General features: G+C 70.9%; 101 protein-coding genes, 6 tRNA genes, 1 other RNA gene and 3 pseudogenes (2 of these 111 only partly in view). 66 read left to right on the top strand and 45 right to left on the bottom strand.

Annotation, left to right across the window (positions count from 1 at the left end; translation table 11 throughout):
* Both BLV72_RS16190 and BLV72_RS16185 read right to left on the bottom strand, forming a co-directional pair.
* Window positions 1-403 carry the 5' portion of a hypothetical protein gene (locus BLV72_RS16190; protein ID WP_093463053.1) on the bottom strand. Its footprint begins 395 nt before the window's first position, so only the first 403 of its 798 coding nucleotides appear in the window; the start codon lies at window positions 401-403; the stop codon falls past the left edge of the window.
* A gap of 370 nt (window positions 404-773) precedes the next feature.
* The gene (locus BLV72_RS16185; RefSeq protein WP_093463052.1) at window positions 774-1,796 is read right to left on the bottom strand and encodes a bifunctional DNA primase/polymerase; all 1,023 of its coding nucleotides are present in this window, start codon (window positions 1,794-1,796) and stop codon (window positions 774-776) included.
* 741 nt (window positions 1,797-2,537) lie between these two features.
* On the opposite strand from BLV72_RS16185, the gene BLV72_RS16180 reads away from it, so the two are divergent.
* The 6 genes from BLV72_RS16180 (at window position 2,538) to BLV72_RS16155 (ending at window position 8,847) form a co-directional block, all read left to right on the top strand.
* Window positions 2,538-3,527 carry a bifunctional MaoC family dehydratase N-terminal/OB-fold nucleic acid binding domain-containing protein gene (locus tag BLV72_RS16180; RefSeq protein ID WP_208905641.1) on the top strand — a complete coding sequence of 330 codons (990 nt, stop codon included), beginning with the start codon at window positions 2,538-2,540 and terminating at the stop codon, window positions 3,525-3,527.
* An 86-nt stretch (window positions 3,528-3,613) separates the two neighbouring features.
* The gene (locus BLV72_RS16175) at window positions 3,614-4,090 is read left to right on the top strand and encodes a MaoC family dehydratase (RefSeq protein ID WP_093463050.1); all 477 of its coding nucleotides are present in this window, start codon (window positions 3,614-3,616) and stop codon (window positions 4,088-4,090) included.
* Window positions 4,087-5,253: a lipid-transfer protein gene (locus BLV72_RS16170; protein ID WP_093463048.1), complete on the top strand. Its 1,167-nt coding sequence runs from the start codon at window positions 4,087-4,089 to the stop codon at window positions 5,251-5,253. Before BLV72_RS16175 ends, BLV72_RS16170 begins: the two co-directional genes overlap by 4 nt.
* Window positions 5,254-5,306: 53 nt before the next feature.
* Window positions 5,307-6,194 (top strand): DUF1906 domain-containing protein, encoded by an 888-nt coding sequence (locus BLV72_RS16165; protein ID WP_093463046.1) that lies wholly within the window; start codon window positions 5,307-5,309, stop codon window positions 6,192-6,194.
* 285 nt (window positions 6,195-6,479) lie between these two features.
* The gene (locus BLV72_RS16160; protein ID WP_078642344.1) at window positions 6,480-7,010 is read left to right on the top strand and encodes a SigE family RNA polymerase sigma factor; all 531 of its coding nucleotides are present in this window, start codon (window positions 6,480-6,482) and stop codon (window positions 7,008-7,010) included.
* Between the two features lie 178 nt (window positions 7,011-7,188).
* Window positions 7,189-8,847, top strand: coding sequence for a long-chain fatty acid--CoA ligase (locus BLV72_RS16155; protein ID WP_093463044.1), 1,659 nt, complete (start codon window positions 7,189-7,191; stop codon window positions 8,845-8,847).
* A gap of 231 nt (window positions 8,848-9,078) precedes the next feature.
* Here the strand turns inward: BLV72_RS16155 and BLV72_RS16150 are convergent, their stop codons facing one another.
* Window positions 9,079-13,527, bottom strand: coding sequence for a hybrid sensor histidine kinase/response regulator (locus tag BLV72_RS16150; protein WP_107417418.1), 4,449 nt, complete (start codon window positions 13,525-13,527; stop codon window positions 9,079-9,081).
* Window positions 13,528-13,740: 213 nt separating this feature from the next.
* Window positions 13,741-14,190, bottom strand: a complete 450-nt coding sequence (locus tag BLV72_RS16145) for an SSI family serine proteinase inhibitor (protein ID WP_093463042.1) — start codon at window positions 14,188-14,190, stop codon at window positions 13,741-13,743.
* A 322-nt stretch (window positions 14,191-14,512) separates the two neighbouring features.
* Here BLV72_RS16145 and BLV72_RS16140 point away from each other — a divergent pair.
* A tRNA-Ser gene (locus BLV72_RS16140) sits at window positions 14,513-14,603 on the top strand.
* Between the two features lie 422 nt (window positions 14,604-15,025).
* Window positions 15,026-15,098 (top strand) — tRNA-Arg (locus tag BLV72_RS16135).
* 110 nt (window positions 15,099-15,208) lie between these two features.
* Here BLV72_RS16135 and BLV72_RS16130 read toward each other — a convergent pair.
* Window positions 15,209-15,652 carry a hypothetical protein gene (locus BLV72_RS16130; protein ID WP_244320784.1) on the bottom strand — a complete coding sequence of 148 codons (444 nt, stop codon included), beginning with the start codon at window positions 15,650-15,652 and terminating at the stop codon, window positions 15,209-15,211.
* A gap of 181 nt (window positions 15,653-15,833) precedes the next feature.
* On the opposite strand from BLV72_RS16130, the gene BLV72_RS16125 reads away from it, so the two are divergent.
* A complete protein-coding gene (locus BLV72_RS16125; protein ID WP_093463039.1) occupies window positions 15,834-16,106 on the top strand; it encodes a hypothetical protein in 273 nt (90 codons plus the stop codon).
* Between the two features lie 197 nt (window positions 16,107-16,303).
* On the top strand, window positions 16,304-16,858 hold the full coding sequence (locus BLV72_RS16120; RefSeq protein WP_093463037.1) for a hypothetical protein: 555 nt from the start codon (window positions 16,304-16,306) through the stop codon (window positions 16,856-16,858).
* 897 nt (window positions 16,859-17,755) lie between these two features.
* Here BLV72_RS16120 and BLV72_RS16115 read toward each other — a convergent pair.
* Complete coding sequence (locus BLV72_RS16115) at window positions 17,756-18,229, bottom strand: hypothetical protein (RefSeq protein ID WP_093470377.1); 474 nt, start codon at window positions 18,227-18,229, stop codon at window positions 17,756-17,758.
* Window positions 18,230-18,513: 284 nt separating this feature from the next.
* On the opposite strand from BLV72_RS16115, the gene BLV72_RS16110 reads away from it, so the two are divergent.
* Window positions 18,514-19,185, top strand: a complete 672-nt coding sequence (locus BLV72_RS16110) for a haloacid dehalogenase type II (protein ID WP_093463036.1) — start codon at window positions 18,514-18,516, stop codon at window positions 19,183-19,185.
* 64 nt (window positions 19,186-19,249) lie between these two features.
* Here BLV72_RS16110 and BLV72_RS16105 read toward each other — a convergent pair whose 3' ends face one another.
* Both BLV72_RS16105 and map read right to left on the bottom strand, forming a co-directional pair.
* Window positions 19,250-19,660, bottom strand: a complete 411-nt coding sequence (locus tag BLV72_RS16105) for a hypothetical protein (protein WP_093463034.1) — start codon at window positions 19,658-19,660, stop codon at window positions 19,250-19,252.
* Entirely contained in the window at window positions 19,657-20,439 is a 783-nt protein-coding gene (gene map, locus BLV72_RS16100; protein ID WP_093463033.1) for a type I methionyl aminopeptidase, read from the bottom strand. Before map ends, BLV72_RS16105 begins: the two co-directional genes overlap by 4 nt.
* Before the next feature lie 82 nt (window positions 20,440-20,521).
* Here map and BLV72_RS16095 point away from each other — a divergent pair, with 82 nt between their 5' ends.
* From BLV72_RS16095 to BLV72_RS16085, 3 genes are all read left to right on the top strand, one after another.
* Complete coding sequence (locus tag BLV72_RS16095; RefSeq protein ID WP_079059673.1) at window positions 20,522-20,824, top strand: helix-turn-helix transcriptional regulator; 303 nt, start codon at window positions 20,522-20,524, stop codon at window positions 20,822-20,824.
* A gap of 35 nt (window positions 20,825-20,859) precedes the next feature.
* Window positions 20,860-21,024, top strand: a complete 165-nt coding sequence (locus BLV72_RS47940) for a hypothetical protein (RefSeq protein ID WP_167746265.1) — start codon at window positions 20,860-20,862, stop codon at window positions 21,022-21,024.
* Between the two features lie 32 nt (window positions 21,025-21,056).
* Window positions 21,057-21,130, top strand: a tRNA-Met gene (locus tag BLV72_RS16085).
* A 113-nt stretch (window positions 21,131-21,243) separates the two neighbouring features.
* On the opposite strand, the gene BLV72_RS16080 is transcribed toward BLV72_RS16085, so the two are convergent.
* Complete coding sequence (locus BLV72_RS16080) at window positions 21,244-21,870, bottom strand: hypothetical protein (protein WP_093463030.1); 627 nt, start codon at window positions 21,868-21,870, stop codon at window positions 21,244-21,246.
* A 324-nt stretch (window positions 21,871-22,194) separates the two neighbouring features.
* On the opposite strand from BLV72_RS16080, the gene BLV72_RS16075 reads away from it, so the two are divergent.
* A complete protein-coding gene (locus tag BLV72_RS16075) occupies window positions 22,195-23,061 on the top strand; it encodes an amidohydrolase family protein (RefSeq protein WP_093470376.1) in 867 nt (288 codons plus the stop codon).
* A 97-nt stretch (window positions 23,062-23,158) separates the two neighbouring features.
* Here BLV72_RS16075 and BLV72_RS16070 read toward each other — a convergent pair whose 3' ends face one another.
* Complete coding sequence (locus tag BLV72_RS16070) at window positions 23,159-24,037, bottom strand: LLM class F420-dependent oxidoreductase (protein WP_093463029.1); 879 nt, start codon at window positions 24,035-24,037, stop codon at window positions 23,159-23,161.
* Window positions 24,038-24,300: 263 nt separating this feature from the next.
* Here BLV72_RS16070 and BLV72_RS16065 point away from each other — a divergent pair, with 263 nt between their 5' ends.
* The 6 genes from BLV72_RS16065 to BLV72_RS16040 all read left to right on the top strand — a co-directional run bounded on the left by BLV72_RS16065 (window position 24,301) and on the right by BLV72_RS16040 (window position 33,350).
* Entirely contained in the window at window positions 24,301-25,038 is a 738-nt protein-coding gene (locus BLV72_RS16065; protein ID WP_093463028.1) for a response regulator transcription factor, read from the top strand.
* Window positions 25,039-25,109: 71 nt separating this feature from the next.
* The gene (locus tag BLV72_RS16060; protein WP_208906034.1) at window positions 25,110-26,972 is read left to right on the top strand and encodes a sensor histidine kinase; all 1,863 of its coding nucleotides are present in this window, start codon (window positions 25,110-25,112) and stop codon (window positions 26,970-26,972) included.
* 26 nt (window positions 26,973-26,998) lie between these two features.
* Window positions 26,999-28,297, top strand: coding sequence for a bifunctional glycosyltransferase family 2/GtrA family protein (locus BLV72_RS16055; RefSeq protein WP_425288379.1), 1,299 nt, complete (start codon window positions 26,999-27,001; stop codon window positions 28,295-28,297).
* Window positions 28,294-30,789, top strand: coding sequence for a mannosyltransferase YkcB-related protein (locus tag BLV72_RS16050; protein ID WP_093463025.1), 2,496 nt, complete (start codon window positions 28,294-28,296; stop codon window positions 30,787-30,789). The genes BLV72_RS16055 and BLV72_RS16050 overlap by 4 nt, the downstream gene beginning before the upstream one ends.
* 169 nt (window positions 30,790-30,958) lie before the next feature.
* Window positions 30,959-32,488 (top strand): MFS transporter, encoded by a 1,530-nt coding sequence (locus BLV72_RS16045; protein WP_208905640.1) that lies wholly within the window; start codon window positions 30,959-30,961, stop codon window positions 32,486-32,488.
* 79 nt (window positions 32,489-32,567) lie between these two features.
* Window positions 32,568-33,350: a TetR/AcrR family transcriptional regulator gene (locus BLV72_RS16040; RefSeq protein ID WP_093463023.1), complete on the top strand. Its 783-nt coding sequence runs from the start codon at window positions 32,568-32,570 to the stop codon at window positions 33,348-33,350.
* 129 nt (window positions 33,351-33,479) lie between these two features.
* Here the strand turns inward: BLV72_RS16040 and BLV72_RS16035 are convergent, their stop codons facing one another.
* Entirely contained in the window at window positions 33,480-34,331 is an 852-nt protein-coding gene (locus BLV72_RS16035; protein ID WP_093463022.1) for a YceI family protein, read from the bottom strand.
* Window positions 34,332-34,362: 31 nt separating this feature from the next.
* Between BLV72_RS16035 and BLV72_RS47935 the strand changes: the two genes are divergently transcribed.
* Window positions 34,363-34,524 carry a hypothetical protein gene (locus BLV72_RS47935; RefSeq protein WP_167746365.1) on the top strand — a complete coding sequence of 54 codons (162 nt, stop codon included), beginning with the start codon at window positions 34,363-34,365 and terminating at the stop codon, window positions 34,522-34,524.
* Between the two features lie 125 nt (window positions 34,525-34,649).
* On the opposite strand, the gene BLV72_RS16030 is transcribed toward BLV72_RS47935, so the two are convergent.
* Window positions 34,650-37,148 carry an MFS transporter gene (locus tag BLV72_RS16030; protein WP_483153941.1) on the bottom strand — a complete coding sequence of 833 codons (2,499 nt, stop codon included), beginning with the start codon at window positions 37,146-37,148 and terminating at the stop codon, window positions 34,650-34,652.
* Window positions 37,149-37,276: 128 nt separating this feature from the next.
* Window positions 37,277-37,765, bottom strand: coding sequence for a MarR family winged helix-turn-helix transcriptional regulator (locus tag BLV72_RS16025; RefSeq protein WP_093463019.1), 489 nt, complete (start codon window positions 37,763-37,765; stop codon window positions 37,277-37,279).
* 203 nt (window positions 37,766-37,968) lie between these two features.
* On the opposite strand from BLV72_RS16025, the gene BLV72_RS16020 reads away from it, so the two are divergent.
* Window positions 37,969-38,169 (top strand): hypothetical protein, encoded by a 201-nt coding sequence (locus BLV72_RS16020; protein ID WP_059147250.1) that lies wholly within the window; start codon window positions 37,969-37,971, stop codon window positions 38,167-38,169.
* A 67-nt stretch (window positions 38,170-38,236) separates the two neighbouring features.
* Here the strand turns inward: BLV72_RS16020 and BLV72_RS16015 are convergent, their stop codons facing one another.
* The 4 genes from BLV72_RS16015 to BLV72_RS47930 all read right to left on the bottom strand — a co-directional run bounded on the left by BLV72_RS16015 (window position 38,237) and on the right by BLV72_RS47930 (window position 41,308).
* Window positions 38,237-39,064, bottom strand: coding sequence for a hypothetical protein (locus BLV72_RS16015; protein ID WP_093463017.1), 828 nt, complete (start codon window positions 39,062-39,064; stop codon window positions 38,237-38,239).
* 65 nt (window positions 39,065-39,129) lie between these two features.
* A complete protein-coding gene (locus BLV72_RS16010) occupies window positions 39,130-39,960 on the bottom strand; it encodes an RNA polymerase sigma factor SigF (RefSeq protein WP_093463016.1) in 831 nt (276 codons plus the stop codon).
* A 188-nt stretch (window positions 39,961-40,148) separates the two neighbouring features.
* Complete coding sequence (locus tag BLV72_RS16005; RefSeq protein ID WP_059147253.1) at window positions 40,149-40,982, bottom strand: RNA polymerase sigma factor SigF; 834 nt, start codon at window positions 40,980-40,982, stop codon at window positions 40,149-40,151.
* Window positions 40,983-41,143: 161 nt separating this feature from the next.
* On the bottom strand, window positions 41,144-41,308 hold the full coding sequence (locus BLV72_RS47930) for a hypothetical protein (protein ID WP_165449176.1): 165 nt from the start codon (window positions 41,306-41,308) through the stop codon (window positions 41,144-41,146).
* A 227-nt stretch (window positions 41,309-41,535) separates the two neighbouring features.
* Here BLV72_RS47930 and BLV72_RS16000 point away from each other — a divergent pair, with 227 nt between their 5' ends.
* The gene (locus BLV72_RS16000) at window positions 41,536-42,561 is read left to right on the top strand and encodes a 6-phosphofructokinase (protein WP_093463014.1); all 1,026 of its coding nucleotides are present in this window, start codon (window positions 41,536-41,538) and stop codon (window positions 42,559-42,561) included.
* Between the two features lie 4 nt (window positions 42,562-42,565).
* On the opposite strand, the gene BLV72_RS15995 is transcribed toward BLV72_RS16000, so the two are convergent.
* Entirely contained in the window at window positions 42,566-43,450 is an 885-nt protein-coding gene (locus BLV72_RS15995) for a universal stress protein (RefSeq protein ID WP_093463012.1), read from the bottom strand.
* 301 nt (window positions 43,451-43,751) lie between these two features.
* Between BLV72_RS15995 and BLV72_RS48775 the strand changes: the two genes are divergently transcribed.
* Window positions 43,752-44,096: a hypothetical protein gene (locus BLV72_RS48775; RefSeq protein ID WP_093463011.1), complete on the top strand. Its 345-nt coding sequence runs from the start codon at window positions 43,752-43,754 to the stop codon at window positions 44,094-44,096.
* Window positions 44,093-44,449, top strand: a pseudogene (locus BLV72_RS51530) (DUF6777 domain-containing protein); the annotation flags it as partial. The gene BLV72_RS48775 and the pseudogene BLV72_RS51530, both read left to right, overlap by 4 nt.
* Window positions 44,450-45,242: 793 nt before the next feature.
* On the opposite strand, the gene BLV72_RS15975 reads toward BLV72_RS51530, so the two are convergent.
* The 4 genes from BLV72_RS15975 to BLV72_RS47925 form a co-directional block, all read right to left on the bottom strand.
* Window positions 45,243-45,329 (bottom strand) — tRNA-Ser (locus tag BLV72_RS15975).
* A gap of 68 nt (window positions 45,330-45,397) precedes the next feature.
* Complete coding sequence (tadA, locus tag BLV72_RS15970) at window positions 45,398-45,898, bottom strand: tRNA adenosine(34) deaminase TadA (RefSeq protein WP_059148221.1); 501 nt, start codon at window positions 45,896-45,898, stop codon at window positions 45,398-45,400.
* 101 nt (window positions 45,899-45,999) lie between these two features.
* Window positions 46,000-46,536, bottom strand: coding sequence for a tRNA adenosine deaminase-associated protein (locus tag BLV72_RS15965; RefSeq protein WP_167746364.1), 537 nt, complete (start codon window positions 46,534-46,536; stop codon window positions 46,000-46,002).
* A gap of 181 nt (window positions 46,537-46,717) precedes the next feature.
* Complete coding sequence (locus BLV72_RS47925) at window positions 46,718-46,885, bottom strand: hypothetical protein (protein ID WP_014061828.1); 168 nt, start codon at window positions 46,883-46,885, stop codon at window positions 46,718-46,720.
* 187 nt (window positions 46,886-47,072) lie between these two features.
* Here BLV72_RS47925 and upp point away from each other — a divergent pair, with 187 nt between their 5' ends.
* Window positions 47,073-47,708 carry a uracil phosphoribosyltransferase gene (gene upp / locus BLV72_RS15960; protein WP_059148219.1) on the top strand — a complete coding sequence of 212 codons (636 nt, stop codon included), beginning with the start codon at window positions 47,073-47,075 and terminating at the stop codon, window positions 47,706-47,708.
* Window positions 47,709-47,739: 31 nt separating this feature from the next.
* On the opposite strand, the gene BLV72_RS15955 is transcribed toward upp, so the two are convergent.
* Together BLV72_RS15955 and BLV72_RS15950 are read right to left on the bottom strand one after the other, a co-directional pair.
* The gene (locus BLV72_RS15955) at window positions 47,740-48,417 is read right to left on the bottom strand and encodes a LytR C-terminal domain-containing protein (RefSeq protein ID WP_208906033.1); all 678 of its coding nucleotides are present in this window, start codon (window positions 48,415-48,417) and stop codon (window positions 47,740-47,742) included.
* A gap of 156 nt (window positions 48,418-48,573) precedes the next feature.
* Window positions 48,574-48,873, bottom strand: a complete 300-nt coding sequence (locus tag BLV72_RS15950; protein WP_014061825.1) for a type II toxin-antitoxin system VapB family antitoxin — start codon at window positions 48,871-48,873, stop codon at window positions 48,574-48,576.
* A 350-nt stretch (window positions 48,874-49,223) separates the two neighbouring features.
* On the opposite strand from BLV72_RS15950, the gene BLV72_RS15945 reads away from it, so the two are divergent.
* Window positions 49,224-50,813 carry an SDR family oxidoreductase gene (locus tag BLV72_RS15945; protein WP_093463003.1) on the top strand — a complete coding sequence of 530 codons (1,590 nt, stop codon included), beginning with the start codon at window positions 49,224-49,226 and terminating at the stop codon, window positions 50,811-50,813.
* 45 nt (window positions 50,814-50,858) lie between these two features.
* On the opposite strand, the gene BLV72_RS15940 is transcribed toward BLV72_RS15945, so the two are convergent.
* Window positions 50,859-52,133 (bottom strand): cytochrome P450, encoded by a 1,275-nt coding sequence (locus BLV72_RS15940; protein ID WP_093463002.1) that lies wholly within the window; start codon window positions 52,131-52,133, stop codon window positions 50,859-50,861.
* A 222-nt stretch (window positions 52,134-52,355) separates the two neighbouring features.
* Between BLV72_RS15940 and BLV72_RS15935 the strand changes: the two genes are divergently transcribed.
* Together BLV72_RS15935 and BLV72_RS15930 are read left to right on the top strand one after the other, a co-directional pair.
* Window positions 52,356-52,769 (top strand): BlaI/MecI/CopY family transcriptional regulator, encoded by a 414-nt coding sequence (locus tag BLV72_RS15935; RefSeq protein ID WP_059148214.1) that lies wholly within the window; start codon window positions 52,356-52,358, stop codon window positions 52,767-52,769.
* 3 nt (window positions 52,770-52,772) lie between these two features.
* Window positions 52,773-53,720, top strand: coding sequence for a M56 family metallopeptidase (locus BLV72_RS15930; RefSeq protein WP_093463001.1), 948 nt, complete (start codon window positions 52,773-52,775; stop codon window positions 53,718-53,720).
* Between the two features lie 51 nt (window positions 53,721-53,771).
* On the opposite strand, the gene BLV72_RS15925 is transcribed toward BLV72_RS15930, so the two are convergent.
* Window positions 53,772-54,227, bottom strand: a complete 456-nt coding sequence (locus BLV72_RS15925; RefSeq protein WP_093462999.1) for a tellurite resistance TerB family protein — start codon at window positions 54,225-54,227, stop codon at window positions 53,772-53,774.
* Window positions 54,228-54,456: 229 nt separating this feature from the next.
* On the opposite strand from BLV72_RS15925, the gene BLV72_RS15920 reads away from it, so the two are divergent.
* The 7 genes from BLV72_RS15920 (at window position 54,457) to BLV72_RS15890 (ending at window position 63,878) form a co-directional block, all read left to right on the top strand.
* Window positions 54,457-55,671, top strand: coding sequence for an acyltransferase family protein (locus BLV72_RS15920; RefSeq protein ID WP_107417415.1), 1,215 nt, complete (start codon window positions 54,457-54,459; stop codon window positions 55,669-55,671).
* A 111-nt stretch (window positions 55,672-55,782) separates the two neighbouring features.
* Window positions 55,783-58,101: a terpene synthase family protein gene (locus tag BLV72_RS15915; protein WP_342030665.1), complete on the top strand. Its 2,319-nt coding sequence runs from the start codon at window positions 55,783-55,785 to the stop codon at window positions 58,099-58,101.
* A 192-nt stretch (window positions 58,102-58,293) separates the two neighbouring features.
* On the top strand, window positions 58,294-59,718 hold the full coding sequence (locus BLV72_RS15910; protein ID WP_093462998.1) for an amidase: 1,425 nt from the start codon (window positions 58,294-58,296) through the stop codon (window positions 59,716-59,718).
* Between the two features lie 89 nt (window positions 59,719-59,807).
* Window positions 59,808-61,109, top strand: coding sequence for an NAD(P)/FAD-dependent oxidoreductase (locus tag BLV72_RS15905; RefSeq protein ID WP_244320783.1), 1,302 nt, complete (start codon window positions 59,808-59,810; stop codon window positions 61,107-61,109).
* Window positions 61,110-61,265: 156 nt separating this feature from the next.
* On the top strand, window positions 61,266-61,724 hold the full coding sequence (locus BLV72_RS15900) for an SRPBCC family protein (protein ID WP_093462996.1): 459 nt from the start codon (window positions 61,266-61,268) through the stop codon (window positions 61,722-61,724).
* 147 nt (window positions 61,725-61,871) lie between these two features.
* Window positions 61,872-62,651 carry an IclR family transcriptional regulator gene (locus tag BLV72_RS15895; protein WP_093462995.1) on the top strand — a complete coding sequence of 260 codons (780 nt, stop codon included), beginning with the start codon at window positions 61,872-61,874 and terminating at the stop codon, window positions 62,649-62,651.
* A gap of 102 nt (window positions 62,652-62,753) precedes the next feature.
* A complete protein-coding gene (locus tag BLV72_RS15890; protein WP_093462993.1) occupies window positions 62,754-63,878 on the top strand; it encodes a PP2C family protein-serine/threonine phosphatase in 1,125 nt (374 codons plus the stop codon).
* Window positions 63,879-63,921: 43 nt separating this feature from the next.
* On the opposite strand, the gene gdhA is transcribed toward BLV72_RS15890, so the two are convergent.
* A complete protein-coding gene (gene gdhA, locus BLV72_RS15885; protein WP_093462992.1) occupies window positions 63,922-65,268 on the bottom strand; it encodes an NADP-specific glutamate dehydrogenase in 1,347 nt (448 codons plus the stop codon).
* Between the two features lie 282 nt (window positions 65,269-65,550).
* On the opposite strand from gdhA, the gene BLV72_RS15880 reads away from it, so the two are divergent.
* Entirely contained in the window at window positions 65,551-66,327 is a 777-nt protein-coding gene (locus BLV72_RS15880; RefSeq protein WP_093462990.1) for an ABC transporter ATP-binding protein, read from the top strand.
* Window positions 66,324-68,864, top strand: a complete 2,541-nt coding sequence (locus BLV72_RS15875) for an FtsX-like permease family protein (protein WP_093462989.1) — start codon at window positions 66,324-66,326, stop codon at window positions 68,862-68,864. Before BLV72_RS15880 ends, BLV72_RS15875 begins: the two co-directional genes overlap by 4 nt.
* A gap of 282 nt (window positions 68,865-69,146) precedes the next feature.
* Here BLV72_RS15875 and BLV72_RS15870 read toward each other — a convergent pair whose 3' ends face one another.
* Together BLV72_RS15870 and BLV72_RS15865 are read right to left on the bottom strand one after the other, a co-directional pair.
* Complete coding sequence (locus BLV72_RS15870; protein WP_093462987.1) at window positions 69,147-69,821, bottom strand: response regulator transcription factor; 675 nt, start codon at window positions 69,819-69,821, stop codon at window positions 69,147-69,149.
* Complete coding sequence (locus BLV72_RS15865) at window positions 69,809-70,975, bottom strand: sensor histidine kinase (protein ID WP_093462985.1); 1,167 nt, start codon at window positions 70,973-70,975, stop codon at window positions 69,809-69,811. Before BLV72_RS15865 ends, BLV72_RS15870 begins: the two co-directional genes overlap by 13 nt.
* A 185-nt stretch (window positions 70,976-71,160) precedes the next feature.
* Here BLV72_RS15865 and BLV72_RS47915 point away from each other — a divergent pair, with 185 nt between their 5' ends.
* Window positions 71,161-71,328 (top strand): hypothetical protein, encoded by a 168-nt coding sequence (locus BLV72_RS47915; RefSeq protein ID WP_165449173.1) that lies wholly within the window; start codon window positions 71,161-71,163, stop codon window positions 71,326-71,328.
* A gap of 178 nt (window positions 71,329-71,506) precedes the next feature.
* Here BLV72_RS47915 and BLV72_RS15860 read toward each other — a convergent pair.
* The 3 genes and pseudogenes from BLV72_RS15860 to BLV72_RS15850 all read right to left on the bottom strand — a co-directional run.
* A pseudogene (locus BLV72_RS15860) lies at window positions 71,507-72,075 on the bottom strand (SDR family NAD(P)-dependent oxidoreductase); the annotation flags it as partial.
* A gap of 171 nt (window positions 72,076-72,246) precedes the next feature.
* Window positions 72,247-72,909, bottom strand: a complete 663-nt coding sequence (locus BLV72_RS15855; RefSeq protein WP_093462984.1) for a response regulator transcription factor — start codon at window positions 72,907-72,909, stop codon at window positions 72,247-72,249.
* A gap of 14 nt (window positions 72,910-72,923) precedes the next feature.
* Window positions 72,924-74,150 (bottom strand): sensor histidine kinase, encoded by a 1,227-nt coding sequence (locus BLV72_RS15850; protein WP_093462982.1) that lies wholly within the window; start codon window positions 74,148-74,150, stop codon window positions 72,924-72,926.
* Between the two features lie 107 nt (window positions 74,151-74,257).
* Here BLV72_RS15850 and BLV72_RS15845 point away from each other — a divergent pair, with 107 nt between their 5' ends.
* The 4 genes from BLV72_RS15845 (at window position 74,258) to BLV72_RS15830 (ending at window position 78,634) form a co-directional block, all read left to right on the top strand.
* The gene (locus BLV72_RS15845; RefSeq protein ID WP_093462981.1) at window positions 74,258-75,190 is read left to right on the top strand and encodes an ATP-binding cassette domain-containing protein; all 933 of its coding nucleotides are present in this window, start codon (window positions 74,258-74,260) and stop codon (window positions 75,188-75,190) included.
* Window positions 75,191-75,201: 11 nt separating this feature from the next.
* Window positions 75,202-75,936: an ABC transporter permease subunit gene (locus tag BLV72_RS15840; RefSeq protein ID WP_208905635.1), complete on the top strand. Its 735-nt coding sequence runs from the start codon at window positions 75,202-75,204 to the stop codon at window positions 75,934-75,936.
* Window positions 75,937-75,967: 31 nt separating this feature from the next.
* Window positions 75,968-76,570 carry a hypothetical protein gene (locus tag BLV72_RS15835; RefSeq protein WP_093462979.1) on the top strand — a complete coding sequence of 201 codons (603 nt, stop codon included), beginning with the start codon at window positions 75,968-75,970 and terminating at the stop codon, window positions 76,568-76,570.
* 357 nt (window positions 76,571-76,927) lie between these two features.
* Entirely contained in the window at window positions 76,928-78,634 is a 1,707-nt protein-coding gene (locus tag BLV72_RS15830; RefSeq protein WP_093470370.1) for an AIPR family protein, read from the top strand.
* 312 nt (window positions 78,635-78,946) lie between these two features.
* Here BLV72_RS15830 and BLV72_RS15825 read toward each other — a convergent pair whose 3' ends face one another.
* Both BLV72_RS15825 and BLV72_RS52015 read right to left on the bottom strand, forming a co-directional pair.
* Window positions 78,947-79,171 (bottom strand): hypothetical protein, encoded by a 225-nt coding sequence (locus BLV72_RS15825; RefSeq protein WP_244320782.1) that lies wholly within the window; start codon window positions 79,169-79,171, stop codon window positions 78,947-78,949.
* A 261-nt stretch (window positions 79,172-79,432) separates the two neighbouring features.
* Window positions 79,433-79,873: an ATP-binding protein gene (locus tag BLV72_RS52015; RefSeq protein WP_167746363.1), complete on the bottom strand. Its 441-nt coding sequence runs from the start codon at window positions 79,871-79,873 to the stop codon at window positions 79,433-79,435.
* Between the two features lie 175 nt (window positions 79,874-80,048).
* Here BLV72_RS52015 and BLV72_RS15815 point away from each other — a divergent pair, with 175 nt between their 5' ends.
* Both BLV72_RS15815 and BLV72_RS15810 read left to right on the top strand, forming a co-directional pair.
* Window positions 80,049-81,323: a helix-turn-helix domain-containing protein gene (locus tag BLV72_RS15815; RefSeq protein WP_093470369.1), complete on the top strand. Its 1,275-nt coding sequence runs from the start codon at window positions 80,049-80,051 to the stop codon at window positions 81,321-81,323.
* On the top strand, window positions 81,320-81,853 hold the full coding sequence (locus tag BLV72_RS15810; RefSeq protein ID WP_093462974.1) for a flavoprotein: 534 nt from the start codon (window positions 81,320-81,322) through the stop codon (window positions 81,851-81,853). Before BLV72_RS15815 ends, BLV72_RS15810 begins: the two co-directional genes overlap by 4 nt.
* Before the next feature lie 175 nt (window positions 81,854-82,028).
* Here the strand turns inward: BLV72_RS15810 and BLV72_RS15805 are convergent.
* Window positions 82,029-82,116, bottom strand: a tRNA-Ser gene (locus BLV72_RS15805).
* 473 nt (window positions 82,117-82,589) lie between these two features.
* Between BLV72_RS15805 and BLV72_RS15800 the strand changes: the two genes are divergently transcribed.
* The 14 genes from BLV72_RS15800 (at window position 82,590) to BLV72_RS15735 (ending at window position 98,193) form a co-directional block, all read left to right on the top strand.
* On the top strand, window positions 82,590-83,264 hold the full coding sequence (locus tag BLV72_RS15800; protein WP_093462972.1) for a CDP-alcohol phosphatidyltransferase family protein: 675 nt from the start codon (window positions 82,590-82,592) through the stop codon (window positions 83,262-83,264).
* 41 nt (window positions 83,265-83,305) lie between these two features.
* Window positions 83,306-84,109: a phosphatidate cytidylyltransferase gene (locus BLV72_RS15795; RefSeq protein ID WP_280143012.1), complete on the top strand. Its 804-nt coding sequence runs from the start codon at window positions 83,306-83,308 to the stop codon at window positions 84,107-84,109.
* Entirely contained in the window at window positions 84,106-85,473 is a 1,368-nt protein-coding gene (locus tag BLV72_RS15790) for a lysophospholipid acyltransferase family protein (protein ID WP_244320781.1), read from the top strand. Before BLV72_RS15795 ends, BLV72_RS15790 begins: the two co-directional genes overlap by 4 nt.
* Window positions 85,474-85,600: 127 nt before the next feature.
* Window positions 85,601-87,034, top strand: coding sequence for an MFS transporter (locus BLV72_RS15785; RefSeq protein ID WP_167746362.1), 1,434 nt, complete (start codon window positions 85,601-85,603; stop codon window positions 87,032-87,034).
* A gap of 172 nt (window positions 87,035-87,206) precedes the next feature.
* Window positions 87,207-87,300: signal recognition particle sRNA small type (ffs, locus tag BLV72_RS15780), an RNA gene on the top strand.
* 86 nt (window positions 87,301-87,386) lie between these two features.
* Window positions 87,387-89,960, top strand: coding sequence for a DNA polymerase III subunit gamma and tau (locus BLV72_RS15775; protein WP_093470367.1), 2,574 nt, complete (start codon window positions 87,387-87,389; stop codon window positions 89,958-89,960).
* A 129-nt stretch (window positions 89,961-90,089) separates the two neighbouring features.
* The gene (locus tag BLV72_RS15770) at window positions 90,090-90,425 is read left to right on the top strand and encodes a YbaB/EbfC family nucleoid-associated protein (protein ID WP_014061795.1); all 336 of its coding nucleotides are present in this window, start codon (window positions 90,090-90,092) and stop codon (window positions 90,423-90,425) included.
* A 288-nt stretch (window positions 90,426-90,713) separates the two neighbouring features.
* Complete coding sequence (gene recR, locus BLV72_RS15765; protein WP_059148202.1) at window positions 90,714-91,313, top strand: recombination mediator RecR; 600 nt, start codon at window positions 90,714-90,716, stop codon at window positions 91,311-91,313.
* Window positions 91,306-91,971 (top strand): DUF5063 domain-containing protein, encoded by a 666-nt coding sequence (locus BLV72_RS15760; protein WP_093462968.1) that lies wholly within the window; start codon window positions 91,306-91,308, stop codon window positions 91,969-91,971. The genes recR and BLV72_RS15760 overlap by 8 nt, the downstream gene beginning before the upstream one ends.
* Window positions 91,972-92,344: 373 nt before the next feature.
* A complete protein-coding gene (locus BLV72_RS15755; protein ID WP_093462966.1) occupies window positions 92,345-93,625 on the top strand; it encodes an aspartate kinase in 1,281 nt (426 codons plus the stop codon).
* Window positions 93,622-94,713: an aspartate-semialdehyde dehydrogenase gene (locus tag BLV72_RS15750; protein WP_093462965.1), complete on the top strand. Its 1,092-nt coding sequence runs from the start codon at window positions 93,622-93,624 to the stop codon at window positions 94,711-94,713. Before BLV72_RS15755 ends, BLV72_RS15750 begins: the two co-directional genes overlap by 4 nt.
* A gap of 501 nt (window positions 94,714-95,214) precedes the next feature.
* On the top strand, window positions 95,215-95,790 hold the full coding sequence (locus BLV72_RS15745) for a SigE family RNA polymerase sigma factor (protein ID WP_030829843.1): 576 nt from the start codon (window positions 95,215-95,217) through the stop codon (window positions 95,788-95,790).
* Between the two features lie 293 nt (window positions 95,791-96,083).
* Window positions 96,084-97,130, top strand: a complete 1,047-nt coding sequence (locus BLV72_RS15740; protein ID WP_244320780.1) for a DUF4232 domain-containing protein — start codon at window positions 96,084-96,086, stop codon at window positions 97,128-97,130.
* Window positions 97,131-97,302: 172 nt separating this feature from the next.
* The gene (locus BLV72_RS15735; protein WP_093462962.1) at window positions 97,303-98,193 is read left to right on the top strand and encodes an SURF1 family protein; all 891 of its coding nucleotides are present in this window, start codon (window positions 97,303-97,305) and stop codon (window positions 98,191-98,193) included.
* Here BLV72_RS15735 and BLV72_RS15730 read toward each other — a convergent pair.
* Complete coding sequence (locus tag BLV72_RS15730) at window positions 98,099-99,955, bottom strand: S9 family peptidase (RefSeq protein WP_425288378.1); 1,857 nt, start codon at window positions 99,953-99,955, stop codon at window positions 98,099-98,101. The genes BLV72_RS15735 and BLV72_RS15730 overlap by 95 nt on opposite strands.
* Window positions 99,956-100,052: 97 nt before the next feature.
* Between BLV72_RS15730 and BLV72_RS15725 the strand changes: the two genes are divergently transcribed.
* Window positions 100,053-100,427 (top strand): nuclear transport factor 2 family protein, encoded by a 375-nt coding sequence (locus BLV72_RS15725; RefSeq protein WP_093462959.1) that lies wholly within the window; start codon window positions 100,053-100,055, stop codon window positions 100,425-100,427.
* A 204-nt stretch (window positions 100,428-100,631) separates the two neighbouring features.
* Here the strand turns inward: BLV72_RS15725 and BLV72_RS15720 are convergent, their stop codons facing one another.
* Window positions 100,632-101,909, bottom strand: a complete 1,278-nt coding sequence (locus BLV72_RS15720; protein ID WP_093462957.1) for a cytochrome P450 — start codon at window positions 101,907-101,909, stop codon at window positions 100,632-100,634.
* A gap of 287 nt (window positions 101,910-102,196) precedes the next feature.
* Between BLV72_RS15720 and BLV72_RS15715 the strand changes: the two genes are divergently transcribed.
* Complete coding sequence (locus BLV72_RS15715; RefSeq protein ID WP_093462956.1) at window positions 102,197-102,979, top strand: VOC family protein; 783 nt, start codon at window positions 102,197-102,199, stop codon at window positions 102,977-102,979.
* 220 nt (window positions 102,980-103,199) lie between these two features.
* The gene (locus tag BLV72_RS15710) at window positions 103,200-103,586 is read left to right on the top strand and encodes a VOC family protein (protein WP_093462954.1); all 387 of its coding nucleotides are present in this window, start codon (window positions 103,200-103,202) and stop codon (window positions 103,584-103,586) included.
* Window positions 103,587-103,717: 131 nt separating this feature from the next.
* On the opposite strand, the gene BLV72_RS15705 is transcribed toward BLV72_RS15710, so the two are convergent.
* From BLV72_RS15705 to BLV72_RS15685, 5 genes and pseudogenes are all read right to left on the bottom strand, one after another.
* Window positions 103,718-104,146, bottom strand: coding sequence for a DnaJ family domain-containing protein (locus tag BLV72_RS15705; RefSeq protein WP_093462953.1), 429 nt, complete (start codon window positions 104,144-104,146; stop codon window positions 103,718-103,720).
* Between the two features lie 45 nt (window positions 104,147-104,191).
* The gene (locus tag BLV72_RS15700; protein WP_093462951.1) at window positions 104,192-104,782 is read right to left on the bottom strand and encodes a TerD family protein; all 591 of its coding nucleotides are present in this window, start codon (window positions 104,780-104,782) and stop codon (window positions 104,192-104,194) included.
* Window positions 104,779-105,519 carry a hypothetical protein gene (locus BLV72_RS15695; RefSeq protein WP_093462950.1) on the bottom strand — a complete coding sequence of 247 codons (741 nt, stop codon included), beginning with the start codon at window positions 105,517-105,519 and terminating at the stop codon, window positions 104,779-104,781. Before BLV72_RS15695 ends, BLV72_RS15700 begins: the two co-directional genes overlap by 4 nt.
* 64 nt (window positions 105,520-105,583) lie before the next feature.
* Window positions 105,584-105,727, bottom strand: a pseudogene (locus tag BLV72_RS15690) (TerD family protein); the annotation flags it as partial.
* A gap of 224 nt (window positions 105,728-105,951) precedes the next feature.
* On the bottom strand, window positions 105,952-106,374 hold the full coding sequence (locus tag BLV72_RS15685) for a TOBE domain-containing protein (protein WP_059148190.1): 423 nt from the start codon (window positions 106,372-106,374) through the stop codon (window positions 105,952-105,954).
* Between the two features lie 147 nt (window positions 106,375-106,521).
* Here BLV72_RS15685 and BLV72_RS15680 point away from each other — a divergent pair, with 147 nt between their 5' ends.
* Window positions 106,522-106,926, top strand: a complete 405-nt coding sequence (locus tag BLV72_RS15680) for a pyrophosphohydrolase domain-containing protein (RefSeq protein ID WP_093462948.1) — start codon at window positions 106,522-106,524, stop codon at window positions 106,924-106,926.
* 245 nt (window positions 106,927-107,171) lie between these two features.
* On the opposite strand, the gene BLV72_RS15675 is transcribed toward BLV72_RS15680, so the two are convergent.
* A tRNA-Pro gene (locus BLV72_RS15675) sits at window positions 107,172-107,245 on the bottom strand.
* Between the two features lie 107 nt (window positions 107,246-107,352).
* Window positions 107,353-108,282 carry a metallophosphoesterase gene (locus BLV72_RS15670; protein ID WP_208905633.1) on the bottom strand — a complete coding sequence of 310 codons (930 nt, stop codon included), beginning with the start codon at window positions 108,280-108,282 and terminating at the stop codon, window positions 107,353-107,355.
* Between the two features lie 77 nt (window positions 108,283-108,359).
* Here BLV72_RS15670 and BLV72_RS15665 point away from each other — a divergent pair, with 77 nt between their 5' ends.
* Window positions 108,360-108,830: a GatB/YqeY domain-containing protein gene (locus BLV72_RS15665; RefSeq protein WP_059148187.1), complete on the top strand. Its 471-nt coding sequence runs from the start codon at window positions 108,360-108,362 to the stop codon at window positions 108,828-108,830.
* 176 nt (window positions 108,831-109,006) lie between these two features.
* Here the strand turns inward: BLV72_RS15665 and BLV72_RS15660 are convergent, their stop codons facing one another.
* Window positions 109,007-111,280, bottom strand: coding sequence for a transglycosylase domain-containing protein (locus BLV72_RS15660; RefSeq protein WP_093462945.1), 2,274 nt, complete (start codon window positions 111,278-111,280; stop codon window positions 109,007-109,009).
* 385 nt (window positions 111,281-111,665) lie between these two features.
* Here BLV72_RS15660 and BLV72_RS15650 point away from each other — a divergent pair, with 385 nt between their 5' ends.
* On the top strand, window positions 111,666-111,855 hold the 5' portion of the coding sequence (locus tag BLV72_RS15650; protein WP_014061756.1) for a WhiB family transcriptional regulator. It continues 146 nt past the right edge of the window; the window shows 190 of its 336 coding nt (coding positions 1-190); its start codon is at window positions 111,666-111,668; its stop codon lies beyond the right edge, outside the window.

The following is a 111,855-nucleotide window of genomic DNA, read 5'->3' as shown; positions in this document are numbered from 1 at the left end:
CGCGGACCAGCCGGTGGCAGTGGATGTACATGTCGTGGACCAGCCGTCGCTCCAGCTCGCTCAGCAGCACCGCGATGCCCAGCGTGATCACGGCGACGAAGGGTGGCGTGGACTGCTGGTTCTGCTGCTGACGGACGCGAGGCGCCAGGGCCCCGCCCGCGGCGGCAGCGGCCACGGCGGGTGGCACGTCGGCGGCGTGCGGCAGCAGCAGGGCGATGGTGAGCAGGGCCGCCGCGCAGCTGCAGGCGATGATGCCGCAGCACAGCGCCGCGGACCTTACGGTTCCCAGCAGGCGGCCCTTGTCGGAGAAGCGGTGGACCAGCGAGATCCAGGTGACCAGTGCGCAGACGCCAATGGGTAACGCGACGTCCGCGAACCACCCCTGTGCGTAGAGCTCGTGCAATGCTCCCCCTGCTCGCGCCTTGGTACCGGTGCGCCGGAGGCGGTCGGACGGTCACCGGTCGGTCGGCCGCCAGTCACCGATCACCGATCACCGGTCACCGGTCACGGGGAGAGCGGGAATCCCTTCACGGTCCGCCTCGGGGCGGAAGCACCGGCGAACGGGCATGGTTCCTGCGCCGCCTGGTCACCGCGCCGTGCGGTCCCTGCGCCTTTCGGTTCCTGTACGGAGCGCCTCGTCGCGTGGTCACGATAGTGCTCCTCGATCACGTAACGCACGGCTCACCGTCCGTATACCGCCGGATCGCGCCGCCTCTGGCGTCCTGGCGTACGGCTGCCGCCACTGCTCCGTTCATCCGGCCCGGGCGTATGCCTCAGGCCCACGCGTCCGGGGGCTGGAGGTGGCGGGCGGCGCTGCGGGCCGCGGAGGCGACGGTGGCGCGGGCCTCGCGCGGGGCCAGACCGGTGTCGAGCGCGGCCTCGATCAGGGCAGGGGCCACCTCCGGCCCGGCGCCCGTCTCGTAGGCGCGGCAGGCGGCCCAGAACAGGCGGACGTTGCGCTGGCCCTCCCGTGAGGCACGGACGAACCGTACGAGCCCCTCCAGGGCCGCGGGATGCGGCCCGGGGGACGGCGGGCCTGGGCGGTACGAGCGGTGCGGGGCCGGGCGCGGGGGCGTGAGCAGGCGCAGCAGGGCGGCCGGGGCGGGCGCCGGGGCCCAGGCGGGGGAGCCCGGCGCGAGGCGGTAGCTGCCGTGCGAGCCGTATGAGCCGGGGCCGACCAGATAGCCGCCCAGCCCGCGGATGTCGATGCCGGGGGCCAGGCGTCCGGCGGAGTTGGGGACGGCGAGGCCGGGCGGGCCGCACAACCAGAGATGGCGTCCGCCGCTCGGGGTGAGCACGGTGACCGTAGGGGGGATGGCGAAGGCGTGCTCGCGGGCCAGCCGGGCGAGGGCGGCGAGACCGTCCGCGGCCAAATCATCCGTGCTGTCCGTGCCGCCGGTGCCGTCCTTACCGCTTGCACCGGGCTTCCTGGTCCCGGCCCGGCCGTCCGTGGCGCTCGCTCCCCCGGTTCCTCGGGGTCTTCCCGGGCTTCCGCCTTTGAGATCGAGGTCGAGGCCGATGAGGTGGTAGGGGGCGCGTCCGCAGGCGATGCCGTAGCCGGTGGCCCAGGGGGCCGCGGCGAACAGGGCGCGGATCGCCTCGGGGTCCGCCGACGCGTCATGGACTCCATGGCCCGGCCGGCCGCATTCGCCGCGGCACGGCAGAGGCGCGGGGTCGTGGTGGTGAGGGGAGCGCACGGCGGGCAGCTTCGCGCGGGTCAGCGGGATCACGCGGAAGCCGTGGGCCGCGGCGGTCAGGGCGTGGGCAAGAACATGGGCGAGTGCGGGATTCGCCATGTGACCCATTTTCGGACAAGTGTTCGGTAATGGGAAGGGGGTCCGGCATGTCGCCGAGGATGGCCGAAACTATGCGGAACCGGTTCCCTCGTAAGGCCCAGCCCGCGGCGGGACGGGGTGGCGTGCCCCGTGCCGGCGCAGAGCCGCACCCGCCGCACCCGGCGCACCCGCCGCACCCGCTGCACCCGCTGCACCCGCTGCACCCGCCGCACCCGGCGCATCGGCGCGATGCGGGGAGCGAGGGTGTGTCGGGCGTTTAAAACAGGTTCATCATGCTTGCGGGGTAATTCCCCTGGCCCGTGCGCATCGTCCGGGAATCGGTGGGCAACTCTGCTTCCGCGACACTTCCCGAGCGTCGGAGGATCGGAGGAATCGAGATGGCGGACACAAGGACGGGCTCCGTCCGCACCTTCACCGCACCGCCGTTCTCCGTGTCCAGGGCGGGGCGCGGCTCCTGGGCTCTGGCCCGATCGCATGGGGGCAGGTCGCCGCCATCGCGGGTGCCCGCAAGGGAGCGCAGGGGTGGGGCAATGTCCGATCGATCCGAGTGAGCTGTGGTGATTCATTGAGCGAACGGGACGGGTGAGGTCGTGCGGTCGCGCGGTGGCGTATCGACGCCATCGCGCGATCGTGCGTGGTGGCCTTGCGGTGAAGCGGCCTGGTTCGGTGTTCTTGACGGCGCCGACGCACCTGACGGATAGTCAGATTGCTTTCTACGGCAGACATGCGGCAGGGGCAGCGATGACGCGCGATGAGCTGCACGACCTGGATGAATTGAATGCGCTGGATGAGCTGTACGGACGGCTGAGAGCGTACGAGGGGCGCACGGCCGCGAGCGGTGGCGCGGGCAAGGACCCCGTCAACGAGCCCATGATCAGGCACTGGTGCGAGGCGATGGGCGACACCAGCCCCGCCTATCCGGGCATCGCCCCGCCGACCATGCTGCAGGCGTGGACGATGGGCGGACTGGCCGGGCACCTCGGCGGTTCGGCCCGCTCCGAGGCGTACGACGAGCTGCTGGCGTTGCTCGACGACGCGGGCTGCGGCTCGGTGGTCGCCACCGACTGCGAGCAGGAGTACGTGCGTCCGCTGCGCCCCGGCGACGAGATCACCTTCGACGCGGTCATCGAGTCGGTGTCGCCGCGCAAGACCACCAAGCTGGGCACCGGATACTTCGTCACCACCCGGATGAACGTCCGTACGGGGGAGGGGGAGCTGGCCGGTACCCACCGCTTCCGCATCCTCAAGTACGCACCCGCGCGGTCGAAGGCGGAGCTGGAACGGGAGCCGGAGCCCACACGGGAGCGGGAGTCGGAGCGGGCGGCCGACCGCCCCCGTCGCCCTCGCCCCGTCGTCAACCGCGACAACGCGGGCTTCTGGGAGGGCGTCGCCCGGCATCGGCTGCTCATCCAGCGCTGCCTGGACTGCGCCGCCCCGCGCTTCCCCTGGCTGCCGGGGTGTGGGGCGTGCGGTTCCCAGCGGTGGGAGGCGGTCGAGGCGTCCGGCGCGGGCGCGGTGTTCAGCTATGTGGTCATGCACCATCCGCCCTTCCCCGCCTTCGACCCGCCCTACGCGGTGGGCCTGATCGAGCTCGCGGAAGGGGTGCGGATGGTCTGCGGCATCACCGGAGTGCCGTACGACAAGGTGCGCATCGGGATGCCCGTCGAGCTGGAGTTCCTGCGCGTGGACGAGGAGCTGGAGCTGCCCGTGTTCCGGGGCGCCGAGGCATGAGGGACGGACGAGGCGAACAACCCTCCGGCGGACCCTCCGGTGGACCGGGTGGACCTGACGGGCGGTACGGACGAGGAGGCGGCCCCATGACGGTGCGTACGGGCGATGAGCTGCCCCCGCTGCGTATCCCGATCACCCGGACCCTGATCGTCGCCGGCGCCCTCGCCTCCCGGGACTACCAGGATGTGCACCACGATGCCGAGGCGGCCAAGGAGAAGGGTTCCCCGGACATCTTCATGAACATCCTCACCACGAATGGGCTGGTCGGCCGGTACATCACCGATCACTTCGGGCCGCGGGCCCGCCTCCGTAAGGTCGCCATCCGGCTCGGGGCGCCCAACTACCCGGGCGATGAGATGGTGTTGACCGGCCAGGTCACCGCGGTCGCGGAGGGTACGGCGGAGGTCGCCGTCACCGGCAGGAACGGCATCGGCCACCACGTGACCGGCAAGGTCACCGTGCAGCTCCCCACCGACGCCCCGGGAACCGGTGACGCCCGTAAGAGGACCACCGACAGCCCGGCGATCACCGACACCCCCACCACCCCGGACACCCCCCGATGAGCGCCCGTAAGGCGGATACGCTGGGCGGCCGGGCCGCCGTCGTCGGCATCGGCGCCACCGAGTTCTCCAAGGACTCGGGCCGCAGCGAGCTGAAGCTGGCGGTCGAGGCCGTCCAGGCGGCCCTGGACGACGCGGGCCTCACCCCGGCCGATGTGGACGGGCTGGTCACCTTCACCATGGACACCAGCCCCGAGATCACCGTGGCGCAGGCGTGCGGCATTGGCGATCTCACCTTCTTCTCACGCGTCCACTACGGCGGGGGCGCGGCCTGCGCCACCGTGCAGCAGGCCGCGCTCGCCGTCGCGACCGGCGTCGCCGAGGTCGTCGTCTGCTACCGCGCGTTCAACGAGCGCTCCGGGCGCCGCTTCGGCTCGGGCGTACAGCACCGCGAGCCGTCCGCGGAGGGCGCCGCGCTCGGCTGGTCGCTGCCCTTCGGGCTGCTGACCCCGGCCTCGTGGGTCGCCATGGCCGCCCAGCGCTATCTGTACGCCTATGGGCTGACGCCCGAGGTTTTCGGCCATGTGGCCGTCACCGACCGCCGCCACGCGGCCACCAACCCGGCCGCGTACTTCCACGGCAAGCCGATCACCCTCGCCGATCACGCCGCCTCCCGCTGGATCGTCGAGCCGCTGCGGCTGCTCGACTGCTGTCAGGAGACGGACGGCGGCCAGGCGCTCGTGGTCACCAGCGTGGAGCGGGCGCGCGACCTGCCGCGTCCGCCCGCCGTGATCACGGCCGCGGCGCAGGGCGCGGGCCGCGGCCAGGAGCAGATGACGAGCTTCTACCGCGACGACCTGACGGGCCTTCCCGAGATGGGGGTGGTCGCCCGGCAGTTGTGGCGCGGCAGCGGGCTGACCCCGGCCGACGTCGACGTGGCCATCCTCTACGACCACTTCACGCCCTTCGTACTGATGCAGCTCGAGGAGTTCGGCTTCTGCGGGCGCGGGGAGGCGGCCGGATTCGTCGCCGAGGACGCGCTGCCGCTCAATACCCACGGCGGTCAGCTCGGTGAGGCGTATCTGCACGGGATGAACGGGATCGCCGAGGCCGTCCGCCAGATCCGCGGCAGCTCCGTCAATCAGGTGCCGGGGGCCGCCCGCGCCCTGGTCACCGCGGGCACCGGGGTACCGACATCCGGGCTTCTCCTCGGCGCAGACGGCTGAACCGCGCGCGTGTCGGCGGTATCGGGCCGCCGAGGTCCACCTTCACTCGTCATATGACCCGAAGAGAGCAGAGCAGGCCCAGCAGGACCCTCAGGCCCAGCAGGCAGAGCAGATGGCAGGTCACGGGCTGGACCGCAGGTCTGGCCGCGGCGCTGGCCACCGCGGTCGCCGGTGCCACCCCCGCCGCCTCGGCGGAGGTCCTGCCCGACCCCCGCCCCCTGGGCGCCAAGGTCTTCCAGGGCTGGGCCTTCGACACCTGCCACGCGCCGTCCCTCGCCACCCTGCGCGCGTGGAACAGCTCCCGCTACCGCGCCGTCGGCGTCTACTACGGCGGCCGCGGCCGGGCCTGTGCGAGCCAGCCCAATCTCACCGTCTCCTGGATGCGCGGCGTCAAGAGCATGAAGTGGCGGGTGCTGCCCATCTTCGTCGGATCCCAGGCCCCCTGCGTCCGCAGCGCCAACAAGAAGCATGTGCCGATCGGCAGCAAGCCCTTCTCCCAGGGGCGCGCGGAGGGCAAGGACGCGGTCGCGCGCGCCAAGGCGCTCTCCCTGAAGAAGCGCAGCGCGCTCTACCTCGACATGGAGGCGTACGACCTGACGAAGACGAGCTGCGCCGCCAAGACGCTCTCCTTCATCCGCGGCTGGAACCGCGAGGTCCGCTCGCGCGGCTTCTTCCCCGGCTTCTACAGCAGCGCCGAGTCCGGGGTGCGCCATCTGGAGCAGGCCCGCCGGGCCGGGGTCCACGACCTGCCCTCCGCCATGTGGTTCGCGCGCTGGAAGGGGAAGCCGTCGCTGTACGGTGAGCCGACGCTGGCCAAGAGCGCGTGGAATCCGCACCGCCGCATCCACCAGTACAAGGGCAACGTCGATGTGACGCACGGCGGCCGGAAGCTGCGCATCGATCGCAACAAGGTGGACGCACCGGTCGCGATCATCAAGTGACCCACCGCCACCGGCCTCCGTCCGGGACACCCTTGGATCCCCGGCGGCGTCCTCGGAGGCATTCTCGGAGGGGGCCTCGGAGGCATCGCCGGGGAATCCTGGGGAACTCTCCCCGAGAGCCTTCGGGGACGCTCTCGGGGAACCGTCGGGAGGAACCCTGACCCTCGGCTCACCCCCTCCCCCCGGAGGAGGTGGTGCCAGCCCCACCCGTACAACCTGAGGCTGATCCCTCTTCGGCACTTATGGCCGATCCGCTCCGACCTGCCCGGCTCCTAGCGTTGAGCCATGACCACGACCGTGTGCACAGGCGTATCCGCCGCCGCGTTCCCGTCGTTCACTTCGTATGTACGGGCGCGGGGGCCGGTGCTGTTGCGCACCGCCCGCTCGCTGACCTCCAACGTGTGCGACGCCGAGGATCTGCTGCAAACCGCGCTGACCAAGACGTACCTGGCGTGGGAGCGTATCGAGGACCACAACGCGCTGGACGGCTATGTGCGGCGTGCCCTGGTCAACACCCGGACCTCGCAGTGGCGCAAGCGCAAGATCGACGAATTCGCCTGCGAGGAGCTGCCCGAGCCCGAGACGGTGCCCGCCCCGGACCCCGCCGAACGGCAGGTCGTCCGCGACGCGCTGTGGCGGGCCGTACTGCGGCTGCCGGACCGCCAGCGGGCGATGGTCGTCCTCAGGTACTACGAGGACCTGAGCGAGGCGCAGACGGCGGAGGTACTCGGGGTGTCCGTCGGCACCGTCAAGAGCGCGGTCTCGCGCGCCCTCGGCAAGCTCCGCGAGGACCCGGAACTCGGCTACGCGGCGTGATCGGCCGCGCGCCGCTCGACGGGGGCTGACCGGGGGGACCGCCCCTGGGGCCGGCAGGGGGACCGACGGGTGATCGAGGGGGTGATCGACGGGGTCCGGGGGTAGTGACATACCGAGCGGTCGGCTGCAGAATCGGCGGAACCTCAGCCCGCGCGTAACCGGAACCCTGGAGGCCCCGGTGCTCAGCACGATGCAGGACGTACCGCTGACCGTGACCCGCATCCTCGTGCACGGGGCATTCGTGCATGGCCGTACGGCCCATGTGACCACCTGGACCGGTGAGGACGAGCCCCGGCGCCGCAGCTTCCACGAGGTGGGCAAGCGGTCGATCCAGTTGGCGAACGCGTTGCGCGATGAGCTCGGGGTGGAGCCGGGGCAGGCCGTGGCCACTTTGATGTGGAACAACGGTGAGCATCTGGAGGCGTATCTCGCGGTCCCCTCCATGGGCGCCGTGCTGCACACCCTCAACCTCCGGCTGCCCACCGAGCAGCTCGGCTGGATCGTGAACCACGCAGCCGATCGCGTGATCATCGTCAACGGCTCGGTGCTCCCGCTGCTCGCCCCGCTCCTCCCCGGCCTCACCACCGTGAAGCACATCGTGGTCGCGGGGCCCGGCGACAGTTCCGTCCTGGACGGCTGCACCGCCCGGGTCCATGACTACGAGGAGCTGATCGAGGGGCGGCCGCGGCACTACGCCTGGCCGGAGATCGACGAGCGGCAGGCCGCCGCGCTCTGCTACACCTCGGGGACGACCGGCGACCCCAAGGGCGTGGCCTACAGCCACCGCTCCATCTATCTGCACTCGATGCAGGTCAACACAGCCGAATCGTTCGGGATGTCCGGTGCCGACACCCTGCTGCCGGTGGTGCCCATGTTCCACGCCAACGCATGGGGCACCGCGCATGCCGCCTTCATGGCGGGCGCCTCGATACTCATGCCCGACCGCTTCCTCCAGCCCGAGCCGCTCGCCGAGATGATCGAGCGCGAACGTCCCACCGTCGCGGCCGCCGTCCCCACCGTCTGGCAGGGGCTGCTCGCCGAACTCGACGCCAGGCCGCGGGAGGTGAGCTGTCTGCGGGACGTCTTCATCGGCGGCTCGGCCTGCCCGCCCTCCCTGATGAAGGCGTACGAGGAGCGCCACGGCATCCACGTCGTCCATGCATGGGGCATGACGGAGACCTCTCCGCTCGGCTCCGTGGCCCATCCGCCGGGCGGGCTCTCGGTGGAGGACGCCTGGCCGTACCGGCTGTCGCAGGGCCGCTTCCCGACGTCCGTCGAGTGCCGGTTGATCTCGGCGGACGGCGAAGTCGTGCCGTGGGACGGGAAGACGCCGGGTGAGCTGGAGGTACGCGGGCCGTGGATCGCGGGCGCGTACTACGGAGGGGCGGACGGCGAGCCGTTCCGCCCCGAGGACAAGTTCACCGAGGACGGCTGGCTGAAGACCGGCGACGTCGGCACCATCAGCCCCGACTGCTATCTGACGCTGACCGACCGGGCCAAGGACGTCATCAAGTCGGGCGGCGAGTGGATCTCCTCGGTCGAGCTGGAGAACCAGCTGATGGGCCATCCGGAGGTCGCGGAGGCGGCGGTGGTGGCCGTGCCGGACGAGAAGTGGGGAGAGCGGCCGCTGGCCACGGTGGTGCTGACGGAGGGCGCCACGGTCGACTACGAGGGGCTGCGGGCCTTCCTCGCCGAACGGGTGGCGCGCTGGCAGCTGCCGGAGCGCTGGGCGCTGATCCCGGCGGTGCCGAAGACGAGCGTGGGGAAGTTCAACAAGAAGGTGATCCGCAAGCAGTACGCGGACGGGGAACTGGATGTGACCACGTTGGGCTTGTGATCACGCGGGGACTGGGCTGAGGAACGCCCGGAGCGGGGGCGCGGGCCGAGCGGGCCCGCGCCCCCGTCGGTCGGTGAAGTGGTCACCCGGTCACCGTAAGGAGGCGAGTGTCTCCTTACGGGCGGCACGCCACCGTAAGGGTCGGCGGGCGTCCGCTGATGGGGCGCGCGTCACCGTAAGGACAGCAGGCGTGCCCTTACGGGCGGCACGCCACCGTAAGGGCCGCGCGCGTCAGTTGGTGCCGATCTTCGCCAGCAGGTCCACGATCCGCGACTGCACCTCCGCGCTCGTCGAGCGCTCCGCGAGGAACAGCACCGTTTCGCCCGAGGCCAGCCGCGACAGATGCGCCGGATCGATGTCCGCGGAGGTGTAGACGACCAGCGGGGTGCGGTTGAGCAGTCCGTTGCCGCGCAGCCAGTCGACGATCCCGGCCCGGCGGCGGCGTACCTGCATCAGGTCCATCACCACCAGATTCGGCCGCATCTGCCCCGCGAGCGAGACCGCGTCCGCGTCCGTCGCCGCGCGGGCGACCTGCATCCCGCGACGCTCGAGCGTCGCCGTAAGGGCCGCCGCGATCGGCTCGTGCTCCTCGATCAGCAGAACGCGCGACGGATGCTGCTCGCTGTCGCGCGGGGCGAGCGCCTTGAACAGGACGGCCGGGTCGGCGCCGTACGCCGCCTCCCGTGTCGCCTGGCCGAGCCCCGCGGTCACCAGCACCGGCACCTCGGCGGCGACCGCGGCCGTACGCAGCGACTGCAGCGCGGTCCGGGTGATCGGCCCGGTCAGCGGATCGACGAAGAGCGCCGCCGGGTACGCGGCGATCTGCGCGTCGACCTCCTCACGGGAGTTCACGATCACCGGACGGTAGCCGCGGTCGCTCAGCGCCTGCTGGGTGGACATGTCCGGCGCGGGCCACACGAGGAGGCGGCGCGGGTTGTCCAGCGGCTCGGGGGGCAGTTCGTCGTCGGGCGGCGGGGTGCGGTCGTCGACGATCTCGACGGCGCCGTTGGGCCCGTCCAGGGGCTCCGGCCCCTCGGCGCCCTCGTCCGGCGCGCCGATGGCGAACGCCCGGCCCGAACTCTGCGACGCACTCGCCGCACGCTGCTGCGGCGCCCCCGGCCCGGGCTGGGGGCGGGGCTGCGCGCCGGTCGGTGCCCCGGGGTGCGGTTGCGAACGGCTGCCGGCCGGCTGCAGTTCGGCCGAGGTGCCCTGGTCCGCCATCTCGGGCCGGGCGGCCAGCTTGCGCCGCCTCCCGGAGCCCAAGCTGGTGCCTCCCGAGGGCGTCTGGGGCTGGCCCTGCTGCGGGCGTCCCTGCGGCTGGCCTTGCGGCGCCTGGCCCTGGGGGTGCTCCCCCACCTGCTGGGCGAACGGCACCCCTTGACCCAAGGTGCGCACGCTGATCGCGCGCCCTTGGGCGGCGTCGGCGTTCGGCGGAGCCTCGGCGGGCAGCGGCTGCGGACGGGGCTGCGTGGGCGCGTCCGGCCACTGCGTCGGCTGCTGGGCCGGCGGCTGCTGGCCCGGTGGGTGCCCGCTCGCCTCCGTGGGATGCGGGCCACCAGGGCCATCTAGGGGCGGACCAACCGGATTACCCGGACCGCCCGGGCCACCCTGCGTCGCCTCCGGCTGCTCCTCGGCCAGCGGCCGCCGGGCGCGGCGACGTCCGGTGGGCGGGACCTCCTGCGGCTGGCCGCCGCCGGTGTCCTGACCCCAGTTGGGCTGCTGTTCCTCGGGCGTACGGGCGGCGGGCAGCGCGGGCACGCCCGATCCGGCGGGCTGAGCCGCGCCGGAGCCCTGGGCCTGCGGCCGGGGCCGACGCGGGTCCTGGCCCTGGGCCTGACCGGGGCCGGACGGCCAGCCCCCGGGCCGTGCGGCGCCGTTGGGGGGTACGGGCTCGCCTCGTACGGCCAGACCCCCGCCCTGCTGCGGCTGAGGTGCGCCGCCCCGCGCCTCACGGGCGCCGTGCTGCGCGGGGACGAGCCCGGCCGGGCCGAGCTCCGGCGGCAGCGCGCCGGGCTGCGCCCGGTCGGCGGCGGCCGGGGGCAGCGCGAAGGGAGAGCGGACGAGACCGGACTCCCCCGCGGGCTGCGGCTGGGCCTGCTGCGGCTGAGGTTGGGGCTGCGCCTGGCCCTGGGCCTGGGGCTGCGCCTGGTCGGGCGCCGGCAGCTCCGGCGCCTCGGCCAGCGTGCGGCGGGCGCGGCGACGTCCGGTGGGCGGGACTTCCTCTGGCCGGCCTGCGCCGGTGTCCTGGCCCCAGTTGGGCTGCTGTTCCTCGGGCGTACGGGCGGCGGGCAGCGCGGGCATGCCCGATGCGACCGGCTGGGCGGGCTGTTGGGGCGTGTCGGAGGCGGCCGCGGGCAGGGCGAGGGCGGGCCTGCCGTTCGCGCCCTGGGCCGGGGCACCGGCGGCCTGAGGGCCACCCTGTTCCTGCGCCGGGGCGCCGCGCCGGGCGCGGCGGCCCTGGGGCTGCTGCTGGGCCGGAATGCCCTGAGGCGGCACAACGCCCATGGCGGCCGCGCCCGTCGGCTGCGGACCGGTGGCCGCGGCCGCCGCCTCGTCGGGGTGGGGGCGCGCCCTGCGCCGCCCGGTGGGCCGTGGGGTGTCCGCGGTCTGGGCGGCGGCCTGCTGCTGGGCCGCGCTGTCCTCGCCGACGACCGCGGGTAGTGCGGTGGGCGCGCCCGGGGCGCCCTGCTGAGCGGGGGTGCGCGGGTCGGCCGTACGGGGATCGGCCGTATGCGGGTCGGCCTTACGGAGGTTGGGCGGCGGCGTACCGCCCTGTGTGCCGTTGCCCTGCGTACCGCCGCCGCTGGTGTCGCCCGGCGTGCCGCTGGGGGCCGCGCCGTGGCGGGCGCGGCGTCCGGTCGGGGTCTGGCCGGTGGCGTTGCCGCCCGCGGTGCCCGTACCCGCACCCGTCCCCGCCCCGGCGCCCGTACCCGCGCCGGAGGTGCCCTGTCCCTGCGTACCGTCGCCGTGCCCGGCGGCGTCGCCGTTCGCGCGCTCCTGCTCGGCCGCGGCCGCCGCCGAGATCGGCACCTCCAGGACATAGGCGTGCCCGCCCATGCCCGGCATCTCATGGGTCTGGAGCACGCCCCCGTGCCGGCGCACGATCCCGCGCACGATCGGCTCGTGCACCGGGTCGCCGCCCGCGTACGGTCCGCGGACCTCGATCCGTACGACATCGCCGCGCTGCGCCGCCGCGACCACGATCGTCGAGTCGCTCGCCGCGCTGCCCGCCGCGGTGTTGCCGGTGGAGTCGACCCCGGCCACGTCCGCGATCAGATGGGCGAGCGCCTGGGCGAGCCGCTCCGGGTCCACCTCGGCGTCGATCGGCGGCGCGTGCACGGCGAACTGCGCGCGCCCCGGGCCGATCAGCTCGACCGCGCCCTCCACACTGGCCGATACGACCTCGTCCATCGAGACCGTACGGCGGGCCAGCTCCTCGCTGTGCGCGTCGAGCCGCTGATAGCTCAGGACGTTGTCGACGAGCGTGGTCATCCGGGTGTAGCCGGCGGCGAGGTGGTGCAGGATCTGGTTGGCCTCGGGCCACAGCTGCCCGGCCGGGTCGTCGGCGAGCACACCGAGTTCGCCGCGCAGTTGCAGCAGCGGTCCGCGCAGCGACTGGTCCAGCACGGCGAGCAGCTGGCTGTTCCGGGCGGTCACGGACTCCAGCTGTGCCGTGTACCGCGCGCGCTCCTCCGCGAGCTGCGTCCGCAGCTCCTCCACGGTCTTCGTGTGCTGGGCGGTGAGGTTCTCCAGCTCCTCGGCGTGCTGGGCGGTGAGGCTCTCCACCTTCTCCGTGTGCTCGGTGGTGAGGCTCTCGACCTCCTCCGTGTGCCGGGTCGTGAGGCTCTCCACCTCCTCGGCGTGCTGGGCCGCCATGGCCTTCTCGGCACGCCGGTCGGTGAAGGTCATCACCGCGCCCACGAGTTGCTCGCCGTCGCGGACGGGCGCGGTGGTCAGATCGACCGGCACCTCGCTGCCGTCCTTCGCCCACAGCACCTGGCCGCGCACCCGGTGCTTGCGGCCGGAGCGCAGGGAGTCGGCGAGGGGTGATTCCTCATACGGGAACGGGGAACCGTCCGGGTGCGAGTGGTGTACAAGAGAGTGAAGCTCCTGACCGCCCATGTCGCTGGCCCGGTAGCCGAGGATCTGCGCGGCGGACGGGTTGACGAGGACCACCTTGCCCTCGGTGTCCACGCCGACCACGCCCTCCGCCGCCGCGCGCAGGATCATCTCGGTCTGGCGCTGCTGACGGGCGAGTTCGGCCTCGGTGTCGAGCGTCCCGGTCAGGTCGCGCACGATGAGCATCAGCAGCTCATCGCCGGTGTAGCTGTACTGATCGGCGTAAGGAGTCCGCCCGTCCTCCAGATTCGCGCTGGTCACCTCGACGGGAATCTGCGCCCCGTCGGTGCGCCGGGCCATCATCCGGGTCGGCTTGATGCCGTCCCGCTGTGCCGACTCGGGGCGCCGCATCGACCCGGGAATGCGATTGGGATCGAAGGAGGGGAGCAGATCGAGCAGACCACGGCCGACCAGGGCGGTGCCCGGAGCCTCGAAGGCCTCCAGCGCGATGTGGTTGGCGTTGACGATCGTGCCGTTGCAGTTGACGAGCAACAGCGCGTCCGGGAGGGCGTCGAGTATCGCTGCGAGGCGAGCAGCGCCTCGGGATGGCCTGCTGCTCACGACGACGCTTCCTCCCTGACTACTGCATCTTGCTGACACTCGCGGTCATTCTGCCGTCCCGTCTGCGGAGTGTCTCTAGGGGAGTCTACGGCCACCGAAGCCGGACGTGACGGCGGATGAGAGGGAGGTCGCAGCACGACGTACGCGTCTCGACGCACGCCCGGACAAACTTCTCCGTGCTCTCCTCTTCTCACTCCCGCCCCAATCCGCAGGTCAGCTCCCAGGCGTGCGCAAAACGACGGAGAACCGATTCCATCGGGCGATTTCACACCCGTTGGTGCGGTTGAACCAGGCGTTGACGGGACGCCCCGCCCACTGACCCGTCACCCGAGCCGTGGCCGGCCCCCCGTACTGCCCGGTGCACATCGCATCGGGCGACACCGGTGCGAACGGATCCCGGCCCCATACGGTCTGCGAGTCCAGCTGCGCACACGCGGCCCGGGCCCGGGGGTGCGTACCCCCGGTCGGATGGCAGCTCAGCACAAAGGTCGAGGCGTCGTCGGGCTCACCGTTCTGGCTGACGGTGATCACGAGCCGGTCGGCGCTCTCCCCGTCGAACGGCAGGGGCAGCGGCAGCGGCGTGGCCCCGGCGGGGGCCAGCGTGCCCGCCGTGGCGGCGGTCGTCAGAGCGGCGGTGACGACGAGGCGGTGCAGCAGGGGCATCGGGACACTCCTGGAGTGATCAGACGGGGCGCGCTGCCCCTGCCCCGTCTAACGCGCCGCCGCCGCGCGCGTTGCGCCGCCATAAGGGCTGCGCTCGGCCGTCGGGGCTGTGCTCCGCCGGTAAGGGCTGTGCTCCGCCGAAGGGGGACTGCCGCTCCGCCGTAAGGGCTGCACTCCGGCATTGGGGCTGCTCCCGGGCGTTAGGGCTTTGCGATGGGCCCCGCCCGCCGAGTACCGTAGTCCGCGATTGGTGACATCCCGCTGGGCTATGACATCATCTGCACACACCACATCGCGCTCGCGCGAGCGAAACCGATGTGCTGGAGGCTTCGCCTAGTCTGGTCTATGGCGCCGCACTGCTAATGCGGTTTGGGCCCTAAAGCCCATCGAGGGTTCAAATCCCTCAGCCTCCGCTCTCTGATCAGGGAGTTCGTGCCTATGGCGCGGGCTCCCTGTGTCGTTTCCGCGGCCTGCCGCCAATGATCACGGAAGCGGACCCGGCGCGACGGCGCCCGCCCGCGCTCCCCTTACTACGGCGACGGTGACCGCGACTCCGGGCGACCGCGGCCCCATGGTCCTGCAACCCCGGACTCTCACCGAGGCGACGCGGAGCGACTGCTCTGTAGCCTTCCGTGACGCCAGCCGCCACGCCTCAACCGCCCCGCGACGCGAAGGCCCGCTCCCCGATGTCTCGCGACGCTCGCTTCGGCAGCCCCTGAAAACGGAGTTTTCGCAGGTCAGCGGGGGTGTGGGAAACGGATTTCGCCTGGCGGCAGAGGTCATGTAATGTTGTCCCCGCAACGCCGACCGGCAAGAAAAACCGCCGGGAAGCCAAGCGCTCGTAGCTTAACGGATAGAGCACTTGACTACGGATCAAGAGGTTGCAGGTTCGAATCCTGCCGAGCGCGCACCAGCTCAGAGGCCCCTTCCAATCACGGAAGGGGCCTCTTGCGTATGCGGTGACAGCAACCGCCGGGGGACGCTCAGGGCAGGGGCCGGTGAGTCGGCCGCTGGGCGATCACTCTTCTGGTGCGGTGGGGCGGAACAGCGCCAGGAGGCCGCCAAGCAGAGTGAACGCGAGTAGGAACAGTTCCGTTTCCACCCTGCTGACGCCGCCCTCGGTCATCTGAGTCCCGAGAATGATCCACGCCGCCGATCCCATGGTCACCAGCAGCTGATTGTCGCGCTCCCGCAGCAGCCGCATCCCTGACCACAGCAGCAACGGCACCAGTGTCAACCAGGCGAATGTGGCCAGAGCCCCTTCGACGAACCCTGTGCCGATGCCCCCGTCCGGGTTGGCATGTCGCGCCTCCGACTCCCACCGCTCGGCGGATTCCCACACCCAGCACGTCCCGTGGGCGGCGGCTGCCGAGACGACGATCCCCTTTAACCAGCGGCATGACCTGCTGCTCATCATGGCTTTACCATGCACAGCACAGTTCTCGCGCACCTGAGTACTCATACTCAAAGGGGGCCAGAAGGTGCAGAGAAGGGGGCCTGACGACCACCGCTCCCCGCCTGCTTGAAGCTGCTGAGGGCGGGGGCCGCTGGTGTCCCTCCACGACTGCCGCCCCCGCGGAGCCGTTGAGGGGCTAGGCGTACGCGGTGTGGGGGACCGCTACGCCGGTAGGGGAGGACTGACCATGGCACGGACCGAGTACTACGACGACCGGGACGCACCCGAGCCGAACAGCCTGGTGGTCGCCGCCTCCGCCGTCGTCACCGACGAGGAAGGCCGCATCCTCCTCCGTCTGCTTTACCGCCGGGTGGTTGGTGGGCAACTCGCGATCTCGGACGACTCCACCGAACTGCGGTTCGTGCCTGAGGGAGAGTTGGACAAGTTGCCCATGCACCACACACAACGTCTCCGACTGCACCACTTTCTTGAGGAGCGCGAGCAGCCGGACTTGGGCTGAGAATTGTGTGGGCAACATCGGGCCTTCGGTCAAAGTCGATGTTTTCCCAGGTCAGCGGGTGTGGCGCGCATCGGCGCAAGCGGGCTGTTATGCGTCGCTGGGTTCCATTAGGCGTCCGTTAGTCGAACGCCAACGTGATCTTCGAAGCTGATTGTCGTCCGGGAGCGAGACAAGACAACGCAGTAATGGGAGACACGATGAGCACCGCCACCAACCGCTTCCGCGGCCGCGCCGGCCGCCGCCTCGCCGCCACCATCGTCGCCGCCGCGGCGCTGGGTCTGGGGGCCACGGCCTGTGGGCCCGACTCCGATGCTGCGGACTCCAGCGGCTCCTCGGCCTCTTCGACCGCGTCCCCCTCGCAGCAAGCCTCGAGCCAGCCCACCGGCGGCTCCTCTTCGGGTAACTCCGGCTCGCAGGGACAGGACGGGGGCGGTTCCGCCGACGCGGGTAAGAGCCTCACGATCGTCGGCACGATGGAGTACCTCGCGCCCGGCAAGCTGATCGTCAAGCCCGAGGACGGTGGCACGGACCAGGCGTTCTTGGTCGCCAACGCCACGACTATCCGCGGCGCGGCCGCGATCTGCACCGGCCCCGACGGCGGCGTGGCCATCGGCGACGACGGCTACGGCACCGCGAAGTGCACCGTGGACGAGCTGGAGAAGGCTGCGAAGACCAACAGCGTGACCGTGCGCGTCACCATGGACCGTAAGTCCGGCGGTGCCGATGTGGTCGAGGAGAAGTACCACCCGTAAGCCCTCGCCTTGGGCGTGAACGCCCTTGCCGCCCCGATGTGGCAATCTGCGGCGCAGCAGCTAAGAGGCCCCTTCCGGAAATGGATGGGGCCTCTTGCGTTGCCCCATGACGGTGGTCGTCCCCTGCGGCACCCGTTGGGTCAATTCTTGCGGCGGCGCCGTTGTCCATAGGGGCCGTGGCGATCGTGTGCGCGCCACTCCTCCTCATGGATGTCGCGGTCTTCGTTGCCCGCGGTGCTTCCAGGAGTCGGGATTTTCTCTCCGGCGTCGATCCTGGCCCGCATTGCGGCGAGTTGGCGGTCGGTGCGCGCGTCGTCCGAATGCTTGCGCTCAGGCAGCGGCCCCGGGGACGGCGGCGTGTGCGCTATCTGCTGGGTGCTGTGGCGCTGTGGCGCTGTGGCGCAGGGGTGGTGTTCCCTGCCTCCGCGCCGTTCTGATGCGACCGTGACGTACCGCTCATGAGCCGGCCCCCCGCCTCGCTGAAAATCCTCTGACAGCGTGTATGGATCATTCCCTGGAAAGGGTGCGAGGAAACGGAGTTCAGGACGGGGGTGCTGCCCATGTGCTTTCCATCCGGCCGGGGCGAGCGGCGTCTGGCGCGTATTCATTGCCGGCCTTACCCGTCGGGTGCTCCCGGGTATGCGGAGGGGGGCTGATGAGGGAGCAAAAGAAATGCCCTCAAGAGCTGAGGAACGCTCTTTCGGGCATGGTGAAGAGATGTCGCTCATGAGGTCGGGACGCGGACCTGAGCGATGTTGATCGGAAGACCTACGGATCGAGAGGTCTTGTGTGTCGGAGCCGGACGGCTGTTGCTGCGACTGAGCATTTCAGTTGGCCGGTGGGGCCTCGGCTTGGGCCATCTCGGCAGCGATGGCCCAGCGCTCGTGGTCCCTCCGCTCACTGGTGCTGGACCGGCGGGCAGTAGCCGGTGTCCGAGCCGATGCTGTTGATCGTGGCGTTGTCCCTGGGGTCGTCGCCGTAGTCGATCTGGTTGGTGCAGCGCATGCCGGGCTTCCTGGGGGTGCCGGCCGGGGTGCCGCCCTTTTGCGGCTCCGGGCAGTAGCCGGTGTCCGAGCCGATGCTGTTGATCGTGGCGTTGTCCCTGGGGTCGTCGCCGTAGTCGATCTGGTTGGTGCAGCGCATGCCGGGCTTCCTGGGGATACCCGACGGGGTGGCCTTGGCGGAGTCCTGGTCCGAGCCCTGGCTGGGCTCGGCCGCGGGGGTGGGGGATTGCGTGGCGCTCGCGGAGGGGGATGAGGACGAGGAGCTGGTGTCGCCGTCCTGGCAGGCGGTGAGCCCGAAGGCGGCGATGGCGATCAGCATGGCGGCGGCGGTCTTGCGGGCGTGGCGGACTGTGGTGCGCTGCAACATCTTCATTCCCGGTTCGCTCGGCGTGGCGTTTCGGCTTCGTGAGAACAAGACTGTCGGGCACCGCTGGCGATCTATCGCCGGATGGCTAACGCCCGGCTAACGTCCGAGGCGGGCCGTCGGCGGTTCGGTCGCGAGCGTCGGCAAAAACGGCTCCCCGCCGCATCGTTCGCAGCGCGTGCGGTCGATGCCGTCGATGCCGTCGATCACGGTTGTGTTGGGACATGCTGGTGACCCGTGTGCCGCACTGAGAGTCTTCTGTCCCGCCGGTGAACGAAGGATCCGTTATGCCTGAGCGTCCGATCCTGGTCTTCGACGTCAACGAAACCCTGCTCGATCTGGATGCGCTCCGCCCCGCCTTTGACAGGATTTTCGACGACCCCGGCGCCCTGCGCCTGTGGTTCGCCAACCTGGTCACCTACTCCGAGGCGCTCACGCTCAGCGGAGCGTACGTTCCGTTCACCGACATCGGCGGTGCCGTGCTCCGGATGCTCGCCGCCACACGCGACATCACGATCAGTGACGCCGACGGCGCCGAGCTCACGGAGCGGTTTGCCGCCATGCCGCCCCATCCCGAAGTCCCGGCGGCCCTGCGTCGGCTGCGCGACCACGGCTTCCGGCTGTTCACGCTCACCAACAACACGCTGGAGGTCTCCGAGCGGCAGTTGGAGCGGGCGGGGGTGATCGATCTGTTCGAGCGCCGCTTCAGCGTGGAGACCGTACGACGCCATAAGCCGGCGCCGGAGGTGTACCAGGGGGTGGCCGCCGCGCTCGAGGCCGATCCTGGGGACATCTGCATGATCGCGTGCCACGTCTGGGACACGATCGGCGCCGCGGCGGCCGGTTGGCAGTCCGCGCTCATCCTCCGCGAGGGCAACGCGCCCCTCGACGTCGGCCCGCAGCCCGACTACATCGGGCAGGACCTCGATGTGATCGCCGACCGGCTGATCGAGCGGTAGCTGTGCCGAGGGCCCCGTGGTGGGGCAGCGGCGCAGTGGGCGTGCGCGTTGCCACTCGCCGCCGTCACTCCAGCTGTCCTGTGCCGTCGTGAGCCCAAGGAGTGACGACTACCTGGTTGGGGTCCTCGTAGATGATCTTTCCTGGGTTCGATGATTCGATTCGCTCGCAGGCGACGTCATGCAGCATGAGGATCTTCAGGTAGCCGTCCACCCGGGCGATCAGTTCCGGGGCGGTGGTCTTGAACCATGCCACGGCTCCTGGGTTGAGTTCGGGGTCGTAGACCGAGGGATCGACCTCGGAGGGATTGGCGAAGTTGGCGTTGAACCAGTCGTTGCCCGCTCGCCAGAATCGATGTTCCTCGTCACTCAGTCGGCCCGCCCGCGCAAGGCCGTTGGCCAGTGCGAAGACACCGGGGAAGTGGCCTCGCGGGCTTCGGACGGTCCCCTGAAACCTCACGTACAACGCCTCACTCATGGCCGCATCTGCTGGGGCAGGGTGAGGATGTCGGCTCCGTCGTCGGTGATGGCGATCGTGTGCTCGCTGTGCGCCGTGCGGCAGCCTGTCGCGCTGCGGAGGGTCCAGCCGTCGGCGTCGGTGACGAGCTCGGCGGTGTCCGCCATGATCCACGGCTCCAGTGCCAGCAGCAGCCCAGGGCGCAGTTTGTAACCACGGCCGGGCCGTCCGGTGTTCGACACATGCGGGTCCTGGTGCATCGTCGATCCGATGCCGTGGCCGCCGAACTCGGTGTTGATCGGGTACCCCGCCTCGCTGAGGACCGTGCCGATGGCATGGGAGATGTCGCCGATGCGGGCCCCCGGCCCGGCGGCGGCGATCCCCGCGGCCAGTGCGCGTTCGGTCGCGTCGATCATCGCGACGCTCTCCGGGGGCTTCGCGTCGCCCACGATGAAGCTGATGGCGGCGTCTGCGGCGACTCCGGCTTTGGAGACGGCGAGGTCGAGTGTCAGCAGGTCGCCGTCGGCAAGGGTGTAGTCGTACGGCCTTCCATGGAGGACGGCGTCGTTGACGGCCGTGCAGATGTAGTGGCCGAACGGGCCGCGTCCGAAAGACGGTGCGTAGTCGACGTAGCAGGACAGCGCCCCCGCCTCGACGATCATGGTCTTGGCCCACCGATCGATGTCCAGAAGGTTCGTGCCGACCGCGCTACGGCTCTTCAGCGTGTGCAGGATGTCGGCGACGAGAGCGCCGGTGTCCTTTGCGCGGGTCAGTTCGGTGGGGCTCAGGATCTCGATCATGCGGCGTCCTTCTCACGTACTCACGTACTCACGAAGCCAATAACTATACCGGGCTTACTATACCGGTATTAGAATCGGTGCCATGGTCAGGTTGCCGCTCACTCCCGCAGAGGTCGAGCGCGGTCAGCGCCTCGGCGCCCTCCTCCGTCGGGCCAGGGGGGAGCGCTCGATGCTCGATACCGCGCTGGACGCAGGTGTCTCACCAGAGACCCTTCGGAAGATCGAGTCCGGTCGCGTAGCCACCCCCGCCTTCCCGACCATCGCGGCGATCGCCGATGTCCTCGGCCTCTCGCTCGATGAGGTGTGGGCCGAGATCAACCAGTCCGACGGCGAGGCCGAACCCGCAGGATCCGGTCGCACCGCGCGCGAGCGGTTGGCCTCCTGAGGCTTGGGCCCCGAAGCTCCGTTGCACCTTGCGGCATGGCCGAGTACCGGGACTACGGCTTCCACTGGCGGGTGCTGGTTCCCCGGCCCGTGCCCTGGCCGCTGCTGACGATCCTCGGGTACGGGGCGGTCATCGGTGCCGTCTCGGCCGTGGTCGAGGTGCTTCGCCGAGTCGGTGTGGGGAGGGTGGATTTCCCTTAGCGGGGAGAACGACGTAGAGTTACGTTCACCGACGCGGGGTGGAGCAGCTCGGTAGCTCGCTGGGCTCATAACCCAGAGGTCGCAGGTTCAAATCCTGTCCCCGCTACTCAGGTACCGAGGGCCCGGCACTCTTCCAGTGCCGGGCCCTCGGTCGTTCGGTCATCTTGTGGTTCGAGCGGCGGGAACCGCAGCGTCCCGCCGCCTCTCCGCCCGCCGCCGTCAGCGCCTGACCTTCCAGCTCACCGGCCGCTCGGTGTCATCGCCTGTGCTGTATGTCACCACCGACGGCCGTGAGCCGTTCGGCACCAGGAACACCTTGCACAGCGAGACCTTCGCCCCCACCGCGAAGTCGTCCGGGTCCTTGCCCGGGCATGCCGCCACCTCGGTGTCGCCAGTGATGAGTGGCTGGTCGTCCACGCCGTTGGTGTCCTCGAGCCCGGTGGGGGTGTTGAGGAAGGGGTAGTGGAGGGAGTTCTCGCCGACGTTCTCGAAAGTCATGGTGACGTAGTACGGCTGGGTCGTCCGTATGTCGGACGGTTCCGTGCCCGCCTTCTTCAGCTCCGCATGTGTGCCCTTGCGCACGCTCACCGCCGTGACCCGCAGGGCGCCCCGCATATGGTCCGAGCCGCGCTTGTAGGTGATCGACGTGGGCTCGCCGAGCCGGAGCGTCTTGCCGCCGTCGCCGTCGGTCGCCAGGTCGGCGCGGGTCGCGGACTGTCGTCGGACGGAGTCGGACGCGGCGGTGTCGTCCTCGCAGCCGGCGGTGGCGAGGCCGAGGAGGGTGACGCCGAGGGCGCAGACGAGAGTGGCCCGGAATCGGGTGGTGCGAGGCGGGCGGTTGGGCATGGATGGTCCCCCGTGGCTGGTCGTGGTCGGTGACGACGTCGGGCGGGCGGCGCTGGTCTCTTAGGTGGTGGCCTGAGGCGGTGGCCTCAGGCGCTGCCTCAAGTGGCGGCCTCAGGCGGTGGCCAGGCGGTGGCCTCAGGCCGGTCCCAGATGGATACGCCGGTGCCGGGGCGTCAGTTCACCGTGTCGGTTCCCCTTGAGGTGATCTTGTCACCGCAGATCATCATGGCCGTGACAAAACCACTGGTTGGGGCTGTGATCAACTCGCAGCGGCCCTGAGACGAGGCTGTAGCACAGACGCCCGGGGCAACTACCGTGACCGGCATGGACGATCCCGCCGTGGTGTCGGTGCAGCGGTTCTGGCAGGAGCTCGGGCTGCCCGGCCTCATCGATGTGCACACCCACTTCATGCCGCAGCGCGTACTGGACAAGGTCTGGGCCTACTTCGACGCCGTCGAGCCCCGCTGGCACATCACCTATCGCGAGGAGGAGGACGAACGCCTCGCGGTGCTACGGGCGTTCGGGGTGCGTGCCTTCACCTCGATGCTCTATCCCCACAAGCCGGACATGGCCCGGTGGCTGAACGACTGGTCGGCCGGGTTCGCCGCCCGTACGCCCGACTGTCTGCACACCGCGACCTTCTTCCCCGAGCCCGGTGTGGAGGGGTACGTGGGCGCGGCGCTCGAGGGCGGGGCGCGGGTGTTCAAGGCCCATGTGCAGGTGGGGGCGTACGACCCGGGCGACGCCCTGCTCGACCCGGTGTGGGGCACGCTCGCCGAGAGCGGGACGCCCATCGTCATCCACTGCGGATCGGGGCCCGATCCGGGCAAGTACACCGGACCGGAGCCGGTGGGGCGGGTGCTGGCCCGTCATCCTCGGCTGCGCCTGATCATCGCGCATATGGGGCTGCCGGAGTACGCGGACTTCCTGGCGCTGGCGGAGCGGTACGAGGGGGTGCATCTGGACACCACGATGGCCTTCACCGACTTCACCGAGAGCCGGTGGCCGTTTCCGCGGGCGGAGCGGGGGAGGCTGGCCGCGCTGGGGGACCGGGTGCTGTTCGGAAGCGACTTCCCCAACATCCCGTACGGGTACCCGCATGCGCTGGACGCGCTGACGCGGATCGGCCAGGACGAGGAGTGGCTGCGCGCGGTGTGTTACGGGAACGCGGCGCGGCTGTTCGGGATATGACGCGCGCGCCTGTTCGGGATATGAAGCGGCCCGCCCGGCGTCATCTCGGCGCCGGGCGGGGGGAGTGAAGGGCTGAGGGAGCTGAGGGGCCAGGAGGTCAGCCCTTGTCCAGCGGCAGTGCCTCGGCCAGCGTGCGCCACTCCGCGCGCGGGACGTCGGCCAACGGGCTGTCGGTCACCGCCTGGATCGCGACATGGTCCGCGCCCGCGGCCAGGAACTCGTCGACGCGCGCCCGGATCACCTCCGCGTCACCGAGGGCGAACATGGCGGAGATGAGACGGTCGCTGCCGCCGTCCGCGAAGTCCGCGTCCTCGAAGCCCAGCCGTAGGAAGTTGTTGGTGTAGTTGGGCAGCGCCAGATAGCGGGCGAGGTAGCCGCGGGCCGTGGCGCGGGCGCGGTCCAAATCCGTGTCGAGGACGACCTTCAGCTCCGGCGCGAGGACGGAATCCTTCCCCAGGATGTCGCGGGCCTCGGCGGTGTGCTCCGGAGTGACGAGGTACGGGTGCGCGCCGGTCGCGCGGTCGCGGGACAGCTCCAGCATCTTGGGGCCCAGAGCGGCCAGGACCCGCTGGGAGGCGGGGACCGGGGCCGGCGCGGAGTCCAGCGCGGTCAGGTACTCCTTCATCGCCGTGTACGGACGCCGATAGCGCTCACCGGCGAGCACGCTGTGGCTCACGCCGAGGCCGAGGAGGAAGCGGCCGTCGTGGGCCGCGTTGAGCGCGGCGTGCCGCTCGGCCACGTGGGCCGCCTCGTGGTCCCAGATGCTCAGGATTCCGGTGGCGATGGTGATCCGGGAGGTGGCCTCCAGCAGGACACCGGCCTGATCCGGGCTGGGGCTGCCACCGAGCCAGATGGCGCCGTACCCCAGCTCGTCCAGTTCGGCCGCCACCTCGCTGACCTGCGCTGATGGTAGGGAATCCGTCTTCAGGGCCGCGGTCCAGACCCCGATCTTGCCAAGTGCGGGACGAGAACTCATACAGGGGGAAGCCGGAGAGTCCTTCCGCTTATTCCGCGTCCCTCGGGTTGTTCCGCGTGCCTCAGGTTGTTCCGGGCCCTCAGGTTGTTCCGGGCCCCGCAGGTGGTCCGCGCCCCCGCAGGTGTTCCGGGCCCCCGCAGGTGGTCCGCGTTCCCCGTCGTTGTTCCGTGTCTCCGCCGTTGTTCCGCGGCCCCACAGGATTCTCAGGCAATTCACAGGCAGCCGAAAGCGACCTCTCAGGACCCGCCCGGAGGGTAGGGCCCATGATGCCGACCTCGCCCCATGGGCGTACCGAGCTGCTGCGCCCCGACGGGAGCCCCGTCCGGGTGCTGGTCGTGGACGACGAGTCGGCGCTCGCCGACCTGCTGTCGATGGCGCTGCGCTACGAGGGCTGGGAGGTGCGCACCGCGGGCGACGGCGCGGAGGCGATCCGGATCACCCGTGAGCTGCGCCCGGACGCGGTGGTCCTGGACGTCATGCTGCCCGATATGGACGGGCTCACGGTGCTGGGGCGGCTGCGCCGCGAACTGCCGGATGTCCCGGTGCTGTTCCTGACCGCGCGGGACGCGGTGGAGGACCGGATCGCAGGGCTGACGGCGGGCGGCGACGACTACGTCACCAAGCCGTTCAGCCTGGAGGAGGTCGTCGCCCGGCTGCGGGGCCTGCTGCGCAGGTCGGGGGCGGCGGCCGCGCGCAGCGAGTCGGTGCTGGCCGTCGGCGATCTGATCCTGGACGAGGACAGCCATGAGGTCTCGCGCGGCGGCCGGGAGATCCATCTCACCGCGACCGAGTTCGAGCTGCTGCGCTATCTCATGCGCAATCCGCGCCGGGTGCTCAGCAAGGCGCAGATCCTCGACCGGGTCTGGAGCTATGACTTCGGCGGCCAGGCCAACGTCGTCGAGCTCTACATCTCGTATCTGCGGCGCAAGATCGACGCGGGGCGCAGCCCGATGATCCACACCCGGCGTGGTGCCGGGTATCTGATCAAGCCCGGGGAGTAGACACCGTGGCGCACGTCCCTGAGACGCCCGATGTCCGCGAGACGTCCGCCGCTCCCCACCCGACCCGGAGCGTGGGAGCGGCGCAGGGGCGGGCGCACGCCCGGCGCGCTCAGCGGGGTGGGCGCCGCCCCTGGTCCCTGCGCACCCGGCTGGTCGTCTCGGCCGTCGCGCTGATCGCGGTGGTCTGCGCGGTGATCGGCACGGTCACGACCCTGGCCCTGCAGTCCTACCTCCAGGGCCAGGTGGACGACGATCTGCGCGCATCCGTCGGACGGTTCCTGAACAAGCCGGGCCCGGTGGGCGAACTCCCCCGGGACGATGTGCTCTTCGTCGCCTCGCCCGGTCAGCCCATCGGCACGGTCGGGGCACGCTTCGGCCAGGACGGCGAGATCTCCACGTCCGGCAAGAGCAATGACTCGCCCATGACGAACGACATCGACGTCGACAGCCGGGTGGACTCCCTGAGCAGCGGTCAGCGCAAGGCGCTCGCCGCCGTGCCCCTGGACGGGCAGGTGCACACCATCGATCTGCCCGGCCTCGGCGGCTATCGGGCCGTGGCCCAGTGGGATCACCGGGAAGGCGGCATCATCCTCGCCTTCCCGCTCGACCAGACCCAGGAGACCGTCAACACCCTCATCATCGTCGAGTTCTGTGTGGCCGCGGCCGGGCTGGTGGCGGCCGGGATCGCCGGGGCCGCGATGGTCGGCATCTCGCTGCGTCCGCTGCGCCGGGTGGCCGCGACCGCGACCCGGGTCTCCGAACTCCCCCTGCACAGCGGCGAGGTGGCGCTGAGCGAGCGCGTCCCGGCCTCGGAGGCCGATCCGCGCACCGAGGTCGGCCAGGTGGGCGCGGCGCTCAACCGCATGCTCGGCCATGTGGAGTCGGCGCTCGCGGCCCGCCAGGAGAGCGAGACGCGGGTGCGGCAGTTCGTCGCCGACGCCAGCCATGAGCTCCGTACGCCACTCGCCTCGATCCGCGGCTACGCCGAGCTGACCCGGCGCGGCCGGGAGGATATCGGGCCCGACACCCGGCATGCCCTGGGCCGGGTCGAGTCCGAGGCCGGGCGGATGACCGGGCTGGTCGAGGATCTGCTGCTACTGGCGCGGCTCGACGCGGGCCGGCCCCTGGAATGCGCGGAGGTCGATCTCTCCCCGCTGGTCGTCGACGCCGTCAGCGACGCGCGGGCGGTCGGCTCCGATCACGAGTGGCGGCTGGAGCTGCCCGATGAACCCGCGGTCGTCCACGGTGACGACGCACGGCTGCACCAGGTGCTGGTCAACCTGCTTGCCAACGCGCGTACGCACACCCCGGCCGGTACCACGGTCACGGCGCGGGTGCTGTGGGACGGGCCGCAGGCGTCGCCGTACCCCTCGCCGCATCCGGTGCCGTACGGCCTGGCCTACGGGGCGCCGTACGGCCTGGCCTACGGGGTCTCCCCTGGTCCGTCGTCCGGGGTCTCCGCGGGCATGTCCCCCGGGGTCGGTGGCCCCCGTGGGCACCGTAAGGGCGGCGGCTCGCCGTACGCCCCGCCGTACGGATCGCCATACGCGGCCGCCCGCGCCGCCGCCGGGGCCTTCGGTCCGCCCCAGCCGCCCTCGTACGTCTCGCTGGAGATCGAGGACGACGGTCCGGGCATTCCGCCCGAGCTGCTGCCGCATGTATTCGAACGGTTCGCGCGCGGCGACGCCTCGCGCTCGCGCGGCGCGGGCAGTACGGGGCTCGGCCTGGCCATCGTGCACGCGGTCGTGGCCGCGCACGACGGGCAGGTGACGGTGGACAGCGTTCCCGGGCGCACCGTGTTCGGCGTCCATCTGCCCGTCCACCCGCCCGTTCACCGGGGCGTTCAGCAGGCCGCTCACCAAGCCGCTCACCAAGCCGCTCACCAGGCCGTGACGGACTCACAGGCAGGCCACAGGCTGACCACACAGCCGTGACAGCGCGGCTCGCGACTGTCGACCTCATGCGAACCGACACCCCTCTCGGGGCTCCGCCCGAGACACCCCCGCAGACCTTGCCCGTGCGCGGGCCGGTGACGGCCGAGCTCGGCCGTCCGGTGCTGGACGTCGTCATCCCCGTCTACAACGAGGAAGCGGACCTCGAGCGGTGTGTGCGACGGCTCCACGACCATCTGGCCCGCACTTTCCCGTACGGCTTCCGGATCACCATCGCCGACAACGCCAGCACGGACCGCACGCCCGAACTCGCGGCCCACCTGGACGAGTCCATCGAGGAGGTGACGGCGGTCCGGCTGGAGCAGAAGGGGCGCGGGCGGGCGCTGCGCACCGTGTGGTCGCTGTCCGAGGCGCCCGTGCTCGCCTATATGGACGTCGATCTGTCCACGGATCTCAAGGCGCTGCTGCCGCTGGTCGCCCCGCTGATCTCCGGTCACTCCGACCTGGCGATCGGATCACGGCTGGCGCGCAGCTCACGCGTGGTGCGCGGGCCCAAACGGGAGTTCATCTCGCGGGCGTACAACCTGATCCTGCGCGGCAGCCTGGCCGCCCGCTTCTCCGACGCCCAGTGCGGATTCAAGGCGATCCGTAAGGACGTCGCGGAGCGGCTGCTGCCGTTGGTCGAGGACACCGGATGGTTCTTCGACACCGAGATGCTGGTGCTCGCCGAGCGCGCCGGGCTGCGCATCCACGAGGTGCCGGTGGACTGGGTCGACGACCCGAACAGCACGGTCCACCTCGTGAGGACGGCCACGGAGGACCTCAGGGGTGTGTGGCGGGTGGGGCGCGCGCTGGCCACCGGTGCGCTGCCGCTGGACCGGGTGCGCCGTCCGTTCGGCGACGATCCGCGCGACCGCGAGCTGAGCGGGGTGCCGAAGGGGCTGGCCCGCCAACTCGTCGGGTTCTGTGTGGTCGGCGCGCTGAGCACGCTGGTCTACCTGCTGCTGTACTCGCTCTTCCGGCTGGGCACCGGCCCGCAGGTGGCCAACGCGCTGGCGCTGCTGCTGTCGGCACTCGGCAACACCGCGGCCAACCGGAGGCTCACCTTCGGGGTACGCGGCCGGGACCGCGCAATGCGCCACCAGGCCCAGGGGCTGGTCGTCTTCGGCATCGGCCTCGTGCTGACCAGCGGCTCCCTCGCCGCTCTGGACGCCGCCCCCGGCACCGCCGCGCACGGCACCGAACTGGCCGTGCTGATCGCGGCGAACCTCGCCGCGACCGTTCTGCGCTTCCTGCTCTTCCGGGCCTGGGTCTTCCCGTCGGACAGCGGCGCCACCACCGACGACTTGAGGAACGACAACCGATGACGACCTACGACCACGGCACCCGGGACGCCGGACGCCCGGCGGCCGCGCAGCGCCCGGCTGCCCCGCAGCCTCCACAGCCCCTGGCGGCCTCGGCGATCCCGGCAGGCCAGGTGGCTCCGGCGACCCCGGCGACCCTGGCGGCCACGGACGGGCGGCAGGCGGCGCGGCCGCAGGCCACCGGCGGTTCGCGCCTGACGCGGGTCTGGCGGGGGCGGCCGGAGGACCCGCGCTGGGCGCGGCCCGCCCTGTGGGCCCTGCTGGCCGTGACCACCGTGCTCTATCTGTGGAGCCTGGGCGCGTCCGGCTATGCCAACCAGTTCTACTCGGCGGCCGTGCAGGCGGGCAGCGAGAGCTGGAAGGCGTTCTTCTTCGGCTCCTCCGACGCCGCGAACTCCATCACCGTCGACAAGCCCCCGGCCGCACTGTGGCCGATGGCCCTGTCGGTGCGGCTCTTCGGCCTCTCCTCCTGGGCGGTCCTCGTCCCCGAGGCGCTCATGGGCGTCGCGACGGTCGGGGTGCTGTACGCGGCCGTACGGCGCAGGTTCAGCGCGGCCGCCGGGCTTATCGCGGGCGCGGCACTCGCGGTCACCCCGGTCGCGGCGCTGATGTTCCGCTTCAACAACCCCGACGCGCTGCTGTGTCTGCTCATGGTCTCGGCCGTCTACTGCGTGCTGCGCGCGCTGGAGGACGCCCGCACCACGTGGCTGTTGCTCGCGGGGGTCTGCTTCGGCCTCGGCTTCCTCACCAAGACCCTGCAGGCGTGGCTGATCCTGCCGCCGCTCGCGGTGGTGTACGCGGTGTGCGCCCCGGCGAAGTTCGGCCGGCGGATCGGGCAACTGCTGCTCGCGGGGCTCGCGATGGTGGTCTCCGGCGGCTGGTGGGTCGCGATCGTCGAGCTGTGGCCGGCGTCCTCGCGTCCGTACATCGGCGGCTCGCAGCACAACAGCTTCCTGGAGCTGACCTTCGGCTACAACGGTCTGGGCCGGATCAACGGCAATGAGACCGGCAGCGTCGGCGGGGGCGGCCCGGGTGGCGGCGGTGGCGGTGGCGGCAGGTGGGGCGAGACCGGGATCGACCGGCTCTTCGGCTCCGACATGGGCGGTCAGATCGCCTGGCTGCTGCCCGCGGCGTTCATCCTGCTGGCGGCCGGGATCTGGCTGACCTGGCGGGCCGGGCGCACCGACACCCGGCGCGCGGCCTTCCTGGTGTGGGGCGGGGCGCTGCTGATGACGTTCGCCACCTTCAGCTTCATGTCCGGGATCTTCCACCAGTACTACAACATCGCCCTGGCCCCCTATATCGCGGCGGTCGTGGGCATGGGCGCGGCGCTGCTGTGGGAGCGGCGGAACGAAGGCGGCCGGGCCGGGTCGGCGGCCTCGGCGGTGCTGGCCGTCACGGTCGCGGTGACCGCCTATGTGTCGTACGCGCTGCTGGGGCGGTCGGCGGATTGGCACCCCTGGCTGCGCTGGGCGGTGCTGATCGGCGGACTCGCGGCGGCGGCCGGGCTGCTGCTGACCGGGATGCTGCTGACGGCGCGCCTCGGCCGGACGGCGGCGCTGGCCGCGGCGGGTCTGGGCCTTGCGGCGGGGCTGGCCGGGCCGGTCGCGTACACGCTCAACACGGTGGACACCCCGAAGCGCGGCTCCATCGTGACCGCCGGTCCGTCGGTGGCGGGCGGTATGGGCGGCCCCGGTGGCGGCCGGATGGGCGGCCCGCCGGGGATGCGGAACGGACGCCAGGGCGCGGGCCTGCAGGGGCAGGGCCAGGGCAATCAGCAGGGTGGCCAGGGCCAGCAGGGGCAGGGGCAGCAGGGCCAGGGGCAGGGCGGTCGGCAGGGCATGCCGGGTGGTGGCACCGGCGGCGGTCAGCCGGGCGGTCAGAACGGCTTCCCCGGCGGCGGTTTCCCGGGCGGTGGCCAGTCTCCGCAGAACGGTAAGGGCAACGCCCAGGGACAGGGGCAGGGGCAGGGCCAGGGACAGGGGCAGGGGCAGGGCCAGGGCCAGAACGGCCGACCGGGCATGCTGCCCGGTGGCGGCGGCATGGGCGAGGGCGGCCGGCGCGGCGGCATGGGCGGACTGCTCGACGGTCAGCAGGTCGACGCCAAGACGGAGGCGAAGCTGGAGAAGAACGCCGACGACTACACCTGGGCGGCCGCGGCGATCGGCTCCCAGAACGCCGCGAGCTACCAACTCGCCACCCAGCAGCCCGTGATGGCCATCGGCGGCTTCAACGGCAGCGACCCGTCCCCGACGCTCGCCCAGTTCAAGGAGTATGTGCAGCAGGGCAAGATCCACTACTTCATCTCCTCGGGCACCGGTATGGGCGGCGGGCCGGGCGGCGGCCAGGGGACCTCGTCCCAGATCACCTCCTGGATCGAGGCCACCTACAAGAAGGTCACCGTGGGCAGCACCACGCTCTATGACCTGACACAGAAGTCCTCGACGTCCTCGAAGTCGTCGGCGTCCTCGACGTCCTGGACGCTCTTCGACTGACGCCGGAGTCCCGTACGTACGGGCCGGTGGCCGGGTTTCCCCCTGGCCACCGGCCCGTACGCGCGTGCGGTGCATGGACGGTAATTCGCTGTACGCCGTACAGCGATGCTTGTACGGTGTACAGCGACCACATCGTCATACACCGTAGAAGCCTCTGCCTGGAGTCCCCATGACGGTTTCGACCGCCGACGCCGACGCCGCCTCCGCTCCACCCGACCCGTCCCCGGGTGGTCATCCTCAGCGCTGGCTGATCCTCGCGGTGATCTGCCTCGCTCAGCTCACCGTGTTGCTGGACAACACGATCCTCAATGTCGCGGTCCCCTCCCTGGCCCGGGAGATGGACGCGAGCACCGCCGAGATCCAGTGGATGATCAGCGCCTATTCGCTGGTCCAGTCGGGGCTGCTGCTCACCGCGGGCAATGCCGCTGACCGCTACGGCCGTAAGAAGATGCTGGTCGCGGGGCTCGCCCTGTTCGGGGTCGGCTCGGTGTTCGCGTCGCTGGCGCAGGGGGCCGGCCAGCTCATCGCCGCCCGCGCGGGCATGGGGATCGGCGGAGCGCTGCTGATGACCACGACGCTCGCGGTCGTGGTGCAGATCTTCGACGAGGCCGAGCGGACCAAGGCGATCGGCCTGTGGGGCGCGGTCAGCTCGCTCGGCTTCGCCGCCGGTCCGCTGATCGGCGGCGCGCTGCTGGAGCACTTCTGGTGGGGCTCGATCTTCCTGATCAACATTCCGGTCGCGCTGCTCGGGCTGATCGCCGTGATCTGGCTGGTGCCCGAGTCCAAGGACCCGGTCGGCGACCGGCCCGATCTGCTGGGCGCGGTGCTCTCGACCATCGGTATGACCGGAGTCGTCTACGCGATCATCGCCGGGCCCGACCACGGCTGGACCTCGATCCGGGTGCTGCTCTCCGCCTTCGTCGGGGTCGTGGTGCTGACCGGTTTCGCGCTGTGGGAGCGTCATATTCCGTATCCGATGCTGGACATGCACTTCTTCAGGGACCGCCGCTTCGTGGGCGCCGTCGCGGGCGGCATCCTCGTCGCCTTCGGGATGGGCGGTTCGCTCTTCCTGCTCACCCAGCATCTGCAGTTCGTGCTCGGCTACGACGCGCTGGACGCGGGGTTGCGCACCGCGCCGCTCGCGCTGGTGATCGTGGCGCTCAACCTCACCGGGGTCGGCGCCCGGCTGCTGCCGAAGCTCGGGACGCCGCTGACGATCGTCGGCGGTATGGGGCTGCTCGCGGTCGGGCTCGCGCTCATCGCGGTCCTCGGCGCGGACGGCTACGGCGGAATGCTGCTGGGGCTGGTGGTGATGGGGGCCGGGATCGCGCTCGCCATGCCCGCGATGGCGAACGCCATCATGTCGGCCATCCCGCCGGAGAAGGCGGGGGTGGGCGCGGGCGTCAACGGCACCCTCACCGAGTTCGGCAACGGGCTCGGCGTGGCCGTCCTCGGCGCGGTGCTCAACTCCCGCTTCAGCTCGCTGCTGCCCGCGGCCGCCGCCGGAGCCGGCTCGCTCCCGGCCGCCCTCGCCGCGGCCCGTACCCCCGGAGACCGGGCGGCCGTCACGGACGCCTTCTCCTCCGGGCTGGAGACCAGCCAGCTCGTCGGCGCGGCGGCCGTGCTGGCGGGCGGGCTGCTGGCCGCGCTGCTGCTCAGCAGGGCCGAACGATCTTCACAGGAGGTCCCGGCGGCATAGCATCTGCAGGGAGTGAGGTGCCGCGTGCCGGGTCCCGGGACGCATGGTGCCAGCGCATCGGAGAAAGAGAGGCGCCGCCATGGCAACCGGCAGCCGTACCGTCCGCCCGCGGTCCAGCGTCTGGCTCTCCGAACGCAAGGCCCCCAAGCGCAAGGGCGATCAGCAGCCCGTCGGGCTCGACCATCTGAAGATCGTCGCGGCGACGATGCGGCTGCTGGACGCCGAGGGCCTGTCCGGCTTCTCGATGCGGCGGCTCGCGGCGGAGCTCGGGGTGACCGCCATGTCGGTCTACTGGTACGTGGAGACCAAGGACCATCTGCTCGAACTCGCCCTCGACGCCGCGATGGGCGAGATAGCGCTGCCCATGGAGGCGGTCGGGTCCGTCGAGGGCCATGAGCACTCCCCGGCCGAGCCGCGGGACTGGCGTGAGCAGCTGCGCCAGCTCGCCGCGGAGTACCGGCAGGTGATGGTCCGCCACCCCTGGTTGCCCGCGCTGCTGGGGGAGTACCTCAACATCGGGCCCAACGCGGTGGTCTTCAGCAACGCCGCGCTGGCCGTGATGCGTAACAGCGGACTGCCGGACGACAAGATCACCAGCGCGCTGTCCCTCGTCTACCAGTTCGTCTACGGCTTCGGCACGATCGAGGGCCGCTTCGCCGCCCGCTGCCGGGCGGCGGGACTCACCCAGGACGAGCTGTTCCACGAGATGATGAGCTCGGTCGCGGACCGTATGGAGTTCGACGAGTCGCGGAAGATCATGAAGGCTCGGGGCGGCAATACGGTCGAGGAGATGCAGGACCGCGACTTCACGTTCGCCCTGGACCTCGCGATCGCCGGTATCGAAGCCCTGCGGGACCGGTAGCGCGCGGCGCTCGACACGGCCCGGCGGACCGGGGCGCCGCCCCGGACGTCAGCCGCCGGACGGTCGGGCTGCGGGGCGGTCCGGCTGCCGGGCGGTCGGGGCCCGACCGGTCAGGCGGCCGCCGGGCGGTCAGGCCGTGGGAAGCTCCTCGCCCTGCACCGCCTGTATGTCCAGCTCCACCCGCAGGGTCGTGCCGATCGCCGCGATGCCCGCCGCGACCACCTGGTTGTAGTTCATCGCGAAGTCCTCGCGGCGCAGCTCGGCGACGGCCCGGAAGGCCGCCCGCACTCCGCCCCAGGGGTCGGGACCCGTGCCCAGGTACGTCAGGTCCAGGTCCACGTCCCGGACGACGCCGTGCATCGACAGCTCGCCATGGACCGTCCAGCGGTCGGCCCCGGCCGCGCTCAGATGCGTGCTCCGGTACGTCAGCTGCGGGAACTCCTCCACATTGAGGAAGTCGGGCGACTTCAGATGGCCGTCCCGCATGGCATTGCCGGTGTCGATGCTGGCGGCCTGGATGACCGCCTCGACGCGCGACTTCTCGATGTCCTCGCCGACCTCGATCCGCCCGCCGAACTCCGTGAACCGGCCGTGCACGCTGGAGATGCCCAAGTGCTGGGCGACCGCGGCCACCGTCGAATGCGCCGGGTCGAGTGTCCACGCACCGGGCGGGGGAAGCTCCACCCCGCCCTGCCGCGCCAGCACCACCGTGCCCACCTCGGCCCGCCCGGAGGCCGTGACGATCGCCGTGGACGCGACCGGGGCATAGCCGACGGCGGTGGCGATGATCGTGTACGGCCCCGGCGGCAGCGGCTCGTCGGTCCGCACGGCGCCGTCCCCGTCGGCCTGCGCGCGCAGCACCTGCGCGCCCGTCATATCCGTGACGGTCAGCACCGCGTGCTGGACCGCCCAGCCGTCGCGGGTGTGGATCCGGGCCCGCAGCCCCGCTCCCCCGCCTGCTCCTGCTCCTGTGGTCGTCATGCCGCGTTTCGCTCCCGCTCGGGTGTCGCTCGTGTTGCTCGTGCTGCTGGTGGTACTGGTGTTGATGGTCGTGTGCGTGGTGCTCGTCGAGCTGGTCGTACTCGACGTGCTGGTCGAGCTGGTCGTGCTCGACGTGTTCACCGTGTACGTCGTGTTCGTCGTGCTTGTGCGCCGGATCCGGGCGGCGGTGTAAGGCCGTCCCCTGCCTTCACTACACCGCCGCCGGGATCCGGGTTCCGGGACCGGCGGAAAAATCCGTCACCCGGACCGGGCCCGGGGCGCGTCTCCGCTCTTACGCGCCCCGGGCCCGGGGTTCCGTCACTCGCCCGGGTGGGCGAGCTCGACGTCGTGGCCGTCGACGCCGGGCCCGGAGACCGTCAGCGCCCCCGCGACCGGCGGGTAGCCGCTCGCGATGACCGTGTAGTCGCCCGCGTCCAGGTCGGTGAAGGCGTACGCGCCGTCCTCACCGGTGGTGGAGGTGGCGACCACGTTCCCGGCCGCGTCCACGAGGGTGACCCGCGCGTCCGGCAGCGGGCGCCGGTCGGCACCGGCCCGGACTATGCCCTGCACCCGGGCGCCGGCCTGCAGGGCTATCTCCACCCGGGTCAGACCCTGGGCGCCCACCTCGACGGGCAGGGCCGCGGGCCGGTAGCCCGGCGCGTTCACCGCGAGCGTGAAGGTCCCGGAGACCAGCTCATCGAAGCCGAAGTCGCCCTGCTCACCGGTCTTCCCGGTGGCCAGCACCTCGCCGCGGACATCGGTGACCACGACCATCGCCGCGTCGACCGGACGGCCGTCGGCGGCGCCGCGCACGGTGCCCACCAGACCGCTGGTGCCCGACAGGACGATGTCGAAGCCGAGCGGGTCGTCCCCGACCACGATCGTGGACGCCTGCGGCTGGTGCCCGTCGGCCGCCGCGATCAGGACGTACGAGCCGGAGCTCGGCGCGTCCAGGGCGTACGAGCCGTCGGGGTGCGCCACCGAGCGGCCGAGCTGCCTACCGGCGAGCGAGATCAGCGTCACCGCGGCGCGGGCGACGGGGCCGCCGTCCGCGTTCCGCACGAAGCCGTGCACACCCTGCCGGGGCTGATGGTCCGCGCCGTCGCCCCCGGCGGAGGCGAAGGCCGCCAGGCGCTGCGGGGCGGTGGCCGCGAGGGCACCGCCCGAGTCCGGCTCGGGCATCCCGGCGGCCGGAGCGCCCACGAGCGCGGGCTCGAGGTCGGCGACCTGTCCGGCGGCGGCCGGGGCCGCCATCGCGTCGGCCGGGGTGGCGTCGGTGGCCGGGGCGTCCGAGGCGGTCGCGGCCTGCTGGGATCCGGAGCTGGTCTTCAGGGCGACCTCCTTGATGAACAGGGTCAGCAGAAGGCCGAGCAGCGCGGCCGGAGCGGCGAAGAGGAAGACGTCCGCGACACCGTGGCCGTAGGCGCTCTCCGTGATCGTGCGGATCGGCTCGGGCAGCGTCTTGACGTTGGGGATGCCACCGCCGCCGGTGCCGGCGTGGCCCAGCGCGGCGCCCTTGGGGCCGAGGTCGGACAGGCCGTCCTTGACGTAGTGGGTGACGCGGTTGGCGAGCACCGCACCGAGCGCCGAGACGCCCACCGCACCGCCCAGGGAGCGGAAGAAGGTGACGACGGCACTGGCCGCGCCGAGGTCCTGCGGGGCCACCTGGTTCTGGGTCGCCAGCACCAGGTTCTGCATCATCATGCCGATGCCGAGGCCCATGAGCGCCATGTAGATCGCCATGTGCCAGTACGGGGTGTCGTACCGGATGGTGCCCAGCAGCCCGAGGCCCGCCGTCACCAGCACACCACCGATGACCAGCCATGCCTTCCAGCGACCGGTCTTGGTGATGACCTGACCGGAGACGGTCGAGGAGATGAACAGGCCACCGATCATCGGGATGGTCATGACGCCCGACATGGTGGGCGTCTCACCCCGTGCCAGCTGGAAGTACTGGCTGAAGAAGACGGTGCCGGAGAACATCGCGATACCGACGAAGAGCGACGCCAGCGAGGCGAGGGTGATCGTCTTGTTGCGGAACAGCCGCAGCGGGACGATCGGCTCGCGCGCCTTGGACTCGATCAGGATGAAGATCAGGCCGAGCGCGATCGAACCGCCGACCATCGCGTAGGTCTGCCACGAGATCCAGTCGTACTTGTCGCCCGCGAAGGTCACCCAGAGCAGCAGCAGCGAGACCGCCGCACTGATGAAGAAGGCGCCGCTCCAGTCGACCTTGACGTCCCGCTTGACCACGGGGAGCTTCAGGGTCTTCTGCAGCACGATCAGCGCGATGACGGCGAACGGAACGCCGACGTAGAAGCACCAGCGCCAGCCCAGCCAGGAGGTGTCGGTGATCACGCCGCCCAGCAGCGGACCGCCGACGGTCGCGACGGCGAAGGTCGCGCCGAGGTAGCCGCTGTACCGGCCGCGCTCACGCGGGGAGATCATCGCCGCCATGACGACCTGGGCCAGGGCGGACAGACCGCCGACGCCGACGCCCTGCACCACACGGCAGGCGATCAGCATGCCGGGGTTCTGCGACAGGCCGGCCACCACGGAGCCCGCGACATAGATCAGCAGGGCGATCTGGACCAGCAGCTTCTTGCTGAACAGATCGGAGAGCTTCCCCCACAGCGGGGTGGCGGCGGTCATGGCCAGCAGGGTGGCGGTGACGACCCAGGTGTAGGCGGACTGACCGCCGTGGAGATCGGCGATGATCTCGGGCAGCGCGTTGGAGACGATCGTCGACGACAGGATCGCGACGAACATCCCCAGCAGCAGCCCGGAGAGCGCCTCCATGATCTGCCGGTGGGTCATCGGCGCCGAGGTGTCCGCGTCATGGCCCTGATGGGCCCGGTGTCCTCCTCCGCCGTGCTTGGCGTGGGCGGGGTGCCCCGCGGGTCCCCGCACACCGCCGTCCGGTGTGGTCGTTGCCATGAAGTTCCTTAACGTTGCGAAGGTGTACGGGTGATGCTGCTCTCGGCCTGTTGCGGCACGGCCCGGGAACGCGTGTCCCCGAAACTGGTCCGCAATCGGTCGAGAAGTTCGTTGAGGTGGTCGACGTCCTCGTCCGACCAGTCGCTCAGACAGTGGGCGAGCGCGTCCGTGTAGCGCTCGGACACCTCACCGAGCAGGGTTCGTCCGCTGGCGTTGATGCTCAGCAGCCGCGACCGCCGGTCGAGCGGGTCGGGCTTGCGGTCCACCCAGCCGCGGTCCGCGACATGTGCCACATGCCGGCTGGTCACCGACATATCGATGTCGAGCAGCTCGGCGAGCTTGCTCATACGCATCTCGCCGTAGCGGTCGAGGAGCATCAGGACGATGGCGGCGCCCGATGGGCAGTCGGTCGGCAGGACGCGCCCGAGCCCGCGCTTGACGGTGCCGATGGCGCTGAGCTGCCGGGCCAGCTCCTCGTAGTGGCGCTGTGTGGCCACGGCACCCCCCAGAGGGATTGGTCAGTTGCTTAGGGCAACCATAGAAGAAGTTAGTTGCAACAGGCAAATGAAAGGGCGGTCTGGGCGGTAAATTGCCGTTAAAGAGTCGTTGTGGAGTCGGTCAAGTGGGGCGGCTGAGACGCCAGGTGCCGCTGAGACCCGGGGGTGTCCCGGAATCCGCTCGTTCGCTAGGGTCGGGGCCCATGGCGAACAACCCCCAGAGCCCCAACGGCAACCAGGACCCGTCCGGTTCCACTCAGATGTTCCGCGCCTTCGTCGACGAGGGCACGCGGCAGCCTCAGGCGTCCACCGGATCGAGCGGCGGTTCGCGCGTGGGCGTGATCGTCGGTGTGATCGCGGCGGTCGTGATCGTCGCCGCGGTGGCCTGGCTGGCGCTGGGCTGAGCCCCGAGGCCCTGAGCTTCCAGCGGGAGCGTGAGCTCCCGCGCCCCTTACGGCTGCCGGGCCGGCCTTACGGCTTCCAGGCGACCGAGACGTCCTTGGTCTCGATATGCATGCCCAGCGGCACCCGCCAGTCGTCCACGCACACCGTCCAGGTCTTCTCCTTCTTCTGACCCGCGCCGATCGGCGCGGGCAGCTCTTCCTCGGACTTCAGCGTCGCCCAGTCGATGCCGAGGAGGTCGATCACATGCGTCGAGAAGGTGACGGTGCCCGAGGCGACGGCGGATCCTCCAGTGTTGCGGAACTCGACCTTCACCTTCTCGCACCAGCGCTCATCGGTCGCCGTGCGCTCCGGCTTGCCGACCTCGAGGGCGGCCGGTCCCGTGGGCGTAGGGGAGTCGGAGGGGTCCGAGGGGTCCGAGCCGGGCCCGGAGGCCGAGGGCTTCCCCGGCCCGCCGCCTTTGGGTCCGTCGTCGCCCTTGGGGTCGTCGTCCGTATGCCCCGGGGCCCCGGAGCCGCCCTTCCCGCCGCCCGGGCCGTCCGTACGGCCGGGGGCACGTGCCGATGCCGAGGGCGCCCGCGAGGCCGCTCCGTCCGCTCTGCCGTCCCCGGTGGTGGTGGGGCCGGACGCGCCCTGATCGCGCTTCCCGCCCCTGCCGCCCTTACCGTCGCGATCGTTCCCTGTGCCGTCCTCGTCCAGGGGCACCAGGTCGACGCCGCCCTTGGGCGGTACGGCCTGCGCGCTCCGCCGGCCGTCGGGCCCGGCCGCCCCGGCGGCGACATAGCCGTCGCCGCCAGCGCCGCAGCCGCTGAGCAGGGCCCCCAGGCACAGCGCGGCCGCCGAGGAGGCGAGCGCCGTGCCTCGGCGGCCGGTTGTCCGGCTCGATGCGTATCGCATCGGGCCAGTGTGTCTGACGGCCCGTCAGGTGTACAGGGATCCGACAGGGCGACCGGGCGGTCGGCTCAGTCCGAGATCAGACCCTCGCGCAGCTGGGCCAGGGTCCGGGTGAGCAGCCGGGAGACATGCATCTGGGAGATCCCGACCTCTTCGCCGATTTGCGACTGCGTCATATTGGCGAAGAAGCGCAGCATGATGATCTGGCGCTCGCGCGGCGGCAGTTTGGCCAGGAGGGGCTTGAGCGACTCGCGGTACTCCACGCCCTCCAGCGCGCTGTCCTCGTACCCCAGCCGGTCGGCGAGCGACCCCTCGCCGCCGTCGTCCTCGGGGGACGGGGAGTCCAGCGAGCTGGCCGTGTAGGCATTGCCCACGGCGAGCCCGTCGACCACGTCCTCCTCCGAGACGCCCAGCGCGGCGGCGAGCTCGGGGACGGTCGGGGAGCGGTCGAGCTTCTGTGACAGCTCGTCACTGGCCTTGGTGAGCGCCAGTCGCAGCTCCTGCAGGCGCCGCGGGACCCGCACCGACCAGCTGGTGTCGCGGAAGAACCGCTTGATCTCGCCGACGACGGTCGGCATGGCGAACGTCGGGAACTCCACGCCCCGTTCGCAGTCGAAGCGGTCGATCGCCTTGATCAGGCCGATGGTGCCGACCTGGACGATGTCCTCCATCGGCTCGTTACGGCTGCGGAACCGGGCCGCCGCGTAGCGGACGAGCGGGAGGTTCAGCTCGATGAGGGTGTCACGGACGTAGCCGGCCTCCGCACTGTCCTTGTCGAGTGTGGCGAGCCGCAGGAAGAGGGAGCGGGAGAGGGTGCGGGTGTCGATGGCGTCGCAGTCGTCAGGCATGAGCGGTGCATCGTTGTTGAGCACCTTCGAGCTGCCCAGTTCTACGGACATGCCACCCCCTAGAGGTCGCGGACGGATCCCAGCTGCGCGGTTCGCGTCCGACGCAGCCTCCCCCTGAATACCGGAGGTCGGGCCGCCCCAAACGCGGTTCCTGCAGAATGTCACATGTCGGCAACACGCTGTAGCGCCAAGTCGACATTACAGCCTTGGGGTGCCGGGGCGCAGGTCCCTCGCAAGGATCAGGACTCGATCCGATTTGCGGACCTGAGCCTGGCGAAGCTGCGGGACAGCAGCCGGGACACATGCATCTGGGAGACGCCGAGCTCGGCGCTGATCTGAGATTGCGTCAGATTGCTGTAGTAACGCAGCAAAAGGATACGCTGCTCGCGCTCGGGCAGTTGTACGAGCAGATGGCGCACCAGATCGCGGTGCTCGACTCCGGCGAGCGCCGGATCCTCGTAGCCGAGCCGGTCGACCAGCCCGGGCAGTCCGTCGCCCTCCTGGGCGGCCTCCAGGGACGTGGCGTGATAGGAGCGGCCCGCCTCGATGCAGGCGAGCACCTCCTCCTCGCTGAGCTTGAGCCGCTCGGCGATCTCGGCCGTCGTCGGGGAGCGGCCGTGCAGCACGGTCAGATCCTCGGTCGCGCCGTTGACCTGCACCCACAGCTCATGCAGCCGGCGCGGCACATGGACGGTACGGACGTTGTCGCGGAAGTAGCGCTTGATCTCGCCGACGACGGTCGGCATGGCGAACGTCGGGAACTGCACCCCGCGGTCCGGGTCGAACCGGTCGATCGCGTTGATCAGGCCGATGGTGCCGACCTGGATCACGTCCTCCATGGGTTCGTTGCGGCTGCGGAAGCGGGCCGCGGCGTAGCGGACCAGCGGGAGATTGGCCTCGATCAGCGCGGCGCGCACACGGGTGTGCTCGGGGGTTCCGGGAGTGAGGCCCGAGAGCTCGGCGAAGAGCACCTGGGTGAGCGCTCTGGCGTCAGCCCCGCGGCTTCTGCCGCTTTCGCTGCCGCCATCGCCCTGGGGCGGGGTTCTGGGCGCGGTACGGGCCGACACGGTCACGCCACCCCTTCACGATTACTCACCCGGCAAAAGCGGTCATAGCATCACAAGACATGTGCACTGTGTGCAAGCACCGCTTTACCACGTGTTGGTGGAGGAATCGCCCAATAAGGGGCTAATGAGAGCGGTAGTTCGAGGGGTGGGAGCGGGGTGGAACGAGGCTATTTGGTCAGTTCCGTCATGAACTCGCCGACGCTCGTCGCGGCGTCCGATATGCCCTCGAAACCGACCTGGACGAGGTCGGCCGCCCTGGCCGGCGTCTTGATGATCGTGTACAGCACGAAGACGATCAGCATATAGAGCACGATTTTCTTCGCCTGGGCCATCTGTGCTGCCTCTCCCGCTGTGCCCTTGTGCAGTCGCGAGAGTCTATCCACACCTCTGGCGCATCAGTCGTATCAGTCGGATGAACAGACTGGTGTTGTGAAAACGGTCCTTCGCCGGTGTGGGCGCCGCGCTACAAATGGGTGGATTCTGGAGAAAGAAGGGGTGACACGAGTGGCGCCAGAAGCAGCGGCGGCAGCGGCTCGCGGCGTCGGCGGAGGGAGCGGAGATGCGTGTCGGTGTGCTGACCGGCGGCGGTGACTGCCCCGGGCTCAACGCCGCGATCCGCGGCATCGTCCGAAAGGGCGTGGAGGTCCACGGCTTCGAGTTCGTCGGAGTGCGGGACGGCTGGCGCGGCGTGCTCGAAGGAGCCATCGTGCCGCTGGACGTCCCGGCCGTGCGCGGCATCCTGCCGCGCGGCGGCACCATCCTCGGCTCCTCCCGGACCAACCCCCTGGCCAGCGAGGACGGGGTCGGCCGGGTGCGGGAGACCCTCGCCGAGTACGAGGTGGACGCGCTCATCGCGATCGGCGGCGAGGACACGCTGGGCGTCGCCGCGGCCCTGGGCGGCGAGGGCATCCAGGTGGTCGGAGTGCCCAAGACGATCGACAACGACGTGGCCGGCACCGACTACACCTTCGGCTTCGACACCGCCGTCAATATCGCCACCGAGGCGATCGACCGGCTGCACACCACCGCCGAATCCCACACCCGCGCCCTGGTGGTCGAGGTGATGGGGCGGCACGCCGGCTGGATCGCGCTGCACTCGGGCATCGCGGGCGGGGCCAACGTCATCCTCATCCCCGAGCAGCCCTTCGACATCGGCCAGGTCTGCGCCTGGGTGGAGAACCGCTTCAAGATCAGGTACGCACCGATCGTGGTGGTGGCGGAGGGGGCCGTGCCGAAGAAGGGCCAGATGGTGGTCAAGGACTCCAGCCGGGACGAGTTCGGCCATGTCCGGCTGTCCGGTATCGGCGAGTGGCTGGCCCATGAGATCGCCGATCGCACCGGCAAGGAGGCCCGCACCACGGTCCTGGGTCATATCCAGCGCGGTGGGACGCCCAGTGCCTTCGACCGCTGGCTGGCCACCCGATTCGGGCTGCGCGCGATCGACACCGTCAAGGATCAGGACTTCGGCACGATGGTGGCGCTGCGCGGCACGGACATCGTGCGCATCCCGCTGGCGGAGGCCACGGCGGGCACCAAGACCGTCGATCCCGCGCTCTACTCCGAGTTCGGGGTGTTCTTCGGCTGAGCGCTCAGAGCGCGGGATGCGGCACGACCGCCACCGGGCAGTGGGCGTGGTGCAGTACGGGATGGGCGACCGGCCCCAGCCGCAGCTCGGTCGGCCGGGTGGCCGCACGGCGCCCGATCACCAGCAGCCCGGCCCGCTCCGAGGCCCTCACCAGCGCCTCCGCCGGATTGAGCAGAATGACGTCCGGCACCACCGTGACCTCCGGATATCTCTCCCGCCACGGTCGCAGGGCGTCGGAGACCACCTGGCTCTCCTGGTCCTCCCACATCGCGCGGTCCTCCTCCAGCACCGTGAGCATCCAGGCCGACGGGGAGGCCGGGGGCAGCGCCCACGCATGCACGACCCGCAGCGGCACGCCCCGCTCCTGTGCGGCGCGGAACGCGAAGTCGGCCGGGGCCTCCGCCGGGGCATGGGCGTCGAAGCCGAGCCGCACCTCGCCGGTAGGCCCACCGTCCCATCCGCCGCCCGTACGGCGCGCCTCCGGGACCGTGACGACGGGGCACTGAGCCATCGCCGCCACCCGCAGCGCCACGGAGCCCAGCGCCAGCCCGTCGAAGCCTCCCCAGCCCCGGGTCCCGACCACCAGCAGCCCGGCGCCCGCGGCGGCCGCGAGCAGCGCCTCGGCCGGTTCGGCGGCGGTGTGCTCCCCGACGATCTCGAGGTCCGGATCGCGCGCCCGGAAGTCGGCGACCGTCTGCCCGAGCATCTGCTCGCCCACGTGCTGCCAGGCGTCCGCCCCGGGCACCGGCGAGACCCGGCGCGGCAGCGGCGGACTGGCGTGCACGAGCCGCAGGACGCGCCCGCGTCGCGCCGCCTCCCGGGCGGCCCATTCGGCCGCCGTAAGGCTGCGCCGCGATCCGTCGACCCCCGCCACGACAGCGCCGCTCATCCGGGTCCTCCTCGGCCGCCGTCCGTTCTCCGGTCCGCTCCCCTGCCAACTGGAGCAGGTCCGTTTAGTCTAGATACGCGGCGAACATCCGACATGGTCGGAGGGGGCGTCGCACGCAGACCGCGAGGGGCAGCGACCGCCCCCGGTCCGGGCCACCGGACCGGGGGCGGTTCTGCGAGCGGCGGCGGGCAAACCCGGGCCAAGTCCCCCAAAAGCGGGGTGAGATGTCAAGGTTTCGGGGGAAGCGGGGGCGTGCGGGGCGAGCGCAGGATGGGGGGCGAGGTAAGGGAAGGAGAGGGAAATGCGCTCGATCTCATGGCACCTCACCTCACGTCGCTCAGCACTCTTCGTCGGTTTCGTCGTCGTGGTGGCCGTCGTGGTGGTCCTTGGGATGGTCTCCTCCTCCGAAAAGGCCTCCGGGAAAGCCTCCGGACAGGCTTCCGGGGAAGCCCCCCGATTCGCCTCGACGGTCGAATACCGGCGCGAACCCGTCGGAAGGACCTCGGTCCCCGCGTTCACCTCCTCCGTCGGCCATGACCGCAAACACGTGGTCTCGCCGTCCAACGGAGGCCGGGCCTTCCGCGGCGACACCCCGGTCTCTACGCCGGCGTCCGGAACCGGCAGCCCTGCGACCGGCAGGGACTGACCCATGACCTCGACGCCGACAAGAAGAGGGGGGCCGCCTGGAGCCGGGTCCAGCACATCGGCCAGGACGACATCCCCGGCTTCGTCCAGCGGCTCACGAGCGTCACGCTGCGCTCCGACACCTATGCGAAGACCTACGGCTACCGCGGCGGGGTGAAGCCGGTGTCCGCCGTCCTCCAGGCCGGAACGGCGGTTTTCGTCGATGAGCACGGCGCGCCCGTCGTGAAGTGCGACTCCGGAAATCCCGTAAGGGTCTCGGCCCCGCCGCGCAACGCCAAGCCGACCTTCACCGGGCCCCAGTGGAACGGTTTCTCCCGGACCACGGTGACCGTCATCCGGCCGGCCACGAAGGACATCAAGCACCTCGTCCTGGTGGCGACCGGCAAGACCGAACTCCTGAAGCGCCCGCTCGGCGACGGTGACGGCAGCGGGAACCCGCGCGACACGGTGCTGGCACGGGCCGACTACCCGTCCTCCCTGGCGATGCCGGGCGAGCAGCACGCCCCGCGGCTGCGGGAAGCGCCGAAGGTCAGCCTGAAGCCGTCCGACCGGTTCACCCCGCTGGAGACCGATCGCCCGTCCGGGACCCCCTCGCAGCAGTCGCAGCCCTCCGACCAGCCCACGGATCCGGGCCAGCAGCCGCAGGACCAGCCCACGGACCCGGGCCAGCAGCCCCAGCCGCAGGACCAGCCGTCCGATCCGGGCCAGCAGCCCCAGCCGCAGGACCAGCCGTCCGATCCGGGTCAGCAGCAGCCGCAGGACCAGCCCTCCGATCCGGGTCAGCAGCAGCCCCAGGACCAGCCCACGGATCCGGGCCAGCAGCAACCCCAGCCGCAGCCCCCGCCGAACCAACCTCCGCCCAATCAGCCGCCCCCGAACCAGCCGCCTCCCAACCAGCCCCCGCCGAACCAACCTCCGCCGAACCAGCCCCCGCCGCAGCCGCCCCGCCCCCGAACCAGCCCCCGCCCAACCAACCGCCTCCGAACCAACCGCCCCCCAACCAGCCCCCGCAGGACCAGCCACAGCAGCAGCCCGACCCCAACCAGCAGCAACCCCCGGAGCAGCCGCCCCCGTCCTGACGGGATGGGACGACCCCGCACACACGTAGGGCCCGGCTCATACGAGCCGGGCCCTACGTTCTCAGCGGCGGTAGCGGTGGGATTTGAACCCACGGAGGAGTTGCCCCCTCACGCGCTTTCGAGGCGCGCTCCTTCGGCCGCTCGGACACGCTACCGAGGGAGAGCCTAGCGGACGGGTGGCCGGGAACCGAAATCGGTTACGGGGCGGACCCGGGCGCAGGGGTCAGGACTTGCGGAAGAAGGTGGTCAGGGGGGCCGCGCACGCCTCCGCCAAGACGCCCGCGATGACCTCGGGGCGGTGGTTGAGGCGGCGGTCGCGGACGACGTCCCAGAGGGAGCCGACCGCGCCGGCCTTCTCGTCCACGGCGCCGTAGACCAGCCGGTCCAGGCGGGACAGGACGATCGCGCCGGCGCACATCGTGCACGGCTCCAGGGTGACCACCAGGGTGCAGCCGGTCAGCCGCCAGCCGCCGAGGTGGTGGGCCGCGGCTCGGAGGGCGAGGACCTCGGCGTGGGCCGTGGGGTCGCCGTGGGCCTCGCGCTCGTTGCGGCCGCGGCCGAGTACCGAGCCGTCCGGGCCCAGCACGACGGCGCCGACCGGCACATCTCCCGTCTCGGGTGCCCGTACCGCCTCCTCCAGCGCCAGGCGCATCGGAGCGCGCCAGGGATCGCGCAGGGGGTCGGGTTCGGGGCCGGGCAGGAGGCCGGTCAGCGGATCGGTCATGACGTCAGTGTGGATCGGTTCGTGCGGATCGGTTGCGTCCGCGGTTCGGGTGGATCACTTGGATCGGTGCGGTGACGGGGTGGGTGGCATGGCTGCGGCGGTCAGCGCACCGCCTCCAGCCCCTCCATGCTGCAGCCCAGCATCTCGGCGATCGATTCGAGGGCGTCCCCGTCGAGGGACTTCAGCTCCTTCTCGTCCATGCCGTAGTCGGCCAGGATGTCGGCGTCGCCGAGCGGGCCGAGCGGGACCGGAGCGTCGTCCGCGTCCTCGTCCTCCCGGTCCGGCTCGCCGTCCTCGGTGCCGTCCAGGTCGACCAGGCTGTCCAGATCGTCGTCGGGGTCCCGGCCGAGCAGCTCGTCGGTGAGCATCGAGCCGTACGAGGTGCGGGCGGCCGCTGCCGCGTCCGATACGTAGATGTGCGGGTCGTCCTCGCCGTCCACACGGACGACGCCGAACCACGCGTCTTCGTGCTCGATGAAGGCCAATACCGTGTCGTCGTCCTTGGAGGCCAGACGGGCCAGTTCGATCAGATCCGTCAGGGTTTCCACGTCATCGAGCTCTGTGTCGCTCGCTTCCCACCCTTCTGCGGTGCGCGCGAGCAATGCGGCGAAGTACACCGTGACTCTCCCACTGGTCATAGGCGTGCCGGGGGCGGGCGGGACAGTGTCCCGCCCCAATCGGAATCGTGGCAGAAACCGTCGCGTCGCGAGAGGTCTTCCACGCTGCGTCGTGCACCAGTCCAAAGAGATGTGGCTCACGCGGACGGAATCGAAACGCGCGGAAACCCCCTCCGGCGGTTCGGTGGAAGCCCACCGGGACTCACCAGGAAAACGTCCGCATGTGTATCGCCCGGCGCATCCGGGCCGCGCGGGCCTGGCGGGGACGCACCCGGTTCCGCACCGCTCTGGCCTCGTTCAGCGCGCGCAGGAAGCGGTCGCGACGGCGGCGGCGTTCCGCGGAGGTTTCCTTCGCGGTCGCGTCGGCCATGGTCAATCACTCCTCGGGGCCGAGGTGTCGCCCGGGGCACCCCGGGCGCTGCTGCCCACTTTCCCCCGAAACGGCGGTTTGATTCCAGTGCGGCGGCAGACGGTTGAGCGCGGGGGAGGCGCACGGAGGGGGCGGACGGGGTCACCGGCGGCAGCCGGGCTCCGGAGGCTCGGTTAGTGTCGTCGCCATGCGGATCCACGTCGTCGACCACCCGCTGGTGGCGCACAAACTCACCACGCTGCGCGACAAGCGCACCGACTCCCCCACCTTCCGGCGGCTCGCCGACGAGCTGGTGACCCTGCTCGCGTACGAGGCCACACGCGATGTGCGCACCGAGCAGGTCGACATCCAGACCCCGGTGACGGCCACGACCGGAGTACGGCTGTCCCATCCGCGCCCCATGGTCGTGCCGATCCTGCGGGCCGGTCTCGGGATGCTCGACGGCATGGTGCGGCTGCTGCCCACCGCGGAGGTCGGCTTCCTGGGCATGATCCGTGACGAGGAGACGCTCCAGGCGTCCACCTACGCCACCCGGATGCCCGAGGACCTCTCCGGCCGTCAGGTGTACGTCCTGGACCCGATGCTCGCCACCGGCGGGACGCTGGTCGCGGCGATCCGGGAGCTCATATCGCGGGGCGCCGACGACGTGACCGCGCTGTGTCTGCTGGCGGCGCCGCAGGGTGTCGAGCTCATGGAGCGCGAGCTGGCGGGCGCGCCGGTGACGGTGGTCACCTCGTCCATCGACGAGCGGCTCAACGAGCAGGGGTACATCGTGCCCGGGCTCGGCGACGCGGGCGACCGGATGTACGGGAGCGCGGGCTGAGTACCGCTTGAGGGTGCTCTGACGCGATCGGTCAGCGGCAGGGCTTTCCGGAGGGCGCGGGCGAGGGCTTGGCCAGGGCGGCCAGCGCCTTGTCGGCGTCCTTCTGCTTGACCAGGTCCTTGAAACCGTTGCCGATGATCAGGTCGATGTCCTTGCCGTTGCGCGCGTCGTTCTTGGTCTGGGCGCCGCTGAGCTGCGTGCCGAGCACGTTGAAGGCCCCGTCGCCGGCGCCGGGGGCGCCGAGCAGCATCCCGGTGGTCTTGACCTTCTTGTCGTACTGGGCTGGGGCGTTGCCCACCTTCCCGATCTTGAAGCCGCGCTTCTCCAGCTCCTTCGCGGTGTCCTTGGCGAGGCCGGAGCGCGTGGTCGCGTTGTAGACGTTGACCGTGATCTGGGAGGGCTTCGGCAGCTTCCCGCCCGTACGGCCCTGCCGGCCGCCCTGACCGCTCTGGCCGCCGTCGGACCGGCCGGACTTCGCCTTCTCGTCGGGGCGCTTGTCGCCGCGCTCGCAGTCCCCGGTGCCGTGCGCCGCGCGGACCGTCTGGTCGTCGCTGTCGCCGGAGAAGACGTCGATGAGCTGAAGCGTTCCCCAGCCGACCAGGCCGAGCGTCAGGACCGAGCCGAATGCGGCGAACATCAGCCGTCGGCGGCTCCGGGGTCGACTCATCCGCGGGTAGCGATCGCCCGTAATGCGGTACTTTCCGCCCATGCCGGGAGGGGTCAGCATGCTCATGAGCGCAGCGTAGTGCGACCAGGTGGCGATGCCTACTAAATGATCAATGGTTGGTGCTCAGACCAACCCGAAAGGGTCAACAGAGATCGGAAGTCGATCAGCGACGATCGGTCACCGGGGGTGCGGGCGCGGTCAGCCCTCGAGCTCCAGGACCCGCGCGTGCAGCACCTGGCGCTGCTGGAGCGCGGCGCGCACCGCCCGGTGCAGCCCGTCCTCCAGATAGAGGTCGCCCTGCCATTTCACGACATGGGCGAAGAGGTCCCCGTAGAACGTCGAGTCCTCCGCGAGCAGCGTCTCCAGGTCGAGCTGCTGCTTCGTCGTGACCAACTGGTCAAGACGTACCGGGCGTGGGGCGACATCCGCCCACTGGCGGGTGCTTTCCCGTCCGTGGTCGGGATAGGGCCGACCGTTTCCGATGCGCTTGAAGATCACACGGAAAGCCTACCGGCCAAGCCCCTCCCGGCGCAGCCAAGGCGCCCGAGTGCCGGGTCCGGGCCGATCTTCGCCCGGATCGGAAAAACGGAAAAAATGCTCGAAAGGGGCTAGGCGCTCAAAGGGGGGCGGAGTAACGTGAATAACAGTCTGCGGGGCGAGCGAGGGAGCTCGACCGGAGAGGCGCTCAGGACAGAGGACGTCAGTCCCCCGGAGCGTTTCCTAGATGGCCGGGCTGAGAGGCTCGAAGGTCGGGGAGACCGGAAAGCGACCTCCACTACCTGATACGGACAATGCCGCCGAAGGGAGCCCACCTCGCAGGTTTTGTCCTGCCCGCGCACCATGGCCTCATGGCTGTTCCCGAGCGTTCGCCGGAGCCGCACCGTGAGCGCGGTGCGCAGGAGCCGCGCCGCTGTCTGGTCGCCGGGGCCACCGGCTATATCGGCGGCAGGCTGGTGCCCGAGCTGCTGGCCGCGGGCCATCAGGTGCGATGTGTGGCCCGCTCGCCCGAGAAGCTGCGCGACCACCCCTGGGCGGGGCGGGTGGAGACCGTACGCGGCGATGTGACCGACGAGGAGTCCGTCGGCGCCGCCATGGAGGGCGTGGACGTCGCGTACTACCTGGTGCACGCGCTGGGCACCGGACCCGGCTTCGAGGAGACCGACCGCCGCGCGGCCCGGATCTTCGGCGAGCGGGCCCGGGCGGCGGGGGTGCGCCGGATCGTCTATCTCGGCGGGCTGACCCCGGGCGGGGTCCCCGAGCGCGCGCTCTCGCCCCATCTGCGGTCCCGGGCCGAGGTGGGCCGGGTGCTGCTGGACTCCGGGGTGCCGACGGCCGTGCTGCGGGCCGGGGTGATCGTCGGCTCGGGCTCGGCCTCGTTCGAGATGCTCCGCTATCTCACCGAACGGCTGCCGGTGATGGTGACGCCCCGCTGGGTGCACACCCGCACCCAGCCGATCGCCGTCCGCGATGTGCTGCGGCTGCTGGTGGGCTGCGCCACGCTGCCCGACGAGGTGCACCGGACCTTCGACATCGGCGGCCCCGACGTCCTCACCTACCTCGACATGATGCGGCGGTACGCGGAGGTGACCGGTCTGCGGCGGCGTCTGGTCGCCCCGGTGCCGGTGCTCACCCCCGGGCTGTCCAGTCTCTGGGTCGGCCTGGTCACGCCCGTACCGGGCGCCATCGCCCGCCCGCTGGTGGAGTCGCTGCGCCATGAAGTGGTGTGCGCCGAACGGGACATCGTCCGCTATGTGCCGGACCCGCCGGGCGGGCCGCTCGGCGTGGACCGGGCGCTGGAGCTGGCCCTGCGCAGGGTCCGCGACGCGAAGGTGGCCACCCGCTGGTCCTCCGCCGCCACCCCCGGAGCGGCCGGCGATCCGCTGCCCACCGACCCCGACTGGGCGGGCGGCAGCCTCTACCAGGACCGCCGCGCCCGCGCGGTGGACGCCTCGCCGGAGGACGTCTGGCGGGTGGTGGAGGGGATCGGCGGGGAGAACGGGTGGTACTCGATGCCGCTCGCCTGGGCGCTGCGCGGCTGGATCGACACCCTGGTGGGCGGCGTCGGGCTGCGCCGGGGCCGCCGGGACGCGGCGCGGCTCAGGGTGGGGGACAGCCTCGACTTCTGGCGGGTGGAGGAGGTCCTGCCGCCCCGGCTGCTGCGGCTGCGGGCCGAGATGCGGCTGCCGGGCCTGGCCTGGTTGGAGATGATGGTCGACCGGAACGCGCGGGGCGGGACGGTGTACCGGCAGCGGGCGCTGTTCCATCCGCGCGGCCTCGCCGGACATCTCTACTGGTGGTCGGTCGCGCCGTTCCACGCCCTCGTCTTCGGCGGTATGGCCCGGAACATCGCCGCCCGGGCCGAGAAGGACGTGGCCGGGAGGGGCACGGGCGGGACGGACGCGGCCGGGACGAGTACGCCGGCGTCCCGCTCGCGGTGAACCCCGCCGTCGGCCCGGCGGGCCCCGGGTTGCTGAGCCCCGCCGTCACCGGGACCCGTTCGAGGACCCGTTCGGGGATACGTTCGGCCGTAGTCCCTCCAGGGCGATCGGCAGATGCCGTGGCCCGCGCAGCACCGCGTTGCGCCGGTAGGTCGGCGGGTCCTCCAGCAGCCGGGGCCGGTCCAGCCGCCGGGCCAGCTCGGTCAGCGCGATCTGCGCCTCCAGCCGGGCCAGCGGGGCGCCGAAACAGCTGTGGATGCCGCTGCCGAAGCCGAGGTGCTGGTTGTCCCTGCGCTGCGGATCGAACCGGTCGGGGTCGAGGAAGCGCTGCGGATCGCGGTTGCCCGAGGCGAGCAGCAGCCAGACGGGCGCCCCCTTGGGGATGGTCACGCCCGCGATGTCGATCTCCGAGAGCGGGGTGCGCTGGGGAAGCATCTGCACCGGCGGATCGAACCGCAGCAGCTCCTCCACCAGCGGGACGACCAGATGGGGATCCTTGCGCAGCCGGGCGAGCACATCGGGGTTGCGCAGCAGGGTCAGCATGCCGTTGGTGATCAGGTTGACGGTGGTCTCATGGCCCGCCACCAGCAGCAGCGCCGCGGTGCTCAGCAGCTCCACACGGCTCATCCGCCCCTCCGGGCCCTGCCCGTTGACCAGGTCGGAGAGCATGTCGTCGCGGGGTGCGCGCCGGCGCTCCTCCATCAGCTCGGACAGGTACATCGCCAGTTCCGTACGGGCCTGCCGGGTGATCCGCCGCCGCTCGGCGGCGTCCGCGTCCGGGTCGGGGTCCAAACTGGCGGCGAGGGTCTCGGCCCAGGCGTGGAAGCGCGGCTCGTCCTCCCGCGGCACCCCGAGCAGCCGGCAGATCACGGTCACCGGGAAGGGGTAGGAGAAGTGGTCGACGAGATCGATCCGGTCCCCGCCCTCGAAGCCGTCGATCAGCTCGCCGACGATACGGGTGAGTTCGCCGCGCATGGTGTGGAGCCGGCGCGGGGTGTGCGGCGGGCCGAAGGGCGCCATCGCCAGCCGGCGCAGCCGGTCGTGCTCGGGCGGGTCCAGCCGCAGGAAGCTGGGCGGCAGCCCCGGGTCGTCCTCCTCGACCAGCTCCGGCGCGGCCTCGGGGTCCAGGTTGCGCGCCTCGGAGCTGAGCCGGGGGTCGTGCAGCAGACCGTGGATCTCCCAGTAGGTGGAGACGATGTACGGGCCCTCCTCGTCGTGCACCACGGGCGTTTTGCGCAGCTCTGCGTAGATCGGGTACGGGTCGGCACGATGGGCGTAGTCGGTGATCTGCCGCGCGAGTGAGCCTTGCGTCTGCGTCATGGCTGAGTGAGTTCCTTCGTCGGGGTCGTCCCCCTGCTCAGCATCGGTGAGGCGGCCCGGGGTCGCGCGTACAGCCCGGCCAAAGGGGCGAACGCACGACCGGGGCCCGGGGAAGGGGCGGCGGCGGCCCGGCCGCGGTCCGGGGAAGAGGAGGGCGGCGGTCCGTCGCTCGCTACCATGTAGCGCCACGCGCCGGGCGCGTGCGGTGTGGAAGGAGACGGTGTGACGGACCACGACCGGACCGGCGGGCCCGGCTGGCCCCGCCGCCCCCGTCGGCGTGGCCAGGGCGAACTGGAGGCGCAGGTGCTCGCGGCGCTGCGCCGGGCGCCGGGGCCGGTGACCGCCGCATGGGTACAGGAGCGGATCGAGGGCGAGCTCGCCTACACCACGGTCATGACCATCCTGTCCCGGCTGCACGCCAAGCAGGCCGTGACCCGTGAACGCGCGGGCCGCTCCTTCGTCTGGCGGGCGGCCTCGGACGAGGCGGGGCTCGCGGCTTTGCGGATGCGCCGGGTGCTGGACGGCCAGGACGACCGGGGGGCGGTTCTGGCCAGCTTTGTGACCGGGCTGACCCAGGACGACGAGCGGCTGCTGCGCGACCTGCTGAGCGACGTGGCGGAGGAGCCGGAGGACTGACCGATGGGTGTCTTCGTCTTCCTCCCGCTGGTTCTGCCCTTGACGGCGCTGCCGATCGCCCGGCTCGCCGAACAGCATCTCCACCCGCGCACCGCCACCCGGCTGCTGACGCTCGTCGGCACCGTCCTTACGGTGTGCTCCACGCTGTGCCTGGGGCTGCTGATGGTCGTCGGCACGGCACAACTGCCGGGCAATCCGCTGCCGGACAGCTGGTCGGACCCGGAAGTACGGGCGGCGGTGCCCTGGGACGCGGTGGCCGGAAAGGCGGCGATCGGCGCACTGGTGGCGGTGGCCGTGTCCTGTACGGCCACCTGTGTGCGCCATGTACGGGTGCGGCGGGACGCCCGGCGCGCGCTCGCCGGGCTGCCGGAGTCACCGGTCGCGGTGCTGCCCGACGACAAGGCGTACGCGTACGCGCTGCCCGGGACCTTTGGGCGGCCGGGGCGGCCGGGCCGGATCGTGGTCTCCACCGGGATGCTGGACAGCCTCAGCCCCCACGAGCGGCGGGCCCTGATCGCGCATGAGCGCGCCCATCTGACCGCCCACCACCACCGCTATCTGCTGGCCGCACAGCTCGCGGCGCGGGCCAATCCGCTGCTGCGGCCGCTGCGGGCCGCGGTGGACTACTGCGCCGAGCGCTGGGCGGACGAGGAGGCGGCCCGGGAGGTCGGCGACCGCCGGGTCACGGCCCGGGCGGTCGGCAAGGCCGCCCTGGTCTCCCAGGGCGCGCCGGGCCCGGCGCTCGCCGGGTTCGCCACGCCGGGGCCGGTGCCGCGGCGGGTCGCGGCGCTGCTGGGGCCGGTGCCGCCGTCCCGGCACTGGCCGCCGACGTGGACGGCGGCGGGGCTGGCCCTGTGGATCGCGGCGGTGGGCACGGCCGCGTCCGCCCTCTCGTCGGCGAACGCGGCGGTCGCCCTGGTCCTCGTCCTGCACGCCGCGACGCCGCTGTAGGACGTACGGCTTGTCGCCGACGACGTGCGGCTCACGGCGTGCGGGGCCGCCTTACAGGTCGAACTCGGCCGGCGGGAGCTCCAGGGCGTAGCACGCCTCGCGGACCATGGCCTGCTCGGTCTTGTCGAAGTCGCCGTCGGCGCCCCCGATGACGATGCCGATCTGGATCACGGCGCGCGCCTCGGCGGGCTTCTTCTTGGCCTTGGCGACCTCCTGCATCACGCTCACCTTGCCGAAGTCGAAGTCGGTGGTGAGCTTGTTGAGGTAGTCGTTGAAGCGCCGCTGCAGATCGTCGGCCGGGAAGTTCTGCAGCACGTCATTGGTGGCGATCAGCTGGGCGACGCGCTGCCGCTCGGACGGCTCGACCGAGCCGTCCGCCGCCGCCACCAGGGCACACATCGCCATGCTCGCGTCGCGGAACGCGCCGCTCTTCAAGTCGTTCTTCTTCTCGACGAGCTGAGTCTGCATCGTCTGGGCGGATTCCTTGAGGCGGTCCCACAGGGCCATGGCCACTCACACTCCATAGGGTCGTCAGTATCTACAGTTGTGTAGAAGTTAGCAGGCTGGGCCGGTCAAGGCCGGGCGGATCGGCCCTCTTCGTCGCTCTCTGAACTTCCCGGAGGGGTAAAGAAGTTCCCAAGTTGGGGAGGTGAAGGATGCGCTGGGCTGGGCGTAAACCGTCGTACGCGAGAGCTGAGCCTTTTCGGGCGAGGCGCGGCGGGCGCCACTATGGTGCGTGGAATGTTCCACTCCGCAACCCTCCGCCGAAACCTGGAAAGAGGCGGGATTTTCCCCGCAGGTTCCCCGGGAGGCCGTATGTGATGAACGTCTCCTCCTTACTGCCCGCGCGGCGGGCACCGGCGACCCCGCCCCCCGAGGCGTTACCGGCCTCGCCCCCGCGCCGAAACAACGTGACGCGTTCTTCGACAACGCCAAGTACCTGGCGATCGTGCTGGTCGCGATGGGACATGCGTGGGAGCCCCTGCGGGGCGGCAGCAGAGCGGCGTCCGCGCTCTATATGACCGTCTACACGTTCCATATGCCGGCGTTCGTGCTCATCTCCGGCTACTTCTCGCGGAGTTTCGATGTCCGGCCGGACCGGCTCAAGCGCCTGATCACGCAGGTCGCCGTCCCGTACCTCCTCTTCGAGGTCGCGTACACCCTCTTCAAGCGGTGGGCGGACGACGATCCGTCCTATCCGATCACCCCGCTCGACCCCTGGTATCTGACCTGGTTCCTGATCGCGCTCTTCGTCTGGCGGCTGACCACGCCGCTGTGGCGGATCGCCCGGTGGCCGGTGGCGCTGGCGCTCACCGTCGCCGCGCTCGCCACCTGCTCCCCGCGGATCGGTGACGACCTCGATCTGCAGCGGGTGCTGCAGTTCCTGCCCTTCTTCGTGCTGGGGCTGCATCTGCGGCCGGAGCACTTCCGGATGCTGCGGCGACGCGAGGTCAGACGGCTGTCCGTGCCGGTGGCCGCCGCCGCGGTGGTCTTCGCCTACTGGGCCGTGCCGCGGATGAACCCGGCGTGGTTCTACCGCCGGGACAGCGCGCAGGAGCTCGGTGCGCCGTGGTGGGGCGGGCCGGTGATGACGTTCGCCCTCTTCGGCTGCTCCATGGTGCTCACCGTGTGCTTCCTCGCCTGGGTGCCCCGGCGCCGGATGTGGTTCACGGTGCTCGGCGCCGGGACGCTGTACGGCTATCTGCTGCACGGCTTCCTGGCCAAGGGTTCCCGCTTCTGGGACTGGTACGACCACCCGTGGCTGCACCGGCCGCTGGGGGAGATCGCGGTGACGGCGGTGGCGGTGGCCGTGGTGACCGCCCTGTGCACACCGCCCGTCCAGCGGATGTTCCGGTTCGCGATGGAGCCGCGGATGGCATGGGCCTTCCGGTCGACCGAGCGGTCCGTCGGCGGGGCCGCCGCCGACCGGCCCGGCAGCGCATTCGTATGACTAATGGGGCTTTCGGATAGGCCGGGAGTGGCATGGGTAGCCCGTAGCCGACCCCGGCCCGCAGCCGGACGGCTACGGGCCACCGTCGCACGGAGAGGTGCCGGCCCAGCAGTGACACAGCCCTTTCAACTCCCCGAGTTCTACATGCCGTACCCGGCCCGGCTGAACCCCCACCTCCAGGAGGCACGGGAGCACTCCACCCAGTGGGCCCGCGCGATGGGAATGCTCGAGGGCTCGGGGATCTGGGAGCAGGAGGATCTCGACGCCCACGACTACGCCCTGCTGTGCGCGCACACCCACCCCGACTGTTCCGGCGCGGAGCTCGCGCTGATCACGGACTGGTATGTGTGGGTCTTCTTCTTCGACGACCACTTCCTGGAGACGTTCAAGCGCTCCCAGGACCGTGAGGCCGGTAAGGCGTATCTCGACCGGCTGCCCGCCTTCATGCCGATGGACCCGGCCGCCGGGACCCCCGAGCCCACCAACCCGGTCGAGGCGGGGCTCGCGGATCTATGGGCGCGCACGGTGCCCTCGATGTCGTCGGACTGGCGGGCCCGGTTCCGGGAGAGCACCGAGAATCTGCTCAACGAATCGCTCTGGGAGCTCTCGAACATCAACATTCACCGGGTCCCCAATCCGGTCGAGTACATCGAGATGCGCCGTAAGGTTGGCGGCGCGCCCTGGTCGGCCGGGCTGGTCGAGCATGCGGTGGGGGCCGAGGTGCCGGCGGTGATCGCCGGGTCGCGGCCGATGCGGGTGCTGCGGGACGCCTTCGCGGACGCGGTGCATCTGCGCAACGACCTGTTCTCCTACCAGCGGGAGATCGAGGACGAGGGCGAGCTCAGCAATGGCGTCCTGGTCCTGGAGACGTTCCTGTGCTGCACCACCCAGGAGGCGGCCGACTCCGTCAACGAGCTGCTCACCTCACGGCTGCGGCAGTTCGAGGACACCACGCTCACCGAGCTCGGCCCGCTCTTCGCCGAGCACGGCCTGGACCCGGTGGCCTGCGCGGGCGTCCTCGCCTACGTCAAGGGGCTCCAGGACTGGCAGTCCGGCGGCCAGGAGTGGCATATGCGCTCCAGCCGCTATATGAACGGGGCGAACGAATCGGGCGGCGCTCACGCCGCCGGCGAGGCGAGCGGCACCGGCCAGGCGGCCACACCCGGGGCGTGGTCCCCCTTCGCGCTCAGCGGCCTCGGCGTCTCCGCGGCGAGCCTTCCGCTGACCACCGGCCGGGCGGAGACGGCCAGGGCGCGTACGTTCAGCCATGTCCCGTTCCAGAAGACCGGGCCGTCCCTGCTGCCGGACTTCTTCATGCCGTTCCCCCTCCGGCTCAACGCGCATCTGCCCACCGCCCGCCGCCATCTGACCGACTGGGCACACCGGATGGGCATCCTCGAACCGCAGCCCGGCATCCCCGGTGCGCAGGTCTGGGACGAGGAGCGGCTGCTCGCCGCCGATCTCCCGCTGTGCGCTGCGGGCATCCACCCGGACGGCTCCCTGGACGAGCTCGACGTGGCGTCGGGCTGGCTGGCCTGGGGCACCTACGCGGACGACTATTACCCGGCGGTCTTCGGCCGCACCCACGACCTGGCCGGAGCCTGGGCGTGCAACGCCCGGCTCGGGGAGTTCATGCCGCTCGACATGGGCCCCACCCCCGCCCCGGCGACCGCGCTGGAGCGATCGCTGGCCGATCTGTGGGCCCGTACGGCGGCCCCGATGGAGGACCCGGCGCGCCGCGATCTGCGGCAGTCCATCGAGGACATGACCGCAAGCTGGCTGTGGGAGCTGGCCAACCAGACCAAGAACCGGATTCCCGACCCGGTCGACTACATCGAGATGCGCCGGCACACCTTCGGCTCCGAGCTCACCATGAGCCTGTGCCGGCTGGCGCGCGGACGGCGGGTGCCGCCCGAGATCTACCGCAGCGGCCCGGTCCGGTCGCTGGAGAACGCCGCCATGGACTACGCGACGCTGCTGAACGACGTCTTCTCGTACCAGAAGGAGATCGAGTTCGAGGGTGAGATCCACAACGGCGTCCTCGTCGTCCAGAACTTCTTCGACTGCGACTATCCGACCGGGGTCGCCGTCGTGAACGATCTGATGACGTCCCGGATGCGTCAGTTCCAGCATGTCGCGGAGCATGAGTTCCCGGTGCTCTACGACGACTTCGGCCTGGCGCCGGAGGCCCGGCGGGCGATGGACGGCTATGTGCGGGAGCTGCGCCACTGGATGACCGGGATCATGAACTGGCACCGGGAGGTCCCGCGCTACCGCGAGGCGGAGCTGCTCCGCGTGCAGCGGCGGCCGGTGGGGGCCGGGGCCGGATCGGGGGCGCGGCCGGTGGCCCCGTGGCACGGGCCCACCGGGCTCGGCACCTCGGCCGCGCGGATTCCGATGCCCGCCGGGCCGGTCGGAGCACGTCCGTAAGGACCTCGGGGTCGGTCGCCCCGCCGTGTCCGACGGGACACGGCGGGGCGACCACTTGCCGGACTGACCGGACTGACCGGACCGACCGGGGCCGACCGGACCGATGACCCGACCCCAGGTGCTCTTCCCTCGACCGGCCGCTTCTCGAACCATGGGTTCCGTCCCTGGGCCCCGTAAGGAAGGCGAGCGACCGTGACGACGACGGATGACGACCTCTGCTTCAGGACCGCGCTGGACCTCAGCCGCCTGCTGCGCACCCGCGAGCTGTCCGCGCGCGAGCTGCTCGAGGCCCATCTGGCCCGTATCGAACGGGTCAACCCCGCCGTCAACGCGATCGTCACCCTCGTCGCGGACCGTGCCCGCGAGGCCGCCGAACGGGCCGATGAGCGGACCGCGGCGGGGGAGGAGCTCGGGCCGCTGCACGGGCTGCCCATCGCCCACAAGGACACCCACAACACCGCGGGCATCCGCACCACCCATGGCTCGCCGCTCGCCGACGGCGTGCCCGACCAGGACGATCTGCTGATCGAACGGATCCGGGCCGCCGGGGCGATCACCATCGGCAAGACCAACGTGCCCGAGTTCGGGGCCGGTTCGCACACTTTCAACCCGATTTTCGGCGCCACCCACAACCCGTACGACCTGGGCCGCAGCGCGGGCGGCAGCAGCGGGGGCGCGGCGGCCGCGCTGGCCTCCGGCATGATCCCGATCGCGGACGGCAGCGACACCGGCGGTTCGCTGCGCAACCCGGCCTCGTTCTGCAATGTCGTCGGTCTGCGCCCGTCGCCCGGGCGCGTCCCCGGCTGGCCCGCCGCGACCGCCTGGAGCACGCTCAACGTCAGGGGCCCGCTGGCCCGTACCGTGGCCGACGCCGCCCTGCTGCTGTCCGCCGTCGCCGGACCCGACGCACGGTCGCCGATCGCCCTGGAGGAGCCCGGCGCCCGCTTCGCCCGCCCTCTGGACCGCGATCTGACGGGGCTGCGGGTGGCCTGGTCGCCGGATCTCGGGGGGCTGGTGCCGGTCGAGCCCGAGGTGGCCGCGGCGGTCGAGTCGGCGGTCGAGGTCTTCGGCGACCTCGGCTGCGTCGTGGAGCGGGCCTGCCCGGACCTGACCGAGGCCGAGGAGGTCTTCCGTACGCTGCGCGCCTCGATGTTCGAGGTCGCCTTCGGCACGCTCATGGACCGCCACCCCGACGGCCTGAAGCGGACGATCCGGGAGAACACCGAGGAGGGGCGCAAGCTCAGCGGGCCGGACGTCGCCCGCGCGGAGGTGCTGCACACCCAGCTCTACCACCGCGTCCGGGAGTTCTTCGGCCGCTATGACGTGCTGCTGCTCCCGGTGAGCCAGGTGCTGCCCTTCGACGTCGGCATCGAGTACCCGACCGAGGTCGCCGGGGTGGCCATGGACGACTATCTGGACTGGATGCGCTCGGCGTATCTGATCAGCTCGACCGGCAGTCCGGCGCTGTCCGTACCGGCCGGGTTCACGCCCGGCGGGCTGCCCGTCGGGCTGCAGATCGTCGGGCCGCACCGGGCGGACTTCGCGGTCCTCCAGGTCGGCCACGCCTTCGAGCAGGCCACCGGGCACTGGCGGCGGCGCCCGGCGGGCCTCGGGTGACCAAGGGGGCACACCAGGGCGGCGGGGCGGTGCCGCGCCCGGCCGCTACCGCCGATGATGGCGTTCCACCCATGGGAAGGAGCACCTCCGTGCCCTCTGCCACCGGCTCGTCCCGTGCCACCGGCTCGTCCCGTGCCACCGGACCGTCCCGCCCACCCCGCAGCGCCATCGTCATCGGCGCCGGCATGGTCGGCCTCGCCACCGCCTGGTCGCTGCGGAACCACGGCGTCGAGGTCACCGTCGTGGAGCGGCGTCACCCCGCGGCCGGGGCGTCCTGGGGGAACGCCGGCTGGCTGTCCCCGGCCCTGACGCTGCCGCTGCCCGAACCGGCCGCGCTCCGCTACGGGCTGCGCAGCCTGGTCTCCCCCGAGTCGCCCGTCTACGTACCGCCCCGGCCCGATCCCCGGCTCGCCCGCTTCCTGCTCTCCTTCACCCGGAACTGCACCCCGCGCCGCTGGCGGGTCCTGGCCGCCACCTTCGCCACGCTGAACCGCCATGCGCTGGAGGCGTACGACGCCCTCGCGGCGGACGGTGTCGCCGAGCCGACCCGGCCCGCCGAACCCTGTCTGCTCGCCTTCCGCACCGCGGCCGAGCGCGCCGCGATGGCCGAGGAGCTGGAGCAGGCCCGCGCGGCCGGTTTCTCGATCGCCTACGAGCCGATCGACGGGGACCGGGCCCGCGAGCTGGAGCCGACGCTCGGCGACGGCATCGGCGCGGCCCTCGAACTCCACGGCCAGCGCTATCTGAACCCGGGGAACTTCGTCCGGGCGCTGGCCGACGCGGTGCGCGAGCGCGGCGGCGAGATCCTGGAGCGGACGGAGGTGTCCGGAATCCGGGACCTCGGGCAGGGCGTGGCCGTCACCACCTCCCGGGGCCAACTCCGCGCGGATGTCGCCGTCGTGGCCACCGGCGCCTGGCTGGACGGGCTGGTCCGGCCGTTCGGGGTCCGGGTGCCGGTCCAGGCCGGACGCGGCTACAGCTTCAGCGTGCCGGCCGAGGGCGCCCCCACCCGTCCCACGTATCTGGCCGCCCAGAAGGTCGTCTGCACCCCGCTGGGCGAGGGCCGGGTGCGGGTCGCCGGGATGATGGAACTGGCTCCCGTGGAACGGCCGGTGGACCCGCGCCGCATCCAGGCGATCATCGCGGCGGCCCGTCCGCTGCTGCGCGGTATCGACTGGGAGGCCCGTAAGGACACCTGGGTCGGCGCCCGGCCCTGCACCCCCGACGGACTGCCCCTGGTCGGCGCGACCGCCTCCCCGCGCGTCTACGTCAACGGCGGCCACGGCATGTGGGGCGTGGCCCTCGGTCCGCTCAGCGGACGGCTGCTGGCCGACGCCATCGCGACCGGCACCTCCCCGGCCGAGCTGGCACCGCTGCATCCGCTGCGCTGATCCGCGGCCGTCCCCGGGCTCTGCCTCCGCCTCTGTTCCTGTCGTCTCCTGCGTCTCCTGTCGTCGCGTCGATCGTCCGGGGAGGGCATGTTTTGGCGCGGCGCTCTCGGAAACCCGCCGTGGTGAGCGACACGACCACATCGAAAGGAGTCACCGATGAGCACCGTGCGGGAGTCCGTCGAGGTTGGGGTTCCGCTCCACACCGCCTACAACCAGTGGACGCAGTTCACCGAGTTCCCGAGGTTCATGGAAGGCGTGGACCAGGTCACCCAGGTGGACGAACGCCACAACCACTGGGCGACCTCCATCGCCGGTGTGCACCGGGAGTTCGACACCGAGATCGTGGATCAGCTTCCCGACGAGCGCATCGCATGGCGCACCACCTCCGGTGATGTGCAGCAGCAGGGCCTGGTGACCTTCGAGCCCCTCGACGAGCGCCACACCCGGGTCAATCTGGCCCTGGTCTTCCAGCCGAGCGGGATGGCGGAGAAGGCCGCGGACATGACCGGGACGCTCGACCGGCGGGTGAAGGGGGACCTGCGGAGGTTCAAGGACTTCATCGAGCGGCGCGGCGAGGCGGAAGGCGCCTGGCGCGGCCGGATCTCCCCCGGCTGACCCCACCGCGCGGTCGGTTCTCCCCCGGCCGGCCGCGCCGATTCCACCCGGGTCCGTAAGGGCGCCGACCGCACCGGTCGGCGCCCTCACGTGCGTCCGATCCCTCAGATCTTGCTCATCCGGTCATACCGGGAGCAAGCTGTATATATGGGTGTTCACACGGCGCCTACGCTGATCACATCCGTACAGCGGGCCTTCCGGCTGATGGAGGCGGTGGGCGCGCATGAGGGCGGTGCGCCGGCCAAGCGGCTCGCACGGGAGACGGGGCTGCCGCTGCCGACCACGTACCACCTGCTGCGGACGCTGGTCCACGACGGCTATGTGCACCGGCTGGACGACGGCGGTTTCGTGATCGGCGACAAGCTGCGCACCCTCGAGTCCGGAAGCCGGGAACAGGCGCTGCTCGCCCGGGTCCGGCCCACCCTGACAGCGCTGCGCGATGAGCTCTCCGCCGCCGCCTACCTCACCTTCTACGACGAGGGCGAGATCCGGGTCGTGGAGATCGTCGACGGCCCGCAGGCGCCCCGGGTCGATCTGTGGGTGGGGTGCGAGGACGCCGGGCACGCCACCGCGCTGGGCAAATGCGTACTGCGCGAGCTGGATGACGACGCCCGCTACGAGTATCTGTCCCGCCATCCGCTCGTCGATCTCACCCCGCGCACCGTCACCCGCTCCGACGATCTGCTGCGCCGGCTGGACTCCCCGACCGGCAGTCCGCTGGTCGCGGACCTGGAGGAGTACGCCCTGGGCACCGTCTGCTTCGCGGTACCGATCTCCTGCGGGGACCGGCTCGGCTCGCTCGGGATCTCGCTGCCGACGGCCCGGCTGGCCCGGCTGGCCCGGCTGGATCCGCACCGTGAGCTGTTCCGGACCCACCTGGTTCCGACGGCGAACCGGGTGAGCAGGCACCTCTCGCTCACTATCTGAAAACGCCGCCCTTGCCGAACCTATGGAATCGCTGTTTCTCTGAATGTAACGGACATCTCCGGTACCACTTGTCCCCAGTGGAAGAGAGCAGCGAAGCAGGTCATGTTCCCGGCCCGACTCCGCCCATCCGACCCTGACCAGCTGGTCGCCCGCCGGCACCTCGCCCCCGCGGTCCCCGTCATCATCATTTGTGGGGTGGCCCTGCTGGCCCTCGCCACCTCGGAGGGGCTGGCCTGGCTGCCCCTGCTCGCCGTCGGCCCGGCACTCGCCGCCGCGCAATGTGGCCCGTACGGGGTGATGCGCATCGGGCTGCTCGCCGTGGCGGTGGGCGCGTTCCTGGGCACCCAGGGCGTGGAGCCGATGCGCACCCAGGCGATCCTGCTGGCCACACCCGCCGCCGTGTCCCTGGCGAGCTGCGGGGCCAGCGCCCTGCGCAGACGCCGTGAGCGGGTCCTCGCCGACGTCCGCTCGGTCGCCGAGGCCGCCCAGAACGCCCTGCTCAAACCGGTGCCCTCCCGGGTCGGCCAGTTCCAGGTGGCCGTCCGCTACAGCGCCGCCGCCGCGGAGGCACGGGTGGGCGGCGATCTCTATGCCCTGCTGCCCACGCCGTACGGGGTCCGGCTGATCGTCGGCGATGTGCGCGGCAAGGGGCTGCCCGCGGTGAGCACCGCCGCGCTGGTGCTCGGTGTCTTCCGCGAGGCCGCCTACGACGAACCCGACCTGCTCGACGTCGTCGCCAGAATCGAGCGCAGCCTGTCCCGCAACCTGGCGCCCGACGACTTCGTCACCGCCGTGGTCGCCGGATATCCCAGCGACGGCCGGATGGAGCTCGTCAACTGCGGACACGCCCCGCCGCTGCTGGTCGGCGAGTCCGGGATCATCGCCGTCGAGCCCACCTGCCCGGCCCCGCCGCTCGGTCTGGCCTCCCTGGGCGGCGACCTGCCGAGCCTCCAGGTCGTGCCATTCGCGGGCGGGGACCAGCTGCTGCTCTACACCGACGGGGTCATCGAGGCGCGGGACCGCGGCCGGGAGTACTTCCCGCTGCTGGAGCGGGTGCCGCGGCACGTCTGCGACGAGCCGTCCCGCACGCTCGCCTCGCTCCACGACGAACTGCTGACCCATGTGGGCGGGCGGCTCCACGACGACGCGGCGCTGCTGCTGCTCCGCAAGCCGGTGCTGGGCGCGGTGCGCGCGGCGGCCGACATGCCGTCGGCGTCGTCGGCGTGAGCCGCGTGCCGTCGGGGGAGCCGCGCCGCGGGGCTCGACCGGCTCAGACGACGCCCTGGGCGGCCATCGCCTCCGCCACCCGCACGAACCCGGCGGCGTTCGCGCCCAGGGCGTAGTCGTCGGGAGAGCAGTCGTAGCGGTCGGCGGTGGTGCGGCACAGGGTGTGGACCTCGGTCATGACGGCCGCGAGGCGTGCCTCGGTCTGGGCGAAGGTCCAGCGCTCGCGGGACGCGTTCTGCTGCATCTCCAGGGCGGAGGTGGCCACACCGCCCGCGTTGGCGGCCTTACCGGGGCCGAAGAGCACATCGGCCTCCCGGAAGATCTCGATCGCCGCCGGGGTGCAGGGCATGTTGGCGCCCTCGGCCACGGCCAGTACGCCGTTCTTGACCAGGGCGATCGCGCTCTGCTCGGTCAGCTCGTTCTGGGTCGCGCAGGGCAGCGCGACCTCGCAGGGCACCTCGAAGACCGAACCCCGGCCGGAGAAGACGGCGCCCGGCTTGGCGGCCGCATAGGCGTCGATCCGCCCCCGGCGGACCTCCTTGATCTCCTTGAGCAGGGCGAGGTCGATCCCGTCCGGGTCGACCACATGGCCACAGGAGTCGGAGCAGGCCACCACCCGCCCGCCGAGGGCGTGGACCTTCTCGATGGCGTAGAGGGCCACATTGCCGGATCCGGAGACGACGACCGTAAGACCGTCGAGATCCTTCTTACGGGTGCGCAGCATTTCCTGGGCGAAGTGGACGGTGCCGTAGCCGGTGGCCTCGGTACGGGCGGGTGAACCGCCCCAGCCGACCGGCTTGCCGGTCAGCACACCGGCCTCGAAGCGGTTGGTGATCCGCTTGTACTGGCCGAAGAGATAGCCGATCTCACGGCCGCCCACCCCGATGTCCCCGGCGGGCACATCGGTGTGCTCGCCCAGATGCCGGTACAGCTCGGTCATGAAGGACTGGCAGAACCGCATCACCTCGCCGTCCGAACGCCCCTTGGGGTCGAAGTCCGCCCCGCCCTTGCCGCCGCCGATGGCCAGGCCGGTCAGCGCGTTCTTGAAGATCTGCTCGAAGCCGAGGAACTTCACGATGCCGAGATTGACGCTGGGATGGAAGCGCAGGCCGCCCTTGTAAGGGCCCAGCGCGCTGTTGAACTCCACCCGGAAGCCCCGGTTGACCTGCACCTCGCCGTCGTCGTCCACCCAGGGCACCCGGAAGACGAGCTGCCGCTCGGGTTCGCACAGCCGCTCCACGATCCGGGCGTCCAGATACTCCGGATGCGCACCGAGCACGGGGGCGAGGGTCGGCAGCACCTCGCGCGCCGCCTGGTGGAACTCGGACTCCCCGGGGTTGCGGTGCACGATCTGCGCGTAGACGGCCTCGATGCGGGCGCTGACATCCATGGGTGGCTGATGCCTCTCTGTTGTCTTCTGTCTCATATGCCGGTCCTGTGGGGATGTCCAGGATCTTGTCCCCGGCGGGGTTCACCACGGCGGCGCGCCCAGGGAGTCGCTCGCGGACCGGGAAGATCAGGCGATGGTGGAGCCTGCTCCACCCCGGGGCGGGGGCCTTACCACCTGCGGGTACGGGACCGTGCTCTCTCCCGCGCGGCCGCGCCCGTTTCTAGCGTTCTCGGTGACCGGCGGACCCGTTCGATCCGTCCGGAGTCGACGGAGGGCGGACCGATGAAGAGGCAGTGGCGCGGCCGTACGACGGCCACCGCGGAGCGGACGGGGACCTGGCACCACGCGCTGACCCTGGACGGGGTCACCCGGGAGTACCGGCCGGGGGTCGTGGCGCTGCACCCCATCCATCTGACGGTGCCGCGCGGACGGTTTCTCGCGGTGATGGGCCCCTCGGGGTGCGGGAAGTCGACCTTGCTGCAGTGCGCCGCCGGGCTCGACCGGCCGACGGCGGGCACGGTGCGCATCGGCGGCACCCAACTGTCCTCGCTGAACGAGGCGGCGCTGACCCGGCTGCGGCGGGAGCGGATCGGCTTCGTCTTCCAGGCGCACCACTTGGTGCCGTCGCTGAGCGTCGCGGAGAACGTCGCCCTGCCGCTGATGCTCGGCGGCGAGAGCCCCGGCGACCGGCACCTGCGGGCACTCGCGGCGGTCGGGCTGGGGGACCGGGGCGGCGCCGTGCCGGCGGAGCTGTCCGGTGGGCAGTGCCAGCGGGTGGCGATCGCCCGCGCGCTGGTGACCACGCCCGACATCGTCTTCGCCGACGAGCCGACGGGGGCGCTGGACCCCGCCGCCACGGAGGAGGTGCTGACGCTGCTGCGGCAGGCCGTCGACCGTGACGGCCATACGGTCGTCATGGTCACCCACGACCCGTTCGCCGCCGCCTGGGCCGACGAGGCGCTGTTCCTGATGCGGGGGAAGCTGGTCTGGCGGCAGGAGCGGCCGGAGGCGGCCGACATCCGCCGCGTCCTCAAGGAGCTGGGAGGGCGGACGGCATGAAGGTCGCCGCCCTGCTGGCCGCTCGCGCCACCCGTGCCCACCGTAAGGCGTGGACCGCCGTGTTCGCCGCGCTCACCCTCACCTCCCTGCTGCTCGGCGCCTTCGGGCTGACCCTCGCCTCCGCCTGGAGCGCACATCCACGGGTGGAGCGGTACGCCGGAGCCGACCTCGTCGTGGCCGGCGACCAGACCACCCGCTTCAGCGCGGCGTCGCTGGGCGACCGCGAGACCGTGAGCGCCGGGCTCACCGAGCGGGTCCGGATCCCCCGTACGGCGCTGACCGCGGTGCGCGCGGTGCCCGGGGTACGGACGGCCGTCGCCGATGTGGAATTCCCGGTGGGCCGCGCGGGCCGGTCCGCCACCGGACGGCCCTGGGAGGCCGCCCGGTTGGCGCCCTACGCGCTACGGACGGGGCGCGCCCCGCAGCGCGCGGGCGAGGTCGTGACGGGCGGCGGCGCGGGCGGCGTCGGGGCGCGGCTGACGCTGCGCGTGGGCGGCCGCGACACGGCGTACACCGTCGTGGGTGTCGCCGAAGGGCCCGGCTCCGCCGTCTGGTTCACCGGCGCCGAGGCCAGTCGCCTGGCCGGCCACCCGGAGGCGCTGGACGCCGTCGGGGTCGTCGCCGACCCCGGCACGGACCCGGGGGAGCTGGCCGGGCGGGTGCGGAAGGCCCTGGACGCGGCCGGTGTCACCGACGTCGGGCACCGCGCCGACGGCGACCCGGCCGCCGTGCGCGTCCTGGCCGGGGGCGAGCGGGGAGAGGCCGAGTTCCTGGCCGCCGCGCCCGCCCGCGACGAGCTGCTGGCGGCGCTCGGATCCGTGGCCGGCGCCGTCGTCCTGGTGGCGCTGCTCGTGGTCTCGTCGACCATCGTCCAAGCGCTGCGGCAACGCTCCCATGAGCTGGGCCTGTTGCGGGCGGTCGGCGCCACACCGGGACAGCTCCGGTGCGCCGTGGGCCGGGAGGTGGGGCGGGTCGCGGCCTGGGCGGCGCCGGCGGGCGCGGCCGGGGCGGTCCCCGCGTACCTGGGGCTGCGCGCGCTGCTGGACGCCCGGGGCGCGCTGCCCGATGGACTCGAGCTGACGCTTCCCCCGCTGCTGTGGCCCGCGCCCCTGGTCACCGCCGCCGTCACCGTCCTGGTGGCCGGGGCCGCGGCGCTCATCGGCTGCTCCGGGACCGCCAAGCTGCGCCCGGCGGAGGCGCTGCGCGAGCGGGCACCCGGCAGCGCGCGCCGCATCACGGGGCTGGTGCTGCTGTTCGTGGGCGCGAGTTCGGCCGGGACGGCCGCCCTCCAGCAGGGCGCGACCGCGGCGGCCGCGGCCGGTGGGGCGGCGGTGACGATGGTGATCGCCTGCGCCGTGCTCGGCCCGTGGATCGCCGAGGGGGCGATGCGGCTGCTCGGCGCTCCGCTGCGGCTGTTCGGCCCCGGCGGCCGCCTCGCCGCCGCCAACTGCGCCGCGTCCGCCCACCGGCTGGGCGCGGCGATCACCCCGATCGTGCTGGTCACCGCGTTCGCCGGGGTCCAGCTCGCCGGGGGCGCGACCATGACCCACGCCCAGGACGCCCAGGCCCGCCAGGTGCTGCGCGCCGATCTCGCGGTGCGCGCGGACGGCGGGCTCCCGGCCGGTGCGGTGGAGCGGATCCGCCAGGTCCCGGGGGTACGGGCGGCGACGGAGGTCGTCCCCGGCACGGTGCTGCTGGCGCGGAGCCAGCTCGGCGCGCCGGAACTGGAGCGGCTGCCGGTCTTCGGCGTCACCCCGGAGCGGCTCACCCGCACCCTCGACCCCGGCGTACGGGACGGGGACCTCGCCCGGCTGCGGCCCGGCACGGTCGCCGTAGGCGCCGACCGGGCGGACTCGCTCGGCGCACGGCCCGGCTCCACGGTGACCCTGCGGTTCGGCGACGGTCAGGAGACCCGGCTGCGGGTCGTGGCGACGTACCAACGCTCGCTCGCGCTCGGGGACTTCCTCCTCTCCCGCGAGGATCTGCTGCGCCACACATCCCTGCCCGCCACGGGCCGGGCCCTGGTCGCGACCGCGCCCGATGCCGACCGTAAGGCGGTCACGAAGGCGCTGGCGCGTGCGGTGCCCGGGGCCCGCGTGGAGCGGGACCCGGCCCCGGTCCGGGGCGAGGCGGCGGAGCAGGCGCTGGCCGAGGCGGTGTCGGTGGCAGTGGTCGGGGCCGTCGGCGGCTTCACGGTGATCGCCGTCCTGAGCACCCTCGCCCTCATCGCCACCGGCCGCCGCCCCGAGCTGCGCCTGCTACGCCTGGCGGGCGCGGGCCGCCGCCAACTCCGCCGAATGCTGCGCCTGGAGGCGGCGGCCACGGTGGTGACCGGCCTGGTGGTGGGTGCGGCCGTGGCGTCCGTACCCCTGCTGGCCTTCAGCCTGGCCATGGCGGGCACTCTGCCGTACCTGCCCCCGGTGCAGGCCGCGGTGATCGTCTCGGTGGTGGTGCTGACGGCGGCGGGGTCGCTGCCGCCGGTGTGGCCGACGCTGCGGGGGCGGTATCCGCGGCATGTCAGCCCCTCCGGTGATTGAGGAGCGGGGCCCGGGGCGGAGCCCCGGCGGGGGTGAGGGGGCCGAGCCCCCTCTTTCGGGAAGGGGCGGGGTGGGGAAAGCCACGGCTCACGCGGCCGCGAACACTGCCGGAGCCGGGACCTCGGTGGGCCCGGGGATCCGCACCGGGCCCGGGGATCCGCACCGGGCCCGGGGATCCGCACCGGGCCCGGCACCCGCACCCGCACCCGGCCCCGGGATCCGCACCGGGCCCGGCACCCGCACCCGCACCCGGCCCCGGGACCCGCACCGCGCCCGGCCGCCCTACCGCTTGTCCACCGCCTCCCCCACGCCCACCCCCTTGTTCAGATACGCCAGCACCGCCAACACCCGCCGATGCCCACTATCGCTCGGCGGCAGCCCCAGCTTCGCGAAGACATTGCCGATGTGCTTGCTGACCGCCCGCTCCGAGACCACCAGCGTCCGCGCGATCGTGGTGTTGTCCCGCCCCTCCGCCATCAGGTGCAGCACCTCGCGCTCGCGCGGCGTCAAGGAGTCCACCGGATCGTCGCGGCGCCGGGTCATCAGCTCCTTGACCACCTCGGGATCCAGCGCCGTGCCGCCCGCGACCACCCGCTCCAGCGCGTCCAGGAACTCCTCGACCCGCCCCACCCGGTCCTTGAGCAGATAGCCGAGCCCGCCCGCGCCATCGGCCAGCAGCTCGGTCGCGTAGGTCTCCTCGACGTACTGCGAGAGCACCAGCACCGGCAGACCGGGGATCTCCCGCCGCGCCGCGAGCGCCGCGCGCAGCCCCTCGTCGCGGAAGCCCGGCGGCATGCGGACGTCGAGCACGGCCGCGTCCGGACGGTGTTCGAGGAGGGCGGGCAGCACCTCGGGGCCGCTGGAGGCGACGGCCACCACCTCGTGCCCGGCGGAGTTCAGCAGCAGGACCATGCCCTCCCGCAGCAGAGCGTTGTCCTCGGCGATCACCACACGCACGGCAGCTCCACTTCGATCAGCGTCGGCCCCCCGACGGGGCTGGTCATCTCCACGGTCCCGTCGAGCGCCGCGACCCGGCGCCGCATGCCGAGCAGCCCGCTGCCGTCCGCGGGATCGGCCCCGCCCCGCCCCTCGTCCCGTACCGCGACCCTCAACCTATCTTTCTTCCGCACGAGCTCGACCGACGCCCGCTCGGCCCCGCTGTGCTTGGCCGCGTTGGTCAGCGCCTCCGCGATCACGAAGTACGCGGCCGCCTCGACCGCCGCCGGTGCCCGGGGCCCGTCCTCCACCCCGTCGTCGCCCACGGACACCTCGAGCCCGCTGCCGGCCGCCAGCGCCCTTACGGCGCCCACGAGTCCGCGGTCGGTGAGGATCGGCGGATGGATGCCGCGCACGACATGGCGCAGCTCGGTGAGGGCCTCCTCGGCCTGGTCCTGCGCGTCCGCCAGCAGCTTGTGGGCCGCGTCGGGGTCCTTGTCGTACGCCCGCCGCGCCAGGCCCACCCGCATCGAGAGGGCCACCAGACGCGCCTGCGTACCGTCGTGCAAGTCCCGCTCGATGCGCCGCAGTTCGGCCCCATGCGCGGCGACGGCGCCCGCCCGGGTCTCGGACAGCTCCTCCACCCGCTCGGCCAGCCGGGCGGTGCGCAGCGCCTCCGGCGACGGCAGCAGCAGCGCCCGCGACCACGCCGCGTCGAGGTCGACGAGCCGCTCGATCAGCGGCAGCACCACGGCCCGCTGCCTCAGCAGCCCGCACCACACCCCGTCGACCAGCAGCCCGACGACCCACACCGGCATCGCGCAGCAGGCCAGCAGCCAGCCGTAGACCGCGTGGGCCCCGAGCCAGCGCAGATCGCGGTAGGTGGCCGGATCCCCGACCGCCGTCCGCACCCGCGCGAACACCTCCCCGTTCAGCGGCTGGTACACCTCGGGCACCGGCTCACCGGTCCAGGCGCCCACCCACCGCCGCTTGTACCCGGCCGTCTTGCGCACCAGCAGTACGGACTCGGGCAGCACCCCCGCGCCCACGACGGTGACCATCGCGACGGCGGCGAAGATCGCCACCCCGACGAACAGATACGAGGCCAGGGCGATCCCCGCCCCCCGCAGCAACTCCACCGAGGCCCGCCCCGCGCGCCACACCGTCTCCCGCATGGCGGTCAGGCTAAGTGACGGGACGGGTTCACGGCAGCGGTGGTGTAGAGCGCTACACCCTGGATTCGGGGGCGCGGCCCATCGAGGCGGCGGCGCGGAAACGGGATCGTAGAGCTCGGACAAGGAACGGCCGCGACACCGGCCGACACCATGGCCCACCAAGGGCCCCGCGAAAGGAACCCCCAATGAAGTCCCTGCTCTGGCTGGTCCTCGCCCTCGCCGCCCTCGTCAACGTCGCCTCCAGCTTCGCCTTCACCGGCATCGAGCAGATCGTCATCAGCTCCGTCACCGGCCTCACCGCCATCGGTACCGCCACGGGCCTCTACCTGACCCGCGACCGCCGCGCCGCCTGAGCCTTGCGACGGCCGCTATGTCATCTCGGACAGGGCCCGCCACCACGGGCTGTCCGGAGCGTCCACGGGAAGGATCCTGGCCCTCGCCGCGATCTTGGCGTCGAGGGCCGGAACGAGCACCCGCGGCTCGCGCGCGCTCTTCTCGGTGAACGGAATGCCGGGCCGGCGACGTGTCGCCGATGTCGCCCGGCATGAGCGCGTTGGCGGCGATGCCGTCGTCGGCCCATCGCTCGGCGGCGCCGACGGCGAACAGGATGTTGGCGGTCTTCGCCTGCCCGTAGGAGGTCCACGGGTCGTAGGGGCGGAAGCGGTAGTCCAGATCGTCGAAGACGACCGGTGAGAAGAGGTGCCCGAGCGAACTCACCGAGACCACACGCGCCCGGTCCGCCGCCGCGAGAGCCTGGCGCAGGCCGACGGCGAGCGCGAAGTGGCCCAGGTGGTCGACGGCGAACTGGGTCTCCCGGCCGTCAGGGGTGCGGGTGAGCTCCGGAAGGGCCATCACCCCGGCGTTTCCGACCAGGATGTGCGACGGCCCCGTCCAGGCGTCCACGAACGCCTTGACGGTGGACCGATCCGCCAGATCGAGGCGCGCCACCGCCAGCTTTCCGGCGTCCGCGGGCAGCCCGGCCTCCAGGCCGGCGCCACGCGGGCCCCCGCGGCGGTGTCCCGCACGGCCAGGGTGACGTCGGCACCCGCCGCCGCGAGCGCCCGGGCCGTCTCCACTCCGATCCCGGAACTGGCTCCGGTTCCGCGTCAGCGAGCCCCGACCCGCGGACTCCGACTGAAGACGAGAACCGGGCCGCGGCCTCCTGTGCGGCATGGCCGTGATCGCCGCCTTCATTCCACGCCGCGCGGCCCCGGGGCACGTCGTCGCGTCAGGCGGTCGCCGGGGGCGGCCCGCCGGGCGCCGCCCGCTCATCAGCCCGGGGAGACGAAGCCGGATTCGTACGCCGCGATGACCGCCTGAGTGCGGTCGCGTGCGCCGAGTTTCGCCAGTACGGAACTCACATGGGATTTGACGGTCTCGGTCCCCACCACCAGGCGCGCGGCGATCTCCGCGTTCGACAGTCCGCGTGCCATGAGACGCAGCACCTCCCCCTCCCGCCCGGTCAGCGCGGCACGCTCCATGGCCGTCCGGGCCTCGGCGTTGCCGTGATCCTGGCCGAACGAGGCGGCCAACTGCCTTACCGCCGCCGGGAACAGCAGGGAGTCACCTTCGGCCACCAGTCTTACGGCGTGCACGATCTCCGCCGGCCGGGCCCGCTTGAGCAGGAAGCCGTCGGCGCCCGCCCGGAGCGCCCCGTACACGTAGTCGTCGTTCTCGAAGGTGGTCACCACCACGATCTTCGGCGGGTCCGGCACGGTGCGCAGCACGGCCCGCGTGGCCTCGATGCCGTCCATCAACGGCATCCGTACGTCCATGGCGACGACGTCGGGGCGCAGTTGCCGTACGAGGGGGATCACCGCGGCTCCGTCGGCCGCCTCGCCCACCACCTCGATGTCCGGCTGAGCCTCCAGCACGGCCCGCAGCCCGGCTCGTACCAGCGGCTCGTCGTCGACCAGGAGGATGGTGAGCGGCATCGGGTCAGCCTAGGTCACCGCAGTGGCAGGACGACGTGGAGCAGCCACTGGTCGCCGTCGCGTCCCGCTCGGGCTTCACCCCCGAGCAGCGCGGCGCGCTCGCGGATCCCGCGCAGCCCGCTGCCACCGCCCGCGCCGGTCGCCGAGGTCGCCGAGGCCGCCGCGGCCGGCGGATTGCGCACCTCGAGCCGCAGCCGGTCGTCCGCCACGGCGATGCGCACGCCGATCCGGACCGGGCCCGCGTGCCGCAGCACATTGGTGAGGGCCTCTTGAAGCATCCGATAGGCCTCACGGGAGACGGGTCCCGGCACATGCTCCAACGGCCCGCTCACCTCGGCGTGGACCTGGGCACCCGAGGACCGGGCGGAATCCAGCAGCCGGCCCGCCTCGCCGAGCGTGGGCCGGGCACCGGCCGGCCGCCCCGTCTCGCGCAGCACGAGCAGGACGCGTTCCAGGTCCTCCAGCGCCGCCCGTCCCGTTTCCTCGATGGCCTCCAGCGCCCGATCGGTGAACTGCGGGTCGGCCGCCGACCGGGCGGCGCCCGCCTGTACGACGGCCAGGGTCAGCGCGTGGCCGAGGGAGTCGTGCAACTCCCGGGCGATCCGGTTGCGTTCCAGGAGCTGCTCGGTGCGCTCCTCCAACGCGGACAGACGCTCCTTGACCGACGGCCCGAGCAGCCGGCGGGCGGCCCGCGCTATCAGCGCACCCGCCCCGGCGGCCCCGGCCACCAGTACCAACAGGGGTACGGGGATCAGCAGGAGGTACACCCAGCGCGGCCAGGAACCCCCCATGAGCAGCGGATCCGCGAACTCGGGCTCCCCGGCGGCCGCTCCGGTGAGCGACAGCGAGAGCGCCATCAACTGCCCCGTCACCAGGGCGACGGCGAGCCCCAATTCCACCCGCAGTACCAGCCAGGCACCGGTTCTGGCCCGGTCGGCCCAGGAAGCGGACGGAATCGCGGAGACACCCGGATCCTCCTCACTCGTCACCCGGGCGTGCGGACCGGGGAACAGCATCAGCCGTGCCTGCAGCCCCTCCGCGCGGCGGACCGAGGGCGCCATGGCGGCAGCCAGGACCAGCGGGACCGGAAGGACCGCGATCACCCCCCAGTCGCCCGGCGACGGGCTGTCCAGGCCCGGATAGACCGTGCCGCAGACGAACGGCAGGATCGCCCCCACCAGCAGGTGGAGCCAGCGGGTGTAGGTGACCGCACGGGTCAGCGGCAGCGGAGGGCCGGGCATACGGGCATCGTGGCATGGCGGGCGGTCACGGCATCTCCCCCGTGCAGGGGAGACGGTCTCCTCCGGCGGGGGAGGTCCACCCGCCCGCACCCGAGCACGCTGACACCATGACCAGCATCGATCTGCAGGGCCTCACGAAGGAGTACGGCGGCATCCGGGCCGTCGACCATCTGACGTGCCGCATCGAACCGGGCCGGGTCACCGGGTTCCTCGGCCCCAACGGCGCCGGCAAGTCCACCACCATGCGCCTCGTCCTCGGCTTCGACCGCCCCACCTCCGGGACCGCCACGGTCGGCGGCCGCCCGTACGCGACCCTCCACGAGCCCCTGCGCACGGTCGGCGCGCTGCTGGACGCGCAGGCGGCCCACGGTTCCCGCACCGCACATGACCATCTGCGCTTCCTCACCGTCAGCAACCGCCTCCCGGCCCGTCGCATGGCCGAGGTCCTCGAGGAGACCGGCCTCGCCACCGTCGCACACCGCCGGATCAAAGCCTTCTCGCTCGGCATGCGGCAGCGCCTGGGCATCGCCGCCGCCCTGCTCGGAGATCCGCCCGTCCTCCTGCTGGACGAGCCCACCAACGGCCTCGACCCGGAAGGGATCATCTGGATGCGGCAACTGCTGTGCCGGCTCGCCCGCGAGGGCCGCACGGTCCTCGTCTCCAGCCATCTGATGAACGAGACCGCGACCTTCGCCGACCACCTCGTCGTCCTCGGCCGCGGCCGGCTCCTCGCCGACACCTCACTGCGGGACTTCATCGAACAGCACAGCCACGAGCGCGTACGCGTCCGCACCAGCGAACCCGCCCGGCTGCGGGCCACGCTGGCGGCCAAGGGACACCCGGTGGTGGAAGGCGACGACGGCCGATGGGTGGTGGAAGGCGCCACGGCCCAGCACATCGGAGCCCTCGCCGCCCGTGCGGGCATCCCCGTCCTCGAACTCGGCGACGAACGCGCCTCCTTGGAGCAGGCGTATCTGGCCCTCACGACGGACGAGGCGGAATTCGCCGCAGCCTCCCGCACCTCCCCGACCACACCGTAGGAGGCCTGACCATGTCCGTCACCGCGGTGCTCCACTCCGAGTGGATCAAGATCAGGTCCGTCCGGGCGAGCTTCGGATCGCTCATCGCGGTCTTCGCCGCCACCCTGGCCATCACCCTGCTCGTCTTCGGCACCGTCGGCCGAGCGGAGGCGGACAACGGCGAGGATCCCGTCTTCGGAGCCTTCTACGCGATCAACTTCGCGCAGATCGCCGCCATCGCCTTCGGAGCCACGGCCGTGTCATCCGAGTACGCCAACGGCGCCCTGCGCATCTCCCTCTCGGCCGTGCCGCACCGAAGCCTCTTCTACGCGGCCAAAGCGGCGGTCCTCGCCACCGCCTCCCTGGCCGTGGGGCTGGCGACCGCGTTTGCCACCTTCTTCGCGGGCCAGGCGTTCCTGGGGGAGTACGCCATCGGCCTCGGCGAACCGGGAGCACTGCGGGCCTGTGCCGGCGCGGGGACCTACCTCGCCCTGATGGCCCTGTTCGCCGCGGGCCTCACCTTCCTGCTGCGCAGCGCCGTCGCGGTCCTCAGCCTGCTCATCCCGTTCATCCTGATCGTCTCCTTCGTGGTCGGAGACATCGCCGAAGGCGCCGCCGCCTACCTTCCGGACCGCGCCGGACAGCAAGTCCTCCACCAGCACCCGACGGGCGACCTCGGCCCCTGGACGGGCCTCGCGGTGACAGCACTATGGGCAACGGCCGCGCTCCTGGCCGGCTGGCGAGCGGTACACCGACGCGACGCCTGACCCTCCCGGCCGTTGGCGCTACCGTGCGGCGGTGATCAGCAATGAGGGGGCACGTCTGGGCGCTGAAGCCGCGCGCCGCTTGGCACAGACCGGACTCTACGAGTTCGAGTCGGGGCTGTCGGACACTGAGTTCGCGCGCATCGAGCGCGAATACGGCTTTGAGTTCGCAGATGACCACCGCGCGTTCCTCGCGGTTGGCCTTCCGGTGAACGTTCCTCCTGAGGAGGGGCAGACCTGGTCCAAGCCTTGGCCCGACTGGCGCAGTGGAGATCCGGACGAGTTGCGTGATCAACTCGGCTGGCCGGTGGAGGGCGTTCTCCTGAGCGTTGAGTACAACGGCTTCTGGCACGAGGGCTGGGGTGAACGTCCGGCCGACGGGGCGGCGGCACTGACTACGGCACGGCATCATCTCGCGAAAGCGCCGACGCTGGTGCCCGTGTACGCCCATCGGTACCTCCCGGCGGGTCGGGGGAGCTACGGCCATCCTGTCCTCTCGATGTGGCAGACCGATGTCATCTACTACGGGCTGGACCTGGTCGACTACATGCACCAGGAGTTTGACGAGGCACGTGGCGGCGTTGACGAGAACTGGAACCCGAAGGCGACAATCCTCTTCTGGCGGGACCTCGTCTGACTCCTGGGCTCATGGACAGAGCCCTTGGGATGCTCAGGTGATCCACGAGTCTCCATCCGGCTGGGCCTGCGGCGGAGCGGCGATTTAGGCTCGGGTGGCATCTGCCTCGCTCCCCGCTATTCCCCGTGGTTCTCCGCACGATCTGGCACGACGTCTGTCCAGGTGCCGACCGCAAGCGCGAGGCTCAGGATCGGGAAGGCGCAGGCGAGTGGAACATACACCTGCCTTGCTAAGAGCTGAGGTCGGGCGGCCACTGTCGGCAGGTGATTACAGCCTGGCCCTTCCCCATCACCATGTGCGATCGGTACGGTGCTCCTTTCTGGGACGGGCCTGCTGATCTTGGAGTGCGAGGGGCACATGAAGAAGCTATGGGTCAGGCACATCAAGGACGCGCTGCACACAGGTTTCGCGGGTCACATCGATATGAGCGATTACGAAAAGGCTAGCTCTTCCGTTCGCGAGAAGGCGTTCCTGAGTAGGTCTCTAGCGGCCCTCGCGATTCAGAGGTTTACCGAACTGTCGGCGAAGCAAGCGGCTGCCACCGTTGTGGATGGGAGTCACGACAATGGAATTGACGCCATTGCGATTGATGCTGCATCGCACAGGGTAATTCTTGTGCAGTCCAAGTGGGATGGGTCAGGGGACGGCAGCCTTGGATTAGGCGATTCAAGGAACTTCATTGCGGGATTCAAAGATCTCCTCGACACGAAGTTTGATCGCTTCACCCCGCGATTGCAAGCCCGCGAAGAGGAGATCACAGCGGCGCTCGACGATGTCGATGTGACATTCGTCCTTGTCGTAGCCACGACCGGTCGGACGGAGTTGGCGAAACCGTCCGCTGCGGTTTTTCAGGACGTGCTCGATGAGATGAATGAAACTCAACAACTGGTTTCAGTAGAGATGCTGGGGCTGGTTGAGTTTCATTCATTTGTCGCTGAGGGGTTGGGTGGCACCCGCATCGATTTTAACGCACAATTGGAAAATTGGGGAACTGTAAGTGAGCCGTACGAAGCCTATTATGGTGTTGTGGCGGCTTCGAACGTTGCCGAATGGTATGAACGTTTTGGTGACCGACTGTTCTCGCAGAACATCCGAAAGGCTCTTGGTAACACGAGCGTGAACGATGCGCTAGCGAATACTATCCTGGATTCCCCTCATCATTTTTGGTACTTTAATAATGGTGTGACGGCTCTCTGTGAGAGCATCAAGAAGACGCCGCGTGGCGCGGCAACACGCACTTTCGGTGATTTTTCTCTGACCGGAGTTAGCGTCGTGAATGGTGCTCAAACTGTGGCCAGTATTCATAAGGCGTGGCAGAGGAGTGGGAGTTCTCTGGACGGGGCAATGGTGTGGGTTCGATTCATTAATCTTGAAGCTTGTCCAGAGGGCTTTGCGACGGCAGTCACGAGGGCGACAAATACTCAAAACAGCGTAGAGACGCGAGACTTCGTGGCCTTGGACCCGCAACAGGATCGGTTGCGTACCGAACTGGTGCTTTCGCTGAAGAAGACGTATGCGATCAAACGTGGAGAACCTGTGCCCAGTCCTGAGAATGGCTGCACAGTGGTGGATGCCACCGTTGCCCTGGCATGCGCAAATAGAGAACCAAGTTTGGCGGTCCTTGCAAAGAGCAAGGTCGGAAGTCTTTGGGAGTCAACGGAAAAGCCCCCGTACCGTACACTGTTCAATCCGACTGTGGGGCCATATCGTGTTTGGAGATGTGTTGAGGTCATGCGCCATGTGGACCTCACGTTGTCTGACCTGAAGAAGAAACTCGATGGGCGTCCGCGGTCGGTCTGCCTCCAGGGTAATCGCCTCGTACTTCACTTGGTTTTCCGGGAAATCGACTTGCAACGCATCGATGACGCCGAGTACGACTGGTCGTCAGAGCTGAGGAAGGTGCCAGCACTTACCGAAAGAGCCCTCTCTTCTCTCGTGAAACATGTCGATGATGTGTATCCGAGTAGCTATGTGACGAGCCTCTTCAAGAATATCACGAAATGCCGAGATGTCGTTCAGAAGGTTCGTGATGACTGGCCGAAAGATTTTAATGACGGGAGCTAGGAAGTAATGGCGGTGCGACGATTCTTCCGACCCTAGGGTCCTTAAGCTTCCGGCGAGTCGGGCAGTCTGTGGACCTGCCCGGTAAAGCACGACGTTGGGGCCATGATCTTAGAGGCTCGCCCCGGAGTGGCTGCCTAAAGCCGTGGAGCCGACCGCCTCAGCCACAGAGGGTGTCTCCCACTTCCTGCCCGCAGCTCGCCAGCGCGCCGCCGGGCGCGGCCAGCCGGGGCCAGTCAGGAGGCAATCCGCGCCGCAGAGGCGGCGCGCGCCCGCGCCGTGCGCGGGCCTTGAACCCGTATTGAAGGTGGTAACTCACCGCTTGCGCTTGGCGCGTTCCTCCTCCGCGTAGCTGATGATGGCCTCAGCCCCGGAGACCTGACGTTGGAGCTTGTTGAGGACGTCGGTGCGAGCCGAGTTGATGAGGTGGGCCGTGGTCGGCGCTGTGCCGGTTGGGGTGCCAGCGGGGACCCAGAACACCTTGTGGCTGTAGTCGCGGACAATCTCCTGGCACGTGCGGACCACCCAGTTCATTGCCACGGTGATCTCATCGCGATGTAGTTGATCGAGTTCCCAACTGCTGTTGTTCTCGGTCCTTGGCGTCATGTGGAGCCTCTCGGTGAGGAAGTTCGGCGGTGACGCTGTTGCTCGTTGCCGGTGATGGGGCCTGGCCGGCAGGGGCGGTGTGGTGCCTGTTCCGCGTTGGCCGTGGATGGGGTCCATGGAGAAGCTCGGCGTTTGGCGGCGAGGCCGCGGTTCCGGAGGAGGCGCCGGTGGATGAGGAGCGGAATGGCAGGCCCCTCAAGGGTGTGAAGGGGCAGCAGAGGCTGCCTTCGTGTCGACAATCGCTTCCAGGGGCACTTCGAACTCGGCCCAGCACCGCTTTCCGGTGGGCGTCAGCTCCACGTCGTGCCGAGCTGCCAGGGTGGTCACGATGAGCAGTCCTCGGCCGTTCTCGTCGGCTGAGCCAGGAAGGCTCAGCCGCGGGAGTTCATAGCCGGCGTCGCAGACGTCGATTCGTACGAGTCCACCACGGAGTCGGATGTCGACCGAGAAGGGCTCAGGGCCCGCGTGTTTCACGGCGTTGGTCACCAGCTCGCTGGTAGCCAATTCAACCGAGTCGAGCACGTCGCTGCCGGGCTGCAGTCCCCATCCACATAACGCCGCGAGTACGCGGTGCCGTGTGTCTGTGACAGCACGGGGTGTGCTGGGGAGAACGAAGCTGAGTTGGTGCGTTTCCATGTGCGCCTCCGGAACGAGTGGGGCCGTTCCACGTAACCGCTCGTCGGCACCCAGCGGCCTCCGCCCGTGCCACGCGGGCATGAGTTATGCAGAAGCCGCATTACGGCGCATCTCAGCTGACCTACGCTCGGTTTGAGGGGCAGGATCGGTGGCGACAGGAGGGGGCGTGGGGGAGATGGCCGATGTGCGGAACCAGGCGAGACGGCTCGGTCGGGTCATCCGCCAAGCTCGCCTGCGACAGAAGTGTTCGCAAGCACAGGTTGCCGCGGCGCTGGGCTACCACCAGGCGAAGGTGAGCCGGTTGGAGAACGGGCGCGGCACGGAAGACACGCGCGTGTTACGGAATGTGGCCGAGGTGCTTGACATCCCGCTTCACGAACTTGGCCTGGCCGCCCCTCCGGTTCCCCATGCCGCAGACCCTGAGACGGAGGACATGCACCGCCGTACCTTCTTGGCCGCCGGCATCGCCTCCCTCGCGGTGCCGCCGACGCCCAGCCCGGCAGCCCATCAGGATCTGATCCATGCCCTGCTGCCTGCACCGCCGCCCGCCCCCGTCGCCGACGAGGTCGGTGTCACCGAGTTGGGGGACCGGGTAGCCGCAGTACGTCGGCTGTTCTCTACGTGCGACTACGCAGAGCTGGGACGTGCACTCCCCCCGCTGATCGCCGCCCTGCGGCACGCGGCAGCAGATTCCTCCCACGCCTCAACCGTCATCGGTCTGCTGGCGACGACCTACCAGACTTCGGCGAGCCTGCTGCTCAAGCTCGGCGATGTCGGTCATGCGTGGATGGCTGTGGGCCGGGCCATGGCGGAGGCCGAACGCTGTGGTGATCCCGTCGTCCTGGCGTCCAGCGTCCGTGTTCACGCGCACGTTCTGGCCCGCGAGAAGCACACCACTCAAGCCGTGACGCTCGTTCACCACACCGCAGAGCAGCTCTCTGGTTCCTACGATCGCCGTCCTCCGCGATATCTCGCAGCCCTGGGGTTGATGGTGCTGCGCGGCGTCACGGCGGCCAGTACCGCCGGAGACCGCGCGGCCACGCAGGACTTTCTCAGCGAGGCGAAGGACATTGCCCGCTACGTCGCCCTTGACCGTCCCGACGCGTGGGCCAACTTCAGCCCCACCAATGTCGAGTTGCACGCTGTCAGCGCCGCCGTCTCCCTCGGCGACGCGGGCGTGGCCTTGGAGGCGGCCCGACCGCTTATGCGTCGGCCGATCCCCGTTCCGGAACGGCGCGCGGCCCTGTGGGTCGACGCCGCCCGTGCGTACAGTCAACAGGGCAGGCTCGCCGACGGGTACCGGGCCCTGCGCGTCGCCGAAAGCTGCGCGGCCCAGGACGTCCGACGGCCGGCTGTGCGCGAGCTGGTGGCTGACATGGCGGCCCGTGACCGCCGCCGAGCCGTGCCCGAGCTGCATCACTTCAGCCGACACCTGGGAGTGCCCGCATGAGCGAGCGGACCAAGCCGTTCCTGTACGTGGTGGTCTGTGCGGCCGGGATCGCCGATGACGTCGGCAAGCTGATCACTGCGGCACAGGAGCGGGACTGGGACGTCGGTGTCATCGCCACCCCGCGGGGACTGGGCTTCATCGACTCCCAAGCAGTCGAGGCCCAGACCGGCTACCCGATCCGCTCCGCCTGGCGCTCGCCCGGCGACCCGCGCCCCCTCCCGCCGCCGGACGCCATCGCCGTCGCCCCGGCGACCTTCAACACCATCAACAAGTGGGCCGCCGGGATCTCGGACACCCTGGCGGTGGGCATCCTGTGCGAGGCGTACGGCCTGGGCGTCCCCACTGCCGCCCTGCCCTATCTGAACGCCGCGCAGGCCGCCCATCCCGCTTACCGGCAGAGCCTGGAGCGGCTGCGGGGTATGGGCGTGCTGATCGCCGACTACGAGCCGCACCAGCCGAAGGCCGGTGGCGGACGCGACACATTCCGGTGGGAGCAAGCACTGGAACTGCTGAGCCCCATGGCGCGGTGATCGTGGAGAAACAGATCACCAGACCTGGCGCTACGTCGCCACGCTTGCCGATCAAGGGCTGGGAATCTTGGCCCCGACGGCGCCAGGGCTCCGCCGACCCCGAGCTGAGACGGGCAATGTCGAAGGGCCCCACCGCGAGCGGTGGGGCCCTTCGACATCGTGCCCGGTGAGGCACTGGCGGAGGATACGAGATTCGAACTCGTGAGGGGTTGCCCCCAACACGCTTTCCAAGCGTGCGCCCTAGGCCTCTAGGCGAATCCTCCGTGGAACACTCTACCCCACTTGATGAGGTGCCCTGACACGGCCGATGGCGCGTACCGCGTGCTCTGTGGGCCATGCCACATTGTCGGTCGGGGGAAGTCAATGTCCGGCGGAATCGAGATAAACCGGACGGGTTCTGTGGCTGATGGTCGGTGGGAGTGGCCTGGGGCTTCCATCCGGGGCGGTCGTCGCCGAATGCGGGCGCGGGGGTGGGGTGGGCGTGTGGTCCGTCGTGGTCGTTTCCGGGGGGAGTGCGGGTTCGTTGGAATGAGCCGGTTCTGCCGTCTCTTCGGGGATCTGCCGGGGGCGGGCCGGAGCGTACCGGGGAAATCCGATGCAGAAGCGGGTATTCGGGGTTCCGGTAAAATGTGGGGTCTGGTGCATTTACTAGTGCCATAAGGCGTGCGCCTGGTGTATTCACTAGCTTCGGGGGTCGGCGGTATCGATTCGTTCATCCGCTTGCTATCGTCTCGCCATGAATGGGCTGTACGCGCTTAAACCGTGGTTCGCCCGCCGATTAACCCTGCTCCGGCGATGGTTGATCCGGAGCGGAATCTCTCCGAATGCGGTCACCTTTGCGGGAGTGCTCTGTGCAGGCGCTGCTGCGGCGTCCTTTGCCGTGCTGGCCGCTCCCTGGGCCGTCGTTCCCGTGGTGGTATTCCTGACGGCTCGATTGGCCTGCGCGAATCTCGACGGCTCCATTGCCAGGGAAACCGGAAAGCAGACCCGACTGGGTTCGTTTCTGAATGAAATCGGTGATCGAGCGGCGGATCTCGTGGTGGTTCTCGGATTTCTGCCGCACCTATCGCCTCCATTCGTACTTGGTGTGCTGCTGGCCAGTTCGGCGCCGTCATGGATCTCCATCGCCGGGGCCGCGGCCGGGGTGCGGAGAATCAACGGCGGGCCGATGGGGAAGACCGAGCGCTGCCTCGTCGTCGCGGTCGCCGCGGCGTCCGGGTGGTATGCGCCCGCCGCGGTGGTGATGGTGGTCGGTTCCGCATTGACCGCCGGTGTGCGGCTGTTCCAGGTCGTGGCGCTCTGCAACCGCCGTGACGGCGAAGCCGGTCATGACGGCGAGAGTGGTCGGGTCGGCGAGAGTGGTCGGGTCGGCGAGGGTCGTGACCACGATCCTCTGAGCGGTCGGCTGTGACCCCCTTAGCGGGTCCACTTCCGCCGGAGCTGGCGCGGGCCGTGCCGCTCCTCGCCGGGACGCTCACGGTGAGCGGCCTCGTCCTTCTCTTCGTCCGCAACGTCGAGCTGCGCCGTCGCTGGCGGACCTGGTGCGTCACCGCACTGGTCGTCTGCGGGACGCTGGGCTTCGGCGCCCCCGGAGCCGCCCTGTTCGCGGCCGGGCTCGCGGTGGTGGGCTCCGCCGAGTACATGCGCTTGGTGGGCCTGCGCCGCGCTGACGGCGCCCTACTGCTGGGTGCCGGGGCGCTCCTGCCCCTCATTGCCTGGCTGCGGCCCGGGGTACTCACGCTGCCCATGGCCGGCGTCCTGCTCTGCGCCGCCGCGCTGCCGCCTCTGGTGGGCCAGGACGTGGTCCATGGCGCCGACCGCGCGGCCAGGACCACCTTCGGCCTCATCTGGCTGCCCGTTGCCCTCACCGGACTGGTGTCCCTGGGGGACCTCGCCATCGCGATCTGCGTCAGCGTGGCCTTCGCGGACGTGGGCGGCTGGTGCGGCGGGCGGGCACTGGGCCGCTCCGGACCCCTGAGCCGTCCGCTGTCCGCGCTCTCACCTGCCAAGACCTGGGGCGGAGTTGTGGGCTCCGCCGCCTTGTCCGGTCTGGCGCTGTGGGCCATGGACGCCTGGACCCCGTTGCGGTGGCTGGCCGTGTTGTGCGGTTGCGCACTGGGCGACCTGCTCGAATCCATGATCAAACGAGGCGCCGGGGTGAAGGACGCGGGCCATTGGCTGCCCGGTTTCGGAGGGCTCCTGGATCGCATCGACTCACTTCTCGTGACCCTTCTCCTGTTGGGAGCCATGCCATGACGAAGAACGCGGCGACCGGGTCGTCATTCATGGTGCGAGGCGATACGGAGGGCGATGCGCGGTCCGAAGGCGATCCGCGGCCCGAGGGCGATGTGCGGTCCGAAGGCGATCCGCGGCCCGAGGGCGATGCGCGGTCCGAAGGCGATCCGCGGCCCGAGCGGTTCGTCGCCGGCGAAGCGGAGGCCCCCGGGCGGCGAGCGCGGCCCGCGTTCCGACTTCTGGTGGCGGCGTGGCTGCGTCGGCGGTTCTGGCGCACCGTCCTCCTCCTCACCGGTGGTCTCACGGTCAAGGGGAAGCTGCCGAAGGGCGGTTGTGTGGTGGTGGCCAACCACTCCTCGCACGCCGACACGGCAGTGCTCCTCGCCGCGCTCAGCGTCGGTCGTGCCCCCCGGGTGGCGGCAGCCGCCGACTACTGGTTCCGGAACCGGGTGCGCCGCCTGGTGTGTTCGGTCCTGGCCGCCGCCTTTCCCGTGCGCCGCCACGGTGGCGGTTACTCCGACCTCCAGGCCATCGCCGGTCCCATGCTGCGCGCCGGACACGCGGTCGTCGTCTTTCCCGAAGGCACCCGAGGGGCGGGCCGCGTGGGCACGTTCCGCCGGGGTGCGGTCGACCTGGCGGTCTCCCACGGTGTGCCGGTGGTGCCCGTCGCCCTGTCCGGCACCGCGGAACTGCTGCCCAAACGCGGACGGTTGCGTCCGCACGCCGTGCGGGTGCGGATCGGGCGGCCACTGACGGACCCCGACGCCGACACCGCCCGCACGGCGGTCCTCGAACTCCTGGCCGAGTGCCGGCCCCGGGACAGCCGGGTCCGGCGTCGGATCGCCCGGCTGGCGATGTCCTGGAAGGGCCTGGGTCTGGTCGCCGCCTGGTCCTTCACCGAGGCGCTGAGCTGGCCGCTGCTGCCGGAACTCGCGCTCGCCGTGCTGTGCGTCGCCGCGCCCAGGGCGGGGCTGCGGCTGACCGTGAGCGCCGCCGTGGCCAGCGTCGCCGGAGGTCTGGTCGCGCTCGCCCTGTACTCCGGGACCTCCGTCGACCTGCCCCAGCCGCTGACCACCACCCGCATGCACACCACGGCGCAGAAGGAGATCCGGTCGGAGAGTGCCCGCGCGGTACGGCACCAGCCCGCCAGCGGTATCCCCTACAAGGTGTACGCGGCCGAGGCGGGGCGAGCCGGGGTCCCCGCGGGCGAGTGGGTGCTGCGCTCCACGGCCGCCCGGGGGCAGCGCATCGTCGGCGTCGGCCTCGTGCTCACGCTGATCGGCGTGCTCACCCAGCGCTGGCGGCGTTTCTTCCCGCAGTACCTGATCTTCGTGGGGGTGGCCTTCATCGCGTTGTTCACGCTGGTCATCAACTCGTGGCGGTGACCCGTACCCCCGTCGGACGGTCACCGCGCCCCCTGCCGTACGACCTGCCGACGGGGTGTGCGCGGGCCGCCGGACCCGACAGCCGTGTGAGGACGACCCCGACAGCCGTATGAGGAGCCGCGCGCCGATGTCCATTCCGTCCATCCCGTCCACCCCGCAAGCGACGCCCCCGGTCGCATCCGCCCCGTCGGTGCCGGACGGAGGTGACCGCCGCATCCTGGCGCTGACCAGCCTCGGCGTGTTCATCGTCTTCCTCGACACCACGATCGTGAATGTCGCCTTCGACACGATCAGCACCAGTTTCGACGCCGGTATCACCCGCCTGGTGTGGGTCCTGAACGCCTACACCCTGGTCTTCGCCGCGTTCCTGATCCCGGCCGGGCAACTGGCCGACGCCTACGGCCGCAAGCGCCTGTTCCAGGTCGGTCTCGTGGGCTTCGCGCTCAGCAGCGCCCTGTGCGGTCTCGCCCCCGGGCTCGGCGTCCTCATCGCCGCACGGGCGGCCCAGGGCGTCTTCGGTGCCATCATCGTTCCGGCCTCACTGGCGCTTCTGCTGCCCGCCTTTCCCATGGAGCGACGGGCCACGGCGATCAGCACCTGGGGTGCCATGGCGGCCGTCGCCACCGCGATCGGCCCGACCCTGGGCGCGCTCCTGATCGAATACACCACCTGGCGCTGGGTCTTCCTGCTCAACGTCCCCGTCTGCCTGCTCACCGCGGTCTGGGGCGCACGCCTGCTGACCGAGACCCGCGGCTCCAGGAACGGAGGCTTGCCCGACCCCCTTGGCGTCGCCATGAGCGCCGCCGCGCCCGCCTTGCTCAGCTTCGCCGTCATCTACGGCCCGCACCTGGGCTGGGACGACCCGCGTGTCCTTGCGACCGCGGTGGCCGGTGTCGTCCTGATCCCGGTGCTGATCCGCCGGTCCCGGTATGCCGCGCGGCCGGCGCTCGACCTGAGCCTGTTCCGGATTCGCAACTTCCAGGCATCCAACGTCGCCACACTGGTCTTCTCCGTGGCCTTCTTCGCCGTTCTCCTCTCCAGCCTGCTGTTCCTGCAGAACGTCTGGCACTATTCCGTGCTGAAGTCCGCACTGGCCGTCAGCCCCAGCGCACTCGTCACCGCGCTCGTGGCCCCGCCGGCCGGCCGGCTGGCCGAACGATTCGGCTACCGCCCGGTCTTCGTCACCGGCGCCCTCTTCTACGCCGCGGGTGCCGCCGCCCTCGCCCTGCGCACCGGCGCCTCGCCGCACTGGGCCGCGCACTGGCTTCCCACCCTCGTGCTCAACGGCATCGGGGTCGGCCTGGCGCTCTCCACTCTCAACAGCGCCGCGGCGAAGGCACTGCCACCGGAGCGCTTCGGTGTTGGCACCGCCATCAACAACAGCTTCCGGCAGCTGGGCGCCCTGCTCGGCGTCAGCCTGTTCGTGGCCGTCTTGGGGACGCCGACCAGCGCGACGATCCTGGGGGACTACCACCGGGTCTGGTGGGTGCTGGCCGTGATCCCTGTGATCAGCGCCGGGACGTACCTCGCCGCCCATCGCGAGCCGGAAGCCACCGGATGATGCCGGGCAGCCGCCGGAAGCCGCCGAAGCCGCCGAAGCCGCCGGATGACGTCTGCCGGGGCTGTCCTACTGCCCCACTGGCCGCCGGCCGAATCCTGGCCGGAAACGGTCCACGACCAGAAGGGGCACCCGCGGAGTCGTTCGCACCCCGGCCCATCCGCTAAGGTGGGGCGCAGCCCCTCACGTGGCGCTATCTCACCGAACTCCCCAGGGCCGGAAGGCAGCAAGGGTAAGTGGGCTCTGGTGGGTGCGTGGGGGGCGCCTTGCGTCTACGGGGGGGGTGTGGGGACGCGGGGGGTGTGGGGACGCGGGCGTGGTCCGGTTGTCGGTCGTCCCCGATATCGTCGTAGGCGTGTCGTCCCTCGCGCTGTACCGCCGCTACCGCCCCGAGACCTTCGCGGAGGTCATCGGGCAGGAGCATGTCACCGGCCCGCTGCAGCAGGCGCTGCGCAACAACCGGGTCAACCACGCGTATCTCTTCAGCGGTCCCCGCGGGTGTGGCAAGACGACCAGTGCGCGCATCCTGGCCCGCTGTCTGAACTGTGAGAAGGGTCCCACTCCGACACCGTGCGGCGAGTGCCAGTCGTGTCAGGACCTCGCGCGGAACGGACCGGGGTCGATCGATGTGATCGAGATCGACGCCGCGTCGCACGGTGGTGTGGACGACGCCCGTGAGCTGAGGGAGAAGGCGTTCTTCGGGCCCGCGTCGAGTCGTTACAAGATCTACATCATCGATGAGGCCCATATGGTCACCTCGGCGGGGTTCAACGCCCTGCTGAAGGTGGTCGAGGAGCCCCCGGAGCACCTCAAGTTCATCTTCGCGACCACCGAGCCGGAGAAGGTCATCGGCACGATCCGGTCGCGTACGCACCACTATCCGTTCCGGCTCGTGCCGCCCGGGACGCTCCGCGAGTATCTGGGAGAGGTCTGCGGGCATGAGGCGATCCCGGTCGAGGATGGGGTGCTGCCGCTGGTGGTGCGGGCCGGGGCCGGGTCCGTGCGGGATTCGATGTCGGTCATGGACCAGCTGCTCGCGGGCGCGGCCGACGACGGTGTGACGTACGCCACGGCCACCTCGCTGCTCGGTTATACGGACGGCTCGCTGCTCGACTCGATCGTGGACGCCTTCGCGGCGACCGACGGCGCGGCGGCGTTCGAGGTCGTCAACCGCGTGATCGAGGGGGGCAACGACCCCCGGCGCTTCGTGGCCGATCTGCTGGAGCGGCTGCGCGATCTGGTGATCCTCGCCGCCGTGCCGGACGCCGCGGAGAAGGGGCTCATCGACGCCCCGGCCGATGTGGTGGAGCGGATGCAGGCGCAGGCGTCGGTCTTCGGCGGCGCCGAGCTGAGCCGCGCGGCCGACCTGGTCAATGAGGGTCTTACGGAGATGCGTGGCGCCACCTCGCCGCGGCTGCAGCTGGAGCTGATCTGCGCCCGAGTGCTGCTGCCCGCCGCCTTCGACGACGAGCGCTCGGTGCAGTCGCGGCTGGAGAGGCTGGAGCGCGGGGCCCTCGCGGGCGGCCTGGGCGGTGGAGCCGGTGCCGGTGCCGGTGGCGTCGCCGGGGCGGTGGGGCCCGGGCCCGCCATGGGGTACGTACCGGGGCCCGACGCTCACGCTCCGGCCGGGCCTCCTGCCGCCGGGCCATCCGGTCCGGCCGCCGCGCGTGCGGCGATGGCCGGGGGAGGGGTTGGCCAGGGCCAGGGCCAGGGGCAGGCGCCAGGCGGGCCGAGCGACGCCGAGGCACCCGGCGGGTGGCCCGCGGGTGCGCGGCCGGCCGCGGACAGCGGTCTGGACGGCGCCGCAGAGGGAGGACAGCAGGCCGGTGCCCCGGCCGCGCCCGTGGAGGGCGGCGGCGGGCAGCGGCCCGGAGCATGGCCGTCGGGTGCCCAGTCCGCTGCGGTGGAGGGCGGCGGAGCGCGGCCCGGAGCCTGGCCCACCGCCTCGGCGCCTGGTTCCGGTGCGGCTGGAGGCTCTGGTGCCTCTGGTGGTTCCGGTGCGTCCGGGGCGTCTGGTGCTTCCGATGTCGGCGGTGGCGGTGCCTCCGGTGGTGGGGCTGCTTCCGGTGGTGGGGCGCCCGCTCGGCAGCCCGGTGGCTGGCCCACGGCCGCCGCGCCGGGGCAGGGCGGCGGCTCATCTGCGCAGACGCCCGCGGCGCCCTCCACACCTTCCACGCCCTCCGCGCCGACCTCGCCTCCCGCGTCCGCCGGGCCCTCCGCACCCGCGCAGGGCGCGCCGAGCATGGCGCAGGGTGCCGTGCAGGTGCGGCAGATGTGGCCGGACATCCTGGAGGCGGTCAAGAATCGTCGCCGCTTCACCTGGATCCTGCTGAGCCAGAACGCGACGGTGGCCGGTTTCGACGGCACCACCCTCCAGCTCGGCTTCTCCAATGCGGGCGCGCGCGACAGCTTCGTGGGCGGTGGCAGCGAGGACGTCCTGCGGCAGGCGCTCCAGGACGCCATCGGCGTGCAGTGGCGGATCGAGGCGATCGTCGATCCCTCGGGCGGCGCCGGACAGCAGGGCGGCGGCCCGGGCGGTCCGGGCGGCGTCGGTGGTGCGGGCGGTTCCGGCGGCTTCGGCGGAGGCGGTGGCGCCACCGGCGGTGGTGGTTTCGGCGGTGTTGGCGGCTTCGGCGGCGGGAGTGGCCCCGGTGGCGGTGGCCAGTCGGCCGCGCCACGGCAGTCCGCGCCCCGGCCCGGTCCCGCCTCCCCGCCCCCGGCCGCCCCCGCCGCGCCGTCCGGAGCCGTGGATGCGGGCCCGCCTCCCGAGGCGGCGGCGTACCGGGAGCCCGAGCCTCCGCGCGTCGCGCTGGAGGACGACATGCCGGCCGAGGACGATCCGGACCTGGACGACACCGCGCTGAGCGGGCACGACCTGATCGTTCGCGAGCTCGGTGCCACGGTGATCGAAGAGATCGTCAACGAGTAGGAGGCGTGGGCCCCGCACCCATGCCCTATGTAGCCGTGTCTCCTCCGTACGGCGTAGAGCAGGGCGCTCGGGGAGCACGTAGGCTCGGGCTATCGAAGAGAACGACTGTCGAGCGCCAGGAGCGAAGCCGTGATCCCCGGTGGTGGCCAGCCGAATATGCAGCAGTTGCTGCAGCAGGCTCAGAAGATGCAGCAGGACCTCGCCGCGGCCCAGGAGGAGCTGGCCCGGACTCATGTCGAGGGTTCCGCGGGCGGTGGTCTGGTGAAGGCGACCGTGACCGGTTCCGGTGAGTTGCAGGGCCTGGTCATCGATCCCAAGGCCGTGGATCCTGAGGACACGGAGACCCTCGCGGATCTGGTCGTCGCGGCCGTCCGTGACGCCAACAACGCCGCGCAGGAGCTCCAGCAGCAGAAGCTCGGCCCGCTCGCCCAGGGGCTGGGCGGTATGCCCGGGCTCCCGTTCTGATCCTCGGATCTCTCGGGTCCCCCGGGCCCGGTCCTCGGGATTCCGGATCCTCGGATCTCTCGGTTCCTTGGGTTTTCGGGTCCCCGGGCTCTCCAATCTCATAGGGTTCCGTAATCCCACCGGGTCCCCAGGGTTCCTCGGGCCTACGGGGGCCAGGGCTCCCCGGGCCCACCCGGATCCCCGGGCCCGGCGGCGGGACCACGGCGGCCCCGGCGGTGAGGGCGCGGCGCAACCGAATATTCATATGCAGTACAGCCACCGCGCGGCGGCGCGAGATTGGATGAAGGCGTGTACGAGGGCGTGGTCCAGGACCTCATCGACGAGTTGGGCAGGCTGCCCGGCGTCGGTCCCAAGAGCGCGCAGCGGATCGCCTTCCACATCCTGCAGTCCGAGCCCACCGACGTCCGCCGCCTCGCGCATGCGTTGACCCAGGTCAAGGAGAAGGTGCGGTTCTGCGCGGTCTGCGGGAACGTCGCCGAGGCCGAACAGTGCCGCGTCTGCCAGGACCCCCGCCGCGACCCCGCGATCATCTGCGTGGTCGAGGAGCCGAAGGACGTCGTCGCGATCGAGCGGACACGTGAGTTCCGGGGCCGCTATCACGTGCTCGGCGGGGCGATCAGCCCCATCGAGGGCGTGGGCCCGGACGATCTGCGGATCAGGGAACTGCTGGGGCGGCTCGCGGACGGGACGGTCACGGAGCTCATCCTGGCCACCGATCCGAATCTGGAGGGCGAAGCCACCGCCACGTACCTCGCGCGCATGATCAAGCCCATGGGTTTGAAGGTCACTCGCCTGGCCAGCGGCCTCCCTGTCGGTGGAGACCTGGAGTACGCCGACGAGGTCACGCTGGGTCGTGCCTTCGAAGGGAGAAGACTTCTCGATGTCTGACGCAACGCTGCACGACGCCCACCCGGACCCGGACGACTTCGCGGTCCAGATCTCCGACCAGATCGAGAGCTTCATCGTCGCGGTCACCGAAGTCGCCAAGGGGGACGAGCCGGACAGCGCTGTGCCGTTTCTGCTCCTCGAGCTGTCCCAGCTGCTCCTCGCGGGCGGCCGGCTCGGCGCGCACGAGGACTTCGTTCCGGACGAGCGGTACGAACCGGACGTCGGCCCGGAGCCGGACGTCGACGAGTTGCGTGAGCGCTTCGCCGTGCTGCTGGAGCCGGTGGACATCTACTCGGAGGTCTTCGACCCGTACGTGCCGCGCAGCCAGCCCGTCGCCTGCCGGATCTCCGACGATCTCGCCGGGATCATCACCGATCTGCGGCACGGGATGGCGCACTACCGCGAGGGCCGGATCAGTGAGGCGCTGTGGTGGTGGCAGTTCTCGTACCTCTCCAACTGGGGGACGACCGCCTCGGCGGCCCTGCGCGCGCTGCAGTCGCTGGTCGCGCACGTACGGCTGGACAGCCCGCTGGACGAGCTGGACGGCCTGGACACGGACAGCAGCGCGGGCGGTGACGAGGAGCTCGCGGAGGAGGCCGGCCGGGTCATGGCGGCGGAGATCGCGGGACCGCTCGGCCTGCGCTCGGGGCCGCGCTGACGGGTGCCCGGAACGGCTGCTCGGGGCCGCGCTGAGGCGTGCCCGGGACGACTTGCAGGAAGATCCGGGACGGACAGCGGGAAGATCCGAAACGGCCCGCGGGGGCGACCCGCGACCCGTCCGAGCCTGTGAGCTGGGTTACGTTCCCGTGTGCTTCGGCGGCGAGGGGGAAGGGTTCGTCGCTGAGCGGGTGGGAGGGATGCGGGGAATCTCGCGGACGCATGGACGTATGCGTCGCGTGATCCCCCCTGTCTCCTTGCCCTCCTCGATCACTTTGTGAGGCATTCGTCTCGCTATGTGATATTGGGAGGGTAAATTCCGGCCGCTCGCTAAACTGAGCCGACCGCATTATTGAGAGCTGCGAGGAGCGCACGTGGGCCTTGTCGTGCAGAAGTACGGAGGCTCCTCCGTTTCCGATGCCGAAGGCATCAAGCGGGTCGCCAAGAGAATCGTGGAAGCCAAGAAGAACGGCCACCAGGTGGTCGTCGTGGTCTCCGCGATGGGCGACACGACGGACGAGCTGATCGATCTCGCCGAGCAGGTATCCCCGATTCCTACTGGGCGCGAGTTCGACATGCTGCTGACCGCGGGGGAGCGGATCTCCATGGCCTTGCTGGCCATGGCGATCAAAAACCTCGGTCACGAGGCGCTGTCGTTCACCGGCAGCCAGGCGGGAGTCATCACCGACGCGGTTCACAACAAAGCACGGATCATCGATGTCACGCCGGGCCGCATCCGTGACGCGCTCGAGCTGGGCGCGGTCGCGATCGTCGCGGGCTTCCAGGGCGTGTCCCAGAAGAGCAAGGACATCACCACCCTCGGCCGGGGCGGTTCGGACACCACGGCGGTCGCGCTGGCCGCGGCCCTGGATGCCGAGGTGTGCGAGATCTACACCGATGTGGACGGCGTGTTCACCGCCGATCCGCGCGTGGTGAAGAAGGCTCGCAAGATCAACGAGATTCCGTACGAGGACATGCTGGAGCTCGCCGCGAGCGGTTCCAAGGTGCTGCACCTGCGCTGCGTGGAGTACGCGCGCCGGTACAACATCCCCATCCACGTGCGGTCGTCTTTCTCCGGCCACCAGGGCACCTGGGTGCGCAACCGGCCGGAAGCGGGAGAAGGAGAAGAAGGCATGGAGCAGGCGATCATCTCCGGGGTCGCGCACGACACGTCCGAGGCCAAGGTCACGGTCGTCGGGGTGCCGGACAAGCCGGGTGAGGCCGCGGCCATCTTCCGCACCATCTCCGACGCCGAGATCAACATCGACATGGTGGTGCAGAACGTCTCCGCCGCGTCGACCGGGCTGACCGACATCTCCTTCACGCTGCCGAAGACGGACGGCCACCGGGCGATGGAGGCGCTGACCAAGGCGAAGTCGCTGATCGGCTTCGACTCGCTGCGCTACGACGACCAGATCGCCAAGATCTCCCTGATCGGTGCCGGAATGCGCACCAACCCGGGCGTCACCGCGACCTTCTTCGAGGCGCTGTCGAACGCCGGGGTCAACATCGAGCTGATCTCGACCTCCGAGATCCGCATCTCGGTCGTCACCCGCGCCGACGATGTGAAGGACGCGGTCGTCGCCGTGCACAGTGCCTTCGGCCTGGACAGCGACAGCGACGAAGCGGTGGTTTACGGAGGGACTGGCCGATGATCGGTCATGGCGGTGCCGCCGGGGACGACAAGCCCACCCTCGCGGTCGTCGGTGCCACCGGCGCCGTCGGCACCGTCATGCTCTCGATCCTCTCGGAGCGCGCCGACATCTGGGGCGAGATCCGGCTGATCGCCTCGCCCCGCTCGGCCGGTCGGAAGCTGACCGTCCGGGGTGAGCAGGTCGAGGTCATCGCGCTGAGCGAGGAGGCGTTCGAGGGCGTCGACGTCGCGATGTTCGACGTACCGGACGAGATCTCGGCGCGGTGGGCGCCCATCGCGGCCAGCAAGGGCGCGGTGGCCGTCGACAATTCCGGCGCGTTCCGGATGGACCCCGATGTCCCCCTGGTGGTGCCGGAGGTGAACGCGCACGCGGCCCGTGTCCGCCCGCGCGGCATCATCGCCAACCCCAACTGCACCACCCTGTCGATGATCGTGGCGATGGGCGCGCTGCACGCCGAGTTCGGGCTGAGCGAGCTGATCGTCTCCTCGTACCAGGCGGTCTCCGGTGCGGGCAAGGAAGGCATCGACGCCCTGCGTGAGCAGCTCGCGCTGGTCGCGGGTACGGAGTTGGGCACCCACCCCGGCGACGTACGGCGGGCGGTGGGCGACACCGGGCCGTTCCCGGCCCCGATGGCGCTCAATGTGGTGCCGTTCGCCGGTTCGCTCAAGGAGGACGGCTGGTCCTCCGAGGAGCTCAAGGTGCGCAACGAGTCCCGCAAGATCCTGGGGCTGCCGGAGCTGAGGGTCACCGCGACCTGTGTCCGGGTGCCCGTGATCACCACGCATTCGCTGGCCGTGCACGCGCGGTTCGAGAACGAGGTGACGGTCGAGGCGGCGCACGAGATCCTGGCGGGCGCCCCCGGTGTGGTGCTGTGCGACAACCCGGCGGAGGGCGAATTCCCCACCCCCGCCGACGCCGTGGGCACCGACCCCACCTGGGTGGGCCGGGTGCGGCGGTCGCTGGACGACCCGAGGGCGCTGGAGCTGTTCGTCTGCGGCGACAACCTGCGTAAGGGCGCGGCGCTGAACACCGCGCAGATCGCGGAGGTCGTCGCGGCGGAGCTGGCCGGCGGCGCCGCCGCGAGGTGAGAGGGCCGCAGGGCCCGTCACGTCACCACCAAGTGGGACACACCACCAAGTGGGACCCAGCACCGAGTAGGCCCCGCCATCAGATGACGATCCGTGGTCAAGTGAGGGGTCCGGGCCTCCGTAAGGTGAGCGGCCGTCTTAAAGTGACGTTTCACCAGTGCGTCGACCGGCAGATGTGAATATCCTGTGTGCATGTCACTGGCCTGGACCAGCTGAGCTGGGCCGTTGATCTGATCGGCGTATTCGCTCCCCGCCCGCTGCAACCGGCAGTGGGCGGGGAGCGTCTTTCCAGCCGCCCCGAAGTGGGCGCGGGGACAACTGGGGCATTGGGGAAGAATTGATGCGCATGGGGGCATTGAACGCATCGTCAAAAGCGGTGCCTCGCGCGTACAACCCTGACAGGGGGCGGCGTGTCCAACAGGCGTGGCAGAGGTATTCGGCATCGCAACGGTTCCAGGGCGCGGCGGCGCGGCGGTACGCCCCCCGCGTACGCCAGGTGGCATGCCGGTGATCGCGCCATGGCCTACGGCCCGCCCCGCGCACATCACAACAGGGCGCGAGGACACTGACGACGCGATGGCAGCGGGCACCACAGTCGATCACCTCACCGAGACCTACCGCGCCCATTACCGGTCGCTGCTGGGTCTCGCCGCGCTCCTTCTCGACGACACCGCGTCCTGCGAGGATGTCGTGCAGGAAGCGTTCATCCGTGTGCACTCGGCGCGCAAGAGAGTCCGGGATCCCGAGAAGACCCTCGCCTATCTGCGGCAGACGGTCGTCAATCTCTCCCGCTCCGCGCTGCGCCGGCGCATCCTCGGGCTGAAGCTGCTCTCCAAGCCGATGCCCGATATGGCCAGCGCCGAGGAGGGGGCGTACGAACAGCTTGAACGCGATCAACTGATCAAGGCGATGAGGGGACTTCAGCGCCGTCAGCGCGAGGTTCTCGTGCTGCGCTACTTCGCCGATATGACCGAGGCCCAGGTGGCCGAGACGCTGGGCATATCGCTCGGCTCGGTCAAGGCGTACGGCTCGCGCGGCATCGCGGCGCTCCGCGTCGCCATGGAGGCTCCGGCATGAACCACATCACACATACGCCGGACCCGGACGATCCCGGGCGGCGGACGGGCCACGAGCCCGAACCCCGAGAACCAGCGGAGTCCACGGAGCCGATGGAACCGGTAGCGCCGACGGAGTCCACGGAGGCCGGTGAGTCCGCGGGGTCTGCGGATTCCACGGGAGCCGAGGAGTCCGGCGGGTCCGCTGGGTCCGCGGAGATCGGTGAGTCCGCCAGGTCTACGGAGCCTGCGGGGGCCGAGGAGTCCACCAGGTCCGCGGGGACCAGGGAGTCCGCCGCGTCCGGGCAGGGGCGGGTGACGCCCCTCCGGATTCAGCTCGACGACGACGGGCCCGGCGGTGAGAGCGAGGAGGCGCTGCGGCGGCTGCTGCACCGCGCCGTCGACGATCTCGAACCGTCCTCCGACTCCCTCGACCACCTGCGGCGCGCCGTGCCCGCCCGCCGTGCGCGGCGGCGCCAGGCCCTGGTCGGGGCCGCGGCCGCGGTGGTGCTCGGCTGCGCGGCCGTACCGGCGCTGGTGCACGTCGCGACCACCGGCAACGGCGCGGACGACCGCCCGGCCAATGCCGCCAGCAGTCACCGCACCCCCGAGACCAGCGGCGGCCGGCACGGCGAGGGCAGTGGCGGCAAGGGCTCCGACGGGCCCGCCGACACGGTCGAGCAGGACAAGGGCGACAAGGACAAGGACAAGGGGAAGGACAAGCCGTCGAAGGGCGAGGAGGAGGGCGGCTCCGGCGGTACGGCCCCCGATCCCTCCAACACGCTGAACGCCACTTCCCCCACCTGTAGCCGCGCCCAGCTCACCAGCGGTGGCGCGGGATCGGTCGGCGTGGCCGACGCCGAGGGGCGGGTCTACGGCTCGTTCCGCGTCGCGAACATCTCGGACAGTGCCTGCACGGTCGAGGGCAGCGGCTCGGTGAGCGCGAGCGCCCAGGGCGGTGCGGACGCCGCGCGGATCCTGGTCGTCGACCATACGGCGGGGGACGCGGCGGCAGGGCTGCCCGACCCGTCCCTCCAGCCGGGCACGCTCATCCTCAAGCCCGGCCAGGCGTACGAGGTCAAGTTCGCCTGGATCCCGGCGGCGGGCGGCGGCACCAGCGGCTGCTCCACCACCGGCACACCGACCCCCGATCCGTCCACGGACCCGGCCCAGGACGGGCCGCAGGACAACCCCAGCACGGGCGAGCCGGGCGGTGGCGGTGGCGACGGCGGTGAGCCGCAGGACGCGAGCGTCCTGGTCAGCCACACACCGGAGGCGGGCGACCCGGCCGCGGCGAGTGTGACGATCGGCAGTGCCTGCGCCGGAACGATCTACCGCACCGGTCTGCTGGCGTCCCTCTAGATCTGTCGGCGTCCCTCTGGAGCTGTGAGGCAGTGGCCTCCCGGGGAGCCGCCCCCGGGACGTCACAGCGGCGCTCCTGAGGCGCCACGGCGGGATCCCGGGGCCGACGCGCGGGGGTCTGCGGGGCGGCCCCGCCGCCGGGACCCCGACGCCAAGCCCGTACCGTGGTGGTGTGTATCGGTTTCTGCTGACACCCCGCTGGTGGGTGATCAACGTGTTCACCCTGCTGGCGATCCCGGTCTGTCTCTTCATGGGCAGCTGGCAGCTCAGCCGCTTCGAGACGCGCGTCGACACGCATAACCAGCAGCAGGACGACGCCTCCCGCGAGCGGAAGGCCGCGGCCCGGCCGCTGAGCGATCTGCTGCCGGTCACCGCGAAGACCTCCGGGGAGCGGGCGACCGCCACCGGCCGATACGACACCACACATCAACTCCTCGTGCCCGACAGGCGGCTGGACGGCCGCGACGGCTTCTATGTGCTGACCCTGCTCCGCGTGAACGGGGACGTCGGCGGGGCCAAGGACGGGGCCGGAGCCAAGGCGCTGCCCGTCGTCCGTGGGTGGCTCCCCGGCGACGCCGACGATCCGGCGTCCGCCGCCAAGGTGCCCGCGCCCCCCTCCGGTGAGGTGACCGTCACAGGGGCCCTCCAGGCGTCCGAGCACCAGGGCGGCGACGGGGTGAGCGCGGCCGGTGGCCTCCCCCGCGGTCAGCTCGGCATGATCAGCGCCGCCTCCCTGGTCAACCTGGTGCCGTACCAGGTGTACGACGCCTGGGTGACCTCCTCCCAGGCCCCCGGGGCCCTGAAGCCGGTGCCCCCCACGGCGGCGGAGGGCACCGGGCTCGACATCAAGGCGTTCCAGAACCTGGGCTACACCGGTGAGTGGTTCGTCTTCGCGGGCTTCGTGATCTTCATGTGGTTCCGGCTGTTCCGCCGCGAGGCCGAGACGGCCCGCGATCTGGCCCTCGGCATCACACCGCCCGAGCCGGCGGCTCCGACGGCGCCGGGTGCGGACCGGACCCCAGATGACGCCGAGCGAACTCGATCTCCAAGCGCAACTGCTTGATCCGCTCTTCCACGACCAGCGAGCCGTGCCCCGCGTCATAGCGGTAGACCTCATGCGGGGCGCCGCGCTGCTCGAGCCGCTCCACATAGTTGTCGATCTGCCGTATGGGGCAGCGGGGGTCGTTCAGCCCCGCCGAGATGTAGACCGGCGCCCGCACCTGATCCACATAGGTCAGCGGGGACGACGCCTCGAACCGCTCCGGCACCTCCTCCGGGGTGCCGCCCAGCAGGGTGCGGTCCATCGCCTTCAGGGCCTCCATCTCGTCGTGGTAGGCCGTCACATAGTCCGCGACCGGGACCGCCGCCAGGCCCAGCGCCCAGGAATCCGGCTGGGTCCCGATCCCCAGCAGCGTCAGATAGCCGCCCCATGAACCGCCGGACAGCACCAGCCGCTCGGGGTCGGCGAGCCCGGAGGCCACCGCCCACTCCCGCACGGCCGCGATGTCCTCCAGCTCGATCAGCCCGACCCGGTGCTTGAGCGCGTCCGTCCACGCCCGTCCGTATCCGGTCGAGCCGCGGTAGTTGACCCGCACCACGGCGAAGCCGTGGTCCACCCAGGCCGCGGGGCCCGCCGCGAAGGCGTCGCTGTCATGCCAGGTGGGCCCGCCGTGGATGTCGAAGACCGTCGGGAAGGGGCCCTCGCCCGCGGGCTGCTGCACCAGCGCGTGCACCCGCCCGCCGGGGCCGTCCACCCATGCGTCGGTGACCCGCACCGACTGCGGGGCCGCGAAACCGGGCGGGTCCAGCACCGTCCGCCCGCTCGTGGACCGCACCTGGGGCGGCTTCTCGGCCGACGACCACAGGAACTCCACCGTGCCGTCCGGCCGCGCCGTGGCGCCCGAGATCGTCCCCGCCGGGGTCTCCAGGCGGGTCAGCTCGCCGGAGCCGAGGTCGTACCGCAGCAGCTCGCTGCGCGCCTGATGGCTGTGCTCGACCAGCAGCGCCGATCCGTCCGGGAACCAGTCCGCCCCGACGTCACCGGGCAGATCGATCGCCAGCGCGGTCTCCACACCGGTCACCGGATCCCACACCATGGGCTCCCACCGGCCGCGCCGCTGGTGCCCGACCAGCAGCCGGGTGTCGCCCTCGACGGGCGCGAAGCCCATCACGGACAGGCCGAGCTCCTCGGTGCCGCCCTTGGTGTCGTCCAGCTCCGCGACGGCCGTCCCGTCCAGCCGCAGGACCCGGATCGCCGAGTGCATCGCGTCGCCGTGCTCGGTGTGCTCGATCGCGATCAGCGTCCCGTCATGGGAGAGATCGCCCACTCCGGCGGACTCGCGATGCCGGTAGATCTCCGCGGGCTCGCCGCCCGGCCGCACCACATGGATGGTCGAGCCCTCCTCGTCGGTGGACCGCCCCACGACCGCCGTGCCGTCGCGGCCCAGCGCGAGCCCCGCGGAATAGGAGGGGGCGAGGCCGGGGGTCGCGGGCTCGTCGGCCGGGCGCTCGTCCCCCTCGCCGCCGCTGAACGGCTGGCGCAGCCACACCCCGAACTCATCACCATCGGTGTCCGAGAACCACCAGATCCACCGGCCGTCCGGCGACAACACCCCGTCGGTCGTCCCATTCGGCCGGTCGGTGACCTGCCGCTGCGCACCGGTCGCCCGATCCCATGCGTACAGCTCGTATGTGCCCGTGGCGTTGGAGACGAACAATGAGTGGTCCGGGGCTTCTTCCGCCCAGTCGGGCAGCCCCACTCGCGGCGCCCGGAAGCGCTTTTCCCAGTCCGGCATGGACTCCGTGCTCTCAGTCATGCCCACCATTCTGCGCCGCACCCCGACATCCGCGCTGGCGTCGCCCCGCGCCTGTGGATAACGTTCCCGGCGGGATGGACGGGGGCCGTACACCGAGGGGGAGCTGATGGCCGACATAGCCGCGACAGTGGAGACGTACTGGGCAACGGCCCAGGCCAGGGACTGGCGGGCGTTCGGTGCCACTCTCGCCGACGACGTCCGCTATGAACTGCCGCAGACCCGCGAGCGGGTGCTCGGCCGGGACGGTGTGGTCCGCTTCAACGCCGAGTACCTGGGCGAGTGGAGTCTGGAGGTCGAGCGCGTCATCGCCGACGGCGAGCAGGCGGTCTCCTGGGTGCGCTTCAGCGAGGACGAGGAGGAGACACAGGCGATCAGCTTCTTCACCGCCTCGGCGGACGGCCGGATCCAGACCATCACCGACTTCTGGCCGGCGCCGTACGAGCCTCCGCGCGAGCGCGAGCAAATGGTCGAGCGCTTCTGAGTGGTTCTGGCCACTTCCGACTGCTCGCAGGCAATGCCGGGCAGCAGCTCGAACTCTTCCGTCCGCACCCGTCCGTAGCTCCTCCGTACGCGATTCCGCCCCTTCCCCCTGCTCCCACCCCTCCGGCTCCCACCCTTCCGGGCCCCACCTCTCCGGCCCCGGCCCCTGCCCCTCCCCTTCGCCCCGTCCCCTCCCCGGGCTCCGCTACCTCAGCAGCACCGGCAGCTCGTCCACGCCATAGACGATGGAGAGCTTCCGGAAGGAGAGCTTCTCCGCCGGTACGGCGAGTTGCATCTCTGGGAACCGCCGTATGAGGGCGGGGTAGGCGGCCCGGAGTTCCATCTTGGCCAGCTCGGCGCCGATGCAGCGGTGGATGCCGTATCCGAAGGCCAGATGCGAGGGGGCCTGCCGGTGCGGGTCGACCCGCTCCATGTCCGGGCCCAGCTTCTCGTCGCGGTTGGCGCCGCTCAGTGAGCACAGCACCAGATCGCCGGCGGATATCCGCGTGCCCGCGATCTCCATGTCCTCGCGGGCGAACCGCGGGAAGGCCACCTGCACCACCGTGAGATAGCGCAGCAGCTCCTCCACGAACGGGTCCACGACATCGTCGTGATCACGTATCGCGGCGAACTGCTCGGGGGCCTGGAGCAGCACCAGCGTGCCCAGCGCCAGCATGCTCGCGGTCGTCTCCAGACCGCCGGTCAGCACCCCGTCGGCGAGCCCGGCCAGCTCCTGGTCGTCGACTTCATCGCCGTGCTCCTTCACCAGCATGCCGAGCAGCCCGTCGCCGGGCGTCTCACGCTGCTTCTGCACGATCCCGTGCAGATAGGAAAGGGAGTCCGACATCGCGCCGAGGGAGGCGTTCGCTCCGCCGAAGAGATCGAACCGCGCGGTGCTGTAGCGCTGGAAGTCATCGCGGTCCTCGTACGGCACCCCGAGCAGTTCGCAGATGACCAGCGCGGGAATGGGGAGGGCGAATGCCTCCACGAGATCCACCGGGCCCTCGGCCGCCGCCATCTCGTCGAGGCGCTCCTCCACGATGGAGTGGATGCGCGGGGTGAGCCTGCTGAGTCGCCGCATGGTGAATTCGGGCGTCAGCAGGCGTCGCAGTCTCGTATGCGTCGGTGGATCGCTGAAGCCGAGACCTCCCGGATTCTGCTGCGGGGCGACGCCGATGTTCCGTTCCGCGAGGTTGGTGAAATCGGAACTGAACCCCTTCGCCTTTCCGAGCACCGCCTTGGTCTCGTCATATCCCGTGACAAGCCAGGCATTGATGCCGAAAGGCAGCCATATCTTGCTGATGGGTTCTTTTGCCCTGGTTCGGGACAGATCGGCAATGGGGTCGAGTCCATCGCGCCTCAGTGGCGCCAGCGTGGCGTCCGGGAGGAACGACATCTTGGACAAGTCGAAGCCATTCTTCTGAATTCTCGAAAAGTACTTGCGGCCCAGCCACGAGACGATGTTTGAGCGGAGATTCGACATGGGCGCAATACTGCCCTGCCACGGCCGGCCGGCCATGCTCCGGTGCCGGACGCGCCCCGGTGTGATGCGCCACAACGCGCGTGCTCCCTGCTCGGGCGGGCGCGCCGGTGGGCATCAGGGTGGCGCCGACCGCGAAATCAGAGGAAAGTGGAGATATCGGGCATGATGCACGAGCGATGACGGCTGCCTGCGGGACGCCTGTGGCGCCCCCAGGGACATGAGTGAGGTGAGCGGCCTTGCGGGAGAGGTTCCGTGCTGTCCAGGGCGCACCGTGCTGGGTGAGTCTCATGGCAGCGGATCTGGACCGCGCGCACACCTTCTACGGAGAGCTCTTCGGCTGGGGCTTCCGCCCCACCCGACAGGGTCACGGCCGTTACACCATCGCGTACACCGAGGGCGGCGTACCGACCGTCGGCATCGGCGCCTCGTCCCCGTCGGCGGGGGTGACCCTCCCGGTCATCTGGACCACGTACTTCGCGGCGGACAGCGCGGACGAGGTGGCCTCGCGCGTCCAGGAGCGCGGTGGCACGGTCGCGGTCGGGCCGCTGGAGTTCGGCAGCGGCCGGGTGGCCTGGGCGGCCGACCCGGACGGGGCCAACTTCGGCATCTGGGAGGGCGATCTGACCTCCGCCTGGTGGGGCGAGCGCAGACCGGGCGCGCCCGTATGGCTGGAGCTGCGCACCCGCGACGCCTTCGAGGCGGCACTCTTCTATGGGCAGGTCTTCGGCTGGGACAGCCAGGAGCGCGAGCGCTGCGACGTCCGCTTCGAACACGACCGGGTGGTCCTTCATATCGACGGTAAGGCGGTCGCGGGGCTGCGCGGCGGCGCCATCGAGGCCGCCCCGGACCCGAACGTCCGGCCCCGCTGGCGGGTCTACTTCTGCGTGAAGGACGTCGACGAGGTCGCCGAACGCGCCGCGGAGCTCGGCGGCGGCATCCTCTCCACGCCGACCGACACGCCCTATGGGCGCGTCGCGGCGCTGCGCGACCCGGAGGGCGGCATCTTCAACGTGGCGGCGATCAGGAGTGAACCCGCCGACGGGGATGCCGCTTCCGCGGGGCGCGGCTGAGGAGCGGCGCGGGGAAGCGTGTGCTCGTCGCCGAGGGGCGCTCGATCGGTACGTCGTGTGAACGAGACGTGTGGTCGAGATCGTGATCGGGGAGAGCGCACCGGGCCTCGACGGTCGTAGGTGGTGCCGCCTACGATCGGAGATACGGCATCGCGTGTCGGTCACCGGCTGGGTGAGGCATGGAGGTGCCCGTGAGATTGCCTTACGGAGGCATTCCACAGTGTCTGTCGAGTTGAATCACACGATCGTCCATTCTCTGGACAACCGCGAATCCGCAGAATTCCTGGCGAACATCCTTGGTCTCGAGGTGGGAGAAGAGTGGGGCCCGTTCGTTCCGCTGGAGACGAGTAACGGCGTCACCCTGGACTTTGCCACCATTCCCGGTGAGTCGATCGTCATGCAGCATTACGCGTTCCTCATTTCGGACGAGGAGTTCGACGCGGCTTTCGAGCGGATCCGGCAGCAGGGGGTCACGTACTACGCCGATCCCCATCTGAAGCAGCCGGGCGAGATCAACCACCATCACGGCGGGCGCGGGCTGTACTTCATGGACCCGGCCGGTCATGGCATGGAGATCATCACTCGCCCGTACGGCAACGAGGAGTAGCCCGGGGCGGCCCTGGACCATGGGCCCAGCATCGGGCAGACCCTGAACCACGAACGGGCCGGGGCGCGTGCGCCCCGGCCCGCCTTCGAATCGCGGTCAGTGGTCAGTCTTGGGCGATCAGCGATCAGCGATCAGCCGGGCCGGTCCCCGTCGTGCTCCATCCCATCCCGGCGCTCCCGCCACTCCCGGACGACCTCGTCGATGTCGAAGGGCGTGAGATGGAGCGGCGGACCGGGCGGAGGTCGCCGGATCGCCTCACGGATCTTGTCATTGACCTCCGAGAGGATCTCCCGCACCACCCGTTCCGAGGGCGCCTTTTCCACGGCGGCGAGCGCGTCCTCCGCCTCTTTGCGCAGTACGAGTGTCGGGGGCAGAAACGATAGATTCTCGCGGGCCATCTTCTCCTTGACCCACCACAGATCGTCGTAGGGCTTGTCGAGGTTCGGGAGAGGTTTTCCCTTTCCCGGGAGGTTCGCGAACGCGCCGCGCTCCTCCGCCTCGCGGATCTGTCGGTCGGCCCATGTTTCGAAGCTGATGCCCGGTGGCTTTCGCTCGGTCACCCTCAGATTCTCCCTCGGACGCCGCAAAACGCGCCACAGGCCGTTTCAGAGGTGGGAGGAGAGGACCGGCAGCAGGTCCTGGAACGTCCGGCCGGTGGCGGGCGCGCCGATCGCCGACATCTGCCAGGCCCCGCCCGCCCCGCCCTCGCGGTGCACCTTGGCCATGATCTGGGCCGTGTAGGGGCCGCCGCCGCTCAGGGTGTAGCGGGCCAGCTCCTGTCCGTTGGTCTCGTCGATCAGACGGCAGAAGGCGTTCTGCACCTCGGCGAAGGTCTGCCCGGTGAAGGAGTTCACCGTGAACAGGATCTGATCGACATGGGCCGGGACGCGGTGCAGATCGATCAGGATCGATTCATCGTCGCCGCCCTGACCGGAGCCACCGACGAGGTTGTCACCGGTGTGCCGTACGGATCCGTCGTCGCTCGTCAGATGCTGGAAGAACACGACGTCGACGGCTTCCCGCCCGGCGAACAGCACGGCCGAGGCGTCCAGGTCGATCTCCTTGGCGGTCAACCGGGCGAGTAACCCCTTGCGCGGCGCGGCCTGCCAGCCCAGGCCCATGCGCACCGCGCTGAGCTCGCCCCCGTCGGACTTGCTCAGGTTGATCCGCTGGCCCTTGGCCAGATTTACGGTCATGTGTTTCCTTTCTCGCTCTTCTGATTCATCCGAGACGGTTTTTGCGACGTCTTCAGCCGGTCGCGCAGAAACGGCAGGATGCCGCGGTGAAGAAGGGCCCTCAGCCAGGCGTCGCGGGCCGTGGCCACGGCCGCGTCATTCCGGCGCCTGCCGTGGGGCGGGTACGTGTGCGGAAGCCGTCGGGCGCGCGGGTGCTGGTCGGGGGCCGAGGTGCGGTGGCGTACGGCGGTGGCGAGCAGGCAGGCCACTCCCGCCGCCAGAGTGACCGCCGCGATCGTCGCGCTGGTCAGCCCGGCGGTCAACAGTGCCTCGGCCGGCTCGCGTTGGGAGCGGAAGAGTTTCAGCAGTCCGCCGAGGAGAAGAAAGGCCGCGGCCGAGGCACCGGCCAGAGCCGGTGCGAGGACGGCGAGCACCGGCAGCAGCCCACGGACGCCTGCCGTGGGGGAGGGGACGCCCACAGTGGATGGGGCAGAAGGGGCAGGCGTGACGGGCGCGGCGGACGGGCTCATCGCCGCGGCGGCGCGTTGCCGGAGGTACGCGGCGTACTCGGGCGCGGCGGCCGTCGCGATCGCCTCGCTCTCCACCAGCGCCCGGGAGCGCAGCCGTTGGACGTCGGCGTCCCCGGTGGCCCCGCTGCGCCGCAGGGCCTCACGGATCTCCGCCGTACGCAGCGCCTGGTGCAGCGCCCGCTCGAAGTCGGGCCTGTCCTCGGCCTGTAACCCGGGTGGGGCGGTCATGTCCGCTTCCTCGATGTGTCCGAACCGTATGAGCTGCGGGCCCGACGGCCGTGGGGGGAGGGCGTCAGAGATTGACGCCGAAGTCGGAGGCGATGCCCGCGAGCCCCGAGGCGTACCCCTGGCCGACCGCGCGGAACTTCCACTCCGCGCCATTGCGGTAGAGCTCGCCGAAGACCATCGCCGTCTCGGACGCGGCGTCCTCGCTCAGGCCCGGCGCCTCCTTGCTCAGCGAGACGTTGCCGCCTTTGGACAGGGAAACTCCCACGATCTCCTCCAGGCGCTCGGTGGACCAGAGGCAAAATCTACAGCACTGTAGAATTAAGCGGGACGGAGGCGGAGAGGTTGGCGCGATCTGGCGGACCGGGACCGGACCGGGGGCGACAGCCAATCAGCCCATCGACCGCCCCCACCGACCCCCATCGACTCATCGGCCTACGCGGTGGCGAGCGACACCTCGGTCGACTTGATCAGTGCGGTGACGCGGCTGCCCTCGGTGAGCCCCAGCTCCGCCGCGGCATCCTGGGTGATGGCGGCCGTGATCTCCTGGTCACCGCCGATGGCGATGACAACGGTGGCCATGGCGGCCCCGAGGGTGAGGCGGGTGACCGTGCCCGGGAAGCGGTTGCGGATGCTCAGCCCCGAGACCTCCCCGGTGGCCAGAGCCACCTCAGTGGCCTTGGCCAGCGCCGTCACCTCGGAGCCCTCCCCAATACCGAGCTCCTTCACGGCGCTCATGGTCACGGCGGCCGTCACCATCTGACCCCCGGACAGCCGCCCCTGGACCGTGGCCATGACCTCGCCCGGGGTCACGGACACGACGGTGGCGGGGAGCTGATTGCGGATGCTGAGACTCATCGGTGCACCACCCCGGAGGCGGAGGTCAAGGGCCTGATACGCCTCACCCTAGGCACCCGCCCAAGGATCCGCGCGCCGACGCACGCCACTTCCCCGCATCACTGGCCCAGGCGCACCCGACCGCCCACCCCACGTACGATCGGACGAATGCGCCGCTCTCCCGCCGACCTCGTCCGCGAATTCCACCTGGCCTTCGGCCTCGACGCCCGTACGACCCCCACCGAGGTCTCACCGGAACTCGCCGCCCACCGCCAGGACCTCCTGGCCGAGGAGTGCGCCGAAGTAGCCGAGGCGAGCGCCCACGGCACCGTCGACCACCTGGCCCATGAACTGGCCGATGTCGTCTACGTCGCCTACGGCACCGCCCTGGTCCACGGCATCGACCTGGACGAGGTGATCGCCGAGATCCACCGGGCCAACATGACCAAGCTCGGCCCCGACGGCCGCCCCACCCTGCGCGCCGACGGCAAGGTCCTCAAGGGCCCCCACTACCAGGCCCCCGACATCCCGGCCGTCCTCCGCCGCCAGGGCTGGACCGACGCGTCCGCATAGCAGGCCATCTTGGGTGCCGCGGCGGGGAGTTGACTGACCGCTACTTCATGACCCCTGGCCGCATATCCTACGAGCGCTGATCCGCCTGGACGGGGGCGAGATGGGGCCGGCCGATCGGCGTCGCGGCGCGCGCCGACCGCGGCCAGGTACTGCGCGCCAACTGATGGCTCCCAAGATGGCCCCCGAAACGAGTCAGGGGCCCGACCCGCTTTCGCGGATCAGGCCCCTGACCTGTGTTCCTTCAGTCGGGGTGGCGGGATTTGAACCCACGACCTCTTCGTCCCGAACGAAGCGCGCTGCCAAGCTGCGCTACACCCCGAAGCAACGAGCTCTACTTTAGCGGACCTGTGGCCAGAGACGAAATCCGGTTTCCGAGGTCTCGCAGGTCGGGGCGTTCCGGGCGGTTCCGCCGGGCTGGGGGTGGGGTCAGGGGGTCTGGGGGGTGAGGGTGAGCAGGGTGGCTTCCGGGGGGCAGGCGAAGCGGACCGGGGTGTAGCGGTTGGTGCCGCAGCCCGCGGAGACGTGGAGGTAGGAGGTGTGGCCGCCGGCCTGGTGCTGGGAGAGGCCCTTGACCCGGCGGGTGTCCAGGTCGCAGTTGGTGACCAGGGCGCCGTAGAAGGGGATGCACAGCTGGCCGCCGTGGGTGTGGCCGGCGAGGATCAGGGGGTAGCGGTCGGCCGTGAAGGCGTCGAGGACGCGTAGGTATGGGGCGTGGACCACGGCGAGGGAGAGGTCGGCGCCCGTCTCGGGGCCGCCGGTCACCTCGGCGTAGCGGTCGCGCTTGATGTGGGGGTCGTCGAGGCCGGTGAGGGCGATCTCGATGTCCTCCAGCTTCAGTCGGCCGCGCGTGTTCGACAGCCCGACCCAGCCGGCCGCGTCGAAGGCGTCACGCAGCTCCGTCCACGGGTTGTGGATGGCGCCGACCACCGGGGCGTTGCCGTTCAGCCCGTGCCGTCCGCTGGCCTTCTCGAGCAGATAGCGGGCGGGGTTGCGCATCTTCGGTCCGTAGTAGTCGTTCGAGCCGAAGACATAGGCGCCGGGGAACTCCATCAGCGGGCCCAGTGCGTCCAGGACCTCCGGCACGCCCTCCGGGTCCGAGAGGTTGTCGCCCGTGTTCACCACGAAGTCGGGGCGCAGTCCGGCGAGGGACTGGAGCCAGCGCTGCTTCTTGCGCTGTCCGCTCACCATGTGGATGTCGGAGATCTGCAGGACGCGCAGGGGTCGCATCCCCTGCGGGAGCACCGGGACGGTGATCCGCCGGAGCCTGAAGGACCGGACTTCGAAGCCGGCGGCGTAGGCGAGGCCGGCCGCGCCGACCGCCGTGATTCCCAGGGGTACTCCGTATCGCGCGCGCATGTTGTCCATGGTCGCAGAACGCCGCCGGGGGAGAAATCTTCGGGTGATTCCCGGCCAGTGCTGGCAGACTCGACGCCATGACCACCACGCTCAAGTCCAGGCTGCAGGACGACCTCACCGCGGCGATCAGGGCGCGCGACGAGCTGCGTTCCTCGACTCTCCGGCTCACCATCAGCGCGATCACGAAGGAAGAGGTCGCGGGCGAGAGGGCCCGTGAGCTGTCCGACGCCGAGGTGGAGAAGATCGTCGCGCGGGAGTCCAAGAAGCGCCGTGAGGCGGCCGAGGCGTTCGAGAAGGGCGGACGCGCGGCGCAGGCCGAGCGGGAGCGGGCGGAGGGCGAGGTGCTCGCCGAGTATCTGCCGAAGCCCCTTACGGACGACGAGCTGGACGCGCTGGTGGCCGAGGCGGTGGGGGAGGCCGCGGCGGGCGGCGCGGAGGGCCCGCGGGCCATGGGCGCCGTGATGAAGATCGTGAACCCGAAGATCGCCGGGCGGGCGGACGGCGGCCGGGTCGCCGCCGCGGTGAAGCGACAGCTCGCGGGCGGGTAGCCAGGGGGCGGGCAGGTCGCTCTCTCTGCGTGCGTTGCGTTGCGTTGTGCTTGCTCTGTGTTGTCAGCCCATCGCCGTGGCAACCGTAAGGACCGCAGCGTCGCCATCCTGCCCACACGCGAAGAGGGCCGGACACCTCTGTCCGGCCCCCTTCGGCGCTTCATCGCGAGGCTTCGCTACCGCGGCCAGTGCCAGCCGCCGTCTGCATTGCCGTTACCGCCATTGCCACCGTTGCCGCCATTCCCGTTGCCGCCGCCGATCAGGTCCGGGGGCAGGGAGATGTCCGGCCACGGGTTGTCCTCGCCGCCGTTGCCGCCACCGTCGTTGCCCCGGCCCGGCTTGTGGTCGCGGTCGCCCGGCTTCTTGCCGTCGTGGGGCTTGCGCTCGTTCGGGTCCTTGATCGGGACCTTCACGAAGTTCGGCGCCGGCTTGCCCTCCAGCGCGCCGCTCATCGCGTCCTTCCAGATCGGGCCGGGGGTGTCCGCGCCGTAGACCTTGTCGTGGGGGACGCCGCCGATGGTGATGTTCTCCATCTTGACGCCCTTGGCGCCCGGGCCGCCGACCCACACCGCACCGGCCAGGTTCGGGGTGTAGCCCACGAACCACGCGGCCCTGCGCTCGTCCGTCGTACCCGTCTTACCGGCGCTCGCACGGCTCTGGAGGCCGGCCTGCTTGCCGGTGCCGTCCTCGACCACTCCGCGCAGCAGGGTGTTGATGGTGTCCGCGGTCTTCGCCGACATCGCACGGGAGCACTTCGACTGCGGGACCTTGAGCTCCTTGTGGTCCGGGCCGGTGATCGACTCGATGAAGACCGGGGAGCAGTAGACACCGCGGTTGGCGAAGGTCGCGTAGGCGTTGGCCATCGTCAGGGGCGAGAAGCCCTCGGAGCCGAGGGTGAGGGAGGGCACCTGGTTGTGCTCCTTGCCGTCGGCGCGCTTCACCCCCATCTTGTCGGCCATCTGCGTCACCGGGCAGACCCCGATGTCGCTGATCAGCTGGACGAAGTAGGTGTTGACCGACTTGGCGGTCGCGTCCCGCATCCCGTACGGGCCGACTTCCTTCTCGTTCTCGTTCTCGACGGTCGCGCCCTCGTCGTTGGTCCAGGTCCCCTTGCAGGTGGTGACCGGGCTCGGATACGCCATCTTGTACGGCGAGGAGTAGCGCTGGTACGGCTTCTTGCCCCGCTCGATCGCGGCCGCCGCGGTGATCGGCTTGAACGTGGAGCCGACCTGGAAGCCGTAGTTCGAGCCGCCCATGGACTTGTCCGCGGACAGGTTGATCTGGGTCTCGTTCTCGCCGAAGCCGTATGGCCTGGACTGGCCCATCCCCAGCACCTTGCCGGTGCCCGGCTCGACGAGCGTCACCGCGGTGGCCACCGGGTCGGACTGGTAGACATGCGCCTTGATCGACTTCTGGACCGACTTCTGGGCCTTCGGGTCGAGCGTCGTACGGATCGTCAGGCCGCCCTGGGTCCAGCGCTTGGCGCGCGCCTCCGCCGTCTTGCCGAAGGCCGGGTCGTTGAGCAGGGTCTCGCGGACGTAGTCACAGAAGAACCCGGCGCCCTGGACGGCCGTGATGCAGCCACTCCTGGGCATGCTGACCTTCAGGCCGAGCGGCTTCTTCTGGGCCGCGGCGGCCTGCGCCGGAGTGATGTCCTTCACCTGGGCCATGCGCCGCAGAACGGTGTCGCGGCGCTCCTTGGCGGACTTCGGGGCGCTGACCGGGTCGTAGCGGCTGGGCGACTGGACGAGACCGGCCAGCAGCGCCGCCTGCTCCAGCTTCAGGTCCTTGGCGGACTTGCTGAAGTAGCGCTGGGCCGCGGCCTCGATGCCGTACGCCTGCTGCCCGAAGAAGGTGATGTTCAGGTAGTTCTCGAGGATCCGCTTCTTGCCCAGTTCCTTTTCGACCTTGATCGCGTACTTCAGTTCCTTGATCTTGCGGCCGATGGACTGCCGGGTGGCCTGGGCGACCTTCTCCTTGTCGTCACCCGCCTCCTCGACGAACACGTTCTTCACATACTGCTGGGTCAGCGTGGAGGCGCCCTGGGAGACCCCACCGTCCTGCGCGTTGGTGTTGACCGCGCGCAGCACGCCCTTGAGGTCGACCGCCCCGTGCTCGTAGAAGCGGGCGTCCTCGATCGCGACGATCGCCTGCCGCATATACGGGGAGATGTCGTTCAGCTTCACGATCGTCCGGTCGCGGGAGTAGACCTTCGCGATCTCCCCGCCCTCGGCGTCCAGGATCGTCGTCCGCTGGCTGAGCGGCGGTGTCTTGAGATTGGCCGGAATTCCGTCGAACTCCTCGACGGTTCCCTTGGCCGCGAGGCCGAGCGCCCCGACGGCGGGAAGCGCGAGCCCGGCCATCACGGCACCGGCCAGCGCGCTGACGCCGAGGAACTTGGCGGCCTGTTGAGCGGTGGACAGCCCGCCGCTCGAGCGCGTGTTTCCCATAGGACGCAGCCTACGTCTCGAATCGCCGGACAGGGGACCGGGTGTTCGCATACGCTGTTTCACGCCAGTCACAGGTGAGTGGCTGAGCCACACCTCCACCCTCACTCAAGTGAGTGATGAGGCCTGCCCGGATTGCGGCCTCCGTCCCGAGCCGCCCGTTGTTCGGCGGGTGAACTGCCCGTATTTGCACTAGTAATCGCAAATGTCGTCAGCTCACTCCGTTGGGTGATCTGCCGCGTACCCATAGTCCGTTCGGACCATCCAAGATTGGGCCTGCAGGGGGTGTTGCGCCTTGTCTCGCTTCCGTAACGTCCTCAACTGGCGACGGTGAATATGCCGTTTGTCGCCGTGGGGGAGCTCCGATTCGGGAGAGGACGGCGCCAGCATGGGCTGGGTAACCGACTGGAGTGCGCAGGCCGCCTGCCGCACTACTGATCCAGATGAACTGTTCGTCCAGGGCGCGGCACAGAACAGGGCCAAAGCGGTCTGCACCGGATGCCCGGTGCGCACCGAGTGCCTTGCGGATGCCTTGGACAACCGCGTGGAGTTCGGCGTGTGGGGAGGGATGACCGAGC

The organism is Streptomyces melanosporofaciens (assembly GCF_900105695.1).
Taxonomy (GTDB): domain Bacteria; phylum Actinomycetota; class Actinomycetes; order Streptomycetales; family Streptomycetaceae; genus Streptomyces; species Streptomyces antimycoticus.
Note: the sequence above shows the minus strand (reverse complement) of the source record. Positions and strands in the feature narration are given on the sequence as shown.

Excerpts from the sequence above, each read along its gene's own strand:
- BLV72_RS16010 (WP_093463016.1), bottom strand. The coding sequence starts at position 39,960 with ATGTCCGTAGAACTGGGCAGCTCGAAGGTGCTCAACAACGATGCACCG.
- BLV72_RS16045 (WP_208905640.1), top strand. The coding sequence starts at position 30,959 with ATGACGGTTTCGACCGCCGACGCCGACGCCGCCTCCGCTCCACCCGAC.
- BLV72_RS15750 (WP_093462965.1), top strand. The coding sequence starts at position 93,622 with ATGATCGGTCATGGCGGTGCCGCCGGGGACGACAAGCCCACCCTCGCG.
- BLV72_RS16070 (WP_093463029.1), bottom strand. The coding sequence starts at position 24,037 with ATGAGTTCTCGTCCCGCACTTGGCAAGATCGGGGTCTGGACCGCGGCC.
- map (WP_093463033.1), bottom strand. The coding sequence starts at position 20,439 with ATGATCGAGATCCTGAGCCCCACCGAACTGACCCGCGCAAAGGACACC.
- BLV72_RS16180 (WP_208905641.1), top strand. The coding sequence starts at position 2,538 with ATGACGCGCGATGAGCTGCACGACCTGGATGAATTGAATGCGCTGGAT.
- BLV72_RS15845 (WP_093462981.1), top strand. The coding sequence starts at position 74,258 with ATGACCAGCATCGATCTGCAGGGCCTCACGAAGGAGTACGGCGGCATC.
- BLV72_RS15745 (WP_030829843.1), top strand. The coding sequence starts at position 95,215 with ATGCCGGTGATCGCGCCATGGCCTACGGCCCGCCCCGCGCACATCACA.
- BLV72_RS15830 (WP_093470370.1), top strand. The coding sequence starts at position 76,928 with ATGAAGAAGCTATGGGTCAGGCACATCAAGGACGCGCTGCACACAGGT.
- BLV72_RS16115 (WP_093470377.1), bottom strand. The coding sequence starts at position 18,229 with ATGTTGCAGCGCACCACAGTCCGCCACGCCCGCAAGACCGCCGCCGCC.
- BLV72_RS15850 (WP_093462982.1), bottom strand. The coding sequence starts at position 74,150 with ATGCCCGGCCCTCCGCTGCCGCTGACCCGTGCGGTCACCTACACCCGC.
- BLV72_RS47915 (WP_165449173.1), top strand. The coding sequence starts at position 71,161 with ATGAAGTCCCTGCTCTGGCTGGTCCTCGCCCTCGCCGCCCTCGTCAAC.
- BLV72_RS15875 (WP_093462989.1), top strand. The coding sequence starts at position 66,324 with ATGAAGGTCGCCGCCCTGCTGGCCGCTCGCGCCACCCGTGCCCACCGT.
- BLV72_RS16020 (WP_059147250.1), top strand. The coding sequence starts at position 37,969 with ATGGCGAACAACCCCCAGAGCCCCAACGGCAACCAGGACCCGTCCGGT.
- BLV72_RS16055 (WP_425288379.1), top strand. The coding sequence starts at position 26,999 with ATGCGAACCGACACCCCTCTCGGGGCTCCGCCCGAGACACCCCCGCAG.
- BLV72_RS15680 (WP_093462948.1), top strand. The coding sequence starts at position 106,522 with ATGCGCCGCTCTCCCGCCGACCTCGTCCGCGAATTCCACCTGGCCTTC.
- BLV72_RS16110 (WP_093463036.1), top strand. The coding sequence starts at position 18,514 with ATGCCTGAGCGTCCGATCCTGGTCTTCGACGTCAACGAAACCCTGCTC.
- tadA (WP_059148221.1), bottom strand. The coding sequence starts at position 45,898 with ATGACCGATCCGCTGACCGGCCTCCTGCCCGGCCCCGAACCCGACCCC.
- BLV72_RS15785 (WP_167746362.1), top strand. The coding sequence starts at position 85,601 with ATGTCCATTCCGTCCATCCCGTCCACCCCGCAAGCGACGCCCCCGGTC.
- BLV72_RS15700 (WP_093462951.1), bottom strand. The coding sequence starts at position 104,782 with ATGACCGTAAATCTGGCCAAGGGCCAGCGGATCAACCTGAGCAAGTCC.
- BLV72_RS15810 (WP_093462974.1), top strand. The coding sequence starts at position 81,320 with ATGAGCGAGCGGACCAAGCCGTTCCTGTACGTGGTGGTCTGTGCGGCC.
- BLV72_RS15840 (WP_208905635.1), top strand. The coding sequence starts at position 75,202 with ATGTCCGTCACCGCGGTGCTCCACTCCGAGTGGATCAAGATCAGGTCC.
- BLV72_RS15715 (WP_093462956.1), top strand. The coding sequence starts at position 102,197 with ATGGCAGCGGATCTGGACCGCGCGCACACCTTCTACGGAGAGCTCTTC.
- BLV72_RS16175 (WP_093463050.1), top strand. The coding sequence starts at position 3,614 with ATGACGGTGCGTACGGGCGATGAGCTGCCCCCGCTGCGTATCCCGATC.
- BLV72_RS16105 (WP_093463034.1), bottom strand. The coding sequence starts at position 19,660 with ATGAGTGAGGCGTTGTACGTGAGGTTTCAGGGGACCGTCCGAAGCCCG.
- BLV72_RS16040 (WP_093463023.1), top strand. The coding sequence starts at position 32,568 with ATGGCAACCGGCAGCCGTACCGTCCGCCCGCGGTCCAGCGTCTGGCTC.
- BLV72_RS16170 (WP_093463048.1), top strand. The coding sequence starts at position 4,087 with ATGAGCGCCCGTAAGGCGGATACGCTGGGCGGCCGGGCCGCCGTCGTC.
- BLV72_RS47940 (WP_167746265.1), top strand. The coding sequence starts at position 20,860 with ATGGCCGAGTACCGGGACTACGGCTTCCACTGGCGGGTGCTGGTTCCC.
- gdhA (WP_093462992.1), bottom strand. The coding sequence starts at position 65,268 with ATGGATGTCAGCGCCCGCATCGAGGCCGTCTACGCGCAGATCGTGCAC.
- BLV72_RS15965 (WP_167746364.1), bottom strand. The coding sequence starts at position 46,536 with ATGACCAGTGGGAGAGTCACGGTGTACTTCGCCGCATTGCTCGCGCGC.
- BLV72_RS47925 (WP_014061828.1), bottom strand. The coding sequence starts at position 46,885 with ATGGCCGACGCGACCGCGAAGGAAACCTCCGCGGAACGCCGCCGCCGT.
- BLV72_RS16000 (WP_093463014.1), top strand. The coding sequence starts at position 41,536 with ATGCGTGTCGGTGTGCTGACCGGCGGCGGTGACTGCCCCGGGCTCAAC.
- BLV72_RS15800 (WP_093462972.1), top strand. The coding sequence starts at position 82,590 with ATGAATGGGCTGTACGCGCTTAAACCGTGGTTCGCCCGCCGATTAACC.
- BLV72_RS15725 (WP_093462959.1), top strand. The coding sequence starts at position 100,053 with ATGGCCGACATAGCCGCGACAGTGGAGACGTACTGGGCAACGGCCCAG.
- BLV72_RS16065 (WP_093463028.1), top strand. The coding sequence starts at position 24,301 with ATGATGCCGACCTCGCCCCATGGGCGTACCGAGCTGCTGCGCCCCGAC.
- BLV72_RS16185 (WP_093463052.1), bottom strand. The coding sequence starts at position 1,796 with ATGGCGAATCCCGCACTCGCCCATGTTCTTGCCCACGCCCTGACCGCC.
- BLV72_RS15865 (WP_093462985.1), bottom strand. The coding sequence starts at position 70,975 with ATGCGGGAGACGGTGTGGCGCGCGGGGCGGGCCTCGGTGGAGTTGCTG.
- BLV72_RS15995 (WP_093463012.1), bottom strand. The coding sequence starts at position 43,450 with ATGAGCGGCGCTGTCGTGGCGGGGGTCGACGGATCGCGGCGCAGCCTT.
- BLV72_RS15815 (WP_093470369.1), top strand. The coding sequence starts at position 80,049 with ATGGCCGATGTGCGGAACCAGGCGAGACGGCTCGGTCGGGTCATCCGC.
- BLV72_RS16145 (WP_093463042.1), bottom strand. The coding sequence starts at position 14,190 with ATGCCCCTGCTGCACCGCCTCGTCGTCACCGCCGCTCTGACGACCGCC.
- BLV72_RS16035 (WP_093463022.1), bottom strand. The coding sequence starts at position 34,331 with ATGACGACCACAGGAGCAGGAGCAGGCGGGGGAGCGGGGCTGCGGGCC.
- BLV72_RS48775 (WP_093463011.1), top strand. The coding sequence starts at position 43,752 with ATGCGCTCGATCTCATGGCACCTCACCTCACGTCGCTCAGCACTCTTC.
- BLV72_RS16095 (WP_079059673.1), top strand. The coding sequence starts at position 20,522 with ATGGTCAGGTTGCCGCTCACTCCCGCAGAGGTCGAGCGCGGTCAGCGC.
- BLV72_RS15895 (WP_093462995.1), top strand. The coding sequence starts at position 61,872 with ATGGGTGTTCACACGGCGCCTACGCTGATCACATCCGTACAGCGGGCC.
- BLV72_RS15730 (WP_425288378.1), bottom strand. The coding sequence starts at position 99,955 with ATGGTGGGCATGACTGAGAGCACGGAGTCCATGCCGGACTGGGAAAAG.
- BLV72_RS15670 (WP_208905633.1), bottom strand. The coding sequence starts at position 108,282 with ATGCGCGCGCGATACGGAGTACCCCTGGGAATCACGGCGGTCGGCGCG.
- BLV72_RS15685 (WP_059148190.1), bottom strand. The coding sequence starts at position 106,374 with ATGAGTCTCAGCATCCGCAATCAGCTCCCCGCCACCGTCGTGTCCGTG.
- BLV72_RS16125 (WP_093463039.1), top strand. The coding sequence starts at position 15,834 with ATGGCACGGACCGAGTACTACGACGACCGGGACGCACCCGAGCCGAAC.
- BLV72_RS52015 (WP_167746363.1), bottom strand. The coding sequence starts at position 79,873 with ATGGAAACGCACCAACTCAGCTTCGTTCTCCCCAGCACACCCCGTGCT.
- BLV72_RS16120 (WP_093463037.1), top strand. The coding sequence starts at position 16,304 with ATGAGCACCGCCACCAACCGCTTCCGCGGCCGCGCCGGCCGCCGCCTC.
- BLV72_RS47930 (WP_165449176.1), bottom strand. The coding sequence starts at position 41,308 with ATGGCCCAGGCGAAGAAAATCGTGCTCTATATGCTGATCGTCTTCGTG.
- BLV72_RS15890 (WP_093462993.1), top strand. The coding sequence starts at position 62,754 with ATGTTCCCGGCCCGACTCCGCCCATCCGACCCTGACCAGCTGGTCGCC.
- BLV72_RS15940 (WP_093463002.1), bottom strand. The coding sequence starts at position 52,133 with ATGACGCAGACGCAAGGCTCACTCGCGCGGCAGATCACCGACTACGCC.
- BLV72_RS15855 (WP_093462984.1), bottom strand. The coding sequence starts at position 72,909 with ATGCCGCTCACCATCCTCCTGGTCGACGACGAGCCGCTGGTACGAGCC.
- BLV72_RS16030 (WP_483153941.1), bottom strand. The coding sequence starts at position 37,148 with ATGACCCACCGGCAGATCATGGAGGCGCTCTCCGGGCTGCTGCTGGGG.
- BLV72_RS15695 (WP_093462950.1), bottom strand. The coding sequence starts at position 105,519 with ATGACCGCCCCACCCGGGTTACAGGCCGAGGACAGGCCCGACTTCGAG.
- BLV72_RS15665 (WP_059148187.1), top strand. The coding sequence starts at position 108,360 with ATGACCACCACGCTCAAGTCCAGGCTGCAGGACGACCTCACCGCGGCG.
- BLV72_RS16080 (WP_093463030.1), bottom strand. The coding sequence starts at position 21,870 with ATGCCCAACCGCCCGCCTCGCACCACCCGATTCCGGGCCACTCTCGTC.
- BLV72_RS15900 (WP_093462996.1), top strand. The coding sequence starts at position 61,266 with ATGAGCACCGTGCGGGAGTCCGTCGAGGTTGGGGTTCCGCTCCACACC.
- BLV72_RS16165 (WP_093463046.1), top strand. The coding sequence starts at position 5,307 with ATGACCCGAAGAGAGCAGAGCAGGCCCAGCAGGACCCTCAGGCCCAGC.
- BLV72_RS16015 (WP_093463017.1), bottom strand. The coding sequence starts at position 39,064 with ATGCGATACGCATCGAGCCGGACAACCGGCCGCCGAGGCACGGCGCTC.
- BLV72_RS15760 (WP_093462968.1), top strand. The coding sequence starts at position 91,306 with ATGTCTGACGCAACGCTGCACGACGCCCACCCGGACCCGGACGACTTC.
- upp (WP_059148219.1), top strand. The coding sequence starts at position 47,073 with ATGCGGATCCACGTCGTCGACCACCCGCTGGTGGCGCACAAACTCACC.
- BLV72_RS15790 (WP_244320781.1), top strand. The coding sequence starts at position 84,106 with ATGACGAAGAACGCGGCGACCGGGTCGTCATTCATGGTGCGAGGCGAT.
- BLV72_RS16160 (WP_078642344.1), top strand. The coding sequence starts at position 6,480 with ATGACCACGACCGTGTGCACAGGCGTATCCGCCGCCGCGTTCCCGTCG.
- BLV72_RS15945 (WP_093463003.1), top strand. The coding sequence starts at position 49,224 with ATGGCTGTTCCCGAGCGTTCGCCGGAGCCGCACCGTGAGCGCGGTGCG.
- BLV72_RS16075 (WP_093470376.1), top strand. The coding sequence starts at position 22,195 with ATGGACGATCCCGCCGTGGTGTCGGTGCAGCGGTTCTGGCAGGAGCTC.
- BLV72_RS15720 (WP_093462957.1), bottom strand. The coding sequence starts at position 101,909 with ATGTCGAATCTCCGCTCAAACATCGTCTCGTGGCTGGGCCGCAAGTAC.
- BLV72_RS16130 (WP_244320784.1), bottom strand. The coding sequence starts at position 15,652 with ATGAGTACTCAGGTGCGCGAGAACTGTGCTGTGCATGGTAAAGCCATG.
- BLV72_RS15880 (WP_093462990.1), top strand. The coding sequence starts at position 65,551 with ATGAAGAGGCAGTGGCGCGGCCGTACGACGGCCACCGCGGAGCGGACG.
- BLV72_RS15925 (WP_093462999.1), bottom strand. The coding sequence starts at position 54,227 with ATGGCCCTGTGGGACCGCCTCAAGGAATCCGCCCAGACGATGCAGACT.
- BLV72_RS16050 (WP_093463025.1), top strand. The coding sequence starts at position 28,294 with ATGACGACCTACGACCACGGCACCCGGGACGCCGGACGCCCGGCGGCC.
- BLV72_RS15660 (WP_093462945.1), bottom strand. The coding sequence starts at position 111,280 with ATGGGAAACACGCGCTCGAGCGGCGGGCTGTCCACCGCTCAACAGGCC.
- BLV72_RS15955 (WP_208906033.1), bottom strand. The coding sequence starts at position 48,417 with ATGGGCGGAAAGTACCGCATTACGGGCGATCGCTACCCGCGGATGAGT.
- BLV72_RS15930 (WP_093463001.1), top strand. The coding sequence starts at position 52,773 with ATGGGTGTCTTCGTCTTCCTCCCGCTGGTTCTGCCCTTGACGGCGCTG.